110 protein-coding genes (2 of these 110 running past the window's edge) are annotated in these 114,155 nt (G+C 69.9%); 77 read left to right on the top strand and 33 right to left on the bottom strand.

Translation table 11 applies throughout. From position 1 onward, the window contains the following. The 10 genes from AB0N22_RS07400 to AB0N22_RS07355 form a co-directional block, all read left to right on the top strand. On the top strand, positions 1–1,269 hold the 3' portion of the coding sequence (locus AB0N22_RS07400; RefSeq protein ID WP_364637680.1) for a PucR family transcriptional regulator ligand-binding domain-containing protein. The gene continues 327 nt to the left of window position 1, outside the view; 1,269 of the gene's 1,596 nt are visible here — the last part of the coding sequence; the start codon falls outside the window, past its left edge; its stop codon occupies positions 1,267–1,269. Between the two features lie 134 nt (positions 1,270–1,403). Further along, on the top strand, positions 1,404–2,252 hold the full coding sequence (locus AB0N22_RS07395; protein WP_364637678.1) for a nitrilase-related carbon-nitrogen hydrolase: 849 nt from the start codon (positions 1,404–1,406) through the stop codon (positions 2,250–2,252). 34 nt (positions 2,253–2,286) lie between these two features. Beyond that, the gene (gene hydA, locus AB0N22_RS07390; protein WP_364637676.1) at positions 2,287–3,723 is read left to right on the top strand and encodes a dihydropyrimidinase; all 1,437 of its coding nucleotides are present in this window, start codon (positions 2,287–2,289) and stop codon (positions 3,721–3,723) included. 13 nt (positions 3,724–3,736) lie between these two features. Continuing rightward, a complete protein-coding gene (locus tag AB0N22_RS07385; protein WP_364637674.1) occupies positions 3,737–4,753 on the top strand; it encodes a TIGR03842 family LLM class F420-dependent oxidoreductase in 1,017 nt (338 codons plus the stop codon). Positions 4,754–4,807: 54 nt separating this feature from the next. Beyond that, the gene (locus AB0N22_RS07380; RefSeq protein WP_364637672.1) at positions 4,808–6,013 is read left to right on the top strand and encodes a cysteine desulfurase family protein; all 1,206 of its coding nucleotides are present in this window, start codon (positions 4,808–4,810) and stop codon (positions 6,011–6,013) included. Beyond that, a complete protein-coding gene (mnmA, locus tag AB0N22_RS07375; protein WP_364637670.1) occupies positions 6,010–7,098 on the top strand; it encodes a tRNA 2-thiouridine(34) synthase MnmA in 1,089 nt (362 codons plus the stop codon). Before AB0N22_RS07380 ends, mnmA begins: the two co-directional genes overlap by 4 nt. Before the next feature lie 125 nt (positions 7,099–7,223). Then, positions 7,224–8,189, top strand: a complete 966-nt coding sequence (locus AB0N22_RS07370) for a methionine synthase (protein WP_364637668.1) — start codon at positions 7,224–7,226, stop codon at positions 8,187–8,189. A gap of 40 nt (positions 8,190–8,229) precedes the next feature. Then, positions 8,230–10,344, top strand: a complete 2,115-nt coding sequence (gene ligA, locus AB0N22_RS07365) for an NAD-dependent DNA ligase LigA (protein ID WP_364637666.1) — start codon at positions 8,230–8,232, stop codon at positions 10,342–10,344. Between the two features lies 1 nt (position 10,345). Next, complete coding sequence (locus AB0N22_RS07360) at positions 10,346–10,729, top strand: VOC family protein (RefSeq protein ID WP_364637664.1); 384 nt, start codon at positions 10,346–10,348, stop codon at positions 10,727–10,729. 15 nt (positions 10,730–10,744) lie between these two features. After that, positions 10,745–10,999 carry a DUF1272 domain-containing protein gene (locus AB0N22_RS07355; protein ID WP_364637662.1) on the top strand — a complete coding sequence of 85 codons (255 nt, stop codon included), beginning with the start codon at positions 10,745–10,747 and terminating at the stop codon, positions 10,997–10,999. Between the two features lie 3 nt (positions 11,000–11,002). Here the strand turns inward: AB0N22_RS07355 and AB0N22_RS07350 are convergent, their stop codons facing one another. Continuing rightward, positions 11,003–11,449, bottom strand: a complete 447-nt coding sequence (locus AB0N22_RS07350; RefSeq protein WP_364637660.1) for a hypothetical protein — start codon at positions 11,447–11,449, stop codon at positions 11,003–11,005. Between the two features lie 100 nt (positions 11,450–11,549). On the opposite strand from AB0N22_RS07350, the gene AB0N22_RS07345 reads away from it, so the two are divergent. Beyond that, positions 11,550–12,461, top strand: coding sequence for a pseudouridine synthase (locus tag AB0N22_RS07345; RefSeq protein WP_364637658.1), 912 nt, complete (start codon positions 11,550–11,552; stop codon positions 12,459–12,461). A gap of 1 nt (position 12,462) precedes the next feature. On the opposite strand, the gene AB0N22_RS07340 is transcribed toward AB0N22_RS07345, so the two are convergent. After that, complete coding sequence (locus tag AB0N22_RS07340) at positions 12,463–12,813, bottom strand: YrdB family protein (RefSeq protein WP_364637656.1); 351 nt, start codon at positions 12,811–12,813, stop codon at positions 12,463–12,465. Between the two features lie 9 nt (positions 12,814–12,822). Continuing rightward, positions 12,823–13,659, bottom strand: a complete 837-nt coding sequence (locus tag AB0N22_RS07335) for an alpha/beta fold hydrolase (RefSeq protein ID WP_364637654.1) — start codon at positions 13,657–13,659, stop codon at positions 12,823–12,825. Between the two features lie 150 nt (positions 13,660–13,809). Here AB0N22_RS07335 and gatC point away from each other — a divergent pair, with 150 nt between their 5' ends. Genes gatC through gatB form a run of 3 tightly spaced genes read left to right on the top strand, consistent with a single transcriptional unit; the run spans position 13,810 to position 17,121 of the window. After that, entirely contained in the window at positions 13,810–14,118 is a 309-nt protein-coding gene (gene gatC / locus AB0N22_RS07330; RefSeq protein ID WP_364637652.1) for an Asp-tRNA(Asn)/Glu-tRNA(Gln) amidotransferase subunit GatC, read from the top strand. 1 nt (position 14,119) lies between these two features. Further along, positions 14,120–15,628, top strand: coding sequence for an Asp-tRNA(Asn)/Glu-tRNA(Gln) amidotransferase subunit GatA (gene gatA, locus AB0N22_RS07325; RefSeq protein WP_364637650.1), 1,509 nt, complete (start codon positions 14,120–14,122; stop codon positions 15,626–15,628). After that, on the top strand, positions 15,625–17,121 hold the full coding sequence (gene gatB, locus AB0N22_RS07320) for an Asp-tRNA(Asn)/Glu-tRNA(Gln) amidotransferase subunit GatB (RefSeq protein ID WP_364637648.1): 1,497 nt from the start codon (positions 15,625–15,627) through the stop codon (positions 17,119–17,121). Before gatA ends, gatB begins: the two co-directional genes overlap by 4 nt. Positions 17,122–17,148: 27 nt before the next feature. Here gatB and AB0N22_RS07315 read toward each other — a convergent pair whose 3' ends face one another. After that, positions 17,149–18,033: an alpha/beta hydrolase gene (locus AB0N22_RS07315; protein WP_364637646.1), complete on the bottom strand. Its 885-nt coding sequence runs from the start codon at positions 18,031–18,033 to the stop codon at positions 17,149–17,151. 45 nt (positions 18,034–18,078) lie between these two features. Further along, positions 18,079–18,930 carry a hypothetical protein gene (locus AB0N22_RS07310; RefSeq protein ID WP_364637644.1) on the bottom strand — a complete coding sequence of 284 codons (852 nt, stop codon included), beginning with the start codon at positions 18,928–18,930 and terminating at the stop codon, positions 18,079–18,081. An 83-nt stretch (positions 18,931–19,013) separates the two neighbouring features. Between AB0N22_RS07310 and AB0N22_RS07305 the strand changes: the two genes are divergently transcribed. The 4 genes from AB0N22_RS07305 to AB0N22_RS07290 are packed head-to-tail and all read left to right on the top strand — an operon-like array spanning position 19,014 to position 23,519. Beyond that, complete coding sequence (locus tag AB0N22_RS07305) at positions 19,014–19,643, top strand: SatD family protein (RefSeq protein ID WP_364637642.1); 630 nt, start codon at positions 19,014–19,016, stop codon at positions 19,641–19,643. Then, the gene (locus AB0N22_RS07300) at positions 19,640–20,329 is read left to right on the top strand and encodes a hypothetical protein (protein ID WP_364637640.1); all 690 of its coding nucleotides are present in this window, start codon (positions 19,640–19,642) and stop codon (positions 20,327–20,329) included. Before AB0N22_RS07305 ends, AB0N22_RS07300 begins: the two co-directional genes overlap by 4 nt. Before the next feature lie 53 nt (positions 20,330–20,382). Beyond that, positions 20,383–22,068, top strand: a complete 1,686-nt coding sequence (gene ilvD / locus AB0N22_RS07295; RefSeq protein ID WP_364637638.1) for a dihydroxy-acid dehydratase — start codon at positions 20,383–20,385, stop codon at positions 22,066–22,068. A 5-nt stretch (positions 22,069–22,073) separates the two neighbouring features. Beyond that, positions 22,074–23,519 carry an endonuclease/exonuclease/phosphatase family protein gene (locus tag AB0N22_RS07290; RefSeq protein ID WP_364637636.1) on the top strand — a complete coding sequence of 482 codons (1,446 nt, stop codon included), beginning with the start codon at positions 22,074–22,076 and terminating at the stop codon, positions 23,517–23,519. Between the two features lie 43 nt (positions 23,520–23,562). On the opposite strand, the gene AB0N22_RS07285 is transcribed toward AB0N22_RS07290, so the two are convergent. Next, positions 23,563–24,867 (bottom strand): alpha/beta fold hydrolase, encoded by a 1,305-nt coding sequence (locus AB0N22_RS07285; protein ID WP_364637634.1) that lies wholly within the window; start codon positions 24,865–24,867, stop codon positions 23,563–23,565. A 181-nt stretch (positions 24,868–25,048) separates the two neighbouring features. Here AB0N22_RS07285 and AB0N22_RS07280 point away from each other — a divergent pair, with 181 nt between their 5' ends. The 8 genes from AB0N22_RS07280 (at position 25,049) to AB0N22_RS07245 (ending at position 36,632) form a co-directional block, all read left to right on the top strand. Beyond that, entirely contained in the window at positions 25,049–26,377 is a 1,329-nt protein-coding gene (locus AB0N22_RS07280; RefSeq protein WP_364637632.1) for a carboxypeptidase regulatory-like domain-containing protein, read from the top strand. Between the two features lie 41 nt (positions 26,378–26,418). After that, entirely contained in the window at positions 26,419–27,882 is a 1,464-nt protein-coding gene (locus AB0N22_RS07275) for an SDR family NAD(P)-dependent oxidoreductase (protein WP_364637630.1), read from the top strand. Then, a complete protein-coding gene (locus tag AB0N22_RS07270) occupies positions 27,876–28,502 on the top strand; it encodes a maleylpyruvate isomerase N-terminal domain-containing protein (protein ID WP_364637628.1) in 627 nt (208 codons plus the stop codon). The genes AB0N22_RS07275 and AB0N22_RS07270 overlap by 7 nt, the downstream gene beginning before the upstream one ends. 99 nt (positions 28,503–28,601) lie before the next feature. Next, positions 28,602–31,643, top strand: coding sequence for a GDSL-type esterase/lipase family protein (locus AB0N22_RS07265; RefSeq protein ID WP_364637626.1), 3,042 nt, complete (start codon positions 28,602–28,604; stop codon positions 31,641–31,643). A gap of 126 nt (positions 31,644–31,769) precedes the next feature. Then, the gene (locus AB0N22_RS07260; protein ID WP_364639259.1) at positions 31,770–33,647 is read left to right on the top strand and encodes an acetolactate synthase large subunit; all 1,878 of its coding nucleotides are present in this window, start codon (positions 31,770–31,772) and stop codon (positions 33,645–33,647) included. Between the two features lies 1 nt (position 33,648). Beyond that, the gene (gene ilvN / locus AB0N22_RS07255; protein WP_364637624.1) at positions 33,649–34,179 is read left to right on the top strand and encodes an acetolactate synthase small subunit; all 531 of its coding nucleotides are present in this window, start codon (positions 33,649–33,651) and stop codon (positions 34,177–34,179) included. 22 nt (positions 34,180–34,201) lie between these two features. Then, on the top strand, positions 34,202–35,227 hold the full coding sequence (gene ilvC / locus AB0N22_RS07250; protein ID WP_364637622.1) for a ketol-acid reductoisomerase: 1,026 nt from the start codon (positions 34,202–34,204) through the stop codon (positions 35,225–35,227). Between the two features lie 172 nt (positions 35,228–35,399). Further along, the gene (locus AB0N22_RS07245; RefSeq protein WP_364637620.1) at positions 35,400–36,632 is read left to right on the top strand and encodes an esterase-like activity of phytase family protein; all 1,233 of its coding nucleotides are present in this window, start codon (positions 35,400–35,402) and stop codon (positions 36,630–36,632) included. Here AB0N22_RS07245 and AB0N22_RS07240 read toward each other — a convergent pair. Continuing rightward, positions 36,622–38,070, bottom strand: a complete 1,449-nt coding sequence (locus tag AB0N22_RS07240; RefSeq protein WP_364637618.1) for a PLP-dependent aminotransferase family protein — start codon at positions 38,068–38,070, stop codon at positions 36,622–36,624. The two genes, AB0N22_RS07245 and AB0N22_RS07240, sit on opposite strands and share 11 nt — an antisense overlap. A gap of 60 nt (positions 38,071–38,130) precedes the next feature. On the opposite strand from AB0N22_RS07240, the gene AB0N22_RS07235 reads away from it, so the two are divergent. Both AB0N22_RS07235 and AB0N22_RS07230 read left to right on the top strand, forming a co-directional pair. Then, the gene (locus tag AB0N22_RS07235) at positions 38,131–38,292 is read left to right on the top strand and encodes a hypothetical protein (protein ID WP_364637616.1); all 162 of its coding nucleotides are present in this window, start codon (positions 38,131–38,133) and stop codon (positions 38,290–38,292) included. Then, positions 38,292–38,981: a hypothetical protein gene (locus AB0N22_RS07230; RefSeq protein ID WP_364637614.1), complete on the top strand. Its 690-nt coding sequence runs from the start codon at positions 38,292–38,294 to the stop codon at positions 38,979–38,981. Before AB0N22_RS07235 ends, AB0N22_RS07230 begins: the two co-directional genes overlap by 1 nt. On the opposite strand, the gene AB0N22_RS07225 is transcribed toward AB0N22_RS07230, so the two are convergent. Then, a complete protein-coding gene (locus AB0N22_RS07225) occupies positions 38,894–41,140 on the bottom strand; it encodes an EAL domain-containing protein (protein WP_364637612.1) in 2,247 nt (748 codons plus the stop codon). The genes AB0N22_RS07230 and AB0N22_RS07225 overlap by 88 nt on opposite strands. A gap of 216 nt (positions 41,141–41,356) precedes the next feature. Between AB0N22_RS07225 and AB0N22_RS07220 the strand changes: the two genes are divergently transcribed. Beyond that, positions 41,357–42,907 (top strand): amino acid permease, encoded by a 1,551-nt coding sequence (locus AB0N22_RS07220; RefSeq protein ID WP_364637610.1) that lies wholly within the window; start codon positions 41,357–41,359, stop codon positions 42,905–42,907. 7 nt (positions 42,908–42,914) lie between these two features. Here AB0N22_RS07220 and AB0N22_RS07215 read toward each other — a convergent pair whose 3' ends face one another. Next, positions 42,915–43,478 carry a class I SAM-dependent methyltransferase gene (locus tag AB0N22_RS07215; protein WP_364637608.1) on the bottom strand — a complete coding sequence of 188 codons (564 nt, stop codon included), beginning with the start codon at positions 43,476–43,478 and terminating at the stop codon, positions 42,915–42,917. Positions 43,479–43,984: 506 nt separating this feature from the next. Here AB0N22_RS07215 and AB0N22_RS07210 point away from each other — a divergent pair. From AB0N22_RS07210 to AB0N22_RS07200, 3 genes are all read left to right on the top strand, one after another. Then, on the top strand, positions 43,985–45,043 hold the full coding sequence (locus AB0N22_RS07210; protein ID WP_364637606.1) for a 3-isopropylmalate dehydrogenase: 1,059 nt from the start codon (positions 43,985–43,987) through the stop codon (positions 45,041–45,043). A gap of 43 nt (positions 45,044–45,086) precedes the next feature. Continuing rightward, positions 45,087–46,187, top strand: a complete 1,101-nt coding sequence (locus tag AB0N22_RS07205; protein ID WP_364637604.1) for a branched-chain amino acid aminotransferase — start codon at positions 45,087–45,089, stop codon at positions 46,185–46,187. A 159-nt stretch (positions 46,188–46,346) separates the two neighbouring features. Next, complete coding sequence (locus AB0N22_RS07200; protein WP_364637602.1) at positions 46,347–47,771, top strand: aspartate ammonia-lyase; 1,425 nt, start codon at positions 46,347–46,349, stop codon at positions 47,769–47,771. A 28-nt stretch (positions 47,772–47,799) separates the two neighbouring features. On the opposite strand, the gene AB0N22_RS07195 is transcribed toward AB0N22_RS07200, so the two are convergent. After that, positions 47,800–48,495, bottom strand: a complete 696-nt coding sequence (locus AB0N22_RS07195) for a hypothetical protein (RefSeq protein WP_364637600.1) — start codon at positions 48,493–48,495, stop codon at positions 47,800–47,802. 194 nt (positions 48,496–48,689) lie between these two features. Between AB0N22_RS07195 and cimA the strand changes: the two genes are divergently transcribed. Continuing rightward, the gene (cimA, locus tag AB0N22_RS07190) at positions 48,690–50,276 is read left to right on the top strand and encodes a citramalate synthase (RefSeq protein WP_364637598.1); all 1,587 of its coding nucleotides are present in this window, start codon (positions 48,690–48,692) and stop codon (positions 50,274–50,276) included. A gap of 43 nt (positions 50,277–50,319) precedes the next feature. After that, positions 50,320–51,093, top strand: coding sequence for a hypothetical protein (locus AB0N22_RS07185; protein ID WP_364637596.1), 774 nt, complete (start codon positions 50,320–50,322; stop codon positions 51,091–51,093). Positions 51,094–51,102: 9 nt separating this feature from the next. Here AB0N22_RS07185 and AB0N22_RS07180 read toward each other — a convergent pair whose 3' ends face one another. The 5 genes from AB0N22_RS07180 to AB0N22_RS07160 form a co-directional block, all read right to left on the bottom strand. Then, a complete protein-coding gene (locus AB0N22_RS07180) occupies positions 51,103–51,537 on the bottom strand; it encodes a GNAT family N-acetyltransferase (RefSeq protein WP_364637594.1) in 435 nt (144 codons plus the stop codon). Between the two features lie 133 nt (positions 51,538–51,670). Next, on the bottom strand, positions 51,671–52,066 hold the full coding sequence (locus AB0N22_RS07175; RefSeq protein ID WP_364637592.1) for a transcriptional repressor: 396 nt from the start codon (positions 52,064–52,066) through the stop codon (positions 51,671–51,673). Further along, positions 52,066–52,917: a metal ABC transporter permease gene (locus tag AB0N22_RS07170; protein WP_364637590.1), complete on the bottom strand. Its 852-nt coding sequence runs from the start codon at positions 52,915–52,917 to the stop codon at positions 52,066–52,068. The genes AB0N22_RS07175 and AB0N22_RS07170 overlap by 1 nt, the downstream gene beginning before the upstream one ends. Continuing rightward, positions 52,914–53,648 carry a metal ABC transporter ATP-binding protein gene (locus AB0N22_RS07165; protein ID WP_364637588.1) on the bottom strand — a complete coding sequence of 245 codons (735 nt, stop codon included), beginning with the start codon at positions 53,646–53,648 and terminating at the stop codon, positions 52,914–52,916. The genes AB0N22_RS07170 and AB0N22_RS07165 overlap by 4 nt, the downstream gene beginning before the upstream one ends. A 35-nt stretch (positions 53,649–53,683) precedes the next feature. Beyond that, positions 53,684–54,613 (bottom strand): metal ABC transporter substrate-binding protein, encoded by a 930-nt coding sequence (locus AB0N22_RS07160; protein WP_364637586.1) that lies wholly within the window; start codon positions 54,611–54,613, stop codon positions 53,684–53,686. A 151-nt stretch (positions 54,614–54,764) separates the two neighbouring features. Here AB0N22_RS07160 and ugpC point away from each other — a divergent pair, with 151 nt between their 5' ends. Then, entirely contained in the window at positions 54,765–55,841 is a 1,077-nt protein-coding gene (gene ugpC, locus AB0N22_RS07155) for a sn-glycerol-3-phosphate ABC transporter ATP-binding protein UgpC (protein WP_364637584.1), read from the top strand. 61 nt (positions 55,842–55,902) lie between these two features. Here ugpC and nagB read toward each other — a convergent pair whose 3' ends face one another. The 7 genes from nagB to AB0N22_RS07120 all read right to left on the bottom strand — a co-directional run bounded on the left by nagB (position 55,903) and on the right by AB0N22_RS07120 (position 63,295). Continuing rightward, positions 55,903–56,673, bottom strand: coding sequence for a glucosamine-6-phosphate deaminase (gene nagB / locus AB0N22_RS07150; RefSeq protein ID WP_364637582.1), 771 nt, complete (start codon positions 56,671–56,673; stop codon positions 55,903–55,905). After that, entirely contained in the window at positions 56,661–57,593 is a 933-nt protein-coding gene (locus AB0N22_RS07145) for an ROK family protein (RefSeq protein ID WP_364637580.1), read from the bottom strand. The genes nagB and AB0N22_RS07145 overlap by 13 nt, the downstream gene beginning before the upstream one ends. Then, entirely contained in the window at positions 57,590–59,038 is a 1,449-nt protein-coding gene (locus AB0N22_RS07140) for a glycoside hydrolase family 3 N-terminal domain-containing protein (protein WP_364637578.1), read from the bottom strand. The genes AB0N22_RS07145 and AB0N22_RS07140 overlap by 4 nt, the downstream gene beginning before the upstream one ends. Then, positions 59,035–59,853: a carbohydrate ABC transporter permease gene (locus AB0N22_RS07135; RefSeq protein ID WP_364637576.1), complete on the bottom strand. Its 819-nt coding sequence runs from the start codon at positions 59,851–59,853 to the stop codon at positions 59,035–59,037. The genes AB0N22_RS07140 and AB0N22_RS07135 overlap by 4 nt, the downstream gene beginning before the upstream one ends. Next, complete coding sequence (locus AB0N22_RS07130) at positions 59,850–60,752, bottom strand: sugar ABC transporter permease (protein ID WP_364637574.1); 903 nt, start codon at positions 60,750–60,752, stop codon at positions 59,850–59,852. Before AB0N22_RS07130 ends, AB0N22_RS07135 begins: the two co-directional genes overlap by 4 nt. Before the next feature lie 105 nt (positions 60,753–60,857). Next, positions 60,858–62,111: an extracellular solute-binding protein gene (locus tag AB0N22_RS07125; protein WP_364637572.1), complete on the bottom strand. Its 1,254-nt coding sequence runs from the start codon at positions 62,109–62,111 to the stop codon at positions 60,858–60,860. A 68-nt stretch (positions 62,112–62,179) separates the two neighbouring features. Next, a complete protein-coding gene (locus AB0N22_RS07120) occupies positions 62,180–63,295 on the bottom strand; it encodes an ROK family transcriptional regulator (RefSeq protein ID WP_364637570.1) in 1,116 nt (371 codons plus the stop codon). Between the two features lie 187 nt (positions 63,296–63,482). Here AB0N22_RS07120 and AB0N22_RS07115 point away from each other — a divergent pair, with 187 nt between their 5' ends. The 3 genes from AB0N22_RS07115 to dusB all read left to right on the top strand — a co-directional run bounded on the left by AB0N22_RS07115 (position 63,483) and on the right by dusB (position 66,693). Continuing rightward, on the top strand, positions 63,483–64,868 hold the full coding sequence (locus AB0N22_RS07115; RefSeq protein ID WP_364637568.1) for a glycine--tRNA ligase: 1,386 nt from the start codon (positions 63,483–63,485) through the stop codon (positions 64,866–64,868). A 25-nt stretch (positions 64,869–64,893) separates the two neighbouring features. Beyond that, positions 64,894–65,475 carry a hypothetical protein gene (locus AB0N22_RS07110; protein WP_364637566.1) on the top strand — a complete coding sequence of 194 codons (582 nt, stop codon included), beginning with the start codon at positions 64,894–64,896 and terminating at the stop codon, positions 65,473–65,475. A gap of 75 nt (positions 65,476–65,550) precedes the next feature. Next, positions 65,551–66,693, top strand: a complete 1,143-nt coding sequence (gene dusB, locus AB0N22_RS07105) for a tRNA dihydrouridine synthase DusB (RefSeq protein WP_364637564.1) — start codon at positions 65,551–65,553, stop codon at positions 66,691–66,693. Between the two features lie 77 nt (positions 66,694–66,770). On the opposite strand, the gene AB0N22_RS07100 is transcribed toward dusB, so the two are convergent. The 4 genes from AB0N22_RS07100 to AB0N22_RS07085 are packed head-to-tail and all read right to left on the bottom strand — an operon-like array spanning position 66,771 to position 70,672. Then, positions 66,771–68,090 carry a PH domain-containing protein gene (locus AB0N22_RS07100; protein ID WP_364637562.1) on the bottom strand — a complete coding sequence of 440 codons (1,320 nt, stop codon included), beginning with the start codon at positions 68,088–68,090 and terminating at the stop codon, positions 66,771–66,773. Next, complete coding sequence (locus AB0N22_RS07095; RefSeq protein ID WP_364637560.1) at positions 68,074–68,565, bottom strand: PH domain-containing protein; 492 nt, start codon at positions 68,563–68,565, stop codon at positions 68,074–68,076. The genes AB0N22_RS07100 and AB0N22_RS07095 overlap by 17 nt, the downstream gene beginning before the upstream one ends. Before the next feature lie 58 nt (positions 68,566–68,623). Next, positions 68,624–69,919 carry a PTS transporter subunit EIIC gene (locus tag AB0N22_RS07090; RefSeq protein WP_364637558.1) on the bottom strand — a complete coding sequence of 432 codons (1,296 nt, stop codon included), beginning with the start codon at positions 69,917–69,919 and terminating at the stop codon, positions 68,624–68,626. Between the two features lie 27 nt (positions 69,920–69,946). Then, positions 69,947–70,672, bottom strand: coding sequence for a GntR family transcriptional regulator (locus tag AB0N22_RS07085; RefSeq protein WP_364637556.1), 726 nt, complete (start codon positions 70,670–70,672; stop codon positions 69,947–69,949). Between the two features lie 116 nt (positions 70,673–70,788). On the opposite strand from AB0N22_RS07085, the gene nagA reads away from it, so the two are divergent. The 11 genes from nagA to ffh all read left to right on the top strand — a co-directional run bounded on the left by nagA (position 70,789) and on the right by ffh (position 84,051). Next, the gene (gene nagA / locus AB0N22_RS07080; RefSeq protein WP_364637554.1) at positions 70,789–71,991 is read left to right on the top strand and encodes an N-acetylglucosamine-6-phosphate deacetylase; all 1,203 of its coding nucleotides are present in this window, start codon (positions 70,789–70,791) and stop codon (positions 71,989–71,991) included. Positions 71,992–72,001: 10 nt separating this feature from the next. Further along, the gene (locus AB0N22_RS07075) at positions 72,002–72,232 is read left to right on the top strand and encodes a glucose PTS transporter subunit EIIB (RefSeq protein WP_364637552.1); all 231 of its coding nucleotides are present in this window, start codon (positions 72,002–72,004) and stop codon (positions 72,230–72,232) included. Further along, on the top strand, positions 72,229–72,678 hold the full coding sequence (locus tag AB0N22_RS07070; protein WP_364637550.1) for a PTS glucose transporter subunit IIA: 450 nt from the start codon (positions 72,229–72,231) through the stop codon (positions 72,676–72,678). Before AB0N22_RS07075 ends, AB0N22_RS07070 begins: the two co-directional genes overlap by 4 nt. 114 nt (positions 72,679–72,792) lie before the next feature. After that, a complete protein-coding gene (locus AB0N22_RS07065; protein WP_364637548.1) occupies positions 72,793–72,993 on the top strand; it encodes a hypothetical protein in 201 nt (66 codons plus the stop codon). 51 nt (positions 72,994–73,044) lie between these two features. Continuing rightward, positions 73,045–76,599: a chromosome segregation protein SMC gene (gene smc / locus AB0N22_RS07060; protein WP_364637546.1), complete on the top strand. Its 3,555-nt coding sequence runs from the start codon at positions 73,045–73,047 to the stop codon at positions 76,597–76,599. Then, entirely contained in the window at positions 76,596–77,054 is a 459-nt protein-coding gene (locus AB0N22_RS07055) for a thioesterase family protein (protein WP_364637544.1), read from the top strand. The genes smc and AB0N22_RS07055 overlap by 4 nt, the downstream gene beginning before the upstream one ends. A 113-nt stretch (positions 77,055–77,167) precedes the next feature. Further along, positions 77,168–78,301 carry a signal recognition particle-docking protein FtsY gene (gene ftsY / locus AB0N22_RS07050; protein WP_364637542.1) on the top strand — a complete coding sequence of 378 codons (1,134 nt, stop codon included), beginning with the start codon at positions 77,168–77,170 and terminating at the stop codon, positions 78,299–78,301. A 184-nt stretch (positions 78,302–78,485) separates the two neighbouring features. Further along, entirely contained in the window at positions 78,486–79,733 is a 1,248-nt protein-coding gene (locus AB0N22_RS07045; RefSeq protein ID WP_364637539.1) for an ammonium transporter, read from the top strand. A gap of 2 nt (positions 79,734–79,735) precedes the next feature. Further along, positions 79,736–80,074 (top strand): P-II family nitrogen regulator, encoded by a 339-nt coding sequence (locus AB0N22_RS07040; protein WP_364637537.1) that lies wholly within the window; start codon positions 79,736–79,738, stop codon positions 80,072–80,074. 74 nt (positions 80,075–80,148) lie between these two features. Then, positions 80,149–82,431 (top strand): [protein-PII] uridylyltransferase, encoded by a 2,283-nt coding sequence (locus tag AB0N22_RS07035; protein ID WP_364637535.1) that lies wholly within the window; start codon positions 80,149–80,151, stop codon positions 82,429–82,431. 87 nt (positions 82,432–82,518) lie between these two features. Then, on the top strand, positions 82,519–84,051 hold the full coding sequence (ffh, locus tag AB0N22_RS07030) for a signal recognition particle protein (RefSeq protein WP_364637533.1): 1,533 nt from the start codon (positions 82,519–82,521) through the stop codon (positions 84,049–84,051). On the opposite strand, the gene AB0N22_RS07025 is transcribed toward ffh, so the two are convergent. Then, entirely contained in the window at positions 84,048–85,013 is a 966-nt protein-coding gene (locus AB0N22_RS07025; RefSeq protein WP_364637531.1) for a hypothetical protein, read from the bottom strand. The two genes, ffh and AB0N22_RS07025, sit on opposite strands and share 4 nt — an antisense overlap. A gap of 120 nt (positions 85,014–85,133) precedes the next feature. On the opposite strand from AB0N22_RS07025, the gene AB0N22_RS07020 reads away from it, so the two are divergent. After that, on the top strand, positions 85,134–85,646 hold the full coding sequence (locus tag AB0N22_RS07020) for a gluconokinase (RefSeq protein ID WP_364637529.1): 513 nt from the start codon (positions 85,134–85,136) through the stop codon (positions 85,644–85,646). Continuing rightward, the gene (locus tag AB0N22_RS07015) at positions 85,643–87,028 is read left to right on the top strand and encodes a gluconate:H+ symporter (RefSeq protein WP_364637527.1); all 1,386 of its coding nucleotides are present in this window, start codon (positions 85,643–85,645) and stop codon (positions 87,026–87,028) included. Before AB0N22_RS07020 ends, AB0N22_RS07015 begins: the two co-directional genes overlap by 4 nt. 135 nt (positions 87,029–87,163) lie before the next feature. Here the strand turns inward: AB0N22_RS07015 and AB0N22_RS07010 are convergent, their stop codons facing one another. Then, positions 87,164–88,393 carry an MFS transporter gene (locus tag AB0N22_RS07010; RefSeq protein ID WP_364637525.1) on the bottom strand — a complete coding sequence of 410 codons (1,230 nt, stop codon included), beginning with the start codon at positions 88,391–88,393 and terminating at the stop codon, positions 87,164–87,166. Between the two features lie 144 nt (positions 88,394–88,537). Beyond that, the gene (locus tag AB0N22_RS07005) at positions 88,538–88,891 is read right to left on the bottom strand and encodes an ArsC/Spx/MgsR family protein (protein ID WP_364637523.1); all 354 of its coding nucleotides are present in this window, start codon (positions 88,889–88,891) and stop codon (positions 88,538–88,540) included. Between the two features lie 50 nt (positions 88,892–88,941). Here AB0N22_RS07005 and AB0N22_RS07000 point away from each other — a divergent pair, with 50 nt between their 5' ends. From AB0N22_RS07000 to AB0N22_RS06960, 9 genes are all read left to right on the top strand, one after another. Further along, a complete protein-coding gene (locus tag AB0N22_RS07000; RefSeq protein ID WP_364637521.1) occupies positions 88,942–89,862 on the top strand; it encodes a sterol desaturase family protein in 921 nt (306 codons plus the stop codon). 11 nt (positions 89,863–89,873) lie between these two features. Further along, complete coding sequence (locus AB0N22_RS06995) at positions 89,874–90,644, top strand: crotonase/enoyl-CoA hydratase family protein (protein ID WP_364637519.1); 771 nt, start codon at positions 89,874–89,876, stop codon at positions 90,642–90,644. Between the two features lie 189 nt (positions 90,645–90,833). Continuing rightward, the gene (rpsP, locus tag AB0N22_RS06990; protein ID WP_364637517.1) at positions 90,834–91,391 is read left to right on the top strand and encodes a 30S ribosomal protein S16; all 558 of its coding nucleotides are present in this window, start codon (positions 90,834–90,836) and stop codon (positions 91,389–91,391) included. Between the two features lie 14 nt (positions 91,392–91,405). Continuing rightward, on the top strand, positions 91,406–91,645 hold the full coding sequence (locus AB0N22_RS06985; RefSeq protein ID WP_056215037.1) for an RNA-binding protein: 240 nt from the start codon (positions 91,406–91,408) through the stop codon (positions 91,643–91,645). A 2-nt stretch (positions 91,646–91,647) separates the two neighbouring features. Then, a complete protein-coding gene (rimM, locus tag AB0N22_RS06980) occupies positions 91,648–92,181 on the top strand; it encodes a ribosome maturation factor RimM (protein ID WP_364637515.1) in 534 nt (177 codons plus the stop codon). Between the two features lies 1 nt (position 92,182). Further along, positions 92,183–92,863 (top strand): tRNA (guanosine(37)-N1)-methyltransferase TrmD, encoded by a 681-nt coding sequence (trmD, locus tag AB0N22_RS06975; protein WP_364637514.1) that lies wholly within the window; start codon positions 92,183–92,185, stop codon positions 92,861–92,863. A gap of 179 nt (positions 92,864–93,042) precedes the next feature. Continuing rightward, the gene (rplS, locus tag AB0N22_RS06970; RefSeq protein WP_364637512.1) at positions 93,043–93,393 is read left to right on the top strand and encodes a 50S ribosomal protein L19; all 351 of its coding nucleotides are present in this window, start codon (positions 93,043–93,045) and stop codon (positions 93,391–93,393) included. Positions 93,394–93,445: 52 nt separating this feature from the next. Next, positions 93,446–94,102, top strand: coding sequence for a ribonuclease HII (locus AB0N22_RS06965; RefSeq protein WP_364637510.1), 657 nt, complete (start codon positions 93,446–93,448; stop codon positions 94,100–94,102). Then, the gene (locus AB0N22_RS06960) at positions 94,092–94,406 is read left to right on the top strand and encodes a DUF2469 domain-containing protein (protein WP_364637508.1); all 315 of its coding nucleotides are present in this window, start codon (positions 94,092–94,094) and stop codon (positions 94,404–94,406) included. Before AB0N22_RS06965 ends, AB0N22_RS06960 begins: the two co-directional genes overlap by 11 nt. Here the strand turns inward: AB0N22_RS06960 and AB0N22_RS06955 are convergent. After that, positions 94,381–94,980: a GNAT family N-acetyltransferase gene (locus AB0N22_RS06955; protein ID WP_364637506.1), complete on the bottom strand. Its 600-nt coding sequence runs from the start codon at positions 94,978–94,980 to the stop codon at positions 94,381–94,383. The genes AB0N22_RS06960 and AB0N22_RS06955 overlap by 26 nt on opposite strands. A 134-nt stretch (positions 94,981–95,114) precedes the next feature. Here AB0N22_RS06955 and AB0N22_RS06950 point away from each other — a divergent pair, with 134 nt between their 5' ends. From AB0N22_RS06950 to AB0N22_RS06935, 4 genes are read left to right on the top strand one after another with little or no spacing between them, the layout of a single operon-like run. Then, complete coding sequence (locus AB0N22_RS06950) at positions 95,115–95,477, top strand: YraN family protein (protein WP_364637504.1); 363 nt, start codon at positions 95,115–95,117, stop codon at positions 95,475–95,477. Continuing rightward, positions 95,477–97,057: a YifB family Mg chelatase-like AAA ATPase gene (locus AB0N22_RS06945; protein ID WP_364637502.1), complete on the top strand. Its 1,581-nt coding sequence runs from the start codon at positions 95,477–95,479 to the stop codon at positions 97,055–97,057. Before AB0N22_RS06950 ends, AB0N22_RS06945 begins: the two co-directional genes overlap by 1 nt. Beyond that, positions 97,054–98,193, top strand: coding sequence for a DNA-processing protein DprA (locus AB0N22_RS06940; protein WP_364637500.1), 1,140 nt, complete (start codon positions 97,054–97,056; stop codon positions 98,191–98,193). The genes AB0N22_RS06945 and AB0N22_RS06940 overlap by 4 nt, the downstream gene beginning before the upstream one ends. 28 nt (positions 98,194–98,221) lie before the next feature. Then, positions 98,222–99,154: a tyrosine recombinase XerC gene (locus AB0N22_RS06935; RefSeq protein WP_364637498.1), complete on the top strand. Its 933-nt coding sequence runs from the start codon at positions 98,222–98,224 to the stop codon at positions 99,152–99,154. 74 nt (positions 99,155–99,228) lie between these two features. On the opposite strand, the gene AB0N22_RS06930 is transcribed toward AB0N22_RS06935, so the two are convergent. Further along, a complete protein-coding gene (locus tag AB0N22_RS06930; protein ID WP_364637496.1) occupies positions 99,229–100,113 on the bottom strand; it encodes a peptidoglycan DD-metalloendopeptidase family protein in 885 nt (294 codons plus the stop codon). Between the two features lie 312 nt (positions 100,114–100,425). Between AB0N22_RS06930 and rpsB the strand changes: the two genes are divergently transcribed. From rpsB to rlmN, 7 genes are all read left to right on the top strand, one after another. Beyond that, a complete protein-coding gene (gene rpsB, locus AB0N22_RS06925) occupies positions 100,426–101,565 on the top strand; it encodes a 30S ribosomal protein S2 (RefSeq protein WP_364637494.1) in 1,140 nt (379 codons plus the stop codon). Positions 101,566–101,605: 40 nt separating this feature from the next. Then, complete coding sequence (gene tsf, locus AB0N22_RS06920; RefSeq protein ID WP_364637492.1) at positions 101,606–102,421, top strand: translation elongation factor Ts; 816 nt, start codon at positions 101,606–101,608, stop codon at positions 102,419–102,421. Positions 102,422–102,471: 50 nt separating this feature from the next. After that, positions 102,472–103,227: a UMP kinase gene (gene pyrH, locus AB0N22_RS06915; RefSeq protein WP_364637490.1), complete on the top strand. Its 756-nt coding sequence runs from the start codon at positions 102,472–102,474 to the stop codon at positions 103,225–103,227. 39 nt (positions 103,228–103,266) lie between these two features. Continuing rightward, entirely contained in the window at positions 103,267–103,821 is a 555-nt protein-coding gene (frr, locus tag AB0N22_RS06910; RefSeq protein ID WP_364639257.1) for a ribosome recycling factor, read from the top strand. After that, positions 103,811–104,686 carry a phosphatidate cytidylyltransferase gene (locus AB0N22_RS06905; RefSeq protein WP_364637488.1) on the top strand — a complete coding sequence of 292 codons (876 nt, stop codon included), beginning with the start codon at positions 103,811–103,813 and terminating at the stop codon, positions 104,684–104,686. The genes frr and AB0N22_RS06905 overlap by 11 nt, the downstream gene beginning before the upstream one ends. 67 nt (positions 104,687–104,753) lie before the next feature. Next, a complete protein-coding gene (locus AB0N22_RS06900) occupies positions 104,754–105,755 on the top strand; it encodes a putative zinc-binding metallopeptidase (protein ID WP_364637486.1) in 1,002 nt (333 codons plus the stop codon). A 46-nt stretch (positions 105,756–105,801) separates the two neighbouring features. Next, positions 105,802–106,935 carry a 23S rRNA (adenine(2503)-C(2))-methyltransferase RlmN gene (rlmN, locus tag AB0N22_RS06895; RefSeq protein ID WP_364637484.1) on the top strand — a complete coding sequence of 378 codons (1,134 nt, stop codon included), beginning with the start codon at positions 105,802–105,804 and terminating at the stop codon, positions 106,933–106,935. Between the two features lie 73 nt (positions 106,936–107,008). On the opposite strand, the gene AB0N22_RS06890 is transcribed toward rlmN, so the two are convergent. Next, on the bottom strand, positions 107,009–108,745 hold the full coding sequence (locus tag AB0N22_RS06890; protein WP_364637482.1) for a TIGR03767 family metallophosphoesterase: 1,737 nt from the start codon (positions 108,743–108,745) through the stop codon (positions 107,009–107,011). A gap of 116 nt (positions 108,746–108,861) precedes the next feature. Between AB0N22_RS06890 and AB0N22_RS06885 the strand changes: the two genes are divergently transcribed. Beyond that, positions 108,862–109,581: an enoyl-CoA hydratase gene (locus tag AB0N22_RS06885; protein ID WP_364637480.1), complete on the top strand. Its 720-nt coding sequence runs from the start codon at positions 108,862–108,864 to the stop codon at positions 109,579–109,581. Beyond that, positions 109,581–110,039 (top strand): AMP-binding protein, encoded by a 459-nt coding sequence (locus AB0N22_RS06880; RefSeq protein WP_364637478.1) that lies wholly within the window; start codon positions 109,581–109,583, stop codon positions 110,037–110,039. The genes AB0N22_RS06885 and AB0N22_RS06880 overlap by 1 nt, the downstream gene beginning before the upstream one ends. Before the next feature lie 102 nt (positions 110,040–110,141). Here AB0N22_RS06880 and AB0N22_RS06875 read toward each other — a convergent pair whose 3' ends face one another. After that, positions 110,142–110,618, bottom strand: coding sequence for an Lrp/AsnC family transcriptional regulator (locus tag AB0N22_RS06875; protein ID WP_364637476.1), 477 nt, complete (start codon positions 110,616–110,618; stop codon positions 110,142–110,144). Between the two features lie 158 nt (positions 110,619–110,776). On the opposite strand from AB0N22_RS06875, the gene AB0N22_RS06870 reads away from it, so the two are divergent. The 4 genes in view from AB0N22_RS06870 to AB0N22_RS06855 are tightly spaced (each overlapping or abutting the next) and all read left to right on the top strand, a layout consistent with a single transcriptional unit that may run on beyond the window. After that, positions 110,777–111,937 (top strand): spermidine/putrescine ABC transporter substrate-binding protein, encoded by a 1,161-nt coding sequence (locus AB0N22_RS06870; protein ID WP_364637474.1) that lies wholly within the window; start codon positions 110,777–110,779, stop codon positions 111,935–111,937. Next, positions 111,930–113,069: an ABC transporter ATP-binding protein gene (locus AB0N22_RS06865; protein ID WP_364637472.1), complete on the top strand. Its 1,140-nt coding sequence runs from the start codon at positions 111,930–111,932 to the stop codon at positions 113,067–113,069. The genes AB0N22_RS06870 and AB0N22_RS06865 overlap by 8 nt, the downstream gene beginning before the upstream one ends. Continuing rightward, positions 113,070–113,996 (top strand): ABC transporter permease, encoded by a 927-nt coding sequence (locus AB0N22_RS06860; RefSeq protein ID WP_364637470.1) that lies wholly within the window; start codon positions 113,070–113,072, stop codon positions 113,994–113,996. Further along, positions 113,993–114,155, top strand: partial view of an ABC transporter permease gene (locus AB0N22_RS06855; protein ID WP_364637468.1) — the start only. It continues 662 nt past the right edge of the window; the window shows 163 of its 825 coding nt (coding positions 1–163); it begins with the start codon at positions 113,993–113,995; its stop codon lies beyond the right edge, outside the window. Before AB0N22_RS06860 ends, AB0N22_RS06855 begins: the two co-directional genes overlap by 4 nt.

Genomic DNA, 114,155 nt, shown 5'->3' with positions numbered 1-114,155 from the left:
GCCCTGCACCGGCAGGCGCGGTTCGTGCTGATCACCGAGGAGGTGCACCGCGGCATCGTGGCCGACCGGTTCGACTTCGTGCGGTTCGCCCAGGACGTGCACGAGACGTTCACGGCCCTCAGCCTTGACGGGGTCGGCGTCGACGAGCTCGTCCGCGCGGGAGCCGAGATGGCGGGCTCGTCGTTCGTGCTGGAGGACCTCAACCGGCGGGTCGTCGCGTTCCACGCCATCGGTCGCCCCGCGGACGGCTTGCTCGCCGACTGGGAGCGGAGGTCGCGGCTCTGCCCGCGGCGCGAGGGCACGGGTCTCGCGGGTCTCGAGGGGTGGCTGACGACAGTGGTCGGCACCCACGGTCACGAGTGGGGCCGGTTGGTCGTCCCCAACCCCATGGCCGACCAGCAGCGCCTCGGCATGCTGGTGGAGCGCGTCGCCCAGGCGGTCGAGCTGTCCCGGATGATCGAGCGCGACCAGCAGTCGGTCCAGCTGCAGGCTCAGAGCGGCTTCCTCAGCGAGCTCCTCGACGGACGACTGGGCGACGAGTCGACCGCGCTGACGCGGGCTCGCGCACTCGGCCTGGCGCCCGGCGCCGCGTACGTCGGGGCGGCGGTGCAGGCCGACGGCGCCAGCGAGGCCGAGACCGTGCACCGCGCCCAGCGACGGCTGGGCGAGCGGGTCGCCCGGGCGCTCGCCGCGTCGCGTCAGTCCGCGATCGCCGGCGTGCTCGGCGACGACCAGGTCGTCCTGCTGCTGTCGGTGCCGCCGCGCTCCACCGAGGACGACGTGCTCACGGCGTTCGCCGGCGCGCTGCGGGCCGATGCCGGCCGCGACCCGGTGACGATCGGCGTCGGGACCGCCGAGGCGGACCTGCTCGCCTCGAGCCGCTCGCTGCGGACGGCCCAGCACGTGGCGCGCGTCGCGCACGAGGCGCTCACCCCCGGGCCGCCGTGGTTCCGGCAGGCCGACATCCGTCTGCACGGGCTCATCGCCCAGCTCCACGACGATCCGAGGGTCCAGGCGTTCGTCGAGGCCGAGCTCGACCCGCTGCTGGCGCACGAGGCCCGCCACGGTGGCGGGTTGCTCGACCTGCTCCGCCAGTTCCTCGCCGCGGGAGGCAACAAGTCGCTCCTCGCCCGCACGTCCCATCGCAGCCGGCCCGCGCTCTACGCCAAGCTCGCGCAGGTCGAGGAGATCCTCGGCGTACGCCTCGACGACCCGTCGTCACAGCTGTCCCTGGGGGTCGCGATGCTGGCGCACGACCACGCGCGCTGACGTTCATACGTCCGTTACATCGCGACCTGAGGATGAAACGTCCGTGCCGTTGAATCTCTGGACGGGGTGGCGCCACGTGCTTAGAGTGAGCGCCTTACGGGAGTTGTGACCTGGACCACACGCGAGGAGCGCACGTGACAGTCATCAGAGCCGCGATCACGCAGACGACGTGGACCGGCGACAAGGAGTCGATGCTCGACAAGCACGAGCAGTTCGCCCGCGACGCCAAGGCCGACGGCGCCCAGGTCATCTGCTTCCAGGAGCTGTTCTACGGGCCTTACTTCGGCATCACCGAGGACAAGAAGTACTACCGCTACGCGGAGCCGGCCGACGGCCCGATCGTGCAGCGCTTCGCGGCGCTGGCCAAGGAGCTGGCGATGGTCATGATCCTGCCGATCTACGAGGAGGACATCACCGGCGTCTACTACAACACCTCGGTCATCGTCGAGGCCGACGGCACCATCCTGGGCAAGTACCGCAAGCACCACCTCCCGCACCTCGACCGGTTCTACGAGAAGTTCTACTTCCGTCCCGGCAACCTCGGCTACCCGGTGTTCGACACGTCGGTGGGCAAGATCGGCATGTACATCTGCTACGACCGGCACTTCCCCGAGGGATGGCGCGAGCTCGGCCTCAACGGGGCCCACATCGTGTTCAACCCCAACGCCACCAAGCCCGGCCTGAGCAACCGGCTGTGGGAGGTGGAAGGGCCGTGCGCCGCCGTCGCCAACGGCTACTTCGTGCTGCAGCCCAACCGGGTCGGCCGCGAGGACAACGAGTACGGCGAGCTGGCGGTCGACTTCTACGGCACGAGCCAGGTCATCGACCCCCGGGGCAACTTCGTCGGCGAGCGGGGCTCGGGCACCGACGAGGAGATCCTGGTCCGCGACCTCGACCTCGACATGGTGCAGGAGATGCGCGACGACTGGCAGTTCTACCGTGACCGCCGGCCCGACTCCTACACCTTGATCGCCCAGCCGTGATGGCTGCGGCGGGCGCGACCAGCGGAGGCGACGCATGACCACGACACTCATCACCGGCGGCACCGTCGTCACGGCGACCGGCCGTTCGGCAGCAGACGTCCTGATCGACGGCGAGGTGATCGTCGGAGTCCTCGCACCCGGGTCGACGCTGCTGGGCAGCGACCTCACGAGCACGGTCGACACCGTGATCGACGCGACGGGCAAGTACGTCATACCGGGGGGCATCGACGCCCACACGCACATGGAGCTGCCGTTCGGCGGCACCGCGGCATCCGACACGTTCGAGACCGGCACCCGCGCCGCGGCGTGGGGCGGCACGACGACGATCATCGACTTCGCCGTGCAGACGTACGGCCAGCAGGTCATGGACGGCCTGGCGACGTGGCACGACAAGGCCCGGGGCAGCTGTGCGATCGACTACGCCTTCCACCAGATCATCGGCGACGTCAACGCCGACTCGCTCAAGGCGATGGAGGGGCTGGTCGACGAGGGCATCACGAGCTTCAAGCTCTTCATGGCCTATCCGGGCGTGTTCTACTCCGACGACGCACAGATCCTGCGGGCCATGCAGACCTCGGCCGAGACCGGTCTCATGACGATGATGCACGCCGAGAACGGGCCGGCGATCGACGTCCTCGTCGAGCAGCTGCTGGCGCAGGGCAAGACCGATCCCTACTTCCACGGCGTCGCCCGGGCCTGGCAGATGGAGGAGGAGGCGACGCACCGCGCGATCATGCTCGCCAACCTCACCGGAGCGCCGCTGTACGTCGTCCACGTCAGCGCCAAGCAGGCCGTCGAGCAGCTCGCCGCGGCCCGCGACGCCGGGCAGAACGTGTTCGGTGAGACGTGCCCGCAGTACCTCTACCTCTCGCTCGAGGAACAGCTCGGCGCCAAGGGCGACACGTGGGGCGGCTTCGAGGGGGCGAAGTGGGTCTGCTCGACCCCGCTGCGGTCACGGGCCGAGGGCCACCAGGACCACATGTGGCAGAGCCTGCGGACCAACGACATCCAGATGGTCTCGACCGACCACTGCCCGTTCTGCATGAAGGACCAGAAGGAGCTCGGCCTCGGCGACTTCTCCAAGATCCCCAACGGCATCGGCTCGGTCGAGCACCGCATGGACCTCATGTACCAAGGCGTCGTCAGCGGACAGATCAGCCTCGAGCGCTGGGTCGAGATCACCTCGACGACGCCGGCGCGGATGTTCGGCCTCTACGGCAGGAAGGGCGTCATCGCGCCCGGCGCCGACGCCGACATCGTGGTCTACGACCCCGCCGGCCACACGTCCATCGGGGTCGAGAAGACCCACCACATGAACATGGACTACTCGGCGTGGGAGGGATTCGAGATCGACGGGCACGTCGACACCGTGCTGTCCCGCGGTCGGGTCGTCGTGGACGACAACGCGTACGTCGGCACCAAGGGTCACGGTCAGTTCGTCAAGCGCGACCTCTCGCAGTACCTCATCTAGCAGAAGGCTGACCATGGATTTCGGCGTCGTCCTCCAGACCAACCCGCCTGCATGGCGCACGGTCCAGCTCGCCAAGCTCTCCGAGGCGCACGGGTTCGACTACCTCTGGACGTTCGACAGCCACCTGCTGTGGCAGGAGCCGTACGTCATCTACAGCGCGATCCTGGCCGAGACCAAGCGGATCATCGTCGGCCCGATGGTGACCAACCCGGCGACCCGCGACTGGACCGTGACGGCGTCGGTCTTCGCGACGCTCAACGAGATGTACGGCAACCGCACCGTGTGCGGCATCGGCCGGGGCGACTCGGCCGTACGGGTGACGAACGGCAAGCCGTCGACCCTCAAGGAGGTGCGCGAGGCGACGCACGTGATCCGCGAGCTGGGCAACGGTCGCGCCGTCGACTACAAGGGCTCGACCCTGCGGTTCCCGTGGACGACCACCACGTCGCTCGAGGTGTGGATCGCGGCCTACGGTCCGCTGGCACTCAAGGCTGCGGGGGAGGTGGGCGACGGGTTCATCCTGCAGCTCGCCGACGTCGACATCACGGCGTGGATGATCCAGACGGTCCGCGACGCGGCAGCCGGCGTCGGGCGTGACCCCGACTCGCTGCAGTTCTGCATCGCCGCGCCGATGTACGTCGGCGACGACTGGGCGCACATGCGCGAGCAGTGCCGCTGGTTCGGCGGGATGGTCGGCAACCACGTCGCCGACATCGTGGCGAAGTACGGCGCGGACGGATCGGTGCCGCAGGCACTGACCGACTACATCAAGGGCCGCGAGGGGTACGACTACAACGAGCACGGCCGGGCCGGCAACACGCACGCCGAGTTCGTGCCGGACGAGATCGTCGACCGGTTCTGCGTGCTGGGATCCGTGGACGACCACGTCGCCAAGCTCAAGGCGCTGCAAGAGGTGGGCGTCACGCAGTTCGCCGGGTATCTCCAGCACGACAACAAGGAGGAGACGCTGCGGGTCTACGGCGAGTCGATCATCCCGCAGATCCGCGACCACGTGACCGCCAAGGCCTGACGAGGCCGGACGGGCACCGCGAGACGTGTGTCACGGGGCTACGCTGGTTGAGCCATGAACAAGCCCGAGCAGGTGGCCTACCTCGACCATGCGGCGACGACGCCGATGGTCCCCGAGGCGATCGCCGCGATGGCCGAGGAGCTGGCCCGCACCGGCAACGCCTCGTCGCTGCACGCCTCAGGGCGCACGGCACGACGTACGGTCGAGGAGGCCCGTGAGCTGATCGCCGAGCGCTTCGGCGGGCGGCCCAGCGAGGTCGTGTTCTGCTCGGGCGGCACCGAGGCCAACAACCTCGCGATCAAGGGGCTCTACTGGTCGCGGCTCGCCCAGGACCAGGCCCGCAACCGCATCGTCTTCAGCTCGATCGAGCACCACGCCCTGCTCGACCCCGTGACCTGGCTGGCCAAGCACGAGGGCGCCGAGATCGACATGACGCCCGTCGACGCGACGGGCCGCATCCTGGTCGACGAGCTCCGCGCTGCGGTCGAGCGGGACCCGTCGACCGTGTCGGCCGTGACGACGATGTGGGCCAACAACGAGATGGGCACGATCCAGCCGATCGCCGAGGTCGTCCGGATCGCCCGTGAGCACGAGATCCCGGTGCACAGCGACGCGGTGCAGGCCGCCGGCTACGTGCCCCTCGACTTCGCCGCGAGCCAGCTCGACGCCATGACGATCACGGCCCACAAGCTGGGCGGCCCGGTCGGCATCGGTGCCCTGCTGTTCCGCCGCGAGCTCGAGGCGACGCCGCTGCTGCACGGCGGCGGCCAGGAGCGCGACCTGCGGTCCGGCACCCTCAGCGTCCCGCTGATCGCCGCGTTCGCCGCCGCGGTCGACGTGACCGTCGGCCGGCAGGCCGAGACCGTGGAGCGCATCGAGCGGCTGCGCCGGCGCCTCGTCGAGGGCATCGTGCGGGTGGTCCCCGACGCGATCATCAACGGTGACCCCGAGCCCGGCGCCGAGCACCGCCTGCCCAACATCGCCCACGTGACGTTCCCCGGCTGCGAGGGCGACGCGATGCTGATGCTGCTCGACGCGCAGGGCATCGAGTGCTCGACGGGCTCGGCCTGCGCCGCGGGCGTGCCGCAGCCCAGCCATGTGCTGCTCGCGATGGGCTACGACGATGTCGCCGCTCGCGGGTCGCTGCGGTTCAGCCTCGGCCACACCTCGACGGAGGCCGACGTCGACCGGCTGCTCGAGGCGCTGCCGGCTGTCCACCAGCGCGCTCAGAAGGCCTCGTTGGTCAGGGGCGCGTCGTGAGGGTCATCGCAGCCATGTCCGGCGGCGTCGACTCGGCGGTCGCCGCTGCCCGTGCCGTCGACGCGGGGCACGACGTCACCGGCGTGCACCTCGCGCTGAGCCGCAACCCGCGGTCGTACCGGTCCGGCGCCCGTGGCTGCTGCTCGATCGAGGACGCCGGCGATGCCCGCCGGGCCGCGGACCAGCTCGGCATCCCGTTCTACGTGTGGGACATGAGCGAGGAGTTCGCCGACAACGTCGTCGACGACTTCATCGCCGAGTACACCGCCGGGCGTACGCCGAACCCGTGCCTGCGCTGCAACGAGAAGATCAAGTTCGCCGCCGTGCTCGACCGGGCCCTCGCGCTCGGCTTCGACGCGGTCGCGACGGGCCACTACGCGCAGCTGGAGACCGCGGCCGACGGGACGATCGAGATGCACCGCGCGATCGACATGGGCAAGGACCAGTCGTACGTGCTCGGGGTGCTGACCCAGGAGCAGCTGGCGCACTCGCTGTTCCCCCTCGGCGACACCACCAAGGACGTCGTGCGCGCCGAGGCGGCCCGTCGCGGCATCCAGGTCGCGACCAAGCCCGACAGCCACGACATCTGCTTCATCCCCGACGGCGACAACGCGGGCTGGCTCGGCGAGAAGCTCGGTCCCAGGCCCGGCACGATCGTCGACGAGGACGGCACCGTGCTGCGTGAGCACGACGGCGCGTACGCCTTCACGATCGGTCAGCGTCGCGGCCTGCGGCTCGGCATCCCCGCCGACGACGGCAAGCCCCGCTTCGTGCTCGACATCGAGCCGGTCAGCGGGACCGTCACGGTCGGCTCCCGCGAGTCGCTCGTGGTCGACGCCCTCGACTGCATCAAGCCGCTCTGGTGCGGTGCAGCTCCGGCCGATGCGCTCGACTGCACGGTCCAGCTGCGGGCGCACGGCGACGAGCACCGCGCCACCGTGCGCGTCTCCGGCGGCGACGTGCGCGTCGACCTGCACGATCCGGCCAGCGGCATCGCGCCGGGCCAGGCCTGCGTCATCTACGACGGCACCCGCGTCGTCGGCTCGGCCACCATCAGTCGTACCGCCCGCGTGGCGGTGAGCTAGCGTCCACCTGCACCGCGAAGCGGTGGGTCTGCGTCCACCCGCACCCTCGAGGTGGACGCCAGGTCACCGCTCGACGCGGGGCGTGGACGCCACGTCACCGCTCCAACCTCAGACGAAGGAACCAGATGAGCATCGCCACCGGCATCGGCTCGATGCCGGGCACCGACTTCGCCGAGTCGCTCCGCCTCGTGCAGGGCGAGGTCGGCGACTTCGTGCACGTCCCGGAGCTGCCGGCCCGCGGGGTCCACGCCGGCATGATCGGCCGTACGCTCGCCGTGCTCGCCGGGCTCGACGCCGACCTGCAGCCCGATGGCTGGCGCGTCGGCGTGGGGGAGGGCGCCGACCAGCGCCGCGCACGCTCGCTGCTGGCCCAGGACCTCGACGTGACCGAGGAGCTCGCCGGTACGCACGACGGCCCGCTCAAGCTGCAGGTCACCGGACCCCTGACCCTCGCCGCGTCCGTCGAGCGTCCGCGCGGTGACAAGATGCTGGCCGACCACGGCGCCCGGCGTGAGATCGCCGAGTCGCTCGCCGAGGGCCTCCGCACGCACGTGGCCGATGCGAGGCGACGACTTCCGCAGGCCGACCTCGTCGTCCAGGTCGACGAGCCTTCGATCGTCGCGGTGCTCACCGGTGGCATCCCGACCGCGAGCGGGTTCTCCCGGCACCGCAGCGTCCACCCGCCCGAGGCGGACGCCCTGCTGCGCCTCGTCGTCGACGCGATCGCGGACTCCGGCGCCCGCCCTGTCGTCCACTCCTGCGCTCCCGACGTGCCGGTCGAGCTGCTCGCCGGCACCGGGTTCACCGCGATCTCGTTCGACCTGTCCCTGGCCCGCCCCGACGACGTGTGGGCCGAGGTGTTCGAGCAGGGCGTCGACCTGTGGCTCGGCGTCGTGCCGTCGACCGACACCCCCGGGGTCACCGACACGGCCATGGTGAGCCGCGTCGAGAGCTTCTTCGGACGGTTCGGGTTCGACGAGGAGGCGTACGCAGGTCGCCTCGTCGTCACGCCCACGTGCGGCCTGGCCGGCGCGTCTCCGGCCTGGGCGCGGCAGGCCCTGGTCCTGGCCCAACGCGTGGCGGCAGGCTGAGGCCGCAGCGGCTGTCCCCGCTCGGCGATAAAGTCGACGCATGGCGACCGAGGACGACCTGAGGCAGCGGCACAAGGAGCTCGCCGAGACGATCGAGGAGCATCGGCAGCGCTATCACCGCGACGACGCGCCGGTCATCTCCGACTACGACTACGACCAGCTGATCCGCGAGCTCGAGGGGCTCGAGGAGCTGCTGCCGGAGCTCCGTACGCCCGACTCCCCGACGCAGCAGGTCGGCGGCATGATCTCCTCGACGTTCGAGGCCTACGAGCACCGCGAGCGGCTCTACAGCCTCGACAACGCCTTCTCGATCGAGGAGCTCGAGAGCTGGCACGCGCGCATCCTCCGCGAAGGCGTCGACGACGCAGAGTTCCTGTGCGAGCTCAAGGTCGACGGCCTCGCGATCTCGCTGACGTACGAGGACGGCGTGCTCACCCGCGGCGTGACCCGCGGCGACGGCCGGGTCGGTGAGGACGTCACCGCCAACGTGCGGACGATCAAGGTCATCCCGCACCGCCTCGAGGCGTCCGAGGACTATCCCGTCCCGGCCTATGTCGAGGTGCGCGGCGAGGTGTTCTTCCCGACCAAGGAGTTCGAGGAGTTCAACGCTGCTTGGGCGGAGTCCGGCAAGACCCCGTTCTCCAACCCGCGCAACGCCGCCGCCGGCACCCTGCGGATGAAGGACTCGTCCGTGACCGCCGGCCGCCCCCTGTCGATGGTGTGCCACGGCCTCGGCTACCGCGAGGGGTTCACCCCCGGTCGGCAGAGCGAGGCCTACGACGCGCTCAAGGCCTGGGGGCTGCCGACGAGCGACCGGGCCAAGGTGCTGCCCGACCTCGAGGCGGTCGAGGAGTTCATCGACTACTACGGCGAGCACCGCCACGACGTCGTCCACGAGATCGACGGCGTCGTGGTCAAGGTCGACCAGGTCAACCTGCAGCGCCGGCTCGGCTCGACGTCGCGGGCACCCCGCTGGGCGATCGCGTGGAAGTACCCGCCCGAAGAGGTCAACACCCGCCTGCTCGACATCCGCGTCAACGTCGGGCGCACCGGCCGGGTCACGCCCTACGGCGTCATGGAACCCATCCGGGTGGCCGGGTCCACCGTCGAGATGGCGACCCTGCACAACCAGCACGAGGTCAAGCGCAAGGGTGTGCTGATCGGCGACATGGTCGTCCTGCGCAAGGCCGGTGACGTCATCCCCGAGATCGTCGGCCCCGTCGTCGCGCTGCGTGACGGGTCGGAGCGTGAGTTCGTGATGCCGACCGAGTGCCCGTCGTGCGGCACCCCGCTGGCGCCGACCCGCGAGGGTGACAAGGACATCCGGTGCCCCAACACCCGGTCGTGCCCGTCCCAGCTGCGTGAGCGGCTGACCCACGTCGGCGGCCGTGGGGCGTTCGACATCGAGGTGTTCGGCTGGGAGGGCGCCACGGCGCTGCTCGACGCCGGGGTGCTGGTCGACGAGGGCGGACTGTTCGCGCTGACCGCCGAGCAGCTCCTGCAGGTCCCGCTCTACACCCGGGCGGCCAAGAAGGCCGAGCTCGCCGACGGGGCCGGCCCGCGCGTGCTCAGCGCCAACGGTCTCGCGCTGCTCGACAACCTCGAGAAGGCCAAGGGCCAGCCCCTGTGGCGCGTTCTCGTGGCGCTGTCGATCCGGCACGTCGGTCCCACCGCCGCCCGTGCCCTGGCGACGCACTTCGCGTCGATGTCGGCGATCGAGGAGGTCGTGGCCGGCGACGCCCCGGTGCAGACGCTCTCGGCGGTCGACGGAGTCGGGCCGACCATCGCCGAGGCGGTCGTCGAGTGGTTCGCCGTCGACTGGCACGCCAACATCGTGCGTCAATGGCGCGAGGCCGGCGTCCGCATGGAGGACGAGCGCGACGAGTCGACGCCCCGCACCCTCGAAGGCCTCACGATCGTGGTCACCGGGTCGCTCGAGAGGTTCACCCGGGACTCGGTCAAGGAAGCCATCATCGCTCGCGGTGGCAAGGCGTCGGGCTCGGTGTCCAAGAAGACCGACTACGTCGTGGTGGGGGAGTCCGCCGGTTCCAAGGCCGACAAGGCCGAGCAGCTGGGCGTGCCGATGCTCGACGAGGAGGCCTTCGAGGCACTCCTGGCCGACGGTCCTCCCGCCCAGCCGGCCGAGGAGTCCTGACGTGGCGTCGATCGCCCAGGTCAACTACCTCGTCCGCGACCTCGACGAGGCCCTGTCCTACTTCGCCGACCGTCTCGGCTTCGCCGTGCTGGAGGACAGCGCAGGTTCCGGGCGCCGCCGCGTCGTCGTCGCACCGCCCGGCGGCTCCGGTGCCGCCCTGGTGCTCAAGCTCGCCGAGACCGACGAGTCGCAGGCGATGGTGGGGCGGCAGGGTGGCGGGGTCGTCCTGTTCTTCCTCGAGACCGACGACTTCGATCGCGACCACGCCCGGATGCGCGAGGCCGGCGTCGCGTTCCGTGAGGAGCCGCGGCACGAGGCCTACGGGTCGGTGGCCGTGTTCGAGGACCTCTACGGCAACGCGTGGGACCTCATCCAGCCTGCGTGAGGCCATACTGGTCACATGCTCGAGATCAGACCCAGCTGCGAGTGCTGCGATCGCGACCTCGATCCGATGTCGACGGACGTCCTCATCTGCACCTATGAGTGCACGTGGTGCCGCGACTGCGCCGAGGCGGTCCTCCGCGGCGTGTGCCCCAACTGCGGGGGCGAGCTCGTACGCCGTCCGGTGCCGTCCGCGTCCAGGCTCCTGAACGACCCCCCGTCGACCACGCGCGTCTTCAACCCCGACTGCCTGTCGACGCCCGTGTCCCGCTGATCGTCAGCCGGCGGCCTTCGTGACGAGTGCGGTGAGCTTCTCCTCGATCGCGGGATTCATCGCGACGACGGCGAATGCGGTCGGCCACATGTCGCCGTCGTCGAGCTGGGCCCACTCGTTGAACCCGACCTCGGCGTAGCGCACCTTGAACTTCGCGGCGGGCTTGAAGAACACCACGACCTTGCCGTCGCGCGCAAAGGCCGGCATGCCGTACCAGGTCTTCGGTGCCAGGTCGGGCGCCGTGTCCCTGACGATGGCGTAGAGCTTCTCGGCGATCACCTGGTCCGCCTCGGGCAGGGCCTCGATCGCGTCGCGGACGGCCTGGTCGTCGGCGGCTGCCTTCTTGCTCGCCGAACCGCCGCGCTTGGCGCTCTTGAGCTCGGCCGCGCGGTCCTTCATCGCGGCCCGCTCCTCCTCGGTGAACCCTTCGTACGTCGTGGTCTTCGCCATGGGCCTGCCTCTCTGGTGGGTGGTGGTTCGAGCGTAGATTTCGGTGGCCGACGCCCGCTTCTTGATTCCTGACCGGTTCGGGTCGCCGTAGCATCGAGAGGTGCCTCCTCGCTCGCCGCTGCCGCCCCGCCACGGGCTCGGCGCTGCCTGGCTGCGCACACCGGACCGTGACCAGCCCCGCCCGGACCCGTGGCCCACGATGGGCGCCTGGCTGCGGCACCGGCTGCCCGAGCGGGTCGACGTCGCCGGGATGCTGGCGCAGAAGCGCTTCGTGTACGCCGACGGTGACGCCGTCGCCGAGGACCACGACTACGCGCCGCACACGTTCGTCTGGTTCCACCGCGACCTGGCCGACGAGGTCGACGTCCCCGGCGAGCTGCACGTGGTGCACCGCGACGCACGGCTCGTCGTCGTCGACAAGCCGGCCTTCCTCTCGTCGATCCCGCGTGGCCGCCACGTCCGCCAGAGCGTCGTGGTGCGGCTGCGCGACGAGCTGGGCCTGCCGGAGCTCTCGCCCCTGCACCGCCTGGACCGTGTCACGTCGGGCCTGCTCCTGCTCGCGACGGAGCGACGCTGGCGCGGCGGCTACCAGTCGCTGTTCCAGGACGGAGCGGTGCGCAAGACCTATCGCGCGCTGGCTCCGGTCCGGCCCGGCCTCGACCTGCCCGTCGTCGTGCGTGACCACATCGCCAAGCGTCGTGGCACGTGGCAGGCCGAGGTCGTCGCTGGTGCCCCCGTCAACGCCGAGACCCTCGTCGAGCTCGAGTCACGGCGGGGCGACGTGGGCGTCTACCGGCTGACCCCCAGGACGGGACGCACCCACCAGCTGCGGCTGCACATGAACGGGCTGGGCGTCCCGATCGTCGACGATCCGCTCTATCCCGCCGTTCGCGACATCGAGGTCGACGACTTCAGCCGACCGCTGCAGCTGCTCGCGGCCGAGTTGGAGCTCACTGACCCGTTTGACGGCACCGCGCGTCGATTCGAGAGCGTACGTTCGTTGCCGCTCTAGCTCACGGGTCGGCGCGGATGCGGGCTGCGAACGCGACGGTCGAGACGACGGCGAACGCGACGCCCCACCAGACGAGCCCGCCGGCGGCGGCGTAGAGCGCGACGGTCACGAAAAGCATGACCTGCACGATGAACCGGGTCGGGTTGGCCAGGCGCTTGTCCGACGTCGGAGCCATCCACTGCGCCCAGATGCCGATCGCGACGAAGGCGAGGAAGGCGCCGAGCGCCCAGCCCTTCCACCCGCCGGCCATGCCGTGCCCGGCCGCGACCAGGAGCACGATCATGGCCAGCTCGCACACGAACGCGAGGATGTCCCACGGGCCGACGTCCTGCGGTCTCTGCGGAGGAGGCATGGACGCAGCCTAGATGCCGACCCGCCTCACGATGCTCGCGGCCAGCTCGGCCGGTCGCTCGTCGAGCAGCCAGTGGGTGGCCCCCTGGAAGATCTCGAGCTCGTACGGCCCCGTGACGAAGCGACGGGTGAGGTCGGCGCCCTTGCGGGACAGAGCCACGTCGCCGTCGCTCCACACGTGCGTCGTGGGGACGGTGATCTTCTGGCCGAGGTCACCGGGCCTGGCGCGGGCGATCGACCGGTAGAAGCCGAGGCCGCCCCGCAGGGCGCCGTGGTCGACGATCTCGGCGTGGAACTGCTTGACCATGTCGGGAGTCATCCCGGCCGCGCGGAGCACGCCGTCGGCGCGGCCGCTGGCCATGGCGCGCTCGGGGAGGAAGGGGATCTGGAACAGTGCCATGTAGTAGGACTTCAACGCCTGGTTGCTGCTGACCAAGGAACGGGCGAAGGCGCCCGGGTGCGGCACCGACACGGCGGTCAGCGTCTCGACCCGGTCGGGGTGGCGCCCGGCGACGGACCACGCGATCGCGGCGCCCCAGTCGTGACCGACGACGTGGACGCGGGGCGCGCCGATCGCGTCGATCAGCGCCAGCGTGTCGGAGGTGAGGGCGACCAGGCCGTAGGCGAACCGCGACCTCGGTCGTGCGCCGGGGGAGTAGCCGCGCAGGTCCGGGGCGTACGTCCGGAGCCCTCGCTCGTGCAGGTGCGCCGCGACGGCGTCCCAGCTCGAGGCGCGCTGCGGGAAGCCGTGCAGCAGGACGACCGGCGTCCCGTCGATCGGACCGCTGTCGATGAGGTCGAAGGTGTACGGGCCGTTGCGGAACTGGGTGAGACGCGACTCGGTCATGTGGTCATCCTGCCAGAGAACGCCATTATCCGACTGACGGAGCGGCCGCTCTTCTGCGTGCCAGGCGGGTGCGCTCGCTCCCGCTCCGTGGCGGGCTGCGGCGGTCACTAGGATGGATCGGTACCCCCGACTCCACCCGCAAGGATCCCCATGTCTGAGCCCGCCAAGGGTATCTCGCGCGCTGACGTCAGCCATCTGGCCGGCCTCGCCCGTATCGACCTCAGCGAGGCCGAGCTCGACCACTTCGCCGCCGAGCTGCCCGCCATCCTCGAGCACGTCGCCGTCGTCCAGCAGGCTGCCGGCGACGACGTCGAGGCGATGAGCCACCCGGTCCCCGTCAACAACGTGTTCCGCGAGGACGTCGTCGTCCCGTGCCTCACGCCCGAGGCCGCGCTGGCCGGCGCACCCGCGTCCGAGCAGCAGCGCTTCCTCGTCCCCAAGATCCTCGGGGAGGACTGACATGGACCTGACTCGTCTCAGTGCGGCCGAGCTGGCCGCGAAGCTGGCCGGCAAGGAGGTCTCGAGCGTCGAGGCCACGCAGGCCCAGCTCGATCGCATCGCCGCGGTCGACGGTGACATCAACGCCTTCCTCCACGTGGACGCCGAGGGGGCCCTGGCGACCGCGGCCGACATCGACACCCGCCGCGCGGCCGGCGAGGGCCTGCACGGACTGGCGGGCGTACCCATCGCGGTCAAGGACATCGTCGCGACGCAGGGCATGCCCACGACGTGCGGCTCCAAGATCCTCGACGGCTGGATCCCGCCCTACGACGCCACGATCACCCAGCGCATCAAGGCGGCGGGCCTGCCGATCCTGGGCAAGACCAACATGGACGAGTTCGCGATGGGCTCGTCGACGGAGCACTCCGCGTACGGTCCGACGCGCAACCCCTGGGACCGCGACCGCATCCCCGGCGGCTCCGGCGGTGGCTCGGCCGCGGCCGTCGCCGCGTACGAGGCCGCCCTCGCGATCGGCACCGACACCGGCGGCTCGATCCGTCAGCCCGGCGCCCTCACCGGCACGGTCGGCGTCAAGCCGACCTATGGCGGCGTCAGCCGCTACGGCCTCGTGGCCCTCGCGAGCAGCCTCGACCAGGCCGGCCCCGTCACGCGTACGGTGCTCGACGCGGCGCTGCTGCACGAGCTCATGGGCGGCCACGACCCCCGGGACTCCACCAGCATCGACGCGCCGGCGCCGCTCGTCGTCGCGGCGGCCCGCCGTGCCGACGTCAAGGGTCTCAAGATCGGCATCGTCAAGGAGCTCGCCGGCGACGGCTTCCAGGCCGGCGTCAGTGCCAGGTTCGACGAGGCCGTGGAGCTGCTGACCTCGGCTGGGGCCGAGGTCGTCGAGGTCTCGCTGCCGAGCCTCGAGTACGCCCTTGCGGCCTACTACCTCGTGATGCCGAGCGAGGCGTCCAGCAACCTCGCCCGCTTCGACGCGATGCGATACGGCGTTCGCGTCCCGCCGGCCGGTGCGGACGACCCGAGCGCGGAGCAGGTCATGGCCTCGAGCCGCGACGCGGGCTTCGGCGACGAGGTCAAGCGGCGCATCATCGTCGGCACGTACGCCTTGTCGAGCGGCTACTACGACGCCTACTACGGCTCGGCGCAGAAGGTGCGCACGCTGCTGGCGCGCGACTTCGCGTCGGCGTTCGAGCAGGTCGACGTCCTGGTGTCGCCGACCTCGCCGACCACGGCCTGGCCGCTCGGTGCCAAGCTCGACGACCCGCTGTCGATGTACCTGCAGGACGTTGCGACGATCCCCGCCAACCTCGCGGGCATCCCCGGACTGTCGCTGCCCGTGGGAGTCGCCGAGGAGGACGGCCTGCCGGTCGGCCTGCAGCTCCTGGCTCCTCAGCAGGCCGACGACCGTCTCTACAACGCCGGTGCGGCCCTCGAGAAGCTGCTCGAGGACCGGTGGGGCGGCCCCATGCTGGCCCAGGCACCTGATCTGGAGGTTGCGCGATGACGACCGAGACACTGGTTCCTGTCGAGGATGCGCTGACGCGCTACGACCCGGTCATGGGCCTCGAGATCCACATCGAGCTCAACACCGCGACCAAGATGTTCTGCGGCTGCCCGACCGAGTTCGGCGCCGAGCCCAACACCCAGGTGTGCCCGGTGTGCCTGGCCCTGCCCGGCGCCCTGCCGGTCGTCAACGCCAAGGCCATCGAGTCGGCGATCCGCATCGGTCTCGCGCTCAACTGCGAGATCGCGGAGTGGTGCCGCTTCGCGCGCAAGAACTACTTCTATCCCGACATGCCCAAGAACTTCCAGACCTCGCAGTACGACGAGCCGATCGCGTTCGACGGCCACGTCGACGTCGAGGTCGACGGCGAGTCCTACCGGATCGAGATCGAGCGGGCGCACATGGAGGAGGACACCGGCAAGTCGCTGCACGTCGGTGGCTCGACCGGACGCATCCACGGCGCGGACTTCTCGCTGGTCGACTACAACCGGGCCGGCATCCCGCTGATCGAGATCGTGACGCGCACGATCGAGGTGCCCGGCGACAAGGCGGCTGCCGTCGCCCGCGCGTACGTCTCGTACGTGCGTGACCTCATCGGCGGTCTCGGCGTCTCGGACGTGCGGATGGACCAGGGCTCGCTGCGGGCCGACGTCAACCTCTCGCTCAAGCCCCGGGGGTCGGCGACCCTCGGCACGCGCTCGGAGACCAAGAACGTCAACTCGTTCCGGTCGGTCGAGCGTGCGGTCCGCTACGAGATCTCGCGGCACGCGGGCATCCTCGACGCCGGCGGATCCGTGCTGCAGGAGACCCGGCACTTCCACGAGGACACCGGCACGACGTCCTCGGGCCGGGAGAAGTCCGACGCCGACGACTACCGCTACTTCCCCGAGCCCGACCTCGCGCCGGTCTCGCCGTCGCGGGAGTGGGTCGAGGAGCTGCGGGCCACCCTGCCCGAGCCGCCGGCCGTGCGCCGCACGCGACTGCAGGCCGAATGGGGCTTCAGCGACCTCGAGATGAGGGACACGATCGGTGCCGGCGCGCTGCAGCTCGTGTCGGACACGATCGAGGCCGGCGCGACGCCGCAGGCCGCCCGCAAGTGGTGGCTGGGCGAGATGGCGCGCCGGGCCAACGAGCAGGGCGCCGAGCTGGACTCGCTGGGCATCACGCCGTTGCAGGTCGCCGAGATCCAGGCACTGATCGACGCCGGCCGCATCAACGACAAGCTGGCCCGTTCGGTCTTCGACGGCGTCATCGCCGGTGAGGGCACGCCCGAGGAGGTCATCGTCGGGCGGCAGCTCGAGGTCGTGTCCGACGACGGCGCGCTCGGCGACGCCGTCGACCGGGCGATCGCGGGCGATCCCGACGCGGCGCAGAAGATCCGCGACGGCAAGCAGGCCGCTGCCGGCGCGCTGATCGGCGCCGTCATGAAGGAGATGCGCGGCCAGGCCGACGCCGGCCGCGTGCGCGAGCTGATCCTCGAAAAGCTCACCTGACCCGCGGGGCGGGGCGGGGGCGGAGCGTCAGGCGGTACGGGCGATCAGGTGCTTGAGCTCGCTGAGCACGAGGTCGGGGAACTCGATCGGGATGAAGTGGGTCGCGTCGAGCTCCTGGAACCGTGACCCCGGGATGCGTTCGGACGCCGAGCGCATGTCGCGCGCGCCGGTCAGCATGTCCCACTTGCCCGCGATGAACGTCACCGGCACGTCGATCCCCGACAGCGAGACCCGCTGGTGCTGCGAGACACCCAGCGCGAGCTTGGCGTACCAGGACGGGTGGGTCGTGCAGAACTCCTGCATCAGGGTGCGCAGCTCGGCGGTGTCGGCCGACGGGCTGATGAGCCGGGTCATGCGCAGCATGTTGGCCGTCGCGTTGGTCCACGGGATCCGCCGGGTCAGCGGGGCCAGTGCACGTCCGGACACCGATGCCGTACGTGCGAGGCCGATCATGAGTCGCTTGGTGACCACGGGTGGCAGGTGCAGCGGTGCCAGCATCGTCGCGAAGGTGTTGCCGGGGACGCCGGCGACGGCCAGGATCCCGGTGACCCGTTCAGGGTGCCGGCCGGCGAGCTCGAACGCGATCGTGACGCCGGCCGACCATGCGGCGACGACGGCCGAGTCGATCCCCGCGGAGTCCATGACCGCGAGCGCGTCCTCGACGAAGGCGTCGAGGTCGACCCGGTCGTCGGCCGGTCGCTCGGAGCCGCCGACGCCGCGGTGGTTCCACGAGACGACATGCACTCCGCAGTCAGGTCGCAGGAGCGCCGGCCAGGCGTGCGGATTCGTGCCGAGGCCGTTCGACAGCAGGACCGTCGGGCCCTCGGCGTCGTTGGTCCAGGCCCGGAGGCGCGTGCCGTCGGCGCTCTCGACGTCGTAGTAGCGGACGAACGCGGCCGTGGGTGCCTTCACAAGCGCTGATTGTCCACGGCGTCACGACGAGCCGCAATCGGATCGTCAGATCCGCGCGGCGACGGCGGCCACGAGCCGATCGGCGCCGTCGGCCGAGTGCGGCAGGAACAGGCTCGGCTCGGCGAGCTCGAGCTCGATCAGCACGGGTGCACCGTCATCGGCGGTGACCAGGTCCACGCGCGCGTATGTCGGCAGCTCGTCGAGACCGAGGATCTCGCTCGCGGCGGCCAGGGCCGCGGCGGAGACGGTGAGCTGGGCGTCGTCGGGCTGCCGTGGCTCGATCGACTCGCGGCTGTCCCGGTCCTGGCGGATCCCCTCACCCTGGTACAGGAGCTGACCCTTGCGGATCGCGTGCGAGAACTCGCCGCCGAAGAACAGCATCGCGGTCTCGCCCTCGTCATCGACCGACGAGATGTAGGGCTGGGTCATCGAGGCGCGGCCGGCGGAGACGAGGGCGGTGCTGTGTGCGTACACGTCGGCCGGCGAGGTCCACCGAGCCGTGTCCCTCGAGCCTGCCGAGACGGTCGGCTTCACGACCCACTCGGCATGGTCGCCCAGGTCCTCACCGTCGGCGAGGTTCCACCGGGTCTCGATGATCGGCACGCCGGCGGCCTCGAGCTGCTGCAGGTAGGTCTTGTCGGTGTTCCAGGCGATGACCTCGTGGCTGTTGTGCAGTCGTGGCACCGCGGCAGCCCACGCGAGGAACTCGTCGCGCCGCGCGATGTAGTCCCAGCACGAGCGCACCACGACGGCCTCGTACGACGTCCAGTCGACGCCGGGGTCGTCCCAGACCGTGATCTCCGCATCGATGCCGCGCCGGGTGGCAGCGTCGACCAGGAGCGGGAGATCGGCGTCTAGGTCGCGCGCGAAGGAGCTGCTGACAAAGGTGATGGTCACGAGCCCACCCTAGAACGAGGCCGGTCGATGAAGTCCATCCCTTCACTCTTGCAATCTGAAGCAAATCGCTTCAAAATGAAAGAATGAACCACAAGGCTTCACAGCGGTACGCCGTGATCGGGGACCTCGTCGACTCGCGCTCGCAGCCGTCCCGGGCGCGGGCACAGGAGCAGCTGCTCGCGGCGCTCGAGGTGGTCAACGCCATGCTGCCATCGGTGCAGCCGCTCGAGCCCACGATCGGCGACGAGCTCCAAGCGGTCTACGAAGACCTGTCCCACGCGCTGCAGGCCACCGTGCTGGTCCGGCTCGCGCTGCCCGAGACGATGGACTGCCGGTTCGGCATCGGCGTCGGCGAGGTCGAGATCGTCGGTGCCTCCAACTATGGTCTGACGCAGGACGGCAAGGCGTGGTGGTCGGCGCGCGAGGCGATCGACATCGCCAAGGCAAGGCATCGCCAGCTCCCAGGGCTGAGGACGTGGATCGTGCGTGACGGAGCGGAGCGGGGTGACATCGTGAACTCCTACCTCCTGGTGCGGGACGAGCTGGTCAGCGGGTTCGACGGCCGCCAGCGGCGCATCGCCCTCGCTGAGCTCCATGGCAGGTCCCTGTCCCAGATCGCCGCGGACGAGGGCATCTCGACCTCCGCGGTGTCGCAGCGCCATCGCTCGGGCATCAGCGCGCTGCTCGAGTCGATCCGTGAGGTGCCCCGTTGATCCTGCTCGCCACCCTGCTCCTGGTGATCGGTCTCGCCGACTTCGCCCGCCCTCAGGACCGTCCCGCGGACCGGGCCGCGCTGACCCGGTCGGCTCTGGTCGGAGCACTCGTCGCGGTCCTCGTGGTCTGGGGTGCAGGACTCGCGTGGTGGTGGGTACCGATCGCGTTGGTGACCGTCCTCGCCTGGGTCGTCTCGACCCCGGTCGACCGGGTCTACCCGTGGCCGATCGTCGGACTCGGCCTCGTGGTGCTGATCGTCCTGGCCGGCAGCGCGCACGCCCCGACGGCGGACGGCTGGCTCACCGACTGGTACGCGTCGCTGGAGGTCGCGGCCCTGCGCGACGTCTCGTTCGAGCGGTTCGCGCTGACCGCGGCCTGCCTCGTGTTCCTCGTCGAGTCCGCGAACATCATCGTCCGCATGGTCCTCGCCGGCACGGACGCCGGCGTCATGGCCAGCGAGCAGACGCTCAAGGGCGGGCGGGTGCTCGGCCCCATCGAGCGGATCCTGATCTTCGCGATGGCGCTGTCCGGTCAGTACGCCGCGCTGACCGCGGTCGTGGCGGCCAAGGGCATCCTGCGGTTCCCCGAGATCTCCCGCGACGTGGCGGGACGCAAGGCCGAGTACGTCCTGGTGGGCAGCTTCGTGAGCTGGGCCGTCGCGCTCACGTTCGTGCCGCTGCTGTGACCGCGCCCGGTCCTGCTCGACGAGCATCGCGGGCTGAGCCGTAATCTTGGGGCATGGCCTCTGACAACCCGATCGACATCAAGCCCCGCAGCCGCACCGTCACCGATGGCCTCGAGGCCACCGCGTCGCGAGGCATGCTCCGCGCGGTGGGCATGGGCGACGACGACTGGGCCAAGCCCCAGGTGGGCGTCGCGTCCAGCTGGAACGAGATCACCCCGTGCAACCTGTCGCTCGACCGCCTGGCCAAGGCCGTCAAGACCGGCGTGCACGCAGGCGGCGGCTATCCGCTGGAGTTCGGCACGATCTCGGTCTCCGACGGCATCTCGATGGGCCATGAAGGCATGCACTTCTCGCTCGTGAGCCGCGAGATCATCGCCGACTCGGTCGAGACCGTCATGATGGCCGAGCGGCTCGACGGCTCGGTGCTGCTGGCCGGTTGCGACAAGAGCCTGCCCGGCATGCTGATGGCCGCCGCTCGCCTCGACCTGGCGAGCGTGTTCCTCTACGCGGGCTCGATCATGCCGGGCAACGTCGACGGCAAGGACGTCACGATCATCGACGCCTTCGAGGCCGTCGGAGCCTGCATCAAGGGGCTCATCACCCGCGAGGAGGTCGACAAGATCGAGCGGGCGATCTGCCCCGGCGAGGGTGCGTGCGGCGGCATGTTCACCGCCAACACGATGGCGACGGCAGCCGAGGCGCTCGGCATGAGCCTGCCCGGCTCGGCCGCTCCACCGGCGATCGACAGCCGACGCGACGACTTCGCCGTGGCCTCGGGGGAGGCGGTCGTCGAGCTGCTCCGCAAGGGCATCACCGCACGGCAGATCATGACCAAGGAGGCCTTCGAGAACGCGATCACCGTGACGATGGCCCTCGGCGGGTCCACCAACGCCGTGCTCCACCTGCTGGCGATCGCGCGCGAGGCCGAGGTCCCGCTGACGCTCGAGGACTTCAACCGCATCGGCGACAAGGTCCCGCACCTCGGCGATCTCAAGCCGTTCGGCCGCTACGTCATGAACGACGTCGACAAGGCCGGCGGCACGGCCGTCATCATGAAGGCGCTGCTCGACGCCGGGCTGATGCACGGCGACTGCCTGACGGTCACCGGCAAGACGATGGCCGAGAACCTCTCGGGCATCACCGAGAAGCTCGACGGCGACGTCATCCGTACGATGGACCGCCCGATCCACCAGACCGGTGGCCTCACGATCCTCAAGGGCTCGCTGGCACCCGACGGCGCGGTCGTCAAGAGCGCCGGATTCGACTCCGACGTGTTCCGCGGCACCGCCCGCGTCTTCGACGGCGAGCGCGCCGCGATGGATGCGCTCGAGGACGGCACGATCGTCGCGGGCGACGTGGTCGTGATCCGCAACGAGGGTCCCAAGGGCGGGCCCGGCATGCGCGAGATGCTCGCCATCACCGGGGCGATCAAGGGCGCCGGGCTGGGCAAGGACGTCCTGCTGCTGACCGACGGCCGGTTCTCGGGCGGCACGACCGGACTGTGCGTCGGGCACGTCGCGCCCGAGGCCGTCGACGGCGGACCCATCGCCTTCGTCAAGGACGGCGACCCCATCGTCCTCGACATGGCCAACCGGACGCTCGAGGTCGAGGTCGATCCAGACGAGCTCGAGGCTCGCAAGGTCGGCTGGGAGCCCATGCCGCCCAAGTACACGACCGGCGTGCTTGCCAAGTACCGCAAGCTCGTCAGCTCCGCCGCCGACGGCGCCGTCTGCGGCTAGTCGCGATGACCCGCACGCGACGCCTCCTGATGCTGGTCACGGCCTGCGTGCTGCTCGGTTCGGCCTCGGCGACGGCTGAGGACGGGACGGGGCCGGCCGTCGCCTGGGATGCCGCGTCGTTCACGGCCGAGCGGGGTGTCGAGACGACGATCAGCGGAGTGATCGTCGAGGCCGGAGCCGACGCGCACCTCGTCGTGGAGAAGCTGGTCGACGGTGACTGGTCCGCTGTGCCCTCACAGCTCGAGGCAGGCCGGTTCGTCGCTGTGGTGCCGGGCGAGGCCGCGACCTATCGGGCCGTGCTGAGCGGTCCTGGGACGGACGTCAGTGCCGTGACGATGGTCGTCGCCGAGGCCGCGCGGTCCGACCTCCGGATCACTCTGCCGTCGTCGGCCGAGGACGGGTCGCAGGTCACGGCGCATGTCTCGTGGCAGCGCGTGGCAGATGGTGCCCCGCTGTCAGGACAGGTCGCCCTGGTCTTCCGGCGACGGGGCCTCGAGACATGGAAGACGCTGCCCCCGGTCGACGTGGTCGACGGGGCGGCACAGGTCGCGCTGACGCCGCGGGACGACGGCAGCTACCGCGTGCTGTGGGCCGGCAGCCCCGAGATCGGCGCCGTCGAGTCGAGCCCTGCGGCGTTCGACAACGTGCCGGTCAGGTCGGTCGTGCTGCGCATCGGCCAGTACAACCTCCCCGGCCCCGACAAGCTCTCGCGGTCGAGCACACGGGCGGTCAAGGCAGCACAGGCGATCAAGGCAGCCGACATCGACGTCATGACGTTCAACGAGCTCGTGGGCCCGGGCCACAACAGCACCACCAACCCGCCGTCCAGCTTTGCGCGCACCGTGCTGAGGGCGTTGGGGTCGAAGTGGCGGCTCATCACCCCGACGATGACCTACAACGAGAACTACATCGCGTATCGGCCCGATCGAGTCGAGGTCATCGTCCAGTACGCCGACCGTGTCGTGCCGGGCATCGGCACGGGATCGGTACGCAAGAAGACCGCTCGCCACGTGACGCCCGTGCTCTTCAAGGACCGCGGCTCCAACCAGCCCGTGCTGATTGCGGCCACTCACCTGGTCAGCGGCAGCCGCGCAGGCGCCCGCACGCAGGCGTACGCCGTGGGGAGACACGCGGCCGAGCTGTCGAACGGCTATCCCGTGGTCGTCGGCGGAGACATGAACACCTCCGACAAGCTCGCAGGTCTGACGGGTCGAGGCCTCAAGGACGTGCGCAGAGCTGCCAAGCAGCGCACGAACGCGACCTACGTGAAGTACTCGAAGACCAGGCCGGTGAAGGATGCGACCTGGATCATCGACCAGATCTATGCGCCCACGAGCTGGACTGTCAGCCGCTGGGTGACCGCTCTGGGCACCAGGAACGGCAGGTTCACCACGCCACGGGCATCCGACCACCTGCTGGTCTGGTCGACGCTCAAGGGTCCGCGCCCGTGAGGAGCAACGGACCCTGCAGCTTCGGCAGCGGCGCTCGCCGCACCTAGCCCGCCGGGAGTGCCCGGTCGAAGAACCCGACGACACGGCGTTCGTACTCCTCGGGATGCGTCTGCAGGCCCTTGATGTGATTCACGTCGTCCATGGCCCACACCTCGGCGGACGGGCCGATGCGATCGGCGTAGACCGTCGACATGGTCTCGCGGTTGCCGCCGTTGGGCGCCCAGATGACGAGAGCAGGCCTCGGGGCGATGCGCGGGGCCAGCTCGACCAGGCTGGTCGGCGGTGCCGTGTTGGAGAACAGGGCCGTCCCGGCATCGATCGTGACCATCTGGTGGAAGCTGCGCACCAGCGCAAAGCCGTTGAACTCATGCACTTGCTCACGCAGCACGCGAGTGCCGGCCCCCTCGGACACGACGGCGGCGATGTCGGGGTTTCCCGCAGCGGCCTCGAGCATGAGCTCACCGCCCACCGAGAAGCCGATGCCGCCGATGCGGCCGGGATCGACGTCAGAGCGCTTCTTCAGGAAGTCAACGGCCGCATCGATGTCGCGGGCGCCGCCCCAACCCAACAGGTTGCCGTCCCCGTCGCTCTCGCCCTCGCCGCGGCGGTCGAACAGCAGCACGCCGTAGCCGTTCTTCGCAAGCATCCGGGCGTGCGCCTGGGGCCCTTGGCGCCCGGGGAAGGCGATGACGGCTGCACCGTTGCGCGACGGGACGTACCAGCCCTTGAGGTGGAGTCCGTCCGACGTCGTGAGCGTGACGTTCTCGTGTGCCGTCCCGAGGTGCGGGATCTGGACCTCCGCTCGCGAGACGTGCGTGACGGCATAGCTGAAGCTGAAGATCACGACGATCTCGAACATGACGACCGCAGCCACCACCGCCTTGACCGCCCGCCGGACGTAGCGGCGTGTCCTGCTGTCGTCGAGACGACGGGACCGCCACAACGTCACGGCTGACATCCCGAGCAGCAGCAACCCGGCGAGGGCCGCCAGGACCCCGGAGTAGTCGTCGTTGCGCAGCCCGACGTTGCCCCAGTGGCTGACCGGCTCGACGAGCCCGACGACCAGGCCGGTGAGCCCGACGCCCGAGGCGACGAGTGCCCGGTTGCCGGCCCGGAGGCGGGGATAGGCCCAGGCGCCGAGCCCCAGCAGAGCCAGGGGGACGATGCCACTGACCAGATGGTCCGCGGGGGACACCCCGGGATTCGGCTGCAGGTAGTTGTCGTCGACGACGTGCAGCATGACGGCGGCGACAGAGGCAAGGAACACCCGGTGATGGCGCAGCGCAACCGGAGTCGTGGAGCCTGACTCAACGGACTCGGAGGGCGCAAGGAGAGCTGAAGTGGTCATGGCATCGACGCTAGGAGCCGGAGCAGTGCGGTGACATGGCGCTGGCCGCACGGCGGATGAGGCTGTCCGCACGGGTCCCGGGGGTCAAGCCCCACGCGACCAGCAGTCCAGGCGCGCAGCCGCGTCATGGTCCGACATCCCGGGACTCTCATGGGGTGAACGCCGATCCTTGGGGGAAGCCTTGCGCGCACCACGTCTCGTCATAGTGGTCGTCTCCGCCCTCGTCCTGGTCGGGGCCCTCCTGCTCGTCCAGCCGGCCAGCGGAGCCGCCTCGGCGACCGCGTCGGGGCGCATCACCGACGCCTCGGGCACGCCGCTTGCCGGGGTAACCGTCGCCGTGTGGGACACGACCCGGGACGGCAGCCCGCCCTACCCGGCCTACCGCACGACGACGGGAGCCGACGGGACGTACGCGGTCGCGGTCGCGCCCGACCGCTACTTCGTGTGCGCCGGCGGCATCGTCGGCCGGGCCTTCCGGATGGACGCCGGCACCCGTCCCGGCGCGATCACGGCTGCGGACCGTCGGCACGTCGGGGAGTGCTCCGGTGGGTCCTGGGTCCCGGCAGACCTCGATGCGTGGGGCACGCCCTTCACCGTGGGCGCAGGCGCCACAGCAGGCGGCCAGGATCTCGCGCTCGACGACCCGGCACGGATCTCCGGCACCGTGCGGGACACCGACGGGGCGCCGATCACCGGGATCGCCGTGCTGGCCACTGACGGCCCGCACGTCGACAACCACACGTACGACATCGCGCACACCACGACGACCGACACCGACGGCCGGTACGTCATCGAGGCGCTCGCTCCGGGTGACCCGTTCTGCGTCGCCTTCAACTCGCCCCGCGACCCGGCGTACTCCTCGAGGATCTGGGGCGGCAGCGACACGCACTGCGACGAGATGAGCCCGCACCCCCTCAGCTCCCGCCCGGGCCACGTGCACCCCGGCGTCGACGCGACGCTGAGACGGCTGGCCGCACCGGTGGCCAACGTCAGCACCCCCTACTTCGTCGGCACCCCCAAGGTCGGTCACACGCTCGAGGGACGGCCGGGCACGTGGAGCCCTGCTGCACCTGCCGTCACCTATGCCTGGTTCGACGGGGCGCGGAGCCTGGGCACGGGTCCCACGTACGTCGTCAGGCCGGCCGAGCTGGGTCACCCCATCACGGTCCGCGCCACCGCCACGAGCGCCGGCCGGTCCGCGACGACCCTGGCGTGGACCAAGGCCGACCGGGTGGTGTCCGGGACGTTCTGGGTCGCCGGCAGCCCGACGATCACGGGCACGCCCAAGGTCGGCAGGACCTTGACGGCCAGGTCCAGGTCCTCGGTGCCGACCGGCGTCCGCACCTATCGCTGGTTCCGCAACGGCACCGCGATCAGCGGGGCGACGCGGTCGACCTACCGCATCGTCAGGGCGGACAAGGGCAAGAGGCTGGCCGTGCGGGTCCACTACGCGCAACCTGCGTACGACTCGACGTCACGCACGTCGGCGCGCACCCCGGCGATCGGGTAGCGGGGCGTCGGTCGTTCCGGGCCGACTACGATGGATGGGTCATGAGCGCCGATCCTTCCGCCCCCGTCGAGCCCCAGCGGGACCCGATCGATCCCGACGAGCTGGCCGTGGCGTTGAAGGTCCTGGCCGCCGCCGAGCGCCTCGCCGAGGACGACCCCGACTACGTGGCCCTGCGGCGGGCCTGCGGCACCTTCTACAAGAACGTCAAGAAGCACCGCCGGCTCGACAAGCGGGCGCAGATCGCGGCCGCCGACCGAGCCGTGGTCGCCGCGACCGCGACCGGATCGCCCCGCCGCATCGACGACGAGACCGAGGGCCTGCCGCTCGTCTCGAACGCCGCCGGGGCCACGGCAGGCACCCTGCTGGTCGCCCGGCCCTGCTACATCTGCAAGCAGAAGTACACCGTGGTCGACGCGTTCTACCACCAGCTCTGCCCGGAGTGCGCGGCACTCAACCGGTCCAAGCGGGACGCCCGCACCGACCTCACCGGCAAGCGGGCACTGCTCACCGGCGGTCGCGCCAAGATCGGGATGTACATCGCCCTGCGCCTGCTGCGCGACGGGGCGCACACGACGATCACGACCCGCTTCCCCCACGACGCCGTCCGGCGCTTCACGGCGATGCCGGACAGCGCCGACTGGATCGACCGGCTCCGCATCGTGGGCATCGACCTGCGCGACCCCGCGCAGGTCGTCGGGCTCGCCGACTCGGTCGCCGCGCAGGGGCCGCTCGACATCCTGATCAACAACGCCGCCCAGACCGTCCGCCGGACCCCCGGCGCCTACGCGCCTCTCGCGGAGGCGGAGTCCGCGCCGCTGCCCGACGGCCCGCTTCCCGAGCTCCTCACGTTTGGCCACACGAGCGACGCGCACCCGGCGGCCCTCGTCGGCTCGGTGTCGTCGCACCCGGTCCTCGCTGGCGACGCCCACACCGCCGAGGAGCTGACCTCGATGGCCTTGAGTGCGGGCTCGGCGGACCTCGAGCGGATCGACGCCGGTGGTCTGGTCCCCGACACGGTCGACGTCAACAGCTGGACCCAGCGGGTCCACGAGGTCGACGCGCTCGAGCTGCTCGAGGTCCAGCTCTGCAACACGACCGCGCCGTTCATCCTCGTCAGCCGGCTGCGGCCGTCGATGGCGGCAGCCGCCGCACGACGTACATACGTCGTGAACGTCTCGGCGATGGAGGGGCAGTTCAGCCGGCGCTACAAGGGCCCCGGGCACCCCCACACCAACATGGCGAAGGCCGCGCTCAACATGCTGACCCGCACGAGTGCGGGAGAGATGCTCGAGCAGGACGGCATCCTCATGACAGCGGTCGACACCGGCTGGATCACCGACGAGCGTCCGCACCCCACCAAGGTCCGGCTCGCCGAGGAGGGCTTCAAGGCACCTCTCGACCTGGTCGACGGCGCCGCGCGCGTCTACGACCCGATCGTTCGCGGTGAGGCAGGGGAGGACGTCAACGGCGTCTTCCTGAAGGACTACGAGCCCTCTCCGTGGTGACCAACGAGGAGCTGCTGCGTTCCCAGTGGGCAGCACTCCGGGGGTGGATCGAGTCCTCGGGCCTGCTGCGGCACGCGCAGCAGCAGAGCGTGCTGGAGGCGTGGAACGTCCACGAGCTGGTCACCCACGTCGGCCGGTCGTTCCTCGACTTGCCGGTCCTGGGTCCGGCGCCTGACGCGCGGGCCCAGTCGATCCGCGAGTACATCTCCGACTACGGCGCCTCGGCCCGCGACATCGCCGACGGCACCAAGCAGCTCGCTCGCTCCTTCGCGAACGACGTCCTCGCCGGCATCGACAACTGCGCGCGGCTCGGCTTCCGGGCCCTCGACGCGCTGCAGGCCGAGGTCGTCCGCGGCCCCCGGGGGGCCATCACGCGCGACGACTTCGTCCTCACCCGCGTCATCGAGCTGGTGGTGCACGGTGACGACCTCGGCCGCTCAGTCCCGGAGGTGCCCGCGCCGCCCCTGCTCGACGGTCCGGTCGCGGCCGTGTCGGCGGCGCTGGCCGAGGCCTACGTCGAGGTCGCGGGCCGACAGCCCGAGATCGGCGACCCTCTCGCCTGGATCAGGGTCGCGACAGGCCGTATCGACTCGCCCGACGCGGCCCTGCCCCTGCTCTGAGCCGCAATCCCGCACACTTTGGCGGAATGGCGGATTAATACATCCGTACGACATAGGCTCGCCCGCAGGTCCGCGACCCACTCCCAGAAACGAACCGCGATGCGACCCCTGTGCCTCCTCCTCGCCGCACTGCTGGCGGCTGCCGTCCTGGCGTCGCCGGCCCACGCCGCGACGCCGAAGGTCACGATCGGGGTCTCCTCGAAGGCGCCGGTGTACGGCAATGGCGTCACGGTCTCGGGGCGTGTGACGTCCGTGCCCCGCGGCACCAAGGTCGTGCTCCAGAGGAACCTCGGTGCGGGGTGGCTGTCCTACCGCTCGCTGACCACCTCGTCGACGGGGCGGTACTCCACCTCGTACGTCGCGACCCTGGGCCAGAACCACCTGCGGCTCGTCGTGCCGGCGAAGGGATCGCGCCGCAAGGCGGTGTCGCCTCAGCTCGTCGTCTCCGCGAAGCTCCGGGTGACGCCGCACCCCGCCTACACCGACCAGCCCGTCGACCTCGTCGGCAGGCTGCGGACGTTCGTGGCGCGTCCCGTCGAGGTGCAGGTCACGCGCGGCGGCGTCGTGACGACGGTCACGGGCCGCACGGGCAGCACGGGGGTCTTCACGATCCGCACCAGCCTGGCGGGCCCGGCCACCGTCAAGGTCGTCGCGCCCCAGGTCAAAATCGGCTCCAAGACGTACGTCGCATTCACGATGTGGAGCCAGGCCGTCAACGTGGTGGACCGGCCGTTCGCGGCGTCGGCAGCACCGACGATCAGTGGCACTCCTCGCTTCGGCGAGGTCCTGACGCGCGGGCAGGTGCCGTGGGACCCCTCCGCCGAGATGGCCTACCAGTGGACTCGCGGTGGCTCACCGATCGCCGGTGCCACCGGCACCACGTACACCGTGGCGGTCGCCGACGTCGGGCAGGACCTCAGGGTGATCGCTACCGGCACGAGGGCCGGGTATGCGACGACGACCCGCACCAGCGCCGCGGTCAGGGCCGCGGCGGGCCAGCTGGTCGCACCGGCCCCCACGGTGGGCGGTGTGCTCGCTCCCGATGAGGTGGCGCACGCCGATCCGGGGGGCTGGACGCCGGGCACCTCCTTCGCGTACGCGTGGGCGGCCGACGGTGTCCCGATCCCGGGCGCCACCGGCCCGGACCACACGATCTCGGCGGAAGAGATCGGGTCGCGGCTCAGCGTGAAGGTCACCGGGAGCAAGCAGGGCTTCGAGACCGTTTCCCGCACGAGTGCGCCGAGCGCCCCGGTCGCGCAGGGCGTGCTCCGGCAGACCGAGAAGCCGGTCGTCGTGGGTGATGCCCAGGTCGGGTCGGCCCTGACGGCTGCCACCGGGACCTGGGACCCCGGTGTGACGTTGGCATGCCAGTGGCTGCGCAGCGGGGTCGCCATCAGCGGTGCCACGACGTGCCGCCACGAGGTGACGAACGTGGATGCCGGCAGCCGGCTCGCGGTCCGTGTGACGGGCACCAAGGCAGGGTGGGCCCCGGCGACCTGGACGAGCGAGGAGACCGCGGTCGTCACCGGAGGCTCGCTGGCCTCGACGCCCGTCCCGACGATCTCGGGCACCCCTGTGGTCGGCGGACATCTCCTCGCGGCGACGGGCTCGTGGGACGACGGCGTAGCGCTGGCCTACCAGTGGCGCCGCGCAGGCGCAGCGATCCCCGGCGCGACCGCGCCCATCTACGACCCGACGGACGCCGACGCCGGCTCCCGCCTTAGTGTCACGGTGACCGGGACGAAGCCCGGGTTCACCGCGACCGCGCGCACGAGCGCCGTGACGGCGCCGGTGGCCCTCGGCGCGCTCACGTCCGACGAGCCGGTCGTCTCGGGCGTCGCCGAGCCGGGGGAGACGTTCTTCGTGACGCCCGGCTCGTGGGGCCCCGCGCCGGTGCGGCAGGCCTATCGATGGATCCGGGACGACGTGGCCATCCCGGGCGCGACATCGTCGACATACACCCTGACCGAGGCTGACCGCGGATCGCTGCTTGCCGTGAAGGTCACGGGGGCCAAGGACGGCTACGCCGAGGTGACCCGGACCAGCAACCTGCGGGCCGTGCCGGGCCCGCAGTCCCCGAGCAAGCTCGCACGGGCGTTGAGGACGTACCACGCCGCCACCGACAAGGTCGGCCAGGAACCCCTCGACGTCTTCGTCGGCCCGAGCGACTCGATCGCCGACGGCGCCCGCGCTAGCGCCATCCAGAAGCGCTGGATCAGCGTGTTCCGCGACGACCTCAGGGCCGCACACCAGCCGGCGGGGGTCCCGGGCGGTTTCGGCTACCTCGATCCGTTCAACTGGGAGCAGTTTCCCGACGACCCGATGTCGTACGAGAAGGGCGTCGGCGTCTTCGAGCAGGGCCTCGGCCGGCAGACGCTGGCTCTCTTCGACTCGACCCAGACGGTCACGGTGCGGGACACGTTGCCCTTCACCGACCTCGACATCATCTACTCGGGCCGCTCCGGCAGCGCCGGGGCGTTCACCTACTCCGTCGACGGCGGACCGGCGGTGCGGGTCGAGACGGGCGGCAAGGCCACGACCCGCGGCGGCTATGCGGTGCAGGTCTCCGGCCTCTCAGCCGGTCGGCACCAGGTCGTCCTGCGTGGCGCCGGAGGTGGCACCGGGAACCCCGCGATCATCGAGGGGGTCATGCTCTACAACGGCGACCGGGACCGGGGGGTCCGCGTCTGGGAGGGAGGCGCCAGCGCGCGCAGGGCGATCGACTACGTCGCCCCCGACGACGGGTGGGCGACGTCGCTCCGGCAGGTCCACCCCGACCTCGTGGTCCTGCCGATCGGGTCCAACGACTTCGCCCTGGGCATCTCGGCGGCCGACACCGAGACACGGATCCGGGAGATCATCGCGATGATCCGCTCGCACGTCGACACCGATCCGTCGATCGTCCTCATGTCCTACTACGACCGGCCGACCGGCGGCACCGGCACCTGGGCGGCGTACGAGGAGATGTACGCCCGCATTGCCGCGACCGACCCCGACATCGCGGTGTTCGACATCTCGGACCTGTTCGGCGCCTACGGCAGCACCCAGCGCAAGGGCCTGATGGCCGCGGACCAGATCCACCCGTCCGACGCCGGCTACGCGCTGATCGCACACGAGCTTGCCGAGCTCGTCTCGAGGTGACGTGGGCCGCCCCGCGAGGTCCACATGGTGGTACGTCTTGTCTCACCACTTGACCACCGTAGGCGCGAGGACGAGACTGGACGCGTGCACGCAGAGATTCTTGTAGTACCGCGCTGACGCGATGGCCTGATCCGGCCCCGCGTCTCCCTCGAATGCCTCACGGCCGGGGGATTTTTTTATGCGAACAGCCGGGTCTACCGAACGACATACGATGGACCGAAACCGAAGGACGACATCATGACCGAGCAGCTCACGGGGGCCCAGAGCCTCGTGCGGGCGCTGGAGCACGCCGAGGTGGACACCATCTTCGGCATCCCGGGCGGCGCGATCCTGCCCGCGTACGACCCTCTCTTCGACTCCGAGAAGATCCGTCACATCCTCGTGCGCCACGAGCAGGGCGCCGGCCACGCGGCGCAGGGCTACGCGATGGTGACCGGCAAGGTCGGCGTCTGCATGGCCACGTCCGGCCCCGGTGCCACCAACCTCGTCACCGCGATCGCCGACGCCCACATGGACTCGGTCCCGATCGTCGCGATCACGGGTCAGGTGCCGAGCGGGGCCATCGGATCGGACGCCTTCCAGGAGGCCGACATCCGAGGCATCACGATGCCGATCACCAAGCACAGCTTCCTCGTGACCCGCGCCGAGGACATCCCGCGGGTCATCGCCGAGGCGTTCCACATCGCTGCCACCGGGCGGCCCGGCCCCGTCCTGGTCGACATCTCGAAGGACGCGCTCCAGGCCACCACGACGTTCACCTGGCCCAGCGAGCTGGCCCTGCCCGGCTACCGGCCGACGACCCGCCCGCACGGCAAGCAGGTGCGCGAGGCCGCCCGCCTGATCGCCGCGGCGGAGCGCCCGGTGCTCTACGTCGGCGGCGGCGTCATCAAGGCGAATGCCTCGGCCGAGCTGGCGGTGCTTGCCGAGCTGACGCAGATCCCGGTCGTCACGACGTTGATGGCGCGCGGTGCGTTCCCCGACTCGCACGAGCTGCACCTGGGCATGCCCGGCATGCACGGGACGGTCGCCGCGGTGGCCGCGCTGCAGAAGAGCGATCTGCTGATCTCGCTCGGCGCTCGTTTCGACGACCGCGTGACGGGACAGCTGGCGTCGTTCGCCCCGCTGGCCAAGGTCATCCACGCCGACATCGACCCGGCAGAGATCTCCAAGAACCGCACGGCGGACGTGCCGATCGTGGGCGACTGCCGCGAGGTCATCGCCGACCTGGTGACGACGTTGCGCAAGCAGGCGGCCGAGGACGGCGTCGAGGGTGACTACACGGCGTGGAAGACGCAGATGCTCGCCATCAAGGCCAAGTACCCGGTCGGCTACGACAAGCCCGAGAACGGCCTCGCGCCGCAGACCGTCATCGAGCGGATCAACGCGATCGCCGGCCCGGAGGCGACCTACACCGCCGGTGTCGGGCAGCACCAGATGTGGGCGGCGCACTACGTCGACTACGAGCGCCCGCGCCAGTGGCTCAACTCCGGCGGGCTCGGCACGATGGGCTACGCCGTCCCGGCCGCGATGGGCGCCCAGGTCGGGCTGCCCGGGACGGTCGTGTGGGCGATCGACGGCGACGGCTGCTTCCAGATGACCAACCAGGAGCTCGCCACCTGTGCGATCGAGGGCATCCCGATCAAGGTCGCGGTGATCAACAACTCCTCGCTCGGCATGGTCCGGCAGTGGCAGACCCTGCTCTACGAAGGCCGCTACTCCAACACCGACCTCAACACCGGCCCGGAGTCCATCGGGGCCCGTCGCATCCCCGACTTCCTCAAGCTCGCCGAGGCGTACGGCTGTGTGGGCCTGCGCTGCGAGAGCGAGGAGGATCTCGACGCGACGATCGAGAAGGCCATGGCCATCACCGACCGCCCGGTCGTGATCGACTTCGTGGTCGAGCGCGACGCCATGGTGTGGCCGATGGTCCATGCCGGCACCAGCAACGACGCCATCCAGATCGCGCGCGACCTGGCCCCCGAGTGGGATGACGAGGATCTCTGACATGACTTCACATACGTTGTCGGTTCTCGTGGAGAACACCCCGGGTGTGCTCGCTCGCGTGTCGAGCCTGTTCATGCGGCGCGGCTTCAACATCGACTCGCTCGCGGTGGGGCCGACCGAGATCCCCGAGATCTCGCGCATGACGATCGTCGTCAATGTCGACGAGCTGCCGCTCGAGCAGGTCACCAAGCAGCTCAACAAGCTCGTCAACGTCCTCAAGATCGTCGAGCTCGACTCCAGCAGTGCCGTGGAGCGCGAGCTCATGCTGATCAAGGTCAAGACCGACCCCCAGACCCGGGGGCAGGTGCTGGAGACCGTCCAGCTCTTCAGGGCTAAGGTGGTCGACGTTGCCACCGATGCCGTGACGATCGAGGCGACCGGAGACGCGGGCAAGCTCACCGCGATGCTGAACGTTCTCGAACCATTCGGCATCCGCGAGATCGCCCAATCGGGGCGCGTGGCCATCGGCCGCGGATCCCGTTCCATCACCGACCGCACCCTTCGCGCCGTTCCCGGCACGCAAGCAGGCTGAACACTTCAAGGAGAAGTACCCCGTGGCTGAACTCTTTTACGACGACGACGCAGATCTGAGCATCATCCAGGGCCGCCACGTGGCGGTCATCGGCTACGGAAGCCAGGGGCACGCGCACGCGCTGAACCTGCGTGACTCAGGCGTGGACGTCCGCGTCGGCCTGCTCGAGGGATCCAAGAGCCGGGCCAAGGCCGAGGAGCAGGGCCTGCGTGTCCTCGGTGTCGCCGAGGCCGTCGAGGAGGCCGACGTCGTCGTCATCCTCACGCCCGACCAGGTCCAGCGGCACGTCTACGCCGAGTCGATCGAGCCCAACCTCGTCGACGGCGACGCCCTCGTGTTCGGGCACGGCTTCAACATCCGCTACGGCTACATCAAGCCGCCGGCGGGTGTCGACGTCACGCTGGTGGCGCCCAAGGCCCCCGGTCACACCGTCCGCCGCGAGTTCGTGGCGGGGCGCGGCATCCCCGACATCATCGGCATCGAGCAGGATGCCACCGGCAAGGCCTGGGACCTCGCGCTCTCCTATGCCAAGGCCATCGGCGGCACCCGGGCGGGCGTCATCAAGACGACGTTCACCGAGGAGACCGAGACCGACCTGTTCGGTGAGCAGGCCGTTCTCTGTGGCGGCGTGTCCCACCTCGTCCAGGCCGGCTTCGAGACGCTGACCGAGGCGGGCTACCAGCCCGAGATTGCCTACTTCGAGGTGCTGCACGAGCTCAAGCTCATCGTCGACCTCATGTGGGAGGGCGGCATCGCCAAGCAGCGGTGGTCGGTCTCCGACACCGCCGAGTACGGCGACTACGTCTCGGGACCGCGCATCATCGACGCCTCGGTCAAGGAGCGCATGAAGGAGGTGCTGGCCGAGATCCAGGACGGCACCTTCGCCAAGCGCTTCATCGGCGACCAGGACGCCGGCGGCGAGGAGTTCCTCGCGCTGCGCGAGAAGGAGGCCGGTCACTCGATCGAGGCCACCGGCAAGGTCCTGCGCTCGCACTTCTCATGGAAGCAGCAGGACGCCGACTACGTCGACGGCCAGGCCGCGCGCTAGGCCCGTACGTCATCGAGAGGGGCGTCGCACCGAGAGGTGCGGCGCCCCTTCGTCGTCTGCGGACCCGGCGTTCAGCCGGTCCTCGCCGGACGTTCGTCCGCCCGTCGCCTGGGCCGGGTTGGCTCGCTGGGTGAGCGGGGGGACCGCTCCACTCGAACCGAAGGAGCAGGTCATGGAGACCCATCTCGCCCAGTCCCGACGCCGCGTCGCCGGCAGCATCGCCACAGCCCTCGCCTGCGCGGCCTTCGTGCCGGTCGCGGCGTCCGGCGACCCCCAGCACGAGCGCGCCGGTCACGAGCCGCGGCTCCTCGCCAGGGCGACGCTGTCGGCCGACCACCAGGCGCTGGGACCGGCGTCCGGTGCGCTGGCGACCCCGGCCAACGGCCGGCAGGGACCGTTCCCGGGTCAGGTCATCCCGGGCTTCTCCGCCGCGATCGACAACGGCGACGGGACGTTCTGGGCCCAGCCCGACAACGGATTCGGCGCGAAGGGCAACTCGGCCGACTTCCTGCTGCGCCTCTACCTCGTGAAACCGCAGTGGAAGACCGCGGCGGGCGGGGCGGGCAGGATCACGATCCTGCGCCACCTCACGCTGTCGGACCCACGCGGCAAGATCCCCTTCCCGATCGTGAACGAGGCGACGAACGACCGGGTGCTGACCGGCGACGACTTCGACATCGAGTCCGTCCAGCGAGGCCGTGGCGGCTCGTTCTGGATCGGGGAGGAGTTCGGCCCGTTCCTGCTGCACGTCGACTCCCGCGGTCGGGTGCTCTCGGCACCGGTGCCGTTCCCGCTCGGCAAGTCCCCGCAGAACCCCGATCTCGGTGGTGAGGCGCCGAAGGTCCAGCGGAGTGGCGGGTTCGAGGCCATGGCGCAGTCCACGGACCGACGCCGGCTCTACCCGGTCGTCGAGAACGCGCTCGTCGACGACTCGGACAAGCGGCGTCGGGTGATCTCGGAGTTCGACACCCGCACGAACCGCTACACGGGCCGGACGTGGACGTACCACGTCGACGCCGACGCCAACCTCGTCGCCGACGCCCAGATGGTCGGCGCCGGGCGGCTCCTGGTCCTCGAGCGGGACAACAGCGACGGACCTGCCGCGGTGACGAAGAAGGTCTACGAGGTCCGGCTCGGACGCACGACGCAGCCGCTCGACAAGGCGCTCGTCGTGGACCTGCTCAGGATCTCGGACCCGAGCGGCATCAGCGCCGGTGGAGGCTGGGGGACCGGTCCGAGCTTCTCGTTCGGCTTCCAGTCGGTCGAGACGCTCGTGCCGCTGTCCGGGGGCCGGCTGCTGATCGCCAACGACAACAACTATCCGGGCAACGCGGCACGCCACCCCGGCACGCCGGACGACACCGAGATGATCATCATCGACCCGTCCGCCCGGATCAGGCGATGAGCTCGAGGATGTCCGTGCGGTGTCGACGGGTCTCGTGCGCCGTGTTCGCGACCACGTCGTCGTAAGCAAGACGCAATCGGCGGACGGCCTCGGTCAAGGTGTCGTGCGACTGGGTGTAGGGCAGGCGCAGGTGCCGCTCGCCTGCGGAAGCCGAGTGCGTGACGAAGCGCGGCCCGGGCGTGAGGACCAGGCCATGCCGGCTGGCCGCCGTGGTCAACCGTGACGACATGCGGTCGGGCAGCGTGACCCACAGGTTGAGACCGCCGGGCGGGCACGGAGCCTTGATGTCGGGCAGCTCGCGAGCCAGCTCGGCGAGGAGGTGATCCCGGGCCGCCCTGAGTCGTGCACGGCCAGCGGCAGCGGTCTGGCCACCCTCGGCCAGGAGCTCGGCGAACACGAGCTGGTCGAACGCTGACGATCCGAGGTCGTCCATCATGCGGGCCTGAACGATCGGCATCACGGCAGCCTTGGGTGCGCGGATCCACCCGACTCGGAGGCCGCCCCAGAAGGACTTCGAGGATGATCCGATCAAGAGTGCGCGCGGGCTGTACGTCGCGAAGACCGGAGGGAGCTCGACCCCGTCGAGGTTCATCTCCCGCAGCGACTCGTCGACGACCGGGACGACGTCGTGGCGACGCATCTCGAACGCCCAGGCGCTTCGCTCCTCGTCCGACATGACGGCGCCGGTCGGATTGTGGAAGTCCGGCACGATGTAGGCGGCTCGATGTGGCGCCCCTTCGAGCGCGGCACGCAGCGCGGGTGGGCTCCATGGTCGGTCGTCGAGCGGGAGCGGCGTCAACCGCCCACCGGCGGCCGCGAGCGACTCGTGCGCGTGGGGGTAGCTGAGGCCCTCGACGACGACGCGCTGCCCTTGGCTCAGGAGGGTGCGGGCCAGCAAGGACACAGCACCCATCGCTCCGGCGGTCACGATGATCTGGTCGGGATCGGTGGGCAGCCCTTGATCGGTGTAGCGCTGGGCGAGAGCCTCGCGGAGGGCGGGCAGCCCGTCCGGGAGGTAGCCCGTCGTCGCCAGCAGCCCGGGAAGCTTCTCGGCGGCCGACTCGAACGCCCGCGCGAGGCCCGGGGGTCCCACAGGGGCCGAGTAGGTCAGGGCGATCGTGTCCGCGTCGTCCTGGGTGATGATCAGGCTGCTCGAGCTGGAGGTCGCCATGGGTAGGTGCACGACGCTGCCCGAGCCCTGACGGGAGAGCAGCAGCCCCGAGTCGCGGAGCTCCGCGTACGCCCGGCTGGTCGTCGTGCGACTGACGCCCATCGCGGTTGCCAGCTCGCGCTCGGACGGCAGTCGGCTGCCGTCCACGATGCGCCCGTCCACCGCCAGGAGTCGGATGCGGTCCGCAATCTCGCGGTAGGCGGGTCCCGCAAAGTCCTTCGGCCCGAGGAGCTTGGTCAGCATGGCAGCTGAGATCGAAGTTGTCACAGGGCCACTGTTTCATAATTGGCTATGTATTTCCATGCCAATCGGCAGCAATCTGGATACATGATCCAGCTCATCCTCGTCCTCGTCCTCGTGATCGCCCTCGGCACCATGGTCGTGCAGCTCGCCCGCACGCTTCGTGGTGACGGCTACGGTGTGCGCCCGCCGCCGCGGAGCCACCGGGAGGAGATCGACCTCAGCAGCCCCTACCGGAGTCTGATGTGATGGCCGACATGGTCAACCGTCTCGCCCGTCTCTTCGTCGGCCTGTTCCTCTACGGGTTCACGATGGCGATGATGGTCGAGTCCACCCTCGGCCTGGACCCGTGGGACGTCTTCCACGAGGGTCTGGCCGGACAGCTGCCTCTGACGTTCGGGCAGGTCGTGATCCTCGTGGGTGCGGTCGTGCTGCTGCTGTGGATCCCGCTGCGCCAGATGCCCGGGTTCGGCACGATCGCCAACGTCGTGGTGATCGGTCTCGCGGCCGACGCCGGCATCGCGATCATCAGCCAGCCGGACGATCCGTGGCTGCGTGGCCTCCTGCTGGTCGGAGGGGTGGTCGGCAACGGGCTGGCGGGCGCCATCTACATCGGTGCCCGCCTCGGTCCGGGACCCCGCGACGGACTGTGGCTGGGCCTCGTACGGCGCACCGGTCGCAGCGTGCGGTTCTGGCGAACCGTCATCGAGGTCACCGTTCTGGTCATCGGGTTCGTCCTCGGCGGGACCGTCGGCATCGGCACGGTGCTGTATGCCCTGACCATCGGCCCGATCGTGCAGTTCTTCCTGCCATACGCCGAGGTGCGTCCAGCGGACCCCTCAGGCCGGCCTCACTCGTCCGGGACGATGCGCAGGCGTGGAACACGCGACGCCGGGTGCGTGACGGGCCCCGTGACCGGGTCCGGCGACGCCGAGTAGAAGCCCTGCGCCGAGTCGCAGTCGAGTGACCGCAGGTCGGCGAGCTGCTCGATGGTCTCGACGCCCTCCATGACGACCAGCAGGCCGGAGCCGTGCGCGGCGTTGACCAGCAGGGCGAGGAGGTCCCGCGCCCCGGGCTCCTCGGAGTTCACGAGTGTCGAGTGGATCTTGATGGCATCGGCCGGCAGGTGCTGGATCTGGGCGATGGGGGTCCGTCCGGTGCCGAAGTCGTCGATGCTGACGAAGACCCCGGCGTGCCGCAAGGCGCTCAGCGGCAGCATGGCGTTCGGGACGTCGACCAGCGCCATCTCGGTGACACCGATCGTGAGCCGGTGCGGGGCCAGGTCGGCCGCCTCCAAGGCGGACTGGACCTCGGACAGCAACGTGGGGGAGGCCAGGGTCCGTCCCGAGATGCTCACCGTGATCGTGAGGTCGCCGAACCGTTCAGGCTCGGCCGCGGTCAGCTCGGACAGCTCTGCCGTGGCCATGCGCAGCGTCCACATCTCGACGTCGCGGATCAGGTCGGACGACGCCGCGATCGGCAGGAAGGTCTCGGGCCCCTGCAGCCCACGGGTCGGGTGGTCCCACCGCAGCTGGGCCTCGTAGCCCTCGACGATGGCGGTGTGGACCGCCACGACCGGCTGGTAGTGGATCGAGACCTCGCCCGCGGCCAGTCCGGCTCGCAGCTCGCGCTCGATGGTCTCCCGGTGGTGCAGCTCGGACCGCAACCGGTTGTCGAACACCTCGATCCGGCCCCGGCCCGAGGCCTTCGCGCGGCGGATCGCGACGTTCGCCTCGTGCAGCAGCTGGTCGGGGTCGGTGCCGCCGTCCATGCTCGTCGCGGCACCGATGCTGGCGCTGAGGGGGATGACCTGTCCGGCGAGCTCGACGGGCTGGTTGATCTCGGGCAGCAGGTGGGCGGCCATGATCATCGCGTCGTGGTCGGAGGCGACCGACTCGAGGAGCACGACGAACTGGTCGCCACCGAGGCGCCCGACGGCATCCACGTCGCGCACCAGGCTGCGCAGCCGTTGGGCGACGCTGCGCAGGACCAGGTCGCCGTTGCCGTGACCGAAGCGGTCGTTGACCTCGTCGAAGTCGTCCAGGTCGATCACGAGCAGGCCCACCGGTGTTCCCTCGCGACGTCCTCGTCGCAGTGCGGCACCGATCTGCTGACGCATGTAGGGACTGTTGGCCATGCCGGTCAGGGAGTCGTGCGAGGCCTCGTGGAACAGGTCGGAACGGAGCTGGTCCCGCTGCCGCTTGGTCGCGCGGATCTCCTCGATGTTGTACGCCATGCGGGCCACCACGAGGATCGCCAGGACGCTGGCAGCGAGCACGACGGTCTGGCCGTGCATGTGCAGGCCGTGTGTCAGGTTGGCCACGAGCAGCGCCGGGGCGATGAGCACGGCCGCGCCCAGCGCCACGAGGCGTCGGACCGTGAAGGGGGCCGTGCGCACCCCGGCCGGCGTGGACAGGCGGGCCATCGATGGGTGCAGCGCGGCGGCGCCCCACAGCACGTAGGACATCAGCCACAGCCCGTCGAGCACGGGGGTGTACGCGGTCCCCACCTGCATGGCGAACACGGTGTCGGCCGCGATCATCGCGGCGAGGGCGACCAGCAGCAGGCGGAAGGCGGTGGACCGTGACCCCGGGGCGGCGACCAGGCGTACGGCCAGGGCGAGCAGCAGGATGTCCCCGGCCGGGTAGGCGGCGGCGATCGCGCGCTCCAACCAGGGCGTGTCGGCGTGGTGGACGAGCGGATCGGCGACCAGCACCCACGACAGCAGCCCACCGCCGATCGTCGCGATGGCGCTGTCGATCAGGCCCGCGGTGTCCCGGCCACGACGCCGACTGTGGACGAGCACGGCCAGGCCGGCGATGAGCAGCGGGTAGGCCGCGAGGTAGGCCATGTCCGAGTCGTACGGGACGGATGCGAACAGGTCCGGCTTGTCGTAGAGGAAGTCGCCGACGACCCAGGCGCCCTGGCCGGCTGCCATGAGGTACCAAGGAAGCTTGGTGGTCGGCTGGTTGACGCGGATGCCGACCAGGATCGCGACGACGCACGACACACCGATGGTGAGGTACAGCGCGGACGACGGACCGAGGAGGTAGATCGCGGTCACGAGCGTGCCCGCGACGAGATAGATCCTGGTCATGGCGCTCCTTGTCCGTTGCCTCGAGCTGGCCAGGCCGACAGGCGTCGACGACTCCATCTTGGACCATGACCGGTCCCATCCGCAGGACGTCCCCGAACTGTGAGCGTTCACGCCAGCCGGAGTGGCCCGGCCCGGGCGGCTGACACGAGCGGGCGGACGCCGGTACGTTTCTCGCAACACGGTCGCGATCGGGCGGCCGGGAAGCTGGGGGGCGGGATGACCGACGGCCGGATCGGCAGGTCGCGACGCCTCCCGCCCGAGCTCGCGATGCTGCGCATCAGCCATGCGCGACACCGCCTGCCCGCCGTGTTCGGCACCGGGCTGCTCGTCGTGCTGGCCCTGGGCGTCATGATCGGTGCCGGGATCTTCGCCCTGGCGGGCACGCAGGCGGCGACGATGGCCGGGCCGGCCGTGATCGTCTCCTTCCTCATCGCGTCCGTCGTGTGCCTGCTGGCCGCGCTGTCGTACGCCGAGCTGTCCTCGACGCTGCCGACAGCTGGCAGCGTGTACACCTTCGCCTACGTCGCGTTCGGGGAGCTGTGGGCCTGGATCGTCGGCTGGGCCCTCGTGCTGGAGCTCGTCGTGGCGGCCGCCGTCGTCTCCCGCGTCTGGGCGTCCTACTTCGACTCGACGCTGCGCGGCTTCGACGTCTCGGTGCCGGGCTTCGTCTCCGAGCACTCGGCGATCGGGGAGGGCACGGGCTGGCTGGCGGCGATCGTCGTGATCGTCCTGGCCCTGCTCGTCATGGTGGGCTCCAAGCTCTCCGGTCGGGTCCTGGCCGCGATCGTCGCGGCCAAGCTGACCGCGGTCGTCGTGGTCATCGTGATCGGCGCCCGCCACGTGGACACCGCCAACTACACGCCGTTCGTGCCCGACGCGAAGGACGGCGCCGGCACCAGCGGCACAGTGCTGCAGAGCCTGCTGGGCGGCACGGGCGACGCCTTCGGGATCATGGGCATCTTCACCGCTGCCGGCGCGATCGTCTTCGCATTCATCGGGTTCGACCTCATCGCGACGGCCGCCGAGGATGCTAAGGAACCACGCCGCACGGTGCCACGCGCGATGCTCGCCTCGATCGGCATCGTGACCGTCCTGTACGTCGCCATGGCGGCCGTGCTCGTCGGAGTGCGCCCGTACGGCGAGCTGGACACCGGTGCCCCGGTCTCGGACGCGTTGCGCGCGGTCGGCCCGGGCTGGAGTGCCGACATCATCAACGTGGGCGCGTTGTTCGGGCTGACGACCGTCGTGCTCGTGGTGCTGATCGCCCAGAGCCGGGTGCTGTTCGCGATGGGCCGTGACGGCCTCCTACCCCGCGGGCTCGCCCGCGTCGGGGTGGGGTCGTCACCGTCCCGCGCAGCATTCGTCGCGGGCCTGGCGGGTGCCGCACTCGCGCTGGATCCCGGCACGGTCCAGCGGGCGGACCTGCTGGTCCTCGGCACCCTGTTCGCCTTCGCCTTCTGCGCGGTCGGCGTGATCCGGCTCCGCAGGTCGCAGCCCGATCTCGAGCGGGGCTTCCGTGTGCCCCTCGTCCCGCTGGTGCCGATCGTGTCGCTCCTCGCGACGATCTGGCTCTCCCTCAACCTGAGCTGGGACACCTGGCGGGACTTCGCGATCTGGATGGCGTTCGGGCTCGTCGTCTACCTGGCGTACGGCCGGGGGCACAGCGCCCTCGCCAACCGTGAGGAGCTGCCGGCCGAGCCGCCACCACCGGCGGCATCGGCGACCGGTGCGCGTCCACCCGGAGCCCACCGAGCGGGCTATCGCTGAGCTGGCCTCAGCGGCGGGTGGCGATGACGAGGGATGCGTCGACATCGATCAGCATCTCGACGGCGGCGAATCGTTCGTCGGTCAGCCACTGCTCGCGGATGGTGTCGACGCGACCCTCGACGATCGGCGGCCAGAACGCCGACGGGACGAAGTCGTCGAGCACCGCGATGCCGCCGGGCTCGAGCAGCCCGGCGATGACGTCGATGTCCTGCATGACCTCACGCACGTCGACGAACAGCAGCGAGAACGGCGCGTACTGCTCGAGCGTCGACCAGTCGCCGGCGATCACCTCGACGTTGTCGGTGTCGGCGAAGATCTTTTGCACGTCGCCGGCGAGTGCGGGGTCGAGCTCGGCGCTGACGACCCGGGCGTCCTTGGGTGCGCCGCTGGAGAGCCACGCGGACCCGACGCCACAGCCGGTGCCGAGCTCGGCGAGCGTTCCGCTGCGGGACGCGGCGAGCGAGGCCAGCAGCCGGCCCGTCTCGTTGCGGATCGACGTGATGAACCCGCGCTGACGGGAGAGGTCGAGTGTGCTCGAGACGAGCGCGGGGACTTCAGCGGGAGCACTCACGTGGCCAGTCTGTCACGATCCACGGGGTCGGCACGCGCGTCCCATCTCGCGCCCTGAGACACCCGCGCAGTTCGCCGGACATCCGCAGCTGCAGCCCCCTAGACTGGCTGCACCATGCGGAAGCAGCTCGTAGTAATCGCTTGCCGCGGCAGGGCCTCTTAGGGCTACACCCTGCCGCGGAGTTTCGGCGTTGGCCCGCCGTTCCGCCGCAGGGTTTGCACAGGTTGGCTGAAACACAGCACGACCTGGTCGCACGCTTTCGTACTCTCCTCGGATGATCTCCGGACATGTGTCTGGTGGAACGGCGGACCCGCGCCGGACCCCGCCCCCGTCCACCCCCGAAGGAGATCGACATGGAACCCCAGCTGATGGAGTGGGGCCCCGCGCACCTGCGCGACGAGGCTCACGCAATCGAGCTCGAGCTGTCCGACCGGCCCGACGACAACTGACCACATGCCAAGACGCGGGTTTCACATCCTGAGACCCGCCTGCCTAGAATGACGCCCATGACTCGCTCGTTCTCCCTTGCCGTGGTGCCCGGTGACGGCATCGGACCCGAAGTGACCGCTCAGGCACTCCAGGTCCTCAACCTCGTCGCCGCCGACCACGACGCCGCCTTCAGCAGCACCGAGTACGACCTCGGTGCCAAGCGCTGGCACGCCACGGGGGAGACGCTGCCCGAGTCCGTGCTGGCGGAGATCCGCGGCCACGACGCCATCCTGCTCGGTGCGGTCGGTGACCCGAGCGTGCCGTCCGGCGTCCTCGAGCGGGGTCTGCTGCTCAAGCTGCGGTTCGCGCTCGACCACTACGTCAACCTGCGGCCGTCCAAGCTGTTCCCCGGCGTCGCGACCCCTCTGGCCGATCCCGGCGCGATCGACTTCGTCGTCGTGCGCGAGGGCACCGAGGGTCCGTACGTGGGCAACGGCGGCGCGATCCGCGTCGGCACGCCGCACGAGCTCGCGACCGAGGTCAGCGTCAACACGGCGTACGGCGTCGAACGCGTCGTGCGCGACGCGTTCGCCCGCGCCCAAGCGCGTCCGCGCAAGAAGCTGACCCTGGTCCACAAGAACAACGTGCTGGTCCACGCCGGCCACCTCTGGACGCGTACGGTCGACGCCGTCGCCGCCGAGTTCCCGGACATCGCGGTGGACTACCTGCACGTCGATGCCGCGACGATCTTCCTCGTCACGGACCCGGCCCGCTTCGACGTCATCGTCACCGACAACCTCTTCGGCGACATCCTCACCGACCTCGCCGCGGCGATCACCGGCGGCATCGGCCTCGCCGCGAGCGGCAACGTCAACCCCGACCGCACGGCACCCAGCATGTTCGAGCCGGTCCACGGCTCGGCCCCCGACATCGCCGGCCAGCACAAGGCCGACCCCACGGCGGCGATCCTCTCCGGCGCACTCCTGCTCGAGCACCTCGGCCTGTCGGAGGCGGCGGCCCGCATCAGCAGCGCCGTCGAGTCCGACATCGCCGACCGAGGCGCAGCTCCGCGCAGCACCGAGGAGGTGGGAGAGGCCATCGCTTCACGTGTGGCCGAGGGCGTAGCGGTCGGTTAACGACCGCTTACCTTTGACCCAAGAAAGTACTAACGTGATTACTATGACTTCCAACCATTTCGCGAGCAGGTTCGAGCCCAACCCCGCCGCGAAGGCCGACGACCAGCGTGAGGCCATCCTCGCCAACCCAGGCTTCGGCAACCACTTCACCGACCACATGTTCCTCGCGGAATGGACACCTGCGACGGGCTGGGCCGACGCCCGCGTCGTGCCCTACGGTCCGCTCATGCTCGACCCGGCCACCGCCGTGCTGCACTACGCGCAGGAGGTCTTCGAGGGCCTCAAGGCCTATGTGCACGAGGACGGCTCGATCTGGTCGTTCCGGCCGGAAGCCAACGCGGAGCGCATGCAGCGCTCGGCGCACCGGCTGGCGCTGCCGGAGCTGCCGACCGACTGGTTCCTGGGGTCGATCCGCGACCTCGTCACCGCCGACCGCGCCTGGGCGCCGTCGGGCGGCGAGATGAGCCTCTACCTACGACCGTTCATGTACGCCTCAGAGGCCTTCCTCGGCGTGCGGCCCAGCCAGCACGTGACCTACGCCGTGATCGCATCCCCAGCGGGTGCCTACTTCCCGGGTGGGGTCGAGGCCGTGTCGATCTGGCTCTCCTCGGAGTACTCGCGGGCGGGTGCCGGCGGCACCGGCGCGGCCAAGTGCGGCGGCAACTACGCAGCCAGCCTGCTGCCGCAGCAGGAGGCGGCTGAGCACGGGTGCGCGCAGGTGGCGTTCTTGGACTCGACCGAGCACCGGTGGGTCGAGGAGCTCGGCGGCATGAACCTGTTCTTCGTGCACTCGGACGGATCGATCGTGACCCCCGAGCTCTCCGGCTCGATCCTCGAGGGGGTCACCCGTGACTCGATCCTGCAGATCGCGCGCGACCTCGGCTACGACGTGACCGAGCGGCGCGTGAGCATCGACGAGTGGCGCGACGGCACGGCCGACGGCTCGATCACGGAGGTGTTCGCCTGCGGCACGGCAGCGGTCGTGACGCCGATCGCCTCGCTCAAGTGGGACGGCGGCGAGGCCGTGAGCGGCGACGGCGAGGCCGGCAAGATCACCACCGACATCCGGTCGGCCCTGGTCGACATCCAGTACGGCCGCGCGGCAGATCGCCACGGCTGGATGCAGCAGATCGTCCCCGCCTGAGCGGTACGCACCGCCGGGAAGGCCGCATCCCGACCACGTCGATGTGAAGTGGATCACTGTACTCGTGAGTACAGTGATCCACTTCGCACGTGGTCGTCGGATTGCTCTATGGTCGCCATGTGGGGCTCAACGTCGCGCCCCGCTTCTGGAGGCTGAACCATGACCATTGCCACGCGTTCCGAACATGATCTGATCGGCGACCGTGACGTCCCGCTCGAGGCCTATTGGGGAGTCCACACGCTCCGCGCCCTCGAGAACTTCCCGATCACCGGCATCCCGATCGGGACGAGTCCGTTCCTCGTCGAGGCGCTGGCAGCGGTCAAGGAGGCGGCGGCCTCGGCCAACCACGACCTCGGCCTGCTCGACGACGAGCGGTTCGCCGCGATCCGCGATGCGTGCGAGGAGATCCGCAGCGGGGAGCTCCACGACGAGTTCATCGTCGACGTGATCCAGGGCGGCGCCGGCACGTCGACCAACATGAATGCCAACGAGGTCATCGCCAACCGGGCGCTCGAGCTGATGGGCCACAAGAAGGGCGACTACCACGTCCTGCACCCCAACGAGCACATCAACCTGAGCCAGTCGACCAACGACGTCTACCCGACGGCCGTCAAGATCGCGATCATCCTCGCGACCCACGCGCTGCTCGAGGCCATGGCCGTGCTCGAGGCCTCGTTCGCCGCCAAGGCCGACGAGTTCCACGACGTCCTCAAGATGGGGCGCACCCAGCTGCAGGATGCCGTGCCGATGACGCTGGGCCAAGAGTTCCGGACGTACTCGCTCATGATCTCCGAGGACCGCAGCCGGCTCTCGGAGGCCGTGCTCCTCCTGCACGAGATCAACCTCGGTGCCACGGCGATCGGCACGCAGCTCAACGCCCCCGAGGGCTACGTGCCGGCCGCCTGCTCGCACCTCTCGCAGATCACCGGGCTCCCGCTCGAGAGCGCCGTCGACCTGATCGAGGCGACGCAGGACTGCGGCGCGTTCGTGCAGCTGTCCGGGACGCTCAAGCGGGTCGCGGTCAAGCTGTCGAAGATCTGCAACGACCTGCGCCTGCTGTCGTCGGGCCCGCGGGCCGGTTTCAACGAGATCAACCTGCCGGCCGTGCAGGCCGGGTCGAGCATCATGCCCGGCAAGGTCAACCCGGTGATCCCCGAGGTCGTCAACCAGGTGGCGTTCCAGGTCATCGGCCACGACATGACGGTCACGATGGCGGCCGAGGCCGGGCAGCTCCAGCTCAACGCTTTCGAGCCGGTCATCTGCTACTCGCTGTCGGCAGGCATCTCACGGCTGCGCGAGGCGATTTTGGTGCTCGCGACCCGTTGCGTCGACGGCATCACCGCCAACGTCGAGCTGCTGCGCAGCGAGGTCGAGAACTCGATCGGCCTCGTCACGGCCCTCAACCCGTACATCGGCTACGCGGCCGCGACCGACGTCGCCCAAGAGGCGCTGGCGACCGGCCGTGGCGTCGCCGAGATCGTGATCGAGCGCCGGCTGCTCCCGCCCGAGAAGCTCGAGCTGATCCTGCGCCCCGAGACGTTGGCGCACCTGGCACCCAAGCGCAGCACGCACGAGTCGACGTGAGGCCGCGCTCCGGGCCTGTGTCGGCAGGTCAGGGAGCGAACAGCGACTCGGCGGGATCGCCGTCGAGCGTCACGACGAGCAGCATGTCGTCGGCGTCGTACGCGATGTCGAGCTCGATCGACCGCCCCTTGGGGGTCGAGGCAGCCTCGGCATCGCCCAAGCCGTACGCGATGTCGCGCAGCGTGACCGTCGCCCGGCCGACCGGGTCGTTGGCGGGCCACTCGGCGAGGAGCCGGTGGACGAGCCCGGCGAGGACCGCGCTGAACATCGCGTGCGCCGACTCGTCGACGCGCTCGACGACGATCTCCGGCAGCCCGAACGACCGCAGGCCGATCGTCGTGAGGCGCCCGTCCGGGAGGTCCTGGTAGTCGACGGTGTACCACTGCGTCGCGTGCGCCAGCGACACGTCTGACGCACGCGTCTCGACGACCCTGGGGATGCTGAGGTCGATCACGACGCCGTCGTGCTCCTCGGCCAGCATGAGGGCGTCGACGCGGGCGTCACGGATCGCGAACGCGGCGTCCTCGAGGCTCGTCTGGCGCAGGATCAGCCGCTGGTGCGGCCGGGACCGCAGCCGCCGCATCGCGACATCGGACGAACCGTAGTGGCGGAGCAGCTCGGGCGAGGGCGCCGGGATCAGGTCCTCGGACTCCAACGGCTGGGGAGTCATGACCGCGTACATGACGGTGGGCTCGAGGTCGAGCGGGACGGGTCTGGCGGTCATAGGTCGATCAGTCTAGACTGAGCCGCATGCAGAGCATCTCGATCATTATCCACAGGCGCGCCGGGCACTGACACCAAGCCCCCGACGCGCTGCCTCCCATGTTCTGGGGGGCATTTTTTATGCCAGCACGATCGATGACCGACCGAGATGCGACCGGACCGAAGGACACCGCAGTGAACGCAGGACACCAGAGCGTGAGCGACTTCCACGTCTATGACACGACGATGCGCGACGGCGCGCAGCAGGAGGGGCTCAACCTCTCCGTGCAGGACAAGATGCACATCGCGCGCCACCTCGACGACCTCGGTGTCGGCTACATCGAGGGCGGCTGGCCCGGCTCGAACCCCAAGGACACCGAGTTCTTCGCGCTCGCGGCCAAGGAGCTCGACCTCAAGCACGCGACGCTCGCGGCGTTCGGCGCGACCCGGCGCGCCGGGGTGCAGGCGTCCGAGGACCCGCTGATCCAGGCCCTTCGCGACTCCGGAGCCTCCGTCGTGACGCTGGTCGCCAAGAGCCATGACCGGCACGTCACCGAGGCGCTGCGGACGACGCTCGAGGAGAACCTCGCGATGGTGCGCGACACCGTGACCTACCTGCGCGAGGAGGGCCAGCGGGTGTTCGTCGACCTGGAGCACTTCTTCGACGGCTATCGCGCCAACCGCGACTACGCGCTCGAGGTGGTCCGTGCTGCCGGCGACGCGGGCGCCGAGGTCGTCATCCTGTGCGACACCAACGGCGGCATGCTCCCGCACTGGGTCACCGAGATCGTGGCGGACGTCGCGCAGACCGGCGTACGCCTGGGGATCCACGCCCACAACGACACCGGCTGCGCGGTCGCCAACTCGATGGCCGCCGTCCAGGCCGGTGCGACGCACGTGCAGGGCTGCGTCAACGGCTACGGCGAGCGGACCGGCAACGCCGACCTCATCACGTGCGTCGCGAACCTCGAGCTGAAGCTCGGCCAGCCCGCACTGCCCGAGGGCAGGCTCGCCGACGCGTCGCGCATCTCGCACGCGATCGCCGAGATCACGAACTACCCGCCCTCGGCCCGTCAGCCCTACACCGGCGTCTCGGCGTTCGCGCACAAGGCCGGGCTCCACGCCAGCGCGATCCGGGTCGACCCCAACCTCTACCAGCACATCGACCCCGCCCTCGTCGGCAACGACATGCGGCTCCTGGTGTCGGAGATGGCCGGCCGCGCGACGATCGAGCTCAAGGGCAAGGAGCTCGGGTTCGACCTCGCGGACGACCCGGCACGGCTGGCGCGGGTGACCGATCGCGTCAAGGCCATGGAGCAGTCGGGCTACACGTTCGAGGCCGCCGATGCCTCGTTCGAGCTGCTGCTGGCCGAGGAGATGGACGGCGCGCGGCCCTCGTACTTCGACGTGGAGTCCTGGCGCGTGCTGGCCGAGTCGGCGCGTGGCGACGACGCCGTCGCCGAGGCCACGGTCAAGCTCGTGGCCGGTGGCGTGCGCCTCGCCGTGATCGGCGAGGGCAACGGGCCGGTCAACGCCCTCGACCACGCCCTGCGCCAAGCGATCGAGCAGGTCTACCCGGACGTGGCACGCTTCCACCTGATCGACTTCCGCGTGCGCATCCTCGACCAGGGACACGGGACGGACGCCGTCACGCGGGTGCTGATCGAGACCTCCGACGGCAAGGACTCGTGGGTGACGGTCGGCGTCGGCGCCAACATCATCGAGGCCTCGTGGGAGGCGCTGGTGGACGCGCTGACGTACGGCCTTCGGCGTCACGGGGTGGCGTCGCGCACCAACGGCTGACGCCGGGATTGACCCGGTTCCGCCACGCTGCGAACGTGTGGGGGTGAGTGCCCCGACGCGCAGGCTCGCGATGGCCCTGCCGGTCATCCTGACGGTCGTGATCGCGGCCGTCATCGGCGTGCTCGTCGTGGTGCAGGACCAGCGGCAGTCGCAGCAGGTCGACGAGGCCGAGACGACCGCGTTGGACTACCTGGCCGACGTCCAGCAGTTCAGGACCTCGGTCATCGCCAAGGTCGAGGCCGCCGACGCCACGGATCCGGGCGGTCTCAGCACCGTGATCGACCGGGCGATCGCTGACCCGCCGCGCCTCGCCGACGCGCCGGCCTACGGGCGGGAGCACTCACCGTCGTACGCCGAGGCCCTGCAGACCGAGGCGACCGTGCTGCGTCCCTTCAAGCGGCTCAGCGCCACCCTGCGCAGGGCCGACGTGGCGCTCGACTTCATCGTCGCGGCCCGCAAGGTGCTGGAGCTGCGGGCGACCGACTACGTCGGCTACGGCTTCATCACCACGAGCTCACGGGTCCGCAACGAGCTGATCCCGGCGTTCGTGCGTGCTCGCGACGCGTTCGATCGGGTCCGCGTCCCCAAGGGGCAGGAGGATCTGGCCCAGGAGGTGCGCGACGCCGCGCAGTACGTCGTCGACCAGGCAACCCTGCTCGCCGACCGCATCGAGAGCCGTCAGTCGTTCTCCTTCAGCTACGCCGAGGAGTTCTTGGCGGTCGCCGAGGCCGTCGACGACTACGCAACGGTGGTCAAGGGCGACGTCGCCGAGGCGATCGCCGAGGTCACCGCCGACACCGGGGCGGGCCGGCCCTGACGCTGCTGTTCAGCGGGCGGACCTCGTCATGGGGGTGTGCAGGATGCCGGCCTCGACGAAGTCGTCGCCGGTGCGCACGTAGCCGAACGACTCGTACCACCGCTCGAGATGGGCCTGCGCGTTGAGCTGCAGCTCGCCGTCACCCCACAGGCGGGCCACCTCCGCCATCAGGCGGCCCGACAGGCCATGGCCACGCTGGTCCTTGCGGGTGCAGACGCGGCCGATGTGCCGCACACCGTCCGGGCCCACGTAGACCCTCAGGTAGCTCGTCGGCCCGTCGGCGTCCGCGAGCCAGAGGTGGGTCGTGGCGGCCAGCAGGTCGCGTCCGTCGACGTCCTCCTCGTCGACGTGCTGCTCGACGGCGAAGACCGCGTCGCGGATCTTCCAGATGTCGTAGACGTCCTGGGCGGTCAGCTCGTCGCCGGCGACGGTGCGGATGGTCATGCGCCCAGCCTAGGAGGCGCCTTCGCGCATGATGTCCGGCGGACGAGAGGAGTGACCCATGGAGCCGTCAGGGCAAGGCTCGTCACCTGGGTAACGGCCCGCCCGGGTTCGGGGACGGAGCGCGCGGCGAGCCCTAGCGGGTGCTCACGCAGGTGTTGCAGGTGCCGAAGATCTCCAGCGTGTGCGCGACGTCCTGGAAGCCGTTCTCCTCGGCGATCTTGTCGGCCCAGCGCTCGACCGTGGGTCCCTCGACCTCGACGGTACGTCCGCAGGAGCGGCAGACAAGGTGGTGGTGGTGCCCCGCGCTGCACTGGCGGTAGAGGACCTCGCCGTCGTCGTTGCGGAGCGCGTCGACCTCCGCCGCGTCGGCGAGCACCTGGAGACTGCGGTAGACCGTCGAGAGCCCGACGGACTCGCCGCGGCGCTTGAGGATGTCGTGGATCTCCTGAGCGCTGGCGAAGCCGTCCAGGTCCTCGAGGATCGCGACGACGGCGCGACGCTGGCGGGTGTTGCGGGGTGCTTCGACCATCAGATGTCTCCTCGTGCGAAATCTACTGGATGACGCCGGCTGCGCAGGCGTCTCGTCGTGGTCGCGAGCAACGCCGCCACCGCGAACACTGTGAGTGCGAGGAGGACGATCGTCGGACCGGGCTGGGTGTCGATCTCATAGCTCGACACGACGCCGCCCAGCGCGGCGAACAGCCCGATCGCCATGGCGGCGGCATGCGTCGCGCGGAAGCTGCGGGTCAGCTGCTGGGCCGCCGCGACGGGCACGACCATCAACGCCGACACCAGCAGCAGCCCGACGGTGCGCATCGCGACGGTGATGGTCACGGCCGCGAGAACCGCGATGAGGATGCTGTAGACGCGCACCGGCACGCCACTGACCCGAGCGTGCTCCTCGTCCTGGCACAGCGCGAACAGCTGTGGCGAGAGCCCGACGGCGAGGGCGATCACGATGACCGCGAGGATCGCGACGACCGTCAGGTCCCCGTCCGAGATGGTCGTGATCGAGCCGAACAGGTAGTTGTTGAGCACCGACGCGCTCTCGTCGGCCAGGTCGGTGAGCAGCACGCCGCCGGCGAGGCCGCCGTAGAACAGGATCGCGAGCGCGACGTCTCCGCTCGTCCGGCCGAACATGCGCAGGAGCTCGATGACCACGGCGCCGAGGACGGCCACGACGACCGCCGTCAGGACCGGGGCGACGCCGGTCAGCAGGCCGAGCGCGACGCCCGTCAGGGCCACGTGGCCGATGCCGTCGCCCAGCAGGGCGAGGCGACGCTGGACGAGGAACGTCCCGATCGCGGGCGCGGCCAGGCCGGTGAACACCGCGGCGACCAGCGCCCGCCGCATGAAGTCGTAGTCGAGAAGCTCGATCATCGCCACACGCCTTCGCCGGTCAAGCCTTCGGGCGTCGGGGGCACGCCGTGCGTGTGCACGTGCGCATGGTCCTCGCCGACGACGCCTTCGCACGGCCCCTCGTACGCGACCTCGCCGTCGCGCAGCACGACGGCCCGGTCGATCAACGGGCGCAGCGGGCCGAGCTCGTGGGCGACGAGCAGCACCGAGGAGCCCTCGTGCACGAGTCCGCCGAGCAGCTCCGCGAGGGACTCCTGGTTGTCGTGATCGACCCCCGCGGTGGGCTCGTCCATCACGAGCAGCTCGGCCTCGGACGCCAGGGCCCGCGCGATCAGGACACGCTGCTGCTGACCGCCGGAGAGCTCGCTGAGGGACGATCTCGTACGGTCCGGCAGCCCGACGCGGGCGATCGCGCCGTCGACGGCGGCGGCGTCGGCCTTGTTGCTCCATCCGAAGAGCCTGCGGTGGGCCAGGCGGCCGCTCATCACGACCTCGTGCACCGTCGCGGGCACGCCGGCGACGGCGCGCGAGCGCTGGGGGACGTAGCCGATGCGGTGCCGGTCGTGGAAGCGGTCGAGGGGCGTGCCGAAGAGCTCGACGGTGCCGGCGCTCCTCGGGATCAGCCCAGTGGCCGCGCGGACGAACGTCGACTTGCCGGAACCGTTGGCGCCGAGCAGCGCCACGAACTCACCCGCCGACACGTCGAGGTCGACCTGTCGCAGGACAGGTCGACCATCGAGTGCCACGCTCACGCCGCGAGCCTTCAGCGGCTGTTGTGGATCGGTCGTCATGTGCAGGAGTTCGCCTCTTTCAGGGTCTCGAGGTTCTTGCGCATGAGCGTCAGGTAGGTCTGGCCCTTGGTGTCGTCCGACAGTCCCTCGATGGGGTCGAGCGTAGCGGTCGTCGCTCCGGTCTCCTTGGCGATCGTGTCGGCGATCGCGGGGCTGACCAGCTCCTCGGTGAAGATCGTGCTGATCTTGTCCTTGCGGACGAGGTCCGTGATGTCGGCGAGCTGCGACGGAGAGGGCTCGTTGGCCGGATCGAGGCCCGCGATCGGCACCTGCGTCAGGTCGTAGCGGGCGGCGAGGTACTGGAATGCCGCGTGGCTCGTGACGATCGTGCGGGTCCGGCAGCTCTCGAGCCCGGTCTCGAACTCGGTGCCGAGCTTCTCGAGCTCGGACGTGAGCTGGGCGGCGTTGGCGGCGTAGTCGGAGGCGTGATCGGGGTCGGCTGCCGAGAGCTTGGACTCGACGGCCTTGGTCACCGCGATCATGTTGTCCGGGTCGAGCCAGGTGTGGGGGTCCTCCTCGCCGTGGTCGTGCCCCTCCTCGCCGTGGTCGTGGCCGTCCTCGGCACCCTCCTGGAGCGGCTTGAGCTCGACGATCGAGGCCACGTCGATGGTGTCGTCCTTCGATCGGTCGGCCTGCTCCACGGCGTCGTCGACAGCGGCCTGGAAGTGCTCCTCGTAGACCAGGAGGTCGGCGTTCTGCACCTCGCCGACCTGCTTGGGCTTGAGCTCGAGGTCGTGCGGCTCGACGCCGGGGGACGTGAGGTTCTCGACTTCGACGTGGGTGCCCCCGACCTGCTCGGCGACGAACGCGAACGGGTAGAACGACGCGACGACCGTCGTCGTGTCGTCACCCTTCGCCGAGCTGCCACACGCGGCAAGGAGGAGGACGAGCGGCAGGGCGCCGAGCAGGGCGAGAGGCTTCTTCATGAGAACGATTCTCAAGTAGTTGGGAATGGTTGTCAACTGAGGTGCGGCCGGACGGACGTGACGTGGGTCACGGTACGATGAGCGGGCACCACGCACTCACCCATCACTCGGATCGTCCGGCACGTACCTGCCGGTGAAGGGATACATCAGCATGTCATCAGTCACGTTCGACAAAGCCACCCGCGTCTTCACGGGTCAGGACCGCCCGGCGGTCAACCAGCTCGACCTCCACGTCGAGGACGGCGAGTTCCTCGTCCTCGTGGGACCGTCCGGCTGCGGCAAGTCCACCTCCCTGCGCATGTTGGCCGGGCTCGAGGAGGTCGACGAGGGGCGACTCCTCATCGGTGAGGAGGACGTCACCGATCTGCCGCCCAAGGCCCGCGACATCGCGATGGTCTTCCAGAACTACGCGCTCTACCCGCACATGACGGTCGCCGAGAACATGGGCTTCGCCCTCAAGATCGCCGGTGCCGACAAGGCCGACATCAGCAAGCGGGTCGCCGAGGCGGCCGCGATGCTCGACATCACGGAGTACCTCGACCGCAAGCCCAAGGCCCTGTCCGGTGGTCAGCGCCAGCGGGTCGCCATGGGGCGCGCCATCGTGCGATCGCCGCGGGTGTTCCTGATGGACGAGCCGCTGTCCAACCTCGACGCCAAGCTGCGCGTCCAGACGCGCACGCAGATCGCGCAGCTGCAGCGCCGGCTCGGCACCACGACCGTCTACGTGACGCACGACCAGGTCGAGGCCATGACGATGGGCGACCGTGTCGCGGTGCTCAAGGACGGCGTGCTCCAGCAGTGCGCAGCGCCGCGCGAGATGTACGACAAGCCGGCGAACCTGTTCGTGGCGGGCTTCATGGGCTCGCCCAGCATGAACCTGATGGAGCTGGCGGTCGTCGACGGCGGGGTGCGGTTTGGTGACCTTGTCGTCCCGGTGGCCCGCGACACCCTCGCGGACGCCGACGCCACGAGCGTGACCCTCGGCATCCGCCCCGAGAACCTCGTGATCAGCGACAGTGGGCTCAAGCTCGAGGTCGACGTCGTGGAGGAGCTGGGCGCGGACGCCTACGTCTACGGGCGCACCGACGTGGGTGGCTCCGAGCGGACCATCGTGGCGCGAGCCGACTGGCGCAGGCCGCCGGCCAAGGGCGAGACGATCTTCCTGGCGCCCGACGATCCCGCCGGCGTGCATGTCTTCGCGACCGACTCGGGCCGCCGGCTCGGCTGACGCCTGACGTCCTTGGGCCGGTCGAGGGGATGCCCTCTCGACCGGCTCGAGGACCGGTACGTCAGAAGCGCTGCCAGGCTGGCTTGTTGTCCCAGGCCTCGCGGTAGTAGTCGGCGAGCTGCAGCCCGGTGGCCGCGGCTTCGTCGACGACGACCGTGGCCCTCGGGTGGAGCTGCAGGATCGAGGCCGGGCAGAATGCGGACACCGGCCCCTCGACCGCGGTGGCCACGGCCGGGGCCTTGCCCTCGCCCGTCGCGATGAGCACCAGGTGCCCGGCGTCGAGGATCGTGCCGAGCCCCTGGGTCAGCACGTGCCGGGGGACCTCGTCGATCGAGTCGAAGAACCGGGCGTTGTCGGCGCGTGTCTGCCGGGTCAGGGTCTTGACACGGGTCCGGGAAGCCAGCGAGGAGCCCGGCTCGTTGAAGCCGAGGTGTCCGTCGGTGCCGATGCCGAGCAGCTGGACGTCGACGCCACCGGCCTCGGAGATCGCCGCCTCGTAGCGCGCGGCCTCGGCGGGGATGTCGTCGGCCTCACCGTCGGGGCTGTCGACCTGTTCCAGCCCGGCCTCGTCGGTGAACTCGCGGCGGATGACGGAGTGGTACGACTCGGGGTGCGAGCGGGGCAGGCCGACGTACTCGTCGAGCAGGAACGCGCGGCATCCGGAGAGGTCCAGCGAGCCGGCGCTGCGGCGGCGGACCAGCTCACGGTAGGCCGGCAACGGCGAGGAGCCGGTCGCGAGGCCCAGCACGGCTCCCGGACGTACGTGCGTCGCGACGATGTCGGCGACGAGCACGCCGGCGGCGTCGCGGTCCTCGACGATCACCACTTCCACGAGCGAGCCCCCTCATCTCCGGCACCCAACAGCGCGGCGCCCAGTGCACCGGCCGGATGTCCGGCCGGCAACCACCGTACGCGGTCGGCTATGCCGGCGAGCCGGCCCAACGAGGTGTTCTCGTCGGCGCGGAGCCGGGCCAGGATCGCGTCGCGGAGGGCGGGGGTCGCCGAGACGACGCCGCCGGTCACGAGCACGCACGCCACGTCGACGCTGTAGACGAGGATGCTGATGGCCTGGGCGATGCCGGAGGTCAGCTCGTCACGGATCCGGATGGCCTCGGCATCGCCGGACTCCGCGGCGTCGAACAGCGCCGCCGCGGTGCCGGCCCACTGCCGCCGCAGGCCGCTGCCCGAGGCGTACAGCTCGAGGCACCCGCGTCGGCCGCAGGGACAGAGCGGCCCGGTCGGGTCGTGCACCAGGTGGCCGATCTCGCCGGCCATGCCCCGCGAGCCGTGGCGCAGCCGACCGTCGAGCAGCAGCCCGGCGGCGATGCCGGTCCCGACGTTGAGCAGCGCCAGGTCGTGGACGTCGAAGCCCTGGTCGCGCAGCCACTGCAGGCCGCCGAGCGTCGCTGCCTTCACGTCGTTCTCCACCGTGGTCGTGACGCCACCTGCGCCGAGCGAGACGGCTGCGGCGAGGTCGAGAGGTTCGCCGTCGAGGCCCAGGTTGACCGCGTGGGTCACCGCTCCGCCGTGGACGACGCCGGGCACACCGAGCCCGATGCTGATGATCTCGGCGTCGGCAGGCAGGGAGGCCCGCAGCGCGGCGACCATCTCGAGGGCGCCGCCGACCACCCCGTCGGCTCCCTTGCGCGTCAGGTGGGTGGTCTCGACCACGAGGTCGTGCGGCTCGGCGGCGGTCACGGCGATGCCGTGGACCGTGGTGCCGCCGATGTCGAGGCCGAGACGGATCTTCATCGGTCTCCTCGCAGGGTGGTGGCCAGCGCATCGGTGAGCACGGCGGCGGACCCGTACGTGCACACGACGTGGTCGAGGTCGTCGAGGGCTGGGTCGGGCCAGCCCAGCTCCACCAGGACCGCGCGGTCGTTGGCGGCCAGCTGGCGCCGGATCCAGTTCCACGCACGAGGCTCCGACGTCGCGCGCCGGACGACGATCGCGACGTCGCCGTCGAGCAACGGTGTCCGGTCGAGGTCCTCGAGCGTCAGGTCCACGACGTCACCACCAAGATCGAGCCGACCCCAGCGCGTCTCGCCGACCGCGAGGTTGGTGCCGGTGTCGATGCGGACGACGGTCGCGGGTCCGGCGAACGAGGGCGCGTCCGCCACGAGCGCGGCGGCGATCTCGCGGGAGGCCTGCCGTGCCGCGGCGATGACGTCGTCCGCGTCGTCGCGCACCGTCAGGTCGCTCCAGGTCGTCCGCAGCGCGTCGACGCGCTTGGCCGCCTCGGTGAGGCGGTCCAGCGGCAGGTCTCCTGAGTCCACCGCGCGGCAGACCGCGTCGACGGCCAGCGCGAGCGTGCCCGGTGACTCGATGTGCTCGGGGCCGAGGCACAGCAGGTCGGCACCGGCTGCGAGCGCCAGCACCGCGGCGCCGCCGATGCCGTGCTCGGCACTGGCACCGGCCATGTCCAGAGCATCGGTGACGATGACCCCGCCGAACCCCAGCTCGTCGCGCAGCAGCCCGGTGAGGACGGCGCGGCTCAGCGTGGCGGGCTCCTGGTCGTCGAACGCCTCCAGCAGCACGTGGGAGGTCATGATCGTCGCCGCGTCGTCCGCGGCGGCGATGAACGGCACGAGCTCGCGGTCGCGGATCACCTCGGCACCGACGCTGACGCGGGGGAGACCGAGGTGCGAGTCCGCACTGGTGTCGCCGTGACCCGGAAAGTGCTTGACGGAGGCCGCGACGCCTTGCGAGGCGAGCCCCTCGACGTACGCGGCGGTGTGCCGGGCGACCCGTGCGGGGTCGGCCCCGAAGCTGCGGGTCCCGATCACGGGGTTGCGCGGGTCGCTGTTGATGTCGGCGCTCGGGGCGAGGTCGAGCCAGACCCCGGCGCGGGCCAGCTCGGCGCCGATCCCGGCGGCGACCGCCCTCGTCGCGGCCACGTCGTCGTGGGCGCCGAGAGCGGCGTTGCCCGGATGGGGGCTGCCCGCGTGAGCGTGAAGGCGGGTCACGTCGCCGCCCTCCTCGTCCAGGGCGAGCACCGCGGTGGGGTCGAGACGCCGCACCGATCGCGCGAGGTCGGCGAGGTCGGACCCCGGCGCCATGTTGTTGCCGTAGAGACAGATCCCGGCGAGCCCCTGCGCGTACGCCGTGGGCAGCCAGTCCGGCACCACGGGGCCGGCGAAGGCGCCGAGCATGACGCCGTGCGCGAGTCGTCGGACGTCGGCCGTGCCGTCGCTCATCCCTTGACCGCCCCGCCGACCATGCCTGAGGTCATCCGGTTCTGCACGATCATGAACAAGATGATGACGGGTGCGGCGACCAGGGTGGCGCCGGCCATCACGGCCGGCCAGTCGACCGCCTCGTTGGAGACGTCCGTCAGCCCCTTGAGCCACAGCGGCAGCGTGCGGTTGGACGGATCCATGACCACGACGGCAAGGGTGTACTCGTTCCAGGCCTGCAGGAAGCCATAGACGCTGCTGGCGACGAGGCCGGGTGCGAGCAGGGGGAACGTGATCGTGAAGAACGCCCGGGTGCGGCTGCAGCCGTCGGTCATCGCCGCCTCCTCGAGGTCGATCGGGATCCCGTCGGCGAAGCCTCGCAGCATCCAGATCGTGAACGGCAGGATCAGCGCCGTGTAGAGCAGGCCGAGCCCCATGACGCTGTTGAGCAGGCCCCAGTCGTTGAGCATCTTGTACTGCGAGATGAACAGCGCCTCGGGCGGGATCATCTGGATCGCGAGCACCGTGAAGATGAAGGACCGGCGACCGCGGAACCGGAACCGCGAGATCGCGACGGCCGCGACGAAGCCGCACAGCACTGCCGCGACGATCGCGAGCAGCGTGACGGTGAGGCTGAGCTTGAGCGAGTCGACGAACGAGTCGTCGAAGACGCGGCCGAAGCCCGACGCGCTGAAGTCCGGCAGGAACGAGGGGTTGGGGGAGCGGAGCGCCTCGACCGGCTGGAAGGCGCTGTTCATGATCCAGTAGACGGGGAAGGCCCAGATCAGGGCCAGGACGATCGCGAGGACGCCCCACATGCGGGCTCTGGCGTTCACCGGGGTTCCTCCTTGAGCAGGGACCGCACGTAGCGGAAGGTCAGGGCGAGCGTCAGGACCAGGACGAACATGGCCATGGCCGAGGCCGAGCCGTAGTCGTTCTGCCCGATGCCGAGCGCGTAGATGTAGGTGCCGAGCAGATGGGTCTCGCTCGGGGTGCCGCCGACGTTCTGCAGGAAGTTGATCTGCGCGAAGACCCGCAGGTCCCACACGAGCTGCAGCAGCATCACAATCGTGAGGACGGGCCTGATCGTGGGATAGATGATGTGGCGGAACCGCTGGATCGCCGAGGCGCCGTCGAGGTGGCTCGCCTCGAGCGTCTCCTCGGACACCTGGGTCAGCGCCGCGTACGCCGTGAAGGCGACGAACGGCACGCTCATCCAGATGATGATGACGCTCGCGACGAAGAAGAACGAGAGCGGATCGATCAGCCAGTTGTGGTCGTCGAAGCCGGCGAGGCCGATCTTGCGGAGCGACCAGTTGACGAGGCCGTAGCGGGTGTCGAACAGCCACTGCCACGCCGTCATCGCGGCGATGACCGGCATGGCCCAGGCCAGCAGCATGCTGACCTGCAGCACCAGGCGTGGGACGGTCGACACCCGCTTCATGAGCACCGCGACGAGGACGCCGAGGACCATCGTGATGGAGGCGTTGACGACGCAGAAGACCAGCGAGCGCGCGATGACGGTCCACATCGTGCGGTCGGTGACGAGGTCGCGGTAGTTGTCGAGGCCGACCCACGGTGCGGGCTGGCCGAACTGCTGCGCACGGCCGAACTCGTGGAACGACAGCAGGAGCTGCCGGCCCAGGGGATAGGCCATGCCGATGATGACGACCAGGATGGCCGGGACGAGCAGGGCGTACGGTGCGGCCTTGCGCCTGAGACGGGTGCTGCTCATGGGTCCCTCCCTTCCATGGTCCTGACGCACGCGCTGAGCCTGACGTCTCTGCTGGGGTCCCTCGGCGTGTTGCCGCAGAAACGTCAGGCTCAGCGGGTCGGTGCGTTACTTGTTGAGTGCTGCGTTGAGCTTGTCGTCGGTGGCCTTGGCCGTCGCTGCGACGTCCTCGCCACTGGCGATCTTGCCGAAGAACTCCTCCATGATGCTGGCGCTCTCGACCGACGCCCACTCCGGCGACGCCGGGGTCAGCTTGGAGTTGCTGGCGGCCGCGACGGCGGCCTTGGCGAACTCGTCGTCACCCATGAGGCTGGTGAAGCTGTCGTTGGCCGGTCCGAGGCCGTTCTTGGCCAGCTGCTGCTGGAACTCATCGCTGTAGATCAGCTTGAGCAGGTCGAACGACAGGTCCTGGTTCTTGGACTTGGCCGAGATGCCCAGGTTGGAGCCGCCGGCGAACACCGGTGCAGCGCCGCCGTCGACGCCTGGGAGGGCGAAGCCGCCGAGGTCCTTGGCCCGCTTCTCGTCCACGCTCCAGCGGGCCCAGCTCGGGGCCATGAACATGGCGGCCTCGCCGTTGTTGAACGCCGTCCACGGCTCGGCGTCCTTGCCGTCCTTGGGTGCCGTGGTCGCCTTCTCGTAGAGACCCTGGAGCTCCGTGAGGCCCTTGACGCTCTCGGGGGACGAGAGGGTCGCGACCCACTTGCCGTCTTCCTGCTTGGCGATGTCCCCGCCGTTGGCGAAGATCCAGCTGATGCCGTTGCGCCAGTCCTGGCCGGGGAGCCAGAAGCCGGAGTACTTCGCGTCACCATCGGCCCGGAGCTTCGACGCCGCCTGCGTGAAGTCGTCGAGCGTCGTCGGCACCTCGATGCCGGCGTCCTTGAACGCCTTCTTGCTGTAGAAGATGTAGCGCGAGCCCCAGTAGTAGGGGACCGCGGAGACCTTTCCGTCGTACGTGCCGGCCTCGACGAAGCTCTTGGGCCCGATGTCGTCGCCGAGCTCGTCCAGCTTGTCCGTCAGGTCGGTGAACGCACCGACACTCGTGAAGGTCGCGGCCTGCGTGTTGCCGACCTCGACGACGTCCGGCGTCTTGTCGCTCTGCAGGGCGGTGTTGAGGCGGGGGATGAGCTCACCCCAGTCGATGTGCTGGACCTTGAGGTTCTTGCCCTTGTGCTGCGCCTCGAACTCCTTGACGAGCCAGTCCTCGACCTTCTTGGGCGTGTCCTCCTTGCCGGCCAGCCACAGGGTGACGGTGTCGGAGCCGCCCTCTGACTCGCCGCCGTCGCTGCTGCCGCCACAGGCGGCGAGTGCGGTCAGCGCGAGGGCGGAGGCCGCCGTCGCTGCCGCGATCTTGGTGAGCTTCATGGATTGTCCTCTTTCGAATCGTTCTGGTCGTACGTGGGGGAGTTCGGTCGGTCGAGCGGTCGAGGCAGTCACACCACCCCTAGCTCGCGATAGCGCACGAGCGCAGCTGCGCCCGTGAGCACGAGCTCGTCGTCCAGCGGGGCCAGTCGGATCTGGACGCGCTGGGCGACGAAGGGCAGGGTCTGGTGGGCGAGGGCGCTGCGGACGGCGTCCAGCAGCGGGCCCTCGAGCAGCTCGGCCGGCCCGTAGAGCACGACGTCGGCGATGCCGAGCGTCGTGACGACCGGCGTCAGCACCGAGGCGAGCTTCGTGCCGACCTCAGCACGAGCGGCGTCACTGTCGAGCGTACGAAGGGCGGGTGCGGCGAGGAACGTCTCGAGGCAGCCGCGGTTGCCGCAGGCGCACTGCCTGCCGTCGGGGTCGACCACGACGTGACCGATCTCGCCGGCCGACTGCAGGGGACCGGAGAGGGCTCGGCCGTCGATCATGACGCCGCCGCCGACACCTTGGCCGATCGTGAGGAGCAGCAGGCCGCCGTCGTCCCCGGCGCCGAAGGCGCTCTCGGCGACCGCCGCGACGTTGGCGTCGTTGCCGGCGTGGACCGGGAGCCCGATCGCCCGGGAGAGCTCGCCGGAGAGGTCGAGCTCGGTCCAGCCGAGGTTGGGGGCCAGGACCACGGTGCCGTCGGCATCGACGATGCCCGGCGTGCCGATGCCGACGCCCAGGATGCGCCGGTCGGTCAAGCCTTGGAGCCGGACGGCCAGGTCGGCGATCACCGAGAGGTCGTCGCCCTTGACGAACGGGACCTGCTCCCGCGCCAGGACGTTGCCGTCGAGGTCGACGACGCCGCCCAGGAGCACGCCGTCGGCGGACAGGTCGAGCGCGATCGTGACGGGTGCTTTGCCCGAGAGGCCCACCAAGGTGGCCGGCTTGCCCATGTGGGTGCCCGGACGCGTGCCCAGCTCACTGACGAATCCCTCGTCGATGAGCTCGGCGACGAGGTCGGAGATCGTGACGCGGGTCAGTGACGTCTCGCGAGCCAGGTCGGCGCGGCTGCGGGCACCGTCGTCGACCAGCTGCTGCAGGATCAGCGCGCGGTGGTGCCGGCGGGTGTCCGCCGGGCGGACCTTGCCCACCGGACGTCGACCGGCAGTGGGGCGGCGGGCCTCGTTGATCTGCGTCACATAGTTAATAAAGCGTACTAACAAACTCGGGGTCAAGGGATTCCGGGAAGATTTGTGCGAATGGGCCGACTCCGCCCGCCGCGGGGCAGCAGCAGGCCGCCGACTAAAGTGGGGCGGACCCCCGGGCGTACGTCATCACGATGAGGTGCACAGGCCCGCCGACACCCAGCCGGATTGGAATCACCCCATGGCATCGACCGTCGACAACGTCATCAGCCTCAGCAAGCGCCGCGGCTTCGTCTACCAGTGCGGGGAGATCTACGGCGGCACCAAGTCCGCGTGGGACTACGGCCCGCTGGGCGTCGAGCTCAAGGACAACATCAAGCGGCAGTGGTGGCGTTCGATGGTGCAGGGCCGCGACGACGTCGTGGGGCTCGACTCGTCGGTCATCCTGCCGACCGCGGTCTGGCAGGCGTCGGGCCACCTCGCGGCCTTCGTCGACCCTTTGGTCGAGTGCCGGCACTGCCACAACCGCTTCCGCCAGGACCACCTCCAGGAGGCGTACGCCGAGAAGAAGGGCATCGACGACCCCGACACCGTCACGATGGACCTGATCGCGTGCTCCAACTGCGGCACACGCGGCGAGTGGACCGAGCCGCGGATGTTCAACGGCCTGCTCAAGACCTACCTCGGCCCGGTCGAGTCCGAGGAGGGCCTGCACTACCTGCGACCCGAGACGGCCCAGGGCATCTTCGTCAACTTCGGCCAGGTCATGACCACCTCGCGCAAGAAGCCGCCGTTCGGCATCGGCCAGATCGGCAAGAGCTTTCGCAACGAGATCACGCCGGGCAACTTCATCTTCCGCACCCGCGAGTTCGAGCAGATGGAGCTGGAGTTCTTCGTCGAGCCGGGCACGGACGAGGAGTGGCACGAGACGTGGATCCAGACCCGCATGGACTGGTACACCGGCCTGGGCATCGATCCGGAGAACCTGCGGCTCTACGAGCACGCGGCCGAGAAGCTCTCGCACTACTCCAAGCGCACCGTCGACATCGAGTACCGGTTCGAGTTCGCCGGCTCGACGTGGGGTGAGCTCGAGGGCATCGCCAACCGCACCGACTTCGACCTCAAGACGCACAGCGAGCACTCCGGCAAGGACCTGCAGTTCTTCGACCAGGCCAACAACGAGCGCTGGACTCCGTACGTCATCGAGCCGGCAGCGGGCGTCAACCGCTCGATGATGGCGTTCCTGATCGACGCGTACGTCGAGGAGGAGGTGCCCAACGCCAAGGGCGGCACCGACAAGCGCACCGTGCTGAAGCTCGACAAGCGCCTCGCCCCCGTCAAGGCCGCGGTGCTGCCGCTGTCGCGCAACGAGGAGCTGTCGCCCAAGGCCCGGGCGCTCGCGGCCGAGCTGCGGGGATTCTGGAACGTCGACTTCGACGACGCGCAGGCGATCGGCAAGCGCTACCGCCGGCAGGACGAGATCGGCACACCGTACTGCATCACCGTCGACTTCGAGACGCTCGACGACCAGGCCGTGACGATCCGCGAGCGCGACTCGATGACGCAGGAGCGCATCGCGCTGGACCAGGTCACGTCCTGGTTGGCGGCGCGCCTGCCGGGCTGCTGATCCGGGCGTGCGCGACAATCGGCGCGTGAAGCAATCCAGGATCGTCGCTGCTGTCGGCGCGCTCGTGCTCGTCGCCGGGTGCTCCGGCTCCTCGGACGACAAGAAGTCCGACGAGGTGCCGGTGCCCAAGGGGCTCGAGGTACCCGAGGGCGTCACGCTCACCAAGGGCGGCACGACGCTGACCGAGGACAAGCCGGCGAGCGTGGTCTACCAGGTCGGCGACAAGGCGGCCAGCGTGATCACGGTGACCGTCTCGTCCGTCCGCAAGGGCTCGATCAAGCGTGACTTCACGTTCTTCTCGCTCGACGAGGACACCAAGTCGTCCTCGCCCTTTTACGTCGACGTGACGGTCAAGAACGAGGGTCCGGCCGGCCTCGGCGGAGCGGCGTTGCCGATCTTCGCGCACGACTCGAGCAACACCAACCTGCCGGCCAACGACATCGTCGGCACCTTCAAGCCGTGCCGCAACTCGACTCTGCCCAAGAGCTTCCTGCCCGGCGCCACGGCCAAGCTGTGCCTCGTCTACCTCGTGCCGAAGGGCAAGGCCCTCCAGTCGGTCGACCTGCAGACCGGGTCGACCAAGGACGCCATCACCTGGACCCCGTAGCCCCGACCCCAGAGCGGTGACCTGGACGCGTACTCACCGCTCGAGGGCTTGCGGGCGGCCTGAGACAATGGGCGCATGTCCACCGCCACGTTGCCGCGCACCCTTCGGCTGGGAGCCCTCGAGGTCCCCAACCCGGTCGTGCTCGCCCCGATGGCGGGCGTGACCAACGCTGCGTTCCGGCAGCTCTGCGCCGAGCAGGGTGCCGGCCTGTACGTCTGCGAGATGATCACGTCGCGTGGGATCGTTGAGGGCGACAGGACGAGCCTGGCGATGCTGACGTTCGCGGCCAACGAGACGGTCCGATCGGTGCAGCTCTACGGCGTCGACCCGCACACGATCGGCCGCGCCGTCGAGATCCTGTGCGCCGACCACGGCGTCGACCACGTCGACCTCAACTTCGGCTGCCCGGTCCCCAAGGTGACCCGCAAGGGCGGCGGTGCGGCGCTGCCCTGGAAGGACACGCTGCTCGGCGAGATCCTCGAGGCCTCGGTCAAGGCCGCCGGCCCGTACGGCGTGCCGGTGACGATGAAGACCCGCAAGGGCATCGACGACGAGCACCTGACCTACCTCGACGCCGGGCGCATCGCGCAGGACACCGGCTGTGCCGCGATCGCGCTGCACGGGCGCACCGCGGTGCAGCACTACTCGGGGCGCGCCGACTGGGACTCGATCGCCGAGCTCAAGGCCGCCGTCGACATCCCCGTGCTCGGCAACGGTGACATCTGGGAGGCCGCCGACGCGATCCGCATGGTCGAGCAGACCGGTTGCGACGGCGTCGTCGTGGGGCGCGGCTGCCTGGGCCGGCCGTGGTTGTTCCGCGACCTCGCCGCGGCGTTCGCCCGCGAGCAGGTCGTGGAGCTTCCGGCCCTGGGCGAGGTCGCCGGCGTCATGCGCCGGCACGCAGAGCTGCTGGGCGACCTGATGGGCGAGGAGCGAGGCTGCATCGAGTTCCGCAAGCACATCGCGTGGTACCTCAAGGGCTTCGCCGCGGGCAAGGACGTCCGCAGCCGACTGGGTATGGTGTCGTCGTACGCGGATCTCGACGAGCTGCTCGGCCGGCTCGACCCGGCCGAGCCCTACCCGGTGCACGAGCTCGGCACCCCCCGCGGCCGGCAGGGCACGCCCAAGAAGGTGTCGGTCCCGGACGGCTGGCTCGACTCGCGCGACCTGGTCACGCCGATGGACCCGCTCGCCGAGGACGCCACCTCGGGCGGCTGACGCACCGAGATTTGGACGGGCATGCACCACCGCGTGCAGACGGGTGGTGCACCAGGATCCACATCTGGGTCGTTGGGTCAGGTGCGGGCGGCCCGGGCCCGCTCGAGCTGCGCCAGCACGACGCGTCGGGCGTCGCGCTCGTCGAGGTTGCGACCGTCGGCGTCGACCGGGCCCTGCGGCGTGTGCACCTCGATCGTCGCGAGACGCCTCCGGCGCTGCAGAGGACCTTGCCGCAGCTCGACGGACTGCGTCTTGTGGTGCGGCACGATGCTGGTGGTGCGCTCGATCCAGCCCTCGCGGGCGACGAACGCACGCTCGTCGGCGCCGACCCAGCGATAGCGCCAGCCGATCGGGGCGAAGGCACGCGAGCGCGCGGGTGCGGTGGTGCGTTGCACGTCGTCGACGGCTGACCCCGGGACGAGCTCGGCGATCACCGCGTCCGCCAGGACCCGGTCGGCGATCGGCAGCAGGATGGAGGAGGACTCGACGCCCTCGTCGTCGCCGGTGTGCGCCGCATAGCCCGCGACGTCGACCTCGAGGCGCAGCCAGCCGAACCGCCGCCAGACGTACGGCTCCTTGATCGCGACGCCCTGCACCCGCGCGAACGGGATCGTCTGCGACGTGCGGGACAGCAGTCCGCGCTCGATCCGCAAGCCGCCCTGGCCGCGCGACAGGGTGAAGTCCCACTGCTGCAGGATCCGCTTGGCGATGATCTGGGCGAGCCAGGTCCCCAGCGGGACGATGCCGCCGAGCGCGACGACGAGCTGCCCGTACCAGATCGCCCCGATCACCAGGACGACCGAGCCGGTGGCCGCGAACAGGAAGTCGAGCGACAGCACCGTGCCGATCATGACGCGTTCGGGCGGGACCGTCGTGATGACCGTGCGCTGCTCCTCGCCCGCACCGTCCTCGCCCGACTCGCCATGGGCACGCGTGAGCAGCACGCGGCGCAGGTCACGGGCATCGGCGAGGGTCAGGAACCGCAGCGACGTGCGCGAGTCCTTGCCCCCGGCCATCTCGATGCGGAGCTCGGCGAGGCCGAACACGCGCGCCACCAAGGGCTCGGCGATGTCGACGGACTGGAGCCGTTCGTACGGGATGCGGCGCGACGACTTCGTGACGACGCCGCTGTTGATACGCAGCTCGTCGCCGTCGATGACGTAGCGGGTGAACAGCCAGCCCAGGCAGCCGAAGACCATGCCGAAGACCAGGCCGCCACCGATCGAGATCGCCAAGCTCAGCAGGGGGTTCATGTCGCCCCAACCGTCACCCGTGAAGATCGAGCTGACCAGGCCCACGGACGCCGCCGCGGCCCAGCGCGTGCCTTGGACGATCGACGTCAGCGGATGGGTGCGGGAGCCGGCCGCCTCGGGCGGCGGGTCAGAGTCCGGCGCCATGTGCCTCACCGAGCTCGGTCAGCCGGTTGCGCAGTCGGGTCGCCTCGGCGGACGGGAGTCCCGGTATGTCTGCCGCGGTCTCGGCGCTGGCGGTGTGCAGCGTGACGGTCGCGACGCCGTACGCCCGGGCCAAGGGGCCGGCCTGGACGTCCACGAACTGCATCCGGCCGTAGGGGATCGCGACGAGCCGCTTGAACATCACGCCGCTGGTCACCAGCAGGTCGTCGTCGTTCTCGGCGTAGCCCCAGCTGCGCTGGTTGCGGCCGGCCCAGATCCAGCCCCACACGACGGCGGCCCCGGCCACCGCGAGGCACAGCGCGCCGATCCACCACAGGTCGGGCAGCAGGACCAGCAGGGCGACGCCGACGAGCGCCACGACGACTGACGGGATGGCGATCCGGATGCGGCGGATCGTGGCCAGCTTCGGCGAGACACGCTGCCAGTCTCCCGACGGGGGAGTGAAGAGATCGTCCACGTCGCGACCATACGCGGAGCGCCCGCCGTGCGGGTGCACGACGGGCGCTCCGGACGGGTCAGGCCTTCGGCGGTGCCGAGGTGCTCGGCGCCGACGTGGAGTCGCCGCTCATCTCCTGGTCGATCAGCGCAGCCGCGCCGCCGTCGTCGACCTCGTCGTCACGGCCGGGCGTCTTGAGGTTCCACCACCGGATCACGGCCCGGAAGAGGAAGTAGTAGACGACCGCGTAGCCGAGGCCGATGACGATCAGGAGACCGGGCTTCTCCGCGATGTTCCAGTTGAGCAGGAAGTCGAACAGGCCTGCCGAGAACCCGAAGCCGTCACGGATGTCCAACGCGTTGGTCAGGGCGATCGAGGTCCCGGTCAACACCGCGTGGATCACGTAGAGCGGGAACGCGACGAACATGAACGAGAACTCGAGGGGCTCGGTGACACCGGTCAGGAAGCTCGTCAGCGCGGCGCCGATCATGATGCCGCCGATGGCCTTCTTGTGGACGGGCTTGGCCTCCTGCCAGATCGCCAGTGCGGCGGCCGGGAGGGCGAACATCATGATCGGGAAGAACCCGGTCTGGAACGCACCGGCAGTCGGGTCGCCCGCGAGGAAGCGGGGGATGTCGCCGGTGACGACGCCGGTGGCGCCTTCGTACGAGCCGAAGAGGAACCATGGTCCGGAGTTGAGGATGTGGTGCAGGCCGAGGGGGACCAGGAGCCGGTTGAGCGTTCCGTAGACGAACCCGCCGATGACATCGTTGTCGGCGACCCAGTCGGACACGTTGGTCAGGCCGGTGTTGAACGCGGGGTAGACCAGGGTCATGAGCACCGCGAGGATGATGGCCGCGAAGGCCGTCATCATCGGGACGAAGCGACGGCCGCCGAAGAACGCGAGGTAGTCCGGCAGCTTGATGCGGTAGTAGCGCTGCCACAGGAAGGCAGCGGTCAGGCCGATCACGATGCCGCCGAGGACGCCGTAGCCCTTGTCGACCGCGCCTTGGTTGCTCTCGTCGACCGTCATGACCATCGGGACGGTGACCTTGTAGACCGCGTTGAACACGAGGTAGCCGACGACGGCGGCGAGGGCCGTCGACCCGTCGGCCTTCTTGGCCATGCCGATGGCCACGCCGAGGGCGAAGATCAACGGCAGGTTGTCGAAGATGGCACCGCCCGCTGCGCCGATGACGGCGGCGGGCTTGTCCCAGCCGAGGCCGTCCGCGCCGAGCAGGTCCGGCTGCCCGAGCCGCAGCAGCAGCGCCGCCACGGGCAGCGAGGCGATCGGCAGCATGAGGCTGCGGCCGAACTTCTGGATCGGAGCGAGGTTGAAGCCTCGTCGTCCGGCGGATATCGCGGTCATGTTCATTCCCATCGTGTTGGTGGTGCTTCGGACTCAGCGGGCGGAAGGGCCTCGTTGCAGGCCCATCGACAACTGGTAGCGATCGCCGCGGTAGCGGCTGATGGTCTGCTCGACGGGTCCCTCGCTGGAGGACCCGACGCGATCGAAGGCCATGACCGGAGCGGTCTCGGCCACCTCGAGGAGGTGCGCGTACGTGGGCCCGGCCTGCTCGGCCCACGTGGTCTGGTGTGCGTCGGTGATGACGACGCCGTACGTCGACTCGAGGACTGCGTAGATCGAGCCGTTGAGGTCCTCGTCGCCAAGTGCCGGGAAGACGGCCTCGGGGTACCAGCTGATCTCGTGCGCCATGGGCTCGTCGTCGGCAAGGCGCAGACGCTCGATCTCCCACAGCCGGTCGCCCGGGGTCAGGCCGAGCGCCTTGGCGGTGACCTCGCCCGCGGTCACGACTGCGCACGCGAGCACCTCGGTGCTGGGGCGGTGGCCGCGCTGGCGCATGTCCTGCGTGAACGAGGCGAGGTGCAGGTTGCTCTCGACCCGGGGGCGGGTGACGACGGTCCCGCGGCCCGGCACGGTGGTGAGCCGCCCCTCGTTGACGAGGCTGCTGATGGCAGCGCGGACCGTGGCCCGGCTGACGTCGTAGCGGACCGTCAGGTCGCGCTCGGACGGGATCATCGCGCCCGGCTGGAGCTCCTCGTCGATCGTCCGGAGGAGGGCAGCACGGAGCTGAGCATGCTTGGGAAGCAGGCTGTCGTTCAGCACGCGAGAACCCCCTCGACGACCATCCGAACCGCTGGTACGATCCGGTACGTACCAGTGAGGATGGCCGGGAATGCCCTGGCATGTCAACCCCTCCGACGAGGAATCGAGGTCCGACGGTGACGACGCTCGTAGCAGCCCGGCGACTCGTGGGCCTGCCGGACGACGAGTCCGGGGCGGGGTGGCTCGAGGTCGATGGCGACCGGATCGTCGCGGCGGGCCGCGGCACCCCCACACGTACGCCCGACGTCGCGCTCGAGGACGGCGTGCTGGCCCCGGGCCTGATCGACGCGCAGATCAACGGGGCGTTCTCGGTCGACTTCGCCGACGCCGGCCCGGACGAGGTCCGCGACGTCGCGGAGCGGATGCTGTCGACCGGCGTGACCTCGATGGTGCCCACCTTCATCACCGCGACCGTCGAGCAGCTCGTCGAGCAGGTGACCCGCTACGACGATGCCCGCCGGGTCAGCAACGCTGCGGGATCGGCCACGCGCCTCCTGCCGGCCCACGTCGAAGGCCCCTTCCTGTCGCCCAGGCGTCGGGGCGCCCACCGGGAGTCGCTGCTGGTCGACCCCACGCCGGAGCGGATCGCCCCGCTGATCGAGCTGGGCGACGCGGTCTCGTACGTCACGCTGGCTCCCGAACGCGACGGGGCGTTGGCCGCGATCGCGGCGTTCGTGTCGGCCGGCATCCGCGTCGCCGTGGGGCACAGCGACGCGACGGACGACCAGGTCCGCAGGGCGGCCGACGCCGGCGCCACCCTCGTGACCCACCTCTACAACGCCCAGAGCCCGTTCCACCACCGCGCGCCGGGCGTCGTCGGCGCCGCGCTCACGGACCCGAGGCTCACGGTCGGCATGATCGTCGACGGTCACCACGTCGAGCCCGCGGCCGTGCGCCTGGCGTTCACGTCAGCCGCGGGGCGCGTCATGCTCGTGACCGACGCGGTGGCCGCACTCGGGATGCCTCCCGGAGTGTACGAGCTGGGCGGCGACCAGCTCGAGGTGATCGCCGGCAGCCCGCCGCTGCGGGCCGATGGCACGATCGCCGGTGCCGACGAGCCGCTCGACGCCAACCTCGGGCACGCCGTCGGGTTCGGGGTGGACCTGGTCGACGCGATCAGGGCTGCCACCCGCACGCCCGCCGATGCGCTCGGCCTTGCCGACCTCGGCCGGATCGAGCCGGGCGTGCGCGCCGACCTCGTGCTGCTGGGGGACGACCTCCGCGCGCGGACGACGTGGCTCGCCGGCCGACAGGTCTGGTCGACCGGTGGCACGATGCACGAAGGACCCGGAGCCACCGTGGCCTCCGGCCAGCTCTAGGAGGTTCCTCATGGTCACAGCTGAAGAGATCGTCGCCGGACTGGGTGGTCGCGACAACATCGTCGAGATCGAGCCGTGCATCACGCGCCTGCGCACCGAGGTCGAGGACGCGTCCCTCGTCGACCAGGCCGCGCTCAAGGCTGCGGGCGCCTTCGGCGTCGTGGTGTCGGGCAACGTCGTGCAGGTCGTCGTCGGGCCCGTCGCCGACACGCTGGCAAGCGACATCGAGGACCTCGATTGAGCGCCCAGGCCGTCCTGGCGCCCGTCGCGGGCGATGTGGTCCCCCTCGCCGACGTGCCCGATCCGGTGTTCGCGCAGCAGATCGTCGGCTCCGGCATCGCGATCGATCCCGAACGCGTCGAGTCGACCGTCGTGGCGCCCGCTGACGGACGCCTGCTCAAGCTGCACCCGCACGCGTTCGTCCTGCTCACGACCTCCGGCAAGGGGGTCCTGGTGCACCTCGGCATCGACACGGTCCAGCTCGAGGGCGAGGGCTTCGAGCTGCTCGTCGCCGAGGGTGACGAGGTCACCACGGGTATGCCCGTCGTCCGCTGGAATCCCGCGGAGATCGAGGCCGGCGGACGGTCCCCGGTCGTGCCCGTCGTCGTGATGGACGCGGCACCCGACAGCGTCGAGGTCGAGGCCTCCGGGGCCGTACGCGTGGGGGATGCGCTCTTCACCCTGTGACGATCGCGGCAGGCTGACTGGAAGTTGACCCGCATCGGCTCCGGTGAGAGACTGACAGACGCAGATCAGCCTCATCTGCCCCTTCCCCCCAGTTCCATTCCGCGGAGATTCCTCATGGCCAAAGCACTCATCGGCTACATCGGAGGCCCCACCTCCGACCAGCTGCGCGAAACCGCCGCACTGCGCCGCCGGATCGCCGACCTCGAGGCCGAGATCATGCGCCTCAAGGTCGAGAACGACGGTCTGCTCCGGACCATCCGTGAGCGGGTCGACACCGTCACCGCCGGCGACTTGATGGAGCCTGCGACCCACTGAGGTCCCAGCGGTCTACGCTGACCTGAACCGTCGTCGTCGTAGGAGTCAGCGTTGTACCTCAAGAGCCTCACGCTGCGTGGGTTCAAGTCCTTTGCGTCCTCGACGACCCTGCAGCTCGAGCCCGGCATCACGTGCGTCGTCGGCCCCAACGGGTCCGGCAAGTCCAACGTCGTCGACGCCTTGTCGTGGGTCATGGGCGAGCAGGGTGCCAAGTCCCTGCGCGGCGGCAAGATGGAGGACGTCATCTTCGCCGGCACGTCCGGCCGCCCGCCCCTCGGCCGCGCTGAGGTCGTCCTCACGATCGACAACACCGACGGCGCGCTCCCGATCGAGTACACCGAGGTCACGATCTCGCGCACGATGTTCCGCAACGGCGGCTCCGAGTACGCGATCAACGGCAACACGTGCCGCCTGCTCGACGTCCAGGAGCTGCTGAGCGACTCCGGCATCGGCCGCGAGATGCACGTCATCGTCGGCCAGGGCCAGCTCGACAGCGTCCTGCGCGCGACCCCCGAGGAGCGACGCGGCTTCATCGAGGAGGCCGCCGGGGTGCTCAAGCACCGCAAGCGCAAGGAGAAGGCGCTCCGCAAGCTCGATGCGACGCAGGGCAACCTGACGCGGCTCAACGACGTCCTGACCGAGCTGCGCCGCCAGCTCAAGCCCTTGGGTCGTCAGGCCGAGGTGGCCCGGCGCGCCGCCGTCATCCAGGCCGAGGTCCGGGACGCACGTGCCCGCATCCTGGCCGACGACATCGTCAGCGCCCGCACCGTCATCGCCGAGGAGCTCGCCGACGAGACCGCCCTCAAGGAGCGCCGACAGGCGGTCGAGCAGTCGATCGCCGTGGCTCGCGAGCAGGAGACCGAGCTCGAGGACCAGCTCCGTGAGGACTCGCCGCGCCTGTCCGCGGCGCAGGAGACCTGGTACAGCCTGAGCGGGTTGCGCGAGCGCATCCGCGGCACCGCGGGCCTGGCCAACGAGCGCGTACGCCTGGCAGCCGTCGAGGCCGAGGACCGTCGCGTCGGACGCGAGCCCGAGGAGCTGGAGGCCGACGCCCGCCGCGCCCAGGAGCAGCTCGAGCAGCTCAGTGCCGGCGTCGCGCAGGCCACCGAGTCGCTCGAGGCCGTCATCGCCGAGCGCAACGAGGCCGAGACCGCCTACACCGCAGAGGAGCGCCGCGTCGCCGGGCTGCTCCGGGCCGCCGCCGACCAGCGTGAGGGGCTGGCCCGCCTGCACGGTCAGGTCAACGCGCTCAAGAGCCGGGCCACAGCTGCCGGTGAGGAGATCGGGCGGCTCACCGCGGCCCGTGAGGAGGCCGAGAACCGGGCCGTTGCGGCGCACCGTGAGTTCACCAACCTCGAGAACCAGATCGCCGGGCTCAACGCCGGGGAGTCAGGCCTCGACGAAGAGCTCGAGGCGGCCGAGGACGGCCTCGCCGTGATCACCGAGCACCTGGCCTCGCTCACGGCCCAGACGCAGGAGGCCGAGCGCCAGCAGGCTGCCTTCGAGGCCCGCAAGGAGGCGCTCGAGCTCGGCCTGGCACGCAAGGACGGTGCCGGCGCGCTGCTGGCGGCGACCGACGAGATCAGCGGGTTGCTGGGATCGGTCGCGGCGCTGCTGACCGTACGTGGGGGATTCGAGACCGCGATCGCCTCGGCACTGGGCTCGGCCGCCGACGCCGTGGCCGTCGACCACCTCGACACGGCCGTGTCGGCCATGGAGAAGCTCAAGTCCGAGGACCTCGGCCGGGCCGGCATGCTGCTCGGAGGTGGCGAGGTCGACGACTCCTCGTGGCCGGGACTGCCCGACTACGCCACGTACGCGGTCGACGTCGTCGACGGACCGGCGCCGTTGCAGGGAGCCCTGCGTCGGCTGTTGTTCAAGGTCGCGGTCGTCGACAGCCTCGAGCAGGCCCAGGAGCTCATCCGGCACGCCCCCGACGTCACGGCCGTGACGCGCGAGGGCGATGTGCTGGGTGCCCACTTCGCCGCCGGCGGATCGACGTCCAAGCAGAGCCTCATCGAGGTCCAGGCCGCGATCTCGCAGGCCGACGAGGACCTGACCCGTGCCGTGCACACGCTCGAGAGGCTGCGCTTCGAGCACGAGGCAGCCGACGCCAAGCGCGCCGTGGCCCAGGAACGCGTGGACGCCGCGCTCGGCCGACTGCACGAGTCCGACGCCACGATGGCCGCGGTCGCGGAGAACCTCGGGCACCTCGGTGCCACGGCCCGCGCCGCCCGGGGCGAGGCCGACCGGCTCGCCGCGGCGATCACCAAGGCCGAGGAGGCTCAGGCCGGTGACCTCTCGGGCCTGGCCGAGCTCGAGGACCGATTGGCGCAGGCCGAGGCGGCTCCCGAGGAGGAGCCCGACACGGCCCTGCTCGAGGAGCTCGCCGACAAGGCGTCGGCCGCCCGCCGGGCCGAGACCGACGCCCGGCTGGCCCTGCGCACCAACGAGGAGCGGGCCCGCGCGCTCGAGGGACAGGTCACCGCGCTGTTCGAGGCCGCCGAGGCCGAGCGCGAGGCGCGCATCAAGGCCAAGGAGCGCCGCGAGCGCCAGCTGCGTGAGGCCGAGACGGCCAAGGCCGTCATCCACGCCAGCGACCTCGTGCTGGAGCGGCTCGAGCAGTCGATCGCCCAGGCCGCCACACTGCGCACCGAGATCGAGGCCTCCCGCACCGGACGCGAGGAGACGCTGCGCGGCGTGCGCGTCAAGCTGCGCGAGCAGATCGCCGAGCTCGACGGGCTGACCGACTCCGTGCACAAGGACGAGATGGCCCGGGCCGAGATGCGCCTGCGTCTCGAGGGGCTCGAGGGGCGTGCGTTGGAGGAGCTCGGCCTCGAGGTCGAGACACTGGTGGCCGACTACGGCCCCGACCAGCTCGTGCCGCCGATCACGGTCGAGGGCGAGGACGACTCGCTGCCGGCCGAGCCCGTGCCGTACGAGCGTGACGTGCAGGTCAAGCGGCTGCGCAACGCCGAGCGGTCGATGGCGATGCTGGGCAAGGTCAACCCGCTGGCCCTCGAGGAGTTCACGGCGCTCGAGGAGCGGCACCAGTTCCTCTCCGAGCAGCTCGACGACCTGCGCAAGACTCGCCAGGACCTGCTCGACATCGTCGAGGAGGTCGACGCCAAGGTCGAGCAGGTCTTCACCGAGGCCTGGTACGACGTCGAGAGCGCGTTCCAGCACGTCTTCAGCCGGTTGTTCCCCGGCGGCGAGGGCGCCCTCGTGCTCACCGACCCGCAGAACATGCTGACGACCGGCATCGACGTCGAGGCGCGCCCGGCCGGCAAGAAGGTCAAGCGGCTGTCGCTGCTGTCCGGCGGCGAGCGCTCGCTGGTCGCCGTGGCGTTCCTCGTCGCGCTGTTCAAGGCGCGCCCGAGCCCATTCTACATCCTCGACGAGGTCGAGGCCGCGCTCGACGACGCCAACCTCGGCCGTCTGCTCGAGCTCTACGAAGAGCTGCGCGCCAACTCCCAGCTCGTCGTCATCACGCACCAGAAGCGCACGATGGAGGTCGCCGACGCGCTCTACGGCGTCTCGATGCGCGGCGACGGTGTCTCGGCGGTCATCAGCCAGCGCCTGCGCGAGGAGGAGACCGCCTCGTGACCGAGCGCCAACGGGACGCGGGCGACGAAGGACCGCGCCTCCGTACGGACTTCAGCGTCCTGCGGACCATCACGACGCGATGGGCCGACGAGGACGTCTACGGACACGTCAACAACGTCGTCTACTACTCCTACTTCGACACCGCGGTCAACGGCTTCCTGATCGACCAGACCGGCACCGACATCCGCCGGCTCGACGCGGTGGGCCTCGTGGCCGAGACGCAGTGCGAGTTCCTTCGCGAGCTGGGATTTCCCGGCGACGTGCAGGCCGGCCTCGCGGTCACCCGGCTGGGCACGTCGAGCATCGTCTACCGCATCGGGCTGTTCCAGGGCGACGGCGACGAGCCGGCCGCGATCGGGCGCTTCGTGCACGTCTACGTCGACGCCGCCACCCGCGAGGTCACGCCGATCCCCGACGCGATCCGCAGCGTCGTCGCGCCGTTGGTCACCTCCTGACGCCTGCCGACAGCCGCTCGGCGGTGGATCATCCACCGTTCGGGCGGCCAAAAGGTGGGGGACCCACCGCCCGCCGGAGCAGATGGGGCCGGCGTTCTGCATAGGATCGGAGCGTGACCACGCTTGTGCTGCTCCTGATCGTCCTTGCCGTCGTCGTCGTGCTGGGCGCGGGCATCGCGCTCGTCGTCGGCCGCGGCCGCAAGGATCTGCCACCGCCGGCTGAGCTCGATCGCGTCACCGAGGAGCTCATCGAGCATCCCGAGCACCCCGAGCCCCACCTCGGGGACGAGGAGCCCGCCGCTGCGGTCGAGACGCTGGAGCGGCCCGAGGCCCCGCAAGGCCGCCTCGTACGCCTGAGGGCCCGGCTCGCGCGCTCGCAGGGCACGCTCGGCAAGGGCCTACTCGCCGTGCTCAGCCGCTCGACGCTGGACGACGACGCGTGGGAGGAGCTCGAGGACACGCTGCTCGCGGCCGACGTGGGCGTCACGGCGACCGACGAGCTCGTGGCCAATCTCAAGACCCGTGTCCGGGTCGAGGGCATCGACAGTCCTGAGGCTGCGAAGGCTGCGCTCCGCGAGGAGCTCGTGCGCCTGATCGACCCGACGTACGACCGCACGCTCGACGCGACAGGCGCCGACGGCAAGCCGGGCGTCGTCCTCGTGGTCGGGGTCAACGGCACCGGCAAGACGACGACCGTCGGGCGCCTCGCCCGAGTGCTCGTGGCTGAGGAGAAGTCCGTCGTGCTCGGCGCCGCCGACACGTTCCGTGCCGCCGCTGCCGACCAGCTGCAGACCTGGGGCGAGCGGGTCGGGGTGCCGACCGTTCGTGGTCCCGAGGGCGGCGACCCCGCCAGCGTCGGCTTCGAGACCGTCCAGCGCGGCATCGCCGACGGCACCGACGTCGTGCTGGTCGACACGGCCGGCCGCCTGCACACCAAGGCCGGTCTGATGGACGAGCTCGGCAAGGTCAAGCGGGTCATCGAGAAGCAGGCGCCCGTCACGGAGGTCCTGCTCGTCATCGACGCGACGACCGGCCAGAACGGCCTGACCCAGGCCCGGGTGTTCGGTGAGGTCGTCGACGTCACCGGGATCGTGCTGACCAAGCTCGACGGCACCGCCAAGGGCGGCATCGTGATCGCCGTCCAGCGGGAGCTCGGGGTCCCGGTCAAGTTCGTCGGGCTGGGCGAGGGCGCCGACGACCTGGCGCCATTCGAGGCCGAGGAGTTCGTCGACGCCCTGCTGTCCTGACACGGGACCTCACACCGCTGCCTCACCGGGTGCAGGCGGGGCGTAACACGCTGTTTACACGCCGGGCGCATTCGTGATCCCGATGCAACATGGCCGGGCACGTACCGAAATCCCCTGACAGCAGTCTGTGTCGCAACAGGTCGTACCTCGTCCTGCTGCAACGCACTCTTCTTTCGGAGGTTTCATGGATACCGGCGATACCGCGTGGATTCTGGCCAGCTCGGCCTTGGTCCTGCTCATGACGCCAGGACTGGCGTTCTTCTACGGCGGCATGGTCCGCTCCAAGACCGTGCTCAACATGATGATGATGAGCTTCATCGCCCTGGCGATCGTGCCGGTGCTGTGGGTGCTGTTCGGCTACTCGCTGGCGTTCAGCCCTGACGGCAACCAGTTCCTCGGCGGCTTCGAGCGCATCGGCCTCGACGGCATCGGCCTCGAGACGGCGTACGGCACGATCCCCGAGTACGTCTTCGTGGCGTTCCAGCTGATGTTCGCAATCATCACGGTCGCCCTCATCAGCGGCGCGATCGCCGACCGGGCCAAGTTCGCCGCCTGGGCCCTGTTCGTCACGATCTGGGTCACGGTCGTCTACTTCCCGGTCGCGCACTGGGTCTTCGACTTCGGCGACGACGGCGGCTGGATCGCGACCAAGCTCGAGGCACTCGACTTCGCGGGTGGCACGGCGGTCCACATCAACGCCGGTGCCGCCGGCCTCGCCCTTGCGCTGGTGCTCGGCAAGCGGGTCGGCTGGAAGCGCGACCCCATGCGCCCGCACAACCTCCCGTTCGTCCTGCTGGGCGCCGGTCTGCTCTGGTTCGGCTGGATCGGCTTCAACGCCGGCTCTGCCGTCGGTGCCAACGGTCTCGCGGGCCTCGCCCTGGTCAACACGACCGTCGCCACCGGAGCAGCCATCCTCGGCTGGCTGCTCGTGGAGTCCATCCGCGACAAGAAGGCCACGAGCCTCGGCGGCGCGTCCGGCGCCGTCGCCGGCCTGGTGGCCATCACCCCGGCCGCCGGAGCCCTGACCCCGGTCGGCTCGATCGCCCTCGGCGTCATCGCCGGTGTCCTGTGCGCCCTCGCGGTCGGCCTGAAGTACAAGTTCGGCTACGACGACTCGCTCGACGTCGTCGGCGTGCACCTCGTCGGCGGCCTCGTCGGCACCCTGCTGATCGGCTTCCTCGCCTCAGGCGACGTCGGCCTGTTCTACGGCGGTGACCTCGAGCAGCTCTGGAAGCAGGCCGTCGCGGCCTTCGTCGTCCTCGCGTACTCGTTCGTGCTCACGTTCATCATCGGTAAGTTGATCGACGTGACGATCGGGTTCCGCATCAGTGAAGAGGATGAGGTCCTCGGCATCGACCAGGTCGAGCACCTGGAGACCGCGTACGACGAAGCCGGGATCATCGGCGGGTCCGCCCTGAAGACGGGAGTCTGAACATGAAGCTGGTTACGGCGGTCATCAAGCCGCACAAGTGGGAAGAGGTCCGCGAGGCCCTCGCTGCAGCGGGAGTCGCCGGCATGACGGTGACCGAGGCCAGTGGCTACGGCCAGCAGAAGGGACACACCGAGGTCTACCGCGGTGCTGAGTACGACGTCTCGCTGGTCCCCAAGATCCGCCTCGAGGTCGTCGTCGACGACGCGGACGTCGAGAGCGTGGTCAGCACGATCACCGGTGCAGCGCAGACCGGCAAGATCGGTGACGGCAAGGTCTGGGTCATCCCGGTCGACTCGGTCGTGCGGGTTCGCACGGGCGAGACCGACGAGGCCGCGCTCTAGGGCCAGACATCTCTCGTGACGATGGCGCAGCACCCCGATCGGGTGCTGCGCCATCGCTGCGTACGATCACCGACGTGAGCAACGACAGGGCCGCTCTCGCCCGGCAGCGGAGCGACCGGGCGCTCGAGGCCGACCGGAGGCTGCGGCAGCTGTTCGCCGACGCCGTGCCGGCCGACCGCAGCGACCCACGCGAGGGGCCGGGCCTCGCGCTGGTCGCCGTGGGCGGCTACGGCCGGTCAGAGCTCTCGCCGTTCAGCGACCTCGACGTCGTCCTGCTGCACGACCCGGCGCTCGACGAGTCGGTGGTCCGGCAGGCCGCCGAGACGATCTGGTACCCGCTGTGGAACGACGGCGTCGCCCTCGACCACTCCGTGCGGGACACCATCCAGATGCGCGAGGCGGCGGTGACCGATCACCGGGCCGCGATGGGGATGCTCGATGCCAGGACCGTCGCCGGCGACGCCGGTCTCGTCCTGGCGCTGCGCTCCCAGGTGCTGGCGGACTGGCGCCGCGACGCCCGTACGCGGGTGGAGGAGGTGCGCCAGGCGCGCAACGCCCGCATCGAGCGGGCCGGCTGGATCGCCCACGCCGCCGTTCCCGATCTCAAGGAGTCCGGGGGAGGGCTGCGGGACAGCGTGATCCTCCGTGCCCTGGTCGCCACCTGGTTGATCGACGTCCCGCACGGCGAGTCAGAGTCGCTGCGCTCGGACCTGCTCGACGTCCGTGACGCGCTGCACCAGACCGTCGGCCGCCGCGTAGAACGGCTCGACGCCGAGGTCATCCCCGACGTGGCCCGCTTCCTGGGCATGGGGGCCGAGGAGCTCGACCTGCACGCGCGCCAGCTGGGGCGGCGGATCGCCCACCTCGCGTCGCTGTCGTGGCACAAGATCGACGCCGCCCTGGCACCTTCGGCCAAGCGCACCATCACGCCCACGGGTCCGGCCGTCACGCCGCTCGCCGATGGCGTCGGCATCCTCGACGGCGAGGTCATCGTGACGGGGCGGGCCGATCCGACGACGGACCCCGAGGTCGCGCTGCGGGCGGCGGCCGCGGCGGCTCGCGAAGGCCTCCCGCTGAGCCCCGGCTCGGCCAAGCGGCTCGCCGACTCGATGGGCGACCTGCCCGATCCGTGGTCGGCGTCGTCGTCACGCCTGATGGTCGACCTGTTGAGCTCGGGTCAGGGGCTCGTACGCGTGTGGGACGAGCTCGACTTTGCCGGCGTCGTCGACCTGCTGCTGCCGGAGTGGGTCGCGATCCGGCTGCGGGGCTCGTCCTCGCCGGTGCACCGCTTCACGGTCGACCGCCACAGCCTCGAGACCTGCGTGCACGCGGCCAAGGTCAAGCGCGACGTGGCGCGGCCCGACCTGCTCGCGGTCGCGGCGCTGCTGCACGACATCGGCAAGGGCGTCGACGGGGATCACTCCGAGGTCGGCGAGCCGATGGCCGTACGCATCGCGCAACGGTGGGGCTTCAGCGGCGAGGACGCGGCCGTCATCGGTCGGCTCGTCAGGTGGCACCTCCTGCTGCCGACGATCGCGACGCGCCGCGACATCGAGGACCCCTCGACGGCCGCCAACGTCGCCGAGATCGTCGGGACCGAGGACTTCCTCGACCTGCTGGCCGCCCTGACGGCGTCGGACGCCCAGGCCACGAGTCCGGCCGCGTGGTCCCCCTGGCGCAAGGGCCTGACCGAGGGGCTCGTCGAGAAGGTCCGGCGTGTCCTCGACGAGGGCGTGACGACGCCGACGCCGGAGGACTACGAGGGCTGGCCCGCCGGCGTGCCCTTCCCCGAGCACGGGGCCATGCAGGCGGCGGACTTCGCCCTGACGGTCGAGCCGCGACCTGGCGGCTCGCTGCTGACGATCGTGACGGCGGACCGCCAGGGGGTCATGGCCGACCTCGCCGGGGGCCTGGCCCTCGCGGGACTGGCCATCCGCTCGGCGAGGACCGTGACCCTCGGCGGTGCGGCGGTCTCGCTCTGGGAGGTGTCGCGCGACGACATCGATCCGGCGCGGCTGACCGATCGGCTCCGTCCGGCCATGGCCGGTGAGCTCGACCTCGCGGGCCGTCTCGAGCTGACCTCGATCCCGGACGCTCCGGATGCCCGCGTACGCCTGCTCGACCGGCTCTCGGAGACCGCGACGTTGGTGGAGGTCCGGGCGCAGGACCGCCGCGGGCTGGTGTGGACGGTGTGCGACCAGATCGCCTCGCTCGGGTTGTCGATCCGCTCGGCGCACATGTCGACCTACGGCGACGAGGTCCGTGACGTGTTCTACGTCGTCGACGGCGACGGGCAGCGGCTCGAGGACGCCACCGCGTCGACGCTGCGCGACGCCCTGGCCACCGCCCTCGGCTGACTCCCGCCCACGCCGGGGAGGGGTGACGGGGTCTCGGTTAGAGTTGACCAGACCCCTTTCTCCCCATTCGAGGATGACGACCGACGTATGTTCGACACCCTGCAAGACCGTCTGCAGTCAGCGTTCAAGAACCTGCGCGGCAAGGGTCGACTCTCCGACGCCGACATCGACGCCGTGGCGCGCGAGATCAGGGTCGCCCTGCTCGACGCCGACGTCGCCGTGCCGGTGGTCCGTGACTTCATCGCCAACGTCAAGGAGCGGTCGCGCGGCGCCGAGGTGAGCCAGGCGCTCAATCCCGCGCAGCAGGTCATCAAGATCGTCAACGACGAGCTCGTGACGATCCTCGGCGGTGAGACGCGGCGCATCCGTTACGCCAAGAACCCGCCGACCGTCATCATGCTGGCCGGCCTCCAGGGTGCCGGCAAGACGACCCTCGCCGGCAAGCTCGGCCTGTGGCTCAAGGGCCAGGGCAAGTCGCCGATGCTCGTCGCGGCCGACCTGCAGCGTCCCAACGCCGTCAACCAGCTGCAGGTCGTCGGTGGCCAGGCGGGCGTCAAGGTCTACGCTCCCGAGCCCGGCAACGGCATCGGCGACCCGGTCAAGGTCGCCACCGACGGACTGGCCGAGGCCCGCCGCACCCTGCACGACGTCGTCATCGTCGACACCGCAGGTCGTCTCGGCATCGATGCCGAGCTGATGCAGCAGGCCGCCAACATCCGCGCCGCCGTCGATCCCGACGAGGTGCTGTTCGTCATCGACGCGATGATCGGCCAGGACGCCGTCGTCACCGCGGAGGCGTTCCTCGAGGGCGTCGACTTCACCGGCGTCGTGCTGACCAAGCTCGACGGCGACGCCCGCGGCGGTGCCGCGCTGTCGGTGCGCTCGATCACCGGGCGGCCGATCATGTTCGCGTCGACCGGCGAGAAGCTGACCGACTTCGACGCGTTCCACCCCGACCGCATGGCGTCGCGCATCCTCGACATGGGCGACATGCTCACGCTGATCGAGCAGGCCGAGAAGGTCATGGACACCGAGCAGGCGGCCAAGGACGCCGAGAAGCTCATGGGTGGCTCGTTCACGCTGGACGACTTCCTGAGCCAGATGGAGGCCATCTCCAAGATGGGCTCGATGTCCAAGATCGTCGGCATGCTCCCCGGCATGGGTGCCATGAAGGAGCAGCTCGCCAACTTCGACGAGCGCGAGGTCGACAAGATCAAGGCGATCATCCGCTCCATGACCCCCGCCGAGCGCGACAACCCCAAGATGATCGACGGGTCTCGCCGAGCTCGCATCTCCAAGGGCTCGGGCACGCAGGTCAAGGACGTCAACCAGCTCGTCGACCGGTTCTTCGACGCGCGCAAGATGATGCAGCAGATGGCCAAGGGCGGCGGCATGCCGGGCATGCCGGGGATGCCCGGACTTCCCGGCCCCGGCAAGCGGGCCGGCGCCAAGCAGAAGCCGCAGCAGAAGAAGAAGGGCAAGCGCGTCTCGGGCAACCCCGCCAAGCGCGCCGCCGAGGCGGCCGCAGCACCCAAGAAGGACGGTGCCGGGGCGTTCGGCTTCCCGGCGGGCGGCAACGACGAGTTCGAGCTGCCCAAGGAGCTCAAGGACCTGCTCTAGGCAGGCTGCAGGGCGAGCCTGCTCCGACGGTACGCCGAGAGGCCGACGAGAAGCAGGCAGCCCAGAGCCGCTGCGGTGTCGTTGACGACCTCGGTGCGCGCGCTGACGCCGACGTCGTACGGCTCGGCGAGGTACGGCACGACGACACCGACCAGGGCCGCTCCCATCGCGAGCCAGAACGTGTGCGCGCTCGTCCAGGCGCTGCTGCGCGACCAGCCGCCCACCAGCGCGACAGCGGCAGTGATGACGGCCGCGGCGACCGCGAGGGAGGCGGCGTTCTCGGCGGGCAGGTAGAGCAGGTGGGCGAGAAACCCGAGCACAACCAGCAGCCGCACGGGGGGAGCCGCGCGTGCCGTGACCGGGCGGCGGCGCCACGTGAGCGCGATCGCGACCAGCAGGGCGACCACCCCCATGGCCGTGACGACCTGGTGCGGCGCGGCCTGGAAGCCGTCACCGTCCTCGTCCTTGACGCCGACGTGGTTGAGCACCGACGCAAGGACGTACAGGACACCGACGAACCAGAGCCCGCGACGACTGAGCCACGGCTCGGCGGCACGTCGCGACCACGACTCCGCGATGACGATCGGGATCGAGATGCTCGCCACGACGTGCCCCGTCACGAACGAGACGAGGTGATAGAGGCTGATGTCGATGCCGTCGACGTGGACGGGGTGCTGGAAGTCGTACCGGGCGTAGTCGGGGTTGAACAGCGACTGGTCCACGATGCCGGCCTGGAGGACGCCGAACGCAGCCGCGAGCAGCAGGATCGTGGGCCAGCCGCGGCCCGTCCGCCGGGTGACCTCGCGGATCAGCAGCGCCGCGCCGCCGTACATGGGGCCGAGGAACAGCACCACCAGCACCATGTCGGTGAAGGGGATGCCACCCCATGACATCTCCGCCATCCACGGGGCGATCACGACGACGGCGAGGACCGAGCCCCACCGGGTGCGTGTGCGTGACATGGCCCGAGCGTATGGACGCTGATCGGGGGCGGCATCGGTCCGAGGTCTAGGGGCCGTGCGCCGAAGGTCGATGGCTGTCGCGAAGTGCGGCCGGGAGGCGGAGGCCATACGTTAAGGGTCATGGGACATCCGCTCGTCGTGGTCATGGGCATCTCCGGTGTCGGCAAGTCCGCGGTCGGTCATGAGCTGGCCGATCGGTTCGAGCTCGACTACGCCGACGGCGACGACTTCCACTCCGAGGCCAACATCGCCAAGATGTCGGCCGGGACACCGCTCACCGACGAGGACCGTTGGCCGTGGCTCGCGGACGTCGGCGAGTGGCTGCACCAGCACGACGCCTCCGGCGGCGTCATCAGCTGCTCCGCGCTCAGGCGGGTCTACCGCGACGTGCTCGTCGGCGCCGCTCCACGCACGACCTTCCTGCACCTGACCGGCGACCACGACCTGATCAAGTCGCGGATGGAGAAGCGCGACCACTTCATGCCGGCGTCGCTGCTGGAGTCCCAGGAGCAGACCCTCGAGCCGCTGCAGGACGACGAGAGCGGCTGGGCCTTCGACATCACCCCGTCACCTGCCGAGATCGTGGACGAGTTCGTCGCCCGCGCCGGCCTGTCCGAGGAGGACATCTCATGATCGTCAGCACGCTCATCGCCGCGACCCCGCCCGAGCCGGTCAAGGCCGTCGCGGGGACCGGACAGCTCATCACGGCAGCCCTCGTCGGCATCGCCGTGCTGGTCGTCCTGATCACGTGGTTCAAGCTGCACCCGTTCCTCGCCCTGATCATGGGCTCGCTCGTCGTCGGAGCGATCGCGGGACGCAACATGCTGGACGTCGTCGGCAGCTTCAGCACCGGCGTGGGCGACACCGTCGCGGGGGTCGGGGTCCTGATCGCCCTGGGAGCCATGTTCGGCAAGCTGCTGGCCGACTCCGGTGGTGCCGACCAGATCGTCGACACGATCGTCGGGCGGTCCAGCCCTCGGATGCTGCCGTGGTCGATGGCCGCGATCGGCGCCATCATCGGCCTGCCAATGTTCTTCGAGATCGGGCTGGTCCTGCTGATGCCGGTCATCTTCCTGGTGGCCAAGCGGGCGGAACGGTCCGTCATCTCGCTCGGCATCCCGGCGCTGGCCGGCCTGTCGGCGATGCACGGCTTCGTGCCGCCTCATCCTGGTCCGCTCGTCGCGATCGACGCTCTCGAGGCCGATCTGGGCCGCACGCTGGCGCTCGGCATCCTCGTGGCGGTCCCCACGATCGTCGTCGCGGGGCCGCTGTTCGCCCGCTTCGCGGACCGCTGGGTCCCGGTGCCTGCGGGCGACCTGTTCGACGCGACGACCGAGAAGCGCGAGAAGCGCCCCAGCTTCGCGGCGACCGTGGGCACCGTGCTGCTGCCGGTCGTGCTGATGATGGGCAAGGCCTTCGCCGACATCGCGGTCGACGAGGGCACGACGCTGCGCAAGGTGCTCGACTTCATCGGCGAGCCGTTCGTCGCGCTCCTGATCTCGGTGGTCGTCGCCGTGTTCACCTTGGGGCGCGCGTCGGGCATGGACAAGGACGACGTCAGCGACGTCTTCAACAAGTCGCTCCCGCCGATCGCCGGCATCCTGCTCATCGTCGGCGCCGGCGGTGGCTTCAAGCAGACGCTGATCGACACGGGCATCGCCGAGGTGGTGGCCGACTTCGTGAAGGACAGCGGGGTCTCGGTGCTGCTCCTCGCTTGGCTGGTCGCGGTGCTGATCCGACTGGCCACGGGTTCCGCCACGGTGGCCACCATCACCGCCGCCGGCATCATGGCACCCATCGCGAGCGACCTGGCCGGCAGCGAGGTGTCGTTGCTGGTGCTGGCCATCGGTGCCGGCTCGGTCTTCTTCTCCCACGTCAACGACGCCGGGTTCTGGCTCGTCAAGGAGTTCTTCGGGCTCTCGGTGGTCCAGACCATCAAGAGCTGGTCGATCATGGAGACGATCCTGTCGGTCAGCGGCCTCGTCGTCGTGCTGCTGCTCAACCTCGTCATCTAGTCGGGTCCCCGGGCCCGCAGGCCCGGGGACCCGCACCTCAGCTGATCCGGTAGTCCGAGGCCGGGCTGCCGAGGCTGGTGACAGGCCCGGGAACGATGAACTGCTCGTATCGGGTGTCGTTGTCGACGTACCGCTTCAGCCACGATCCTTTCGGTCGGCGGTCCCGTCGTCGTCATGCTGCTCGACCTTGGCATCCGGCCCGGCCGGGCCGCCTCGCCGCCGCGGCAGCCAGCGGCGCACGGCCAGGGCTGTCGCGGCGACGGGGACGGTGAGCACGGCCATCAGCGAGGCGGTGGTCAGCCACAGGGAGAGCAGCGCGACCAGGGCGAAGATCGCGAGAGCGACCAGCTCGCTGATCAGGCCGGCGACGGAGGTGACCGTCGCCCTCGCCGGGCCCTCGATGGCGTCCTGGAGCCTGGCCTCGGCGACCACCGTGGCATTCGTCAGCAGGCCGTAGCCGAGCCCGACCAGGGCGAACCCGATCACCCCGACGAGACCGGCACCCCCGAGCATCGCGCCCGCGGCGAGCGCGACCGCCGCGACCACCAGCAGCACGGCCATCGTCGTCGAGCGCATGCCGGCGGTGCGACCGGCGAGCAACGAGCCGGCGAGTGAGCCTGCGACCGTCAGCCCCACCAGCAGGGGGACGACGGCGGTGGAGGCCCCGCCGTCTCGGGCCAGCAGGCCGAAGTACTCGTCGAAGGCCGTGAAGCCGTAGAGCACCGCCGCGAGCAGGACTCCGCCACGGACGGCCGGGCGGTGCAGCGCCTCCGCCAGGCCGGTGCGCAGCATCGCGACGTACGTCGTGACGCCTCCGGCTGAGACCGTCGTCCGGGTCAGCTGGGGGTCGTCCTCGAGGTCGTCGACCTGGGCCGCCGACACCACCTGCGGGGCGGCCGGCAACGACGCTCCCAGGACAGCTTGGGCCAGGACGACAGTGACACTGGCCCAGCCGACAAGGGCGTACCCCCCGAGCTCGAACAGCGGGGCGGCGACCAGGATGCCGACCAGCGCGCCCGCCTCGGTGGCGGTCGAGGCGAACCCGATGATGCGTGGATATGCGGTCGTGGTGCCACGCTCGGCCAGCTCGTCGTACAGCAGGGCCTGGAACGTCCCCGAGTGAAGCGAGCCGCCAACCCCCCACAGCACGAAGCCGGCCGCGAACCCCGCGTACGACGGCAGCAGGGTCCACGTGGCGAAGCCGCTTGCGGTCAACAGGGAGCCGAGCACCAGGAGGCCACGGCGCGAGACGGTGTCGGCCCAGGCGCCCGACGGGATCTCCAGGGCGAACGCCGTGCCGGACCACAGGAACAGCAGGGAGGAGATCTGTGCGGTGCTGAGGCCATGGTCGGCGAACAGCAGCACGTACAGCCCGTAGAGAGGGATCAGCTCGCCGAGGCCGGACCAGGCGACGGCGCGGACCGTGAGGGCTCGGTCAGAGAGGTGTCAATACTCGAAGGCGGGACGCATGGGTCCACTGTGGAAGAGCCGGTGCGGCGCCGTCAACCCTCAGGCCAGGAACGAAGCGACGCGGTCCTTGGGTCGCCCGATGATGGCGCGGCCGCCGCGCACGAGCACAGGTCGTTGCATGAGTCGCGGGTGGTCGACCAGCAGGCCCGCGACTGCCTCGGGCGTCACGTAGTCGTCGGGGTCAAGGCCCTGGGCCCTGAAGAACCCGTCCTTGCGCACCAGATCGGCAGGTGGGTCCTCGAGCTCGCCGATGAGCTCGAGCAGCTCCTCCCGGGACAGCGGGTTCTTGAGGTAGGCGATCACCTGGGCGTCGACGCCCGCCCCGGATGCCTCGTCGAGGGCGTGGCGGGAGGTGGAGCAGGCCGAGTGGTGCAGGATCGTCAGGTCGGACATGTGGCGAGCATACGACTGACTCCAGGGTCACTTCGTGTCACCATGAGCGGATGTGGGAAGCGTTCGAGCACAACCTCAAGGATCCTGCCGGCGCCGCGGTGCCGTTCTTCCTGCTGTTCATGCTCATCGAGATGGCCGCGGTACGCCGCGAGGAACGTGAGGACCGGGCCAACGCCGAGCAGGAGCGCGAGCGGCAAGGCATGGGTTACCTCAAGGAGGACACGCGCACGAGCCTGACGATGTTCGTCGGCTCGATCGGGTTCTCGGCCCTCTTTCGCACGGCGGCATTCCTGCTCTACACCGTCCTCTACGTCCACCTCGCACCGTGGCACCTGTCGGCGTCGAACCCTTGGACGTGGGTCGGTGTGCTGATCGGTGTGGACCTGCTCTGGTACACCTACCACCGCTTCTCGCACCGGGTACGCCTTGGCTGGGCCGGCCACCAGGCGCACCACTCGAGCGAGTACTTCAACTTCTCGACGGCTCTGCGGCAGAAGTGGAACCAGTGGTTCGAGGTGCTGATCTGGGTGCCGTTGCCGCTCCTCGGCGTGCCGCCGTGGATGATCTACTTCACGTTCTCGATCAACCTGATCTGGCAGTTCCACCTGCACACCGAGAAGATCGACCGGTTCCCGCGCTGGTGGGAGTTCGTGTTCAACACGCCGTCGCACCATCGCGTGCACCACGGCTCGGACCCGATCTACCTCGACCGCAACTACGGCGGCATCCTCATCCTCTGGGACCGACTGTTCAAGTCGTTCCAGCCCGAGCTGCACCGTCCGACGTACGGGCTGACCGTCCCGGTGGACACCTACAACGTGTGGGCGCTGCAGTACGGCGAGTACGTCAGGATCTGGCACGACGTGAAGCGAACACCGCGCTGGCGCGACCGGCTGGCGTACGTCTTCGGGCCACCGGGCTGGGCGCCGCCCCAACGAGCGTCCGGGGACCCGCTCCAGCCGCGTCCGTGAGAATGAGCCACATGGACCACGTGCGCTACGACGTCGACGAGAACATCTGCACCATCACGATGGACCGCCCCGAGGTGCGCAACGCCGTCGACGGCCCCATGGCCGCCGAGCTGCGTACGGCGTTCCAGCAGTTCGAGGAGGACGAGTCCTTGGCGGTCGCGGTGCTCACCGGAGCCGGCGGCACGTTCTGCGCGGGAGCCGACCTCTCCGCGGTGGCAGATCCCGAGCGGCGCAACGAGCTGGACCCGGAGGGGCTGGGCGCCGGCCCCATGGGCCCCACGCGACTCGAGCTGACCAAGCCGGTCATCGCAGCCGTGGCCGGGCACGCCGTCGCAGGCGGGCTGGAGCTCGCGCTGTTCGCCGACCTCAGGATCGCCGAGGAGGACGCCGTGTTCGGGGTGTTCTGCCGGCGCTGGGGCGTGCCGCTGATCGACGGCGGGACCGTGCGGCTGCCGCGGATCGTCGGGCAGGGGAGGGCGCTGGACATGATCCTGACGGGACGCCCCGTCGGTGCGCACGAGGCGCTGCAGATGGGTCTCGCCAACCGGGTCGTGCCGGTGGGGGACTCGCTGACCGTGGCGCACGACCTCGCCGAGCAGATCGCAGGATTCCCGGCCGAGTGCATGAAGGCCGACCGCGCCTCGGCCTATCGACAGTGGGACCTGCCGCTCGATGCCGCGCTGCGGTCGGAGGGCGCGAACGGGGTGCCGATCGTGGTGCTCGAGGGGGCGGAGGGTGCGGCGCGGTTCGCCGGTGGCGAGGGCCGTCACGGCCGGTTCTGAGGCGGTCGGGCCCGAGGTCGCGGCCGAATTGGAGCCACGGCACGTGTTCTGGCAGAATGACCCCTTGCGTCCGGTACGCGCGGAGACCCTCTCATCTTCACGTCGTCCGGCTCACCGATCTCGTCGGCCGTGTCCCCACGCGGCACCGGCAGGTCACCACATACACACATCTGAGGAGACACCACACTCGTGGCAGTCAAGATTCGCCTGAAGCGTATGGGCAAGATTCGCACGCCGTTCTACCGCATCGTCATCGCCGACTCGCGCACCAAGCGCGACGGACGCGTCATCGAGGAGATCGGCACCTACAACCCCAAGGCAGACCCGTCGATCATCAACGTCGACGGCGAGCGCGCCCAGTACTGGCTCGGCGTCGGCGCCCAGCCCACCGAGGCCGTCGCCGCGCTGCTCAAGATCACCGGCGACATCGGTGGCAAGAACACCATGAAGTTCGCCGACGAGAAGCGCAGCAAGGAAGACATCTTCCAGGAAGCGCTCAAGGAGCTCCACAACGAGCCCAAGGCCGACGCGACCACCAAGAAGGCCGCTGCTGCCAAGAAGGCCGCAGCCAAGGCTGACGAGGCGCCCAAGGCTGACGAGGCCAAGGCCGAGGAGCCCAAGGCTGACGAGGCCAAGGCTGAGGAGCCCAAGGCTGAGGAGCTCAAGGCTGAGGAGCTCAAGGCTGAGGAGCCGAAGGCTGAGGAGCCCAAGGCTGACGAGGCTTCCGCTGACGAGGCCAAGGCCTGATCGTGGCTGCCCCCATGATCGAGGTCATCGAGCACCTCGTCGCCGGCATCGTCGACAGTCCTGACGACGTCGACGTGCGTGCCAAGCAGACACGCAACGGCGAGCTGTTCGAGGTCCGGGTCAACCCGGACGACCTCGGCAAGGTCATCGGCCGCCAGGGCCGTACGGCCACCGCCATCCGCAAGGTCGCGGGCGCGATCGCCGGACGTGGCGGCGCGCGCATCGACTTCGTGGACGTCGACCGCCGCAGCTGACGATGCAGGTCGTCATCGGCCGCATCGGCCGGGCCCACGGCATCCGCGGTGAGCTGAACGTCGACATCCGCACCGACGAGCCCGAACGGCGTTTCGCCCCGGGCTCGTCGGTCGTCTGCGGCGACCGTACGCTCACGATCGCCCGCGCCCGCCACCACAGCGGGCGCCTGGTCGTGTCGTTCGAGGAGATCCCGGATCGCACCGCGGCCGAGGCGCTCCACGGCCAGCTCATCGAGACGGCCGTCGACCCGCTCGAGCTGCCCGACGACCCCGACGAGTTCTACGACCACCAGCTGGTCGGCCTCGAGGCACGCGTGGGCGACGAGGTCGTCGGCGCCGTGACCGGCATCGTCCACGGCCCCCACCAGGACACCCTGACCGTCCAGCTCGACGACCGCGAGGTGTTCATCCCCTTCGTCACCGAGATCGTGCCCGTCGTCGACGTCAAGGGCGGCTTCGTCACGATCACCGAGGTCGCGGGCCTGCTCGACCCGGCCGAGGCCGAGAACGCCGCATCGGACCTGGCGGTCGACTGACGTGCAGATCGACGTCGTCTCCATCTTCCCGGCCTACCTCGACGCGCTGCAGCTCTCGCTGGCCGGCAAGGCGCAGGTCGCCGGTCTCCTCCAGGTCACGACGCACGACCTGAGAACCTTCACGACCGACAAGCACCGCAGCGTCGACGACACCCCCTACGGCGGGGGCGCGGGCATGGTCATGAAGGCGGAGCCCTGGGGAGAGGCGCTCGACGCGCTCGCCACCGACTCCGCCGTCGTGGTCGTGCCGACGCCCTCCGGCGTGCCGTTCAGCCAGCGGATGGCCGAGCAGCTCAGCGCCGAGGAGCACCTGGTGTTCGCCTGCGGCCGCTACGAGGGGATCGACCAGCGCGTCATCGACCACGCGGCGAGCCGTTGGCGGGTCGAGGAGGTCTCGCTCGGCGACTTCGTGCTCAACGGAGGAGAGGTCGCGGCCCTCGCGATGATCGAGGCCGTCGTGCGGCTCATCCCGGGGTTCATGGGCAACCCCGAGTCCCTCGTCGAGGAGTCACACGGTGACGACGGGCTGCTGGAGTACCCCGTCTACACCAAGCCCGCGAGCTGGCGCGGCCTCGAGGTGCCGGAGATCCTCTTGTCCGGCAACCACGCGGCGATCGCTGCATGGCGACGCGAGCAGGCGCTCGAGCGTACGCGGCAGCGCCGCCCGGACCTGCTCGACTAGCGACAGCCGCACGGGGCGGTGGAGGGCGTACGCCGATTTCGCCCGCACGGGCCGCATGTGGCAATATTGACCCTTGGCGTCGACGGTTCTGCCTCAGGGGAATCGTGTTCATCGCCGCACCAAACTCTCATTCGAACAGCAATCCGTGGGTGACCTGTGGCACCGGCGAGGAGTAGACCATGACCAACATCGTCGATCAGGTGGCCAGCGCGTCGCTGCGCACCGACATCCCCGAGTTCCGTCCCGGCGACACGCTGGACGTGCACGTCAAGGTCATCGAGGGCAGCCGCTCGCGCGTCCAGGTCTTCAAGGGCGTCTGCATCAAGGTGCAGGGCTCGGGCGTCGGCCGTACGTTCACGGTCCGCAAGGTGAGCTTCGGCGTCGGCGTGGAGCGTACGTTCCCGCTGCACACCCCGGTCATCGAGAAGATCGAGGTCGCGACCCGCGGCGACGTCCGCCGGGCCAAGCTCTACTACCTCCGCAACCTGCGCGGCAAGGCTGCCAAGATCAAGGAAAAGCGCGACGCCTGAGCACCGGTGAGTTGCCTGCCGCGCCGTTGATGGCGCGGGTTAGGCTCACTGCGTGACACGTCTGGCCAAGGGATCCACGATTCGGCGTGATGCCGGGATCTATGGCTTCGAGCGCGCACTGGCCCGCCAGGGTCTGCATCCCGTCGCGGGTGTGGACGAGGCGGGCCGTGGTGCGTGTGCCGGCCCCTTGGTCGCCTCGGCGGTCGTCCTCGAGCGCCCCATCAAGGGCCTGGCCGACTCCAAGCTGCTGACCGAGAAGCGTCGCGAGGCGTGCTTCGACCTGATCATGGAGCGCGCCGTCGACGTCTCGGTCGTCGTCATCCCGGCCGCCGAGTGCGACCGCATGGGTCTGCACGTCGCCAACATCGCGGCGTTGCGCCGGGCGCTGGCCCGGCTCGCGGTCCGACCCGGCTACGTCCTCACCGACGGCTTCCCCGTCGACGGGCTCGGCGCTCCGGGCCTCGCGATGTGGAAGGGCGACCGCGTCGCGGCCTCGATCGCGGCCGCATCGGTCGTCGCCAAGGTCACCCGCGACCGGATGATGGTGCAGATGCACCAGGAGCACCCGCAGTACGACTTCGCCACCCACAAGGGCTACAGCACCCCGACGCACCAGGCGGCGCTCAAGCTGCACGGCCCGTGCGCCGAGCACCGGCGCAGATACGTCAACGTACGAGCAGCGATGGAAGGCACCCCTGATGAGCTCTGAGGATCTCGAGCGGTACGAGTCGGAGATGGAGCTCGCGCTCTACCGCGAGTACCGGGACGTCGTCACGATCTTCAAGTACGTCGTGGAGACCGACCGGCGGTTCTACCTGTGCAACCAGGTCGACGTGAAGGTGCGGTCAGAGACCGGCGACGCCTACTTCGAGGTCTCGATGAACGATGCGTGGGTCTGGGACATCTACCGTCCGGCGCGGTTCGCCAAGAACGTCAAGGTGCTGACGTTCAAGGACGTCAACGTCGAGGAGCTGCAGGGCTCGGACTTCAAGCTGCCGGGCGCCGACGACTGACGTCGAGCGCCATGACCGCCCTGGTCTCGGACGGGCGTGCCACCTCGCGGAACCCGGCGTCGCGGAACATCTTGACCGTGCCGTGGTAGAGCTCGTTGTCACTGGTCTCGCGGGCCTCGGTGTCGACGGGATAGGCCTCGATCACCCGTGCGCCGTGCGCGACGGCGTGCTCGACCGCTGCCGTGGCCAGGCGCTTGAGCAGGCCCTTGCCGCGGTGCTCCTTGCGGACGACGAAGCACGTGACCGCCCAAACGCTGGTGTCGTCGCGCGACTCGTCGCTGCCCTTGACGATGCGCGAGCGACCCAAGGCCGGCTGCAACAGGCGCGGCCCGACCCGCGCCCAGCCGGCGGGGGAGCCGTCGACGTACGCGACCAGGCCGGGTGAGGCGTCGGCCGACTGGATCTCGCTGCGGAGCATCGCGGCCCGCTCGTCGCGGCCGCAGGCGTCGAACTCCTTGCGGGTCAGCATGAACCACTGGCACCAGCACGTCGACCCGTCGCCGCCGCCGGTCATGGTCTGCTCGACGTCCGGCCACGGCACCTCGGTGGCGGGAGCGATGCGGATCTCGGGCATGCCCCATCGTACGAACCGGTGCCGACAGTCGCAGGCGCAACAGGCTCTCCACAGGACCTGCAGGCCTGCGTATCTGTCCACAGGTCCGGGCCCGTCGACGGACAATTGCGATCCTGTCGAACGAGGCTGGCGGGATGACGTACGCACGCAACAAGGCGCTGGGCTCCTACGGCGAGCGGATCGCCGCCGAACACCTCGAGGCTATGGGCATGGTGGTGCTGGCCCGCAACTGGACCTGCCGGTTCGGCGAGATCGACATCGTCGCGCGGGACGGGTCGACGCTGGTGATCTGCGAGGTCAAGACCCGCACCAGCACCCATCACGGCGGACCGTTCGAGGCGATCACGGGTCACAAGGCGACGAGGCTCCGCCGCCTGGCGATGCACTGGCTCGAGGTGCACGACGTGCAGCCGCCGAGCCTGCGCATCGACATCGTCTCGGTCGTGGTGCCGCCGCGCGGCGCTCCCGTCGTCGACCGCATCGCCGGGGTCGCCTGATGGCGGCGGCGACGCACTCGGTCACCCTCGACGGGTTGTCGGGCCGTCCCATCGAGGTCGAGGTCGACATCTCGGGCGGGCTCCCGGCGACCGTGCTCGTCGGGCTCGCCGACACCATGGTCAACGAGGCACGCGATCGGTGCCGGTCCGCCGTGTCGAACTCCGGGACCACCTGGCCCGACCAACGCGTGACGATAAACCTGGCACCGTCGACGCTGCCCAAGACCGGCTCGCACTACGACCTCGCGATCGCGCTGGCTGTGTTCGCCGCCAAGTCGCTCGTCCCGGCCGAGCGGCTCACCGGCGCGGTGTTCCTCGGCGAGCTCGCTCTGGACGGCCGGCTACGAGCCATCCGTGGCGTCCTGCCGGCCACGCTTGCTGCCCTCGAGGCCGGGTTCGAGCGGGTCTTCGTGCCCGAGGTCAACGTGCCCGAGGCCGAGCTCGTGCATGGGATCACCGTCGTCGGCGTGCGCTCGCTGAAGCAGACCGTCGCGCTGCTGACCGGCGCCGAGGAGCCGGACGACCCGCCGGTGCCGCCGCTCGACGAGGTCCCGGGGATGTCGTGGACCTCCGCCGACCGGCTGTCCCATCTCGACCTGGCGGACATCGCCGGCCAGGAGGACTCCCGCATGGCACTCGTCGTGGCCGCCGCGGGAGGGCACCACCTGCTGATGACGGGTCCGCCCGGGATCGGCAAGACGATGCTGGCCCAGCGGCTGCCCGGCCTGCTGCCGGACCTCACGCACGAGCAGTCCCTGGCCGTGAGCGCGGTGCACTCGGTGGCGGGCGTGCTGCCGAGCGACTCACCGCTGCTGCGACGACCGCCCTTCCTCGACCCGCACCACACAGCGAGCGCCGTGTCGATCGTCGGTGGCGGCAGCAAGACGATCCGACCCGGCGCCCTGTCGCTGGCGCACCACGGGGTGCTGTTCCTCGACGAGGCACCGGAGTTCGCGAGCAACGTGCTGGAGTCCCTGCGGCAACCGCTCGAGAGCGGGCACGTCGTCGTCTCCCGCGCGGCGCTGACAGCTGCCTACCCGGCGCGGTTCCAGCTGGTCCTGGCCGCCAACCCGTGTCCGTGCGGGCTCAGCTCGGCCGTCAGCGACCAGTGCCGGTGCACGCCGCTGATGCGACGCCGCTATGCCGACCGGCTCTCCGGACCCATCAGGGACCGCATCGACATCCACCGGTCGCTCTCCGCGCTGTCCCGCCCCGAGCTGGCGAACAGTCTCGCCGGCGGGCGGTCGACGGCTGACCTGGCCGTCACCGTCGCCGAGGCGCGAGATCGTCAGGCGCATCGCCTGCGCGAGACGCCGTGGCAGCTCAACAGCGAGGTGCCCGGCGTCGAGCTGCGCAAGCACTGGCCGGTCAGCGACGAGGGTCGAGTCCTGGTCGACCAGCAGCTGCGCACCAACAAGCTCAACGCGAGGTCCGCGGACCGGATACTCCGCCTGTCGTGGAGCGTCGCCGACCTGCACGGGCACGCGATCCCCACCGGCGACGACGTCGACACCGCGCTGTCGCTGCGGAGGGGCACCCCGCTCGGCAGTGCGTTGCGCGACATGGTGCAGGCGTCGTGACCCGCCACGACCGCCTGGGTCTGAGCCTGGTGGTGGAGCCCGGCGACCCGCGGCTGTGCCACCTGCTGAGGATTCACGAGCCGGCCGAGGTGCTCGCGGCGATCCAGGGTCGTCACCGGCTGGGTGACACGCGCATCCCGGAGGCCTGGATCGAGCGGGGTCGGGACCTCGACCGCGTCGTCGAGTCCACGGCGGCGCGAGCCAAGGCTGCCGGGCTGCGCTGGGTCACGCCGGATGGCACCGAGTGGCCGGCGTCGCTGGCAGACCTCGATCACCTCGAGCCGTTGCACGGGGCGACCGGGGCGCCGGTCGGCCTGTGGCTTCGTGGCGTGGGCCAGCTGGCCGAGATGTGTGAGCGAAGCGTGGCGGTCGTCGGGGCACGGGACTGCACTACGTACGGGGCCGAGTGCGCCTCCGAGCTGGCTGCCGACTGCGCGGACGCAGGGTGGAACGTCATCAGCGGAGCCGCCTACGGAGTGGATGGGTGCGCGCACCGGGGGGCGTTCCTCATGAACCGGCCGACGGCCGGCGTGCTGGCCTGCGGCGCCGACCTCGACTACCCGAAGTCCCATGCCGCCCTGATCGCCAGGATCGCCGAGGTCGGCGTGGTCGTTAGTGAGCAGGCGCCGGGGGAGAAGGCGCTCAAGAACCGGTTCCTGTCCCGCAACCGGCTGATCGCCGCCCTGACACGGGGCACGGTCGTGATCGAGGCTGCCGAGCGCAGCGGCTCGCTCAACACCCTCAACTGGGCCGATCAGCTCGGCCGCACCACGATGGGACTGCCCGGGCCGGTGACCTCGCGCCAGTCAACCGGGGTGCATGCGGCGATCCGTGCCGGCAAGGCCGTGCTCGTGTGCGGGAGCCGCGACGTCATCGCGGAGCTGTCGGGACTTGGCGCCGTCACGGAGGAGCAGGCATCGTTGCCGCTCACCGAGTTCGACCGTCTCCCGCCCGCGGCTCGCTCCACGCTCGACGGGCTCGAGTGGTCCGTCGCCCGCCGGGTCTCCGAGATCGCCTCGACCGTGCGACTCAGCACCCGCGAGGTCAGGGCTGCCCTCGACCTGCTCGAACGGCGCGGCCTGGCGCTTAGACAGGGCACCGAGTGGTCCCTGTCCCGGCGCGCCGACGTGAGTTGAGCACGGGCGCCGTCGCACACTGGTGTCGATGACAGCAGAGTCTGAGGGGCTGGGCGAGGCCTGGTCGGCGGTCCTTGCCGCCTACGAGCAGCACCTGCGGGCCGAGCGCGACCTCTCGGCCCACTCGGTGCGCGCCTACCTCACGGATCTCGAGAGCCTCGCGACGCACGCCGAACGGCTCGGGGTGGGCGACCCGGCCGGGCTGTCGATCCGTACGCTGCGCAGCTGGCTCGCCAACCTGCAGACGCTCGGGCGGGCCAGGACGACGATCGCCCGCCGGGCCACGTCAGCCCGGGTGTTCACGCTGTGGCTCGCCCGCACTGGTCGCGCTCCGGCCGACGCCGGGGCGCTCCTGGCCAGCCCCAAGGCGCACCGTGAGCTGCCGGTCGCGTTGAGCGAGGCCGAGGTGCGGGAGCTGCTCGACGCCACGGTGCGGTCATTGGTCGACGAAGGGCCGCGCGGACTTCGCGATCTCGCGATCCTCGAGCTGCTGTACGCCACCGGCATCCGGGTGGGCGAGCTGGTCGGCCTCGACATCGACGATCTCGACCGGGGGCGTCGGGTCGTCCGCGTCTTCGGCAAGGGCCGCAAGGAGCGGTCGGTGCCCTACGGGCTGCCGGCCTCCGAGGCCGTCGAGCTCTGGCTCGAGCGCGGCCGGCCGGCGATCGCCACGGAGTTCAGCGGTGCGGCAGTGTTCCTCGGGACACGCGGAGCACGCATCGACCAACGCGCCGTGCGCCGGATCGTCCACCAACGGCTCGCTGCGGTCGACGGGGCTCCGGACCTCGGACCGCACGGCCTGCGGCACACCGCGGCGACGCACCTGCTCGAAGGCGGCGCCGACCTGCGCAGCGTGCAGGAGATCCTCGGCCATGCCTCGCTCGGCACGACGCAGATCTACACGCACGTCAGCAACGAGCGACTCAGGGCGGCCTACAAGCTCGCCCACCCCAGGGCCTGACCCCCGCTGGGAGTGACGTTCTGCAGGCGACACGCCGCCAAGGTCCTGCACAACGTCACGCCCAGCGGGGTCGTTCAGAGGTAGCCCTGCGGATCCACGGCCTTGCCGTCCTTGAGCACCATGAAGTGCAGGTGGCAGCCGGTGGACAGCCCCGTGGAGCCCACATGGCCGACGACCTGGCCGCTGCTGACGCGGTCGCCGACCGACACGGACTGCGCTCTCAGGTGGCTGTAGGAGGTCTCGAACCCGGGCCGGGGCCGGACCTCGATCCGCTTGCCGTACGGCCCGCCGCTCGACCGAGCCGTCACGGTGCCGGCAGCCGCCGCGTGCACCGGGGTGCCGCACGGGACGCCGAAGTCGGTGCCGTCATGGAGCTTGCGCTGACCCGTCACCGGATGGATCCGCATGCCGTACGGCGACGTGATCGGGCCGCCGACCGGCCGGAGGAGACCACCGGCGCCGCCCGGAGGTTCAGGCGGCTTCCCGTGCGGGCTGATCAACCGGAACCTTCCGCCGCCGAGCAGCTCCAAGGGATCGAGGTAGTCGTCACCGGCGACCCGGCCCAGGTGGAGGCAAGCCGCAGGGCAGTGGCTGGGCGAGCCCAGCAGCGTGCCGATGACCTGACCCGCCCGGACGGCATCCCCGACCTTCACCCGCGCCTGGACGGGCTGGTAGGTCGACCGCTCGTCCCCGTGGTCGACCGTCACGACGGGAACGCCGGCGACGCGGCCCGCGAACGAGATCCGCCCGGCGGCGACCGCCCTGACGGCGTCACCGGCGGTGGCGGCGAGGTCGACACCACGGTGGCCCGGGCCGTAGTCGGTGGCCGGCGGATCGAAGCGTTCGCCGATCGTGTGGTCGTCGAGTGGCCATGTCCAGGAGTCGGGGGAGGCGCCGTGCACCGGCGGCGAGGTGGTGGCGAGCAGGAGCAGGGCGACGACGGCTGTTCGGCGGAGCATGGGACCAGCCAAGGCGGCCGCGACCGGTGGCGCACGGGTCGGCGGTCGAGCTGGGGACAACGGCCCGCGAGCGCGCGGTTTGTGGATTTCGTCCCGGGCGGTCGGTTGCCCTAGACTGGGCGCAACCACTTTTTCGGAAGTGGAATTCGCGCGCCTGTTTCCGTATGACGCGAGAGCTGAATACGGATGACGCCCTGGTCTGTCCAGCATGCTGGACAGTTGGACCCGTCAACACGAGCAGGCGCCAGGTCACCGTCAACCGGCGGTGAGACAACCAGGATCGGCACACGTGTGCCACAAGGAGATACGACCATGGCCGTCGTCACCATGCGCCAGCTGCTCGAGAGCGGCGTCCACTTCGGGCACCAGACCCGTCGTTGGAACCCCAAGATGAAGCGCTTCATCTTCACCGAGCGCAACGGCATCTACATCATCGACCTCCAGCAGTCGCTGGCCTACATCGACGCCGGCTACGAGTTCGTCAAGAACACCGTCGCCCGCGGCGGCACCATCTTGTTCGTCGGCACCAAGCGCCAGGCGCAGGAGCCGATCGAGGAGCAGGCCAAGCGTGTCGGCATGCCCTACGTCAACCAGCGTTGGCTCGGCGGCATGCTCACCAACTTCCAGACGATGCACCAGCGGCTCCAGCGCATGAAGGAGCTCGAGGAGATCGACTTCGACGACGTCGCGGGATCCAACCGCACGAAGAAGGAGCTCCTCGGCATGAGCCGCGAGTACGCGAAGCTCTCGCGCACCCTCGGCGGCATCCGTGACATGGGCCGCACGCCGTCCGCCGTCTGGATCGTCGACACCAAGAAGGAGCACCTCGCGGTCGACGAGGCCAAGAAGCTCGGCATCCCGATCATCGCGATCCTCGACACCAACTGCGACCCCGACGACGTCGACTTCCCGATCCCGGGCAACGACGACGCCATCCGGTCCGTCGGCCTGCTGACTCGCGTCATCGCCGACGCCGTTGCCGAGGGCCTCATCGCCCGCGGTGGCAGCAAGACCGGCGAAGAAGAGCCCGGAGCCGAGCTCGGCGCCGAGGAGCCCCTGGCCGATTGGGAGCGCGAGCTGCTCGAGCAGAAGGACGCCGCACAGACCGGCGCCGTCTCGCCCGTCAAGGCCGACGCCGCTCCTGACGAGACCAACGTGAGCGTCGAGGACGTCGTCGCCGAGACCGAGGCCCCGGCCGCTGCCGAGGCTGCTGCCCCGGGCGCCGACAAGGCCGACGTCGAGGTCGACGCCGCCGTTGCCGACAAGGCTCCCGCCAAGAAGGCTCCCGCCAAGAAGGCTCCGGCCAAGAAGGCGGACGCGGCCGACAAGGCCGACGAGCCCGCCAAGAAGGCCCCGGCCGCCAAGAAGGCTGCCGCGACCGACGAGGCTCCGGCCAAGAAGGCGCCCGCCAAGAAGGCTGCCGAGAAGGTCGACGCCGAAGCTGCCGAGTGACATCGGCTCACCCGACTACCTGAGAAGCGAGAACACGAACATGGCTATCACCGCCACTGAGGTCAAGAGACTCCGCGACGCCACCGGCGCCGGCATGATGGACGCCAAGAAGGCGCTCACGGAGACCGACGGAGACTTCGACAAGGCGATCGAGGTGCTCCGCATCTCGGGCGCCGCCAAGGCCGCCAAGCGCGCCGAGCGGGAGGCTTCGGCCGGGCTCGTCGCCAACTACGGCAGCGCGATCGTCGAGCTCAACTCCGAGACCGACTTCGTCGCCAAGAACGAGCAGTTCATCACGCTGGCCGAGAAGCTGGCCGAGCTGGCCGACGAGACCAAGCCGGCCGACGCTGCCGAGTTCGCCGGCACGCCGTTCGAGGGCAAGACCGTCGCCGAGGCCGTCGCCGATCTCGCGATCGTCATCGGCGAGAAGATCGAGCTCGGTCGGGTCGCCAGCTTCGACAGCGGCAACGTCGCGACCTACATGCACCGTCGCGCCAGCGACCTGCCGCCGGCTGTTGGCGTGCTCGTCGAGTTCGAGGGCGACAGCGGTCACGACGTCGCCCGCGGCGTCGCGATGCAGATCGCCGCGATGCGTCCGCGCTACCTCACGCGTGAGGACGTCCCCGCGGACGTCGTCGCCAAGGAGCGCGAGATCGCGGAGGCTACCTCCCGTGAGGAGGGCAAGCCCGAGCAGGCCATCGCCAAGATCACCGAGGGACGCCTCAACGGGTTCTTCAAGGAGACGGTGCTGCTCGAGCAGCCGTCGGTCCAGGACAACAAGAAGACCGTCAAGGCTCTGCTCGACGAGGCCGGCGTGACGCTGAAGCGTTTCGCCCACATCGAGATCGGCGCCTGACCAGCACGCAGTCCCAGGACGCAGCAACCAACGACATCGGAGGCCGGAACGTGGACACTGACATCGCTCAGGACGTCGACGCTCCGGCCTCTGGTCATGGTCTCAAGCGCGTCCTGCTCAAGCTGTCCGGCGAAGTCTTCGGCGGCGGCAAGATCGGCATCGACCCGGACGTCGTCAACGGCATCGCCAAGCAGGTCGCTGAGGCCGTGGCCGAGGGCGTCGAGGTGGCGATCGTCGTCGGCGGAGGCAACTTCTTCCGCGGCGCCGAGCTGAGCCAGCGCGGCATGGACCGGTCGCGGGCCGACTACATCGGCATGCTGGGCACCGTCATGAACTGCCTCGCGCTGCAGGACTTCTGCGAGAAGCAGGGCATCGAGACCCGCGTGCAGTCCGCCATCACGATGGGGCAGGTTGCCGAGCCCTACATCCCACGACGCGCGATCCGCCACCTCGAGAAGGGCCGCGTCGTGATCTTCGGCGCCGGCGCCGGCATGCCCTACTTCTCGACCGACACGGTCTCGGCGCAGCGCGCACTCGAGATCGGCGCCGACGCGGTCCTGATGTCCAAGAGCGGGGTCGACGGTGTCTACTCCGCCGATCCGCGCACGGACCCGACGGCCCGCAAGTTCGACGAGATCACCTTCGACGAGGCGCTTCGCCTGGGCCTCAAGGTCGTCGATGCGGCAGCATTCGCGTTGTGCATGGAGAACAAGCTCCCCATGATCGTCTTCGGCATGGAGGGCGAGGGCAACATCGCCCGCGTGCTCCGTGGTGAGAAGATCGGAACGCTGGTCCGCGCCGCCTAGGCGTACGGACCGACCAGAACCGGATGGAGACACACCGTGATTGACCAGACCCTGCGTGACGCCGACAGCAAGATGGCCCGCGCCGTCGAGCACACCCGCGAGGAGTTTGCCGCGATCCGCACGGGCCGTGCCCACCCGGCGATGTTCGCCCAGATCACCGCCGAGTACTACGGCCAGCAGACCCCGCTCAACCAGCTCGCGGGCTTCCAGGTGCCCGAGCCGCGGACCGTCATCATCCAGCCGTACGACGCCGGCGCCAAGCCCGCGATCGAGAAGGCCATCCGCGAGTCCGACCTCGGCGTCAACCCGAGCGACGACGGCAAGGTGCTGCGCGTGACGCTCCCCGAGCTGACCGAGGACCGCCGCAAGGAGTACATCAAGCTCGCCAAGTCCAAGGCAGAGGAGGGCCGCGTCTCGGTCCGCAACCTGCGCCGGACCGCCAAGCAGGCGCTCGACAAGGCCGAGAAGGACTCCGAGATCAGCAAGGACGAGAACGTCGGTGCCGAGAAGCGGCTCGACGCGATGACCAAGAAGCACGTCGACATGGTCGACGAGCTGCTCAAGAACAAAGAGGCAGAGCTCCTTGACATCTGAGTCTCCCGCCGACACCCCTGGGTCGCCGGAGACACCTGCAGCCGCGGAGAAGACCAGCCGGGCGGGCCGCAACCTCCCGGCGTCCATCGCGGTCGGCGTGGGCCTGATCGGGCTCGTGATCGCGACGCTGTTCATCCAGAAGGAAGCGTTCATCCCGGTCGTCGTCATCGCGCTGGCGATCGGCCTGTTCGAGCTGACCCGCGCCTTCTCGACGGCACGCATCAAGATCCCGGTCCTGCCGGTGCTGACCGGCGGCTCGATCATGCTCGTCGGCAGCTACTGGGGCGGCATGGAGACCGCTTCGGTCGCCCTGGCTCTCACGATCATCGGAACCCTCGTGTGGCGGCTGTCCGACGGGGCCGAGGGCTTCGTGCGCGACAGCAGCGCCGGCGTGTTCGTGCTCGGCTACCTCTACCTCATGGGTTCGTTCGTCGTGCTGATGCTGGTGGAGGACGACGGTCCGTGGCGCATCATCGCGTTCATCGTCGCCACGATCGCCTCGGACATCGGCGGCTACGTCGCCGGCGTGCTGTTCGGCAAGCACCCCATGGCACCCACGATCAGCCCCAAGAAGTCGTGGGAGGGATTCGCGGGCTCGCTGGTCTTCGGCATCGGCGCCGGCATCGTGACCATCACGTACGCCCTCGAGGGCGACTGGTGGGTCGGCATCGTCCTCGGCATCGCCGGCGTCGTGTTCGCGACGCTCGGCGACCTGTCGGAGTCGCTCATCAAGCGGGACCTCGGCATCAAGGACATGGGCGACCTGCTGCCCGGGCACGGCGGCCTGATGGACCGGCTCGACTCCCTGATCGCCGTGGCACCGGTCGCGTGGCTCATCCTGCACACACTGGTCCCGGTCAGCTGACCACCGCGGCACGACACGCGTCGACCGCCCCGACCAGCCCCCGGGCACGCCCTGACAGGATGGCCCGGTGAAAGCGTTCGCCTGCCGGCGTTGTGGCAACCGCCTCTACTTCGGCAACTCCGAGTGCCTCTCGTGCGGCTCGCACCTGGGGTTCTCCCGCGACGAGAAGGCCATCGTCCCGGTGGACGACGAGGGCCGCTACGCAGACGCGGACGGCAAGACCTGGTACGTGTGCGCCAACGAGTCGCTGTCGGGCTGCACCTGGCTGACGGACCTCGATGGCGGGTTGTGCTTCAGCTGCGCGCTGACCCGCACGCGACCTGCGGACGACGACTCGGCGGGTCTGGCGGAGTACCGGATCGCCGAGGACGCCAAACGGCGCCTGATCGTCGAGCTGGACGAGCGCGGCTTCCCGATCACGACTCGGCAGCAGGACCCCGACACCGGTCTCGCCTTCGACCTGCTGTCGAGTGCCGAGGAGCGCGTGACGACCGGTCACAGCAACGGCGTCATCACGCTCGACCTGGCCGAGAGCGATGACGTCCACCGGGAGCGCCTGCGCGTCAAGATGGACGAGCCCTATCGGACGATGCTGGGCCACTTCCGTCACGAGATCGGGCACTTCTTCTGGCAGCAGCTCGTCAAGGACGATCTCCTCGAGGAGTTCCGGGAGCTGTTCGGCGACGAGCGCGAGAGCTACGCCGACGCGGTGCAGCGGCACTACGACCAGGGCGCTCCCGAGGACTGGGAGGAGTGCTTCATCAGCCGGTACGCCACGATGCATCCCTGGGAGGACTTCGCCGAGACGTTCGCGCACTACCTGCACATCTGCGACACGGTCGAGACCGCGTCGGCGTACGGGCTCGCGCCGGTCGCGGCCCCGTCGCACTTCACGAGGTTCCGCGACCTGGTGACCGGTGTCTGGATCCCGCTGAGCATCGCGCTCAACCAGATCAACCGCAGCATGGGCAAGGGAGCGCTCTACCCGTTCGTCATCCGGCAACCCGTGCTGGACAAGCTCGAGTACGTCGCGCGGCTCGGTCAGCGGGAGCGCTCCTCGGCGTCCTGATTCCGCGATTCGGGGAACGTGGGGGCGCAATGAGAGAATGGGGAGCGTGTCCTCCGTCAACCCGAACCCTCTGCCGCTCGTGTTCGAGCAGAAGCGCGGTCGCGGCAAACCGCCGCGCCACCTCGCCGACCTGAGCGCCGAGGAGCGTACGGCCGTCGCAGAGGCGCTGGGTGAGCCCGCGTTCCGCGTCAAGCAGGTCGCCAACCACTACTACGCCAGGCTCGAGCGCGATCCTGCGAACATGACCGACCTGCCGGCCGCGAGCCGTGACCGCATCGTCGAGGAGCTGCTCCCGACCCTGCTCAACCCCGTGCGTACGCTCGAGGCCGACAAGGGCACGACCCGCAAGACCCTGTGGCGGTTGTTCGACGGCGCCCTCGTGGAGTCGGTCCTGATGCGCTATGCCGACCGCGCGACGATCTGCGTCTCGAGCCAGGCCGGCTGCGGCATGGCGTGCCCGTTCTGCGCCACCGGCCAAGGTGGGCTGGAGCGCAACATGAGTGCCGCCGAGATCGTCGACCAGGTCGTCGACGGCGCCAGCGCGATGGCGACCGGCAAGGTCGCCGGCGGCCCCGGGCGGCTCTCCAACGTCGTGTTCATGGGGATGGGTGAGCCGATGGCCAACTACAAGGCCGTCATCGGTGCCGTCCGCCGCATGGTCGCGCCGGCACCCGACGGCCTCGGGATGTCGGCCCGCAACATCACCGTCAGCACCGTTGGCCTCGTGCCGCGCATGAAGCAGCTCGCCGACGAGGGCATCCCCGTCACCCTGGCGCTGTCGCTGCACGCTCCTGACGACGAGCTGCGCAACGAGCTCGTCCCGATCAACACGCGGTGGTCGGTGCACGAGGCGGTCGAGGCGGCCTGGCAGTACGCCGAGAAGACCAAGCGTCGCGTGTCGATCGAGTACGCGATGATCAAGGACATCAACGACCAGGCGTGGCGGGCCGACCTGCTCGGCGACGTCCTGCAGTCGTACGGCGACTGGGGCTGGGTCCACGTCAACCTGATCCCGCTCAACCCGACGCCGGGCTCCAAGTGGACCGCCTCGCGGCCCGAGGACGAGCGCGAGTTCGTCCGGCGCCTGATCGCCAAGGGCATCCCGACGACCGTGCGCGACACCAGAGGCAGCGACATCGACGGGGCCTGCGGTCAGCTCGCGGCGGCAGACCTGCTCTGACCCCGCCCCGATTCGTGACGAAACGCCCCGGTCCTGGACCACGGACCGGGGCGTTTTGTCACGAGTTGCGAGGCTAGGCCAGGGGGTTGGCGAGGAGCAGCTCGGTGTTGCGGTCAGCATCCGCGCCCGTCTTGTTCGACGTACGCTCCTGGGGGTCGTTGGCCGACAGCTCGCGCGACAGCGAGGCGAGGCGCACGTTGTCGACCAGGGATCCTCCGTACGACGTGATGCCTGCGTGGTCGACCATCGTGGTGAAGATCGAGATGGTCCCGTCGCCGTTGTCCGCGAGCTCGATCAGGCGTGACTGCTGCGGGAAGTCGACGTGCGATGCGGTGTTGATCTCGTAGAAGCCGCTCGTGCCGTCAGCGCTGCGGTGCGGCGTGATCTGGTTGCGGTGCGTGTGGCCGTTGACCCAGGCGACGACGTTCTTGTGCGCCAGCAGCGCCTCGACGACGGGGCCGCCCAGGACCCGGGGGGCGAGGTCCAGACCGGTGGCGACCAGCCCGTTGGTCATGGTGGCGGCCGTGTGGTGGCTGAAGATGAAGACGTACTTGCCGGTCGAGGCCGCCAGGACCTGCTTGAGCCACGTGAACTGCGGCTCGTCGATCGAGCCGTCGGAGTAGCCGTTGGGGTTGACGCTGTCGAGCACGATGCAGCGCACGGCGCCCTTGTCGAAGAAGTAGTACGCCGTGTTCTTGGCGCGGTTCTCCGCAGTGAAGCCGTGGCCCACGGGAGTGCCGGTCGTGTTGAAGTGCTCGTCGACGACCTGGCCGCGGGTCAGGTTGCGTCGGCGCAGGTCCGGAGCCACCAGCGTGGCCGAGGTGTTGAGCGCCACGGCTCCGAGCAGGCCCGCGGGGTCGACCTTGGTGAGCGCGGTCAGGACGTCGGCCTGCGACAGGCCGGTCGGCAGGTTCGTGACCTTGAGCGGTCCGGTCGCGACGATGCCGAGCCCCAAGGTCGTGGGGAAGTTGCCCTGGACCAGTCCGTCATGGTTGCCGAACACCGAGTACCACGGCAGCTTGCCACCCTGCGGCGTCTTGAGACCCTCGGGCGTGAAGGCGCGGCGGGCCGCGGCCAGCAGGCCCTTCACCCGGGGGAAGCCGAAGCGCTTGGTGTAGATGTCCTCGCCCTGGCCCGCAGGAGGGCCCTCGGGGTGCCAGTAGTGCGGGTCCCAGGTGGTGCTGTCGGCGACGCCTTGGTAGGACCAGGTGTCCCCGGAGTCGGGAGTGATGCGCTTGCCGTCGAGGACGTCGATGTTCCACCGGACCTCGTTGTACTGGCAGTTGTCGGCGTTGTCGCCCGTCTGGATCGCGAAGGACAGCGCCTGACCGGTGACCGGGCCCACCCCGACCCGATTGACACCACGCACCATGGCATCGGCGGTCTGGGTCGTCAGCATCTCCTGGGGGCGGTAGCTCGAGCTGAGCAGCCCACCGAGCGTCACGTTCGGTCCGTCGTAGGTGTCCTCGAACCGGTCGACGTACTCCACCCGCAGCGGCGACTGGCCGTCGATGATGTGGACGTCGGTGAGGTGGGCGAAGCTCACGACGGCCTGACGGGTCGCGACGCGTCCGGGCGCGGCCTGGGCGCCGAGATCCGTGCGCACGACATGCGCCTCGCCCGGGCCCGACACGATGGGGCAGTAGCCGCCCGCGCCGGGGGTGCCACGCCGGAACGTGGTGTCCACGGTCGTGTACCACGGAGCGGCGATGGCGGGGGATGCCTTGGCGCTGGCCGGGGCGAAGCCGACAGCGGCGACACCTCCCACCACGGCGCCGGTGCGGATGAGGTCACGGCGGGAGATCGTCATGGTCATTCAACGAGTCAGGATCTGTGAGGTTACTCACAAGTCATATGACTGGTCCCTCCCGGCCCCTGTCGAGGCGGATCACGCCCGATACCGTGGTGGCGACCCGGAGGAGATGCATGCTCGACGTGACCACGGACGGCCCAGTCGCCATCCTCGAGCTCCAGCGCGAGGACCGCCGCAACGCCCTCAACCTCGAGCTCTGCCGCGCGATCCACACCGCCGTCGACGACGCGGTCGACAGGGGAGCGCGCGCCATCGTGATCACCGGCCAGGGCACCGCGTTCTGCTCGGGCGCCGACCTCGGCGGCGTCTACGGTCCTGACTTCCTCGACGCCCTCTACGGGATGCTGCACCACCTCGCCAAGCTGCCCGTCCCACTGATCGCCGCGGTCAACGGCCCGGCGATCGGCGCCGGGACGCAGCTGGCCGTCGCGTGCGACCTGAGGGTTGCCGACGAGACCGCGAAGTTCGGCGTGCCGACGGCTCGCAACGGCCTGGCCGTCGACGCCTGGACCATCCGCACCCTCTCGGCGATCGCCGGTGCCGGCCCGGCCCGGCGCCTGATGCTGGCCGCCGAGACCTTCGACCGCGACACCGCGCTCGGGATGGGGCTGGCCGACCGCCCGGGCACGCTCGCCGACGCCGTCGCGTGGGCGCACGAGATCGCCGCCTTCGCGCCCTTGACCCTGGCCCACAACAAGCTGATCCTCAACGGTTCGACCGACGACGACGCCGCGATCGCCGAGAGCTTCGACGCGGTGTGGGCCAGCGCGGACGTGCGTGAAGGGGCCGCGGCGCGGGCCGAGAAGCGTACGCCGAGGTTCGAGGGACGATGATGGCGAGCTTGATCCACCGTGTGCTCGACCGGCACGTGATCCACGGGCTGGCGGACAGCTGGGCGATCCAGGACGAGCGCGGATCGATGTCGTACGCCGAGCTGCTCCACGAGTCTGCGTCGGTCGCCGGCGCGTTCAGGAGCGTCGGGATGGTTGCGGGCACGGAGCTGCAGATCGATGTCCCGCAAGGCCGTGAGCTGGTCGTGGCGGTGCTGGCCTGTGCCCGTCTCGGCGTGGTGCCGCAGGACGATGCCGCCCTCAGGCTCGCGGGCCGTCCACCGGTGCTCCACTCCGATGGCGACGAGGTGTCCTGGGACCTGCTGATCCAGGCCGGGCGCACCGATCCCGAACCGGCGCCCGCCAACGACCCCGACGGCTACGAGGGGCTGATGCGTGCGGCCTATCCCGACATCTTCAGCACGCTCGAGGCCGGCGGGACGATCAGCACCTCCACCTGACCAAAGGTCGAGCGAGCGCCAGCGAGCGAGACGAGCGCCCGGGCGAAGCCCGGCCGCGACGAAGTCGCGGGAGCGGCGAAGTCGCGGGAGCGGCGAAGCCGCTCACCGCACACCCCAGGCGTACGTCTGCTTCTCGAGCCGCAGGTAGACGAACGTCTCGGTGGTCACGACGCGGTCGAGAGCGCTGATCTGCTCGGAGACGATCTCGAGGAGCTCGTCATCGCTCTCGGCCACGAGCTCGGCGAGGATGTCGAAGCGGCCCGTCGTGATGACGATGTAGTCGAGCTTGTCGATCTCGGAGAGCTTCTCGGCGACCTGGCGGACGTTGCCGTTGACCTTGACGCCGATCATGGCCTGCCGGGCGAAACCCATCTGCATCGGATCGGTGACCGCGACGACCTGCATGACCCCGCCCTCGATCAGCTTCTGCACGCGATGCCGGACGGCGGCCTCTGACAGGCCCACCTTCTTGGCGATCGCGGAGTAGGACAGTCGCCCGTCGTCCTGCAACAGCTCGATGATCTGCTTGGCGGTGTCGTCGAGGTTGGCCCCCCGACCCTCCGGTCTACGCTCCGTCATGACCGCCATTGTGCCGTACGGCGACGGAATCCGTACCGGCGTTGACGCTCAATTTCGACGCTTTCATGAATGAAACGCGATGTTTACGCCGGAATCCCTTGTCGTCGTGCCTCGATCTTGCGAGTATGGGTGGCCAACGGGAAGAAGAGAGGGATTCGATGGCCGAGCTCGACCGACGGACAGTGCTACGGGGGATGGGCGGCGTGGCCGCGGTGGGGATGGGATCAGTCATGCTCGGCGCCTGCGGGACGTCCGGCAGCAAGCAGGACTCCGACGAGTGCGTCGCCAAGGACGTCTCGAGCACGGAGAAGAAGCTCGTGATCTCCAACTGGCCCGAGTACATCGACGAGGACGAGGACGGCTACGTCTCGACGCTCACGCAGTTCGAGAAGGACACCGGCATCAAGGTGGACTACACCGCCGACGTCAACGACAACAACGACTTCTACGCCAAGGTCAAGAACCAGCTGGGATCGTGCTCGACCACCAAGCGCGACATGTTCATCCTGACCGACTGGATGGCCACGCGGATGATCCAGTCCGGCTGGATCCAGAAGCTCGACAAGTCCAAGGTCCCCAACCTCGACGCCAACATCATCGACAGCCTGGCCAACGTCGGCTGGGACAAGAAGCGTGAGTACTCCGCACCGTGGCAGAGCGGCCTGACCGGGATCGCCTACAACAAGGCCAAGGTCAAGGAGGTCCGGTCGTTCGAGGAGCTTCTGACCCGGTCGGACCTCAAGGGCCGCATCTCGCTGCTCACCGAGATGAACGACACCATGGGCCTCACCCTGCTCAGCAACGGCGCCGACCCGGCCGACTTCAGCGACGACGAGTGGCAGGCCGCGCTCGACAAGGTCGCGAAGGCGCGGAGCGATGGCCAGGTCCGGGCCTTCACCGGCAACGAGTACATCCAGGACCTCGCCTCGGGCAACGTCGTCGCGTGCGAGGCATGGTCCGGCGACGTCGCCGCGGCCGAGGACGAGAACATCGTGTTCGTCACGCCTGAAGAGGGCCACATGATCTGGGCCGACAACATGCTGGTCCCCAACCTCGCGACCCACCAGGACAACGCCGAGAAGTGGATCGACTACTACTACCAGCCCGAGGTCGCCGCCAAGCTGGCCGCGTACGTGTACTACATCTGCCCCGTCAAGGGTGCCAAGGAGGCCATGGAGAAGATCGATCCTGACCTGGTCGACAACGAGCTGATCTTCCCGACCGCCAAGACGCTCGACGTCACGCACAACTTCATGGCGCTGGACGCCAAGAAGGAGCGCACCTACAACAACGACTTCCAGAAGGTCATCGGTGGCTGAGGTCGCCGAGCCGTCCGACGGCTCCCGCCCCCTGCGACTGACCGCACTGACCAAGGAGTTCTCGGCGTTCACGGCGGTCGACTCGCTGGACCTCGAGGTCCCCCAGGGTTCGTTCTTCGCCCTGCTGGGCCCGTCGGGGTGCGGCAAGACCACGACGCTGCGGATGGTCGCCGGGCTCGAGACCCCGACGTCCGGCACGATCCACCTCGGCGACCGGGACATCACGTACGACAAGCCCTACCGGCGTCCGGTCAACACGGTGTTCCAGAACTACGCCCTGTTCCCGCACCTCGACATCTCGCGCAACGTCGCGTTCGGCCTGCAGCGCCGCGGCGTCAAGGACGTCAAGCAGCAGGTGGCCGACATGCTCGACCTGGTCGAGCTGTCGTCGCAGGCGCACAAGAAGCCGGCCCAGATGTCCGGCGGGCAGCAGCAGCGTGTCGCGCTGGCCCGCGCCCTGATCAACAAGCCCGACGTGCTGCTGCTCGACGAGCCGCTCGGCGCGCTCGACCTCAAGCTGCGCCGCGGCATGCAGATCGAGCTCAAGCGCATCCAGACCGAGGTGGGCCTGACCTTCGTGCACGTCACGCACGACCAGGAGGAGGCCATGACGATGGCCGACACCATCGCGGTCATGAACCACGGGGTGATCGAGCAGATGGGCTCGCCGGCCGATCTCTACGAGAACCCGCGCACCACGTTCGTCGCCAACTTCCTCGGCCAGTCCAACCTCATCGAGGGCGAGATCAAGGGACGCGAGGGCGACCGCGTCGTCGTCGACGTGCAGGGCGCCCTCGCCTCGGTGCCGGGGGACCGCTCGCACGCGGAGTCCGGCCGCGGCTGGCTGGGCATCCGGCCCGAGAAGGTCCTGATCGCCGAGACCGGCGAGCGCCTGGACGCGCCCGGTGAGGTCATCACCGGCGGGCACGTCACCGACGTCAGCTTCGTGGGCGTCAGCACGCAGTACATGGTGCGGATGCCGTGGGGCCAGACGCTCATGGTGTTCGAGCAGAACACCGGAGCACGCCGGATGCTCGCGGTCGGCACCAAAGTCGACGTGTCGTGGCGGCCCGAGCACGCGTTCCTGCTCGACGCGAGCCAGGACGCGCACGCCGGGATCGAGGAGGGCTAGGTGACCTCGACCGCCGGGGTCGCTCCCGTCGACCCGCATCCCGGGGGCAGCACGACGCGCCGAGGTCGCCGGCTCACCGGTTACTGGCTGATCTTGCCGGCCGCACTGTGGCTGGCGCTGTTCTTCGTCGTCCCGTTCTTCACGCTGATCTCGACCAGCCTCTACGACCCCACCGGCTCGATCGAGACCGGCTACCAGGTCACGGGCCACGTCCAGAACTTCGCCGACGCATTCGGCCAGTACAAGCAGGAGCTGGGCCGGTCTCTGCTCTATGCCGGCATCGCGACGCTGGTGTGCCTGGTGATCGGCTACGTCCTGGCCTATGCCATCGCGTTCAAGGCCGGCCGCTACAAGAACCTCATGCTGGTCCTGGTGATCGCGCCGTTCTTCACCAGCTTCCTGCTGCGCACGTTGTCGTGGAAGCTGATCCTCGCCGATGACGGCTTCGTGGTCGACTTCGCCCGGCAGACCCACCTGATCGACCTCCTGCAGCTCCTGCAGCTCGTCGACGGCGAGCGGCTCCTCCAGACGCCGTTCGCCGTGATCGCCGGGCTGACCTACAACTTCCTGCCGTTCATGGTGCTGCCGCTCTACGCCAGCCTGGAGAAGATCGACGTCCGCCTGATCGAGGCGTCCAGCGACCTCTACGCCTCTCCGGCCAAGGGGTTCTTCAAGGTCACCTGGCCGCTGTCGCTGCCCGGCGTCGTCGCCGGCACGCTGCTCACGTTCATCCCGGCCGCGGGCGACTTCATCAACGCCGAGCTGCTGGGCAGCCCCAACGAGCGCATGGTGGGCAACTCGATCCAGTCGCTGTTCGACATCGGCGACTACGCCGCGGCCGGCGCCCTCTCGGTCATGCTCATGGCCATCATCGTCGCGCTGGTCCTGGTCTGGGTACGCACGTCAGGGACGGAGGACCTCGTATGACCGGCCTGCGCGCGGTGCGCCGCTGGGTGGCCGACCATCTCGTGCTCGGCCTGGGCCTGCTGGTCCTGGCCTACACCTTCATCCCGATCGCGGTCGTGGCGCTCATGTCGTTCAACGACGGCAGCACGTCGCGCAACGTCTACCGCTTCCGGGCGTTCA

Origin of the sequence: Aeromicrobium sp. NPDC092404 (assembly GCF_040684095.1) — a bacterium.
Taxonomy (GTDB): domain Bacteria; phylum Actinomycetota; class Actinomycetes; order Propionibacteriales; family Nocardioidaceae; genus Aeromicrobium.
This window is presented reverse-complemented; position numbering and strand designations above follow the sequence as displayed.

Bases quoted from the DNA above. Each gene is read 5' to 3' on its own strand.
- gatC (WP_364637652.1), top strand. From the start codon at position 13,810: ATGTCTGAGCCCGCCAAGGGTATCTCGCGCGCTGACGTCAGCCATCTG.
- AB0N22_RS07140 (WP_364637578.1), bottom strand. From the start codon at position 59,038: ATGAGCGACGGCACGGCCGACGTCCGACGACTCGCGCACGGCGTCATG.
- ilvD (WP_364637638.1), top strand. From the start codon at position 20,383: ATGGCCTCTGACAACCCGATCGACATCAAGCCCCGCAGCCGCACCGTC.
- AB0N22_RS06875 (WP_364637476.1), bottom strand. From the start codon at position 110,618: ATGACGGAGCGTAGACCGGAGGGTCGGGGGGCCAACCTCGACGACACC.
- AB0N22_RS07380 (WP_364637672.1), top strand. From the start codon at position 4,808: ATGAACAAGCCCGAGCAGGTGGCCTACCTCGACCATGCGGCGACGACG.
- rpsB (WP_364637494.1), top strand. From the start codon at position 100,426: ATGGCCGTCGTCACCATGCGCCAGCTGCTCGAGAGCGGCGTCCACTTC.
- AB0N22_RS07225 (WP_364637612.1), bottom strand. From the start codon at position 41,140: ATGACCAGGATCTATCTCGTCGCGGGCACGCTCGTGACCGCGATCTAC.
- AB0N22_RS07175 (WP_364637592.1), bottom strand. From the start codon at position 52,066: ATGGTCGAAGCACCCCGCAACACCCGCCAGCGTCGCGCCGTCGTCGCG.
- AB0N22_RS07090 (WP_364637558.1), bottom strand. From the start codon at position 69,919: ATGAACATGACCGCGATATCCGCCGGACGACGAGGCTTCAACCTCGCT.
- AB0N22_RS07025 (WP_364637531.1), bottom strand. From the start codon at position 85,013: ATGTCACGCACACGCACCCGGTGGGGCTCGGTCCTCGCCGTCGTCGTG.
- AB0N22_RS06930 (WP_364637496.1), bottom strand. From the start codon at position 100,113: ATGCTCCGCCGAACAGCCGTCGTCGCCCTGCTCCTGCTCGCCACCACC.
- AB0N22_RS06880 (WP_364637478.1), top strand. From the start codon at position 109,581: ATGGCGAGCTTGATCCACCGTGTGCTCGACCGGCACGTGATCCACGGG.
- AB0N22_RS06885 (WP_364637480.1), top strand. From the start codon at position 108,862: ATGCTCGACGTGACCACGGACGGCCCAGTCGCCATCCTCGAGCTCCAG.
- AB0N22_RS07005 (WP_364637523.1), bottom strand. From the start codon at position 88,891: ATGTCCGACCTGACGATCCTGCACCACTCGGCCTGCTCCACCTCCCGC.
- AB0N22_RS07195 (WP_364637600.1), bottom strand. From the start codon at position 48,495: ATGACCGCCAGACCCGTCCCGCTCGACCTCGAGCCCACCGTCATGTAC.
- dusB (WP_364637564.1), top strand. From the start codon at position 65,551: ATGTCCACCGCCACGTTGCCGCGCACCCTTCGGCTGGGAGCCCTCGAG.
- AB0N22_RS07015 (WP_364637527.1), top strand. From the start codon at position 85,643: ATGATCGTCAGCACGCTCATCGCCGCGACCCCGCCCGAGCCGGTCAAG.
- AB0N22_RS07370 (WP_364637668.1), top strand. From the start codon at position 7,224: ATGAGCATCGCCACCGGCATCGGCTCGATGCCGGGCACCGACTTCGCC.
- AB0N22_RS07205 (WP_364637604.1), top strand. From the start codon at position 45,087: ATGACTTCCAACCATTTCGCGAGCAGGTTCGAGCCCAACCCCGCCGCG.
- rplS (WP_364637512.1), top strand. From the start codon at position 93,043: ATGACCAACATCGTCGATCAGGTGGCCAGCGCGTCGCTGCGCACCGAC.
- AB0N22_RS07340 (WP_364637656.1), bottom strand. From the start codon at position 12,813: ATGCCTCCTCCGCAGAGACCGCAGGACGTCGGCCCGTGGGACATCCTC.
- ffh (WP_364637533.1), top strand. From the start codon at position 82,519: ATGTTCGACACCCTGCAAGACCGTCTGCAGTCAGCGTTCAAGAACCTG.
- AB0N22_RS07210 (WP_364637606.1), top strand. From the start codon at position 43,985: ATGACTCGCTCGTTCTCCCTTGCCGTGGTGCCCGGTGACGGCATCGGA.
- AB0N22_RS07100 (WP_364637562.1), bottom strand. From the start codon at position 68,090: ATGGCGCCGGACTCTGACCCGCCGCCCGAGGCGGCCGGCTCCCGCACC.
- AB0N22_RS07145 (WP_364637580.1), bottom strand. From the start codon at position 57,593: ATGAAGATCCGTCTCGGCCTCGACATCGGCGGCACCACGGTCCACGGC.
- AB0N22_RS07335 (WP_364637654.1), bottom strand. From the start codon at position 13,659: ATGACCGAGTCGCGTCTCACCCAGTTCCGCAACGGCCCGTACACCTTC.
- rimM (WP_364637515.1), top strand. From the start codon at position 91,648: ATGCAGGTCGTCATCGGCCGCATCGGCCGGGCCCACGGCATCCGCGGT.
- AB0N22_RS07385 (WP_364637674.1), top strand. From the start codon at position 3,737: ATGGATTTCGGCGTCGTCCTCCAGACCAACCCGCCTGCATGGCGCACG.
- AB0N22_RS07230 (WP_364637614.1), top strand. From the start codon at position 38,292: ATGGCCGACATGGTCAACCGTCTCGCCCGTCTCTTCGTCGGCCTGTTC.
- AB0N22_RS06890 (WP_364637482.1), bottom strand. From the start codon at position 108,745: ATGACGATCTCCCGCCGTGACCTCATCCGCACCGGCGCCGTGGTGGGA.
- ugpC (WP_364637584.1), top strand. From the start codon at position 54,765: ATGTCATCAGTCACGTTCGACAAAGCCACCCGCGTCTTCACGGGTCAG.
- AB0N22_RS07075 (WP_364637552.1), top strand. From the start codon at position 72,002: ATGGTCACAGCTGAAGAGATCGTCGCCGGACTGGGTGGTCGCGACAAC.
- AB0N22_RS06955 (WP_364637506.1), bottom strand. From the start codon at position 94,980: ATGCCCGAGATCCGCATCGCTCCCGCCACCGAGGTGCCGTGGCCGGAC.
- AB0N22_RS07045 (WP_364637539.1), top strand. From the start codon at position 78,486: ATGGATACCGGCGATACCGCGTGGATTCTGGCCAGCTCGGCCTTGGTC.
- gatA (WP_364637650.1), top strand. From the start codon at position 14,120: ATGGACCTGACTCGTCTCAGTGCGGCCGAGCTGGCCGCGAAGCTGGCC.
- AB0N22_RS07235 (WP_364637616.1), top strand. From the start codon at position 38,131: ATGATCCAGCTCATCCTCGTCCTCGTCCTCGTGATCGCCCTCGGCACC.
- AB0N22_RS07130 (WP_364637574.1), bottom strand. From the start codon at position 60,752: ATGAGCAGCACCCGTCTCAGGCGCAAGGCCGCACCGTACGCCCTGCTC.
- AB0N22_RS07290 (WP_364637636.1), top strand. From the start codon at position 22,074: ATGACCCGCACGCGACGCCTCCTGATGCTGGTCACGGCCTGCGTGCTG.
- AB0N22_RS07355 (WP_364637662.1), top strand. From the start codon at position 10,745: ATGCTCGAGATCAGACCCAGCTGCGAGTGCTGCGATCGCGACCTCGAT.
- AB0N22_RS06870 (WP_364637474.1), top strand. From the start codon at position 110,777: ATGGCCGAGCTCGACCGACGGACAGTGCTACGGGGGATGGGCGGCGTG.
- AB0N22_RS06935 (WP_364637498.1), top strand. From the start codon at position 98,222: ATGACAGCAGAGTCTGAGGGGCTGGGCGAGGCCTGGTCGGCGGTCCTT.
- AB0N22_RS06985 (WP_056215037.1), top strand. From the start codon at position 91,406: ATGATCGAGGTCATCGAGCACCTCGTCGCCGGCATCGTCGACAGTCCT.
- AB0N22_RS07160 (WP_364637586.1), bottom strand. From the start codon at position 54,613: ATGAAGAAGCCTCTCGCCCTGCTCGGCGCCCTGCCGCTCGTCCTCCTC.
- AB0N22_RS07115 (WP_364637568.1), top strand. From the start codon at position 63,483: ATGGCATCGACCGTCGACAACGTCATCAGCCTCAGCAAGCGCCGCGGC.
- AB0N22_RS07350 (WP_364637660.1), bottom strand. From the start codon at position 11,449: ATGGCGAAGACCACGACGTACGAAGGGTTCACCGAGGAGGAGCGGGCC.
- hydA (WP_364637676.1), top strand. From the start codon at position 2,287: ATGACCACGACACTCATCACCGGCGGCACCGTCGTCACGGCGACCGGC.
- ilvN (WP_364637624.1), top strand. From the start codon at position 33,649: ATGACTTCACATACGTTGTCGGTTCTCGTGGAGAACACCCCGGGTGTG.
- tsf (WP_364637492.1), top strand. From the start codon at position 101,606: ATGGCTATCACCGCCACTGAGGTCAAGAGACTCCGCGACGCCACCGGC.
- AB0N22_RS07040 (WP_364637537.1), top strand. From the start codon at position 79,736: ATGAAGCTGGTTACGGCGGTCATCAAGCCGCACAAGTGGGAAGAGGTC.
- AB0N22_RS06945 (WP_364637502.1), top strand. From the start codon at position 95,477: ATGGCGGCGGCGACGCACTCGGTCACCCTCGACGGGTTGTCGGGCCGT.
- AB0N22_RS06950 (WP_364637504.1), top strand. From the start codon at position 95,115: ATGACGTACGCACGCAACAAGGCGCTGGGCTCCTACGGCGAGCGGATC.
- AB0N22_RS06960 (WP_364637508.1), top strand. From the start codon at position 94,092: ATGAGCTCTGAGGATCTCGAGCGGTACGAGTCGGAGATGGAGCTCGCG.
- AB0N22_RS07020 (WP_364637529.1), top strand. From the start codon at position 85,134: ATGGGACATCCGCTCGTCGTGGTCATGGGCATCTCCGGTGTCGGCAAG.
- AB0N22_RS07265 (WP_364637626.1), top strand. From the start codon at position 28,602: ATGCGACCCCTGTGCCTCCTCCTCGCCGCACTGCTGGCGGCTGCCGTC.
- AB0N22_RS07275 (WP_364637630.1), top strand. From the start codon at position 26,419: ATGAGCGCCGATCCTTCCGCCCCCGTCGAGCCCCAGCGGGACCCGATC.
- AB0N22_RS07305 (WP_364637642.1), top strand. From the start codon at position 19,014: ATGAACCACAAGGCTTCACAGCGGTACGCCGTGATCGGGGACCTCGTC.
- AB0N22_RS07180 (WP_364637594.1), bottom strand. From the start codon at position 51,537: ATGACCATCCGCACCGTCGCCGGCGACGAGCTGACCGCCCAGGACGTC.
- AB0N22_RS07065 (WP_364637548.1), top strand. From the start codon at position 72,793: ATGGCCAAAGCACTCATCGGCTACATCGGAGGCCCCACCTCCGACCAG.
- gatB (WP_364637648.1), top strand. From the start codon at position 15,625: ATGACGACCGAGACACTGGTTCCTGTCGAGGATGCGCTGACGCGCTAC.
- AB0N22_RS07200 (WP_364637602.1), top strand. From the start codon at position 46,347: ATGACCATTGCCACGCGTTCCGAACATGATCTGATCGGCGACCGTGAC.
- AB0N22_RS07285 (WP_364637634.1), bottom strand. From the start codon at position 24,867: ATGACCACTTCAGCTCTCCTTGCGCCCTCCGAGTCCGTTGAGTCAGGC.
- AB0N22_RS07220 (WP_364637610.1), top strand. From the start codon at position 41,357: ATGACCGACGGCCGGATCGGCAGGTCGCGACGCCTCCCGCCCGAGCTC.
- AB0N22_RS07000 (WP_364637521.1), top strand. From the start codon at position 88,942: ATGTGGGAAGCGTTCGAGCACAACCTCAAGGATCCTGCCGGCGCCGCG.
- ligA (WP_364637666.1), top strand. From the start codon at position 8,230: ATGGCGACCGAGGACGACCTGAGGCAGCGGCACAAGGAGCTCGCCGAG.
- AB0N22_RS07170 (WP_364637590.1), bottom strand. From the start codon at position 52,917: ATGATCGAGCTTCTCGACTACGACTTCATGCGGCGGGCGCTGGTCGCC.
- AB0N22_RS07245 (WP_364637620.1), top strand. From the start codon at position 35,400: ATGGAGACCCATCTCGCCCAGTCCCGACGCCGCGTCGCCGGCAGCATC.
- AB0N22_RS07125 (WP_364637572.1), bottom strand. From the start codon at position 62,111: ATGAAGCTCACCAAGATCGCGGCAGCGACGGCGGCCTCCGCCCTCGCG.
- AB0N22_RS06995 (WP_364637519.1), top strand. From the start codon at position 89,874: ATGGACCACGTGCGCTACGACGTCGACGAGAACATCTGCACCATCACG.